Origin of the sequence: Pantoea sp. A4, from assembly GCF_000295955.2 — a bacterium.
Classification (GTDB): domain Bacteria; phylum Pseudomonadota; class Gammaproteobacteria; order Enterobacterales; family Enterobacteriaceae; genus Pantoea; species Pantoea multigeneris.
This window is the reverse complement of record NZ_ALXE01000022.1, coordinates 115,343-204,472: the sequence shown is the minus strand read 5'-3', so window position 1 is coordinate 204,472 and position 89,130 is coordinate 115,343. Positions and strand designations below refer to the sequence as shown.

Sequence of the window (89,130 nt, the reverse complement as noted above, 5' to 3'; positions counted from 1 at the left end):
AGAGTAAAGCTTCCGCCGCATGGATGCGGCGGCAGAGCCTCCAGGGAAGGATTCACGGCGTCTTTACGGCACTCCCCGCCATCTGCGACTGAAACGCACGAACACTATCCGCACCATTCGCGACTGAAACACACGAACCCAGCCCGCACCATCCGCGACTGAAACACACGAACCCAGCCCGCACCATCCGCGACTGAAACGCACGGATACAGACCGTACTAAGCTCTCAACTCTCAGCCCTCTCCTCCATTAAACCCACCATTCAGTGATCCCTGCGTGATTTCCGGCAGCGGATGCACCACTTACATTGTCTGGCCGACACCGCACGGCTATTATCATCGCCTTTCCTTTACATGACAGGATGTTAACGGTGAAAAAACCTCTGTTAAGTTGCCTCTCTTTACTGGCGCTCATCATGATCCACCCCGCTCAGGCCCGTACGCCCGAGCAAATCCACGCTTCTGGGGTCCTGAAAGTGGGCGTACCCGGTGACTATGCCCCGCTGGCATGGCACAACCCACAGGGTAAACTGCAGGGCTATGACATCGACATGGCAGAGAAAATCGCCACCGCCCTGCATCTCAAAGTGGAATATGTGATCTCCAGCTGGCCGGATTTATCCCGCGACCTGGCAGCAGATAAGTTTGATATTGCGATGGGCGGCGTCACTGCCACCCCGCAGCGCGCACAACAGTTTGCCTTGACTGCCCCCGTGGTGCCGAACGGGAAAATCGCCCTGGCAAACTGCGTCAACAGCGCCACCCTCTCCAGCCTGGAAAAAATCGACCGGCCTGAGGTCAAAGTGGTGGTCAATCCCGGCGGCACCAACGAAAGCTTCGTGAACAGCCATATAAAACAGGCGCAGATTATTCGCGTACCTGACAACGTGCAAAACCTGCAAGCGCTGCGGGATAAACGTGCAGATATTATGTTCACCGACTTAATTGAAGGGGAATACTATCAGAGCAGCGAGCCCGGCGTATTATGCCTCGCCACCCCAACGCCAATTGCAGGCAGCGAAAGCTATAAAGTCTACATGGTGAAACAGGAGGACAGCGCGCTAATACCCGGTATTAATCAGCTGCTGACCGGAAAAACGCGCCAGCAACTGGGCGAAAAATGGCACCTGTCACAACCGTAAAATCGACGGTTCATGGGTGCGTATGGAAAATTACTGCGCTATATGCACCCGCTGCTTAATGTCTTTCAGAAACAGCGTGATGGTAAAGGTCATCATCACCAGCAGCGACCATGCCCCCCACTTCCCCACATGAACCGTGGCCCAGGCACCGATCTGATTGGGATACTGCCAAACGCCAAACAGCGTACCGAGATTCTCCGCCAGCCAAATAAAGAAACCGATCAACAGAAATGCCACTAACAGCGGCATCCGTAGCCGCCGCTGATAGGCGGTGAAAACCACTTCGCTACGCGCATATAAGCCCAGCGCAACGCTGGCAATATACCAGCGATAATCGCCGATAAAGTGATGGGTAAAAAAGTTGGCGTAGAGCGCCAGAGACAACAGCACGGCAAAAAACAGAGGCGGATGATGGCGTATTTTCAGGTCCATCAGTCGCCAGCACTGAATAATATAACTCCCCACCGCGGCATACATAAAACCGCTGAACAACGGCACGCCGCCTATTTTACTCCAGCCGGCTTCGGGATAGTGCCAGGAACCAATGGCAGCAGAGGTTTTAAATAACTCCAGCCCAAATCCCAACAGGTGAAACAGCGTAATCGCTTTCAGCTCATCCCGGCTCTCTAATCCGGTCTTCAGCATAATGACCTGAATAGTCACCGCGATCAGCAACAGCAGGTCATAGCGTGCGATGCCCATCAGCCCAGTGCGCGGGACACAAAACATCGCGAGGAAAAATAAACCGGCAAACAGACAAGCACGCAGCTCTTTAATGCCAAACCACAGAAACTCAAGACTCGCACGCTTAACGCCAGTGCAATTCACCACAGGCGGGTGAATCAAGAAATCATCGATACGATTAGACAAGTGTACTCCCTCTCAGCAAGCCGTCATTTCCCTGTTTCACCGAAAACACATAATACCGCAGTGAAACCATACGGCGCACAGCTTGCCAGTATCTGCTGGATAAGTATAACGCCAGAGAAAACTTTACACAGTAATGCGCCATGGCACATCGCAGTGCTGGTTGACGTATATCCATCACTGATTTTCTTATATCTGTCAAAGGGCTAATGAGTGGCATGCTGGAGGTCTCTCCAGCAACTTTCGTTAATGATGAGGATTGGTAATGTCGCAAATTGAGTCCGCATGGGGCGCAGACCCCTCTGAAAATTATCCGCTACTGGCCGCCCGTTTCCGCCCTCTGTTTGCCAGGATCCGCGCGGGTGCGATAGAGCGCGATCTAAAACGTGAACTCCCCCTTGAACAGCTAGAGTGGCTCAAAAGCAGCGGTTTTACCGCGCTGCGCGTGCCGAAAGCCGAGGGCGGCAGCGGCGCAACGCTGCCCGAACTGTTCAACCTGCTGATTGAACTCGCGGAGGCCGATTCCAATCTGGTGCAGGCGCTGCGCGGGCATTTCGGCTTTGTCGAAAATATCCTCACCAGTGACGACAAAGCACGCCGCGAGGTGTGGCTCCCTCGCCTCGCGCAAGGTGACCTGGTTGGCCCGGCGTGGAGTGAAGTGGGTGATGCAAGGCAGTCCGTCTTCAGTACCCGTGTACAGCGGGTTGGCGACCACTGGCGGCTGGACGGCAGAAAGTTCTACACCACCGGATCGCTCTACGCCGACTGGATCGACATCGGTTTGACTGACGACCAGGGCAAAGGCGTTGCCGTCACCGTTTCACGTCACGCCCCTGGCGTCAGCGTATTGGATGACTGGAATGGCTTCGGTCAGACCTTAACCGCCAGCGGCACCGCTCAGTTTGATCAGGTGCGTATCGAAGACCATCAGCTCTACGATGAGAACAAATTCCGCTACGCGCCCGCGTTCTTCCAGCTGGTTCATCTGGCAACCCTGGCCGGTATCGGACGCGCGCAAAGTGACGAAGTGGCCAGGCACGTTGCCGCGCGCACCCGAACCTACAGCAATGGTAACGCGCCGCGCGCCGCCCAGGACGCTCAGGTGCTTCAGGTGGTGGGGAGCCTGCGCGGTGCAGCCTACAGCAGCGGTGCGATTGTATTGCGTAATGCGGAAGCGGTGCAGCGTGCTTATCTGGCCCGCTTTCAGCCCGATGAAAAAGTGGAAGAACAAGCCATCGCCATTGCAGAGTTGGAAGTGTCGCAGTCGTTAAACGTGGTTACAGACCTGATTCTTAATGCCTCGACGACGCTGTTTGACGCGCTGGGTGCCTCGGCCACGCTGAAACCTCTGGGCCTCGACCGTTTCTGGCGTAACGCACGCACCCTCTCCTCGCACAACCCGCGCATTTATAAAGACCGCATTGTGGGCGATTTTGCCGTTAACGGCACGCTGCCGCCGCCGCAGTGGCGCATTGGTGAAGCTGCCCCCACCGGCGAAGATGCTTAAGAAAGCAGGCGCTCAATCCATGAGCGCCTGACAGTTAACGCTGATACTGTGCCGGATCGCGGTACTGATGCGCCGGATGCGTTTCTGGCAGATGCGGTCCGCGCTGGAACAGCTTTTCCCGCAGGGTGCTGCCCGGCGCATACGCCGTTTGATAGACACCGCGCCGCTGCAACTCTGGCACCAGCCAGCGTACGATATCCGCAAAGGTCTCATGGGCCACGACATACGCGAGATTGAATCCATCCACATCGGTTTCCTCCACCCAATGCTGGAGCTGATCGGCCACCGTTGCCGCTGAACCGACAAACACCTGCCCTAACCCGCCAATGCTGCCATACTCCGCCAACTGATTGACCGACCAGGTCTGATCTGCGCCCGCAAAGGTATTCACCAGCGCCGCCAGTTTACCCGGCTGATCTTTCGCGACCGGCTGGTCAGGCTGCGGCTGGGCAAAGTCCTGTCCGCTCCAGCCGGAGATCAGTGCCAACGCCCCCTCGCGCGAAATATACTCCTGATAGCCACGCCATTTGGCCTGCGCTTTCTCGTCGGTCTCATCTACGATCACCGTGATCAACGCATAGGCCAGCACGCTCTGGGGATCGCGCCCCTGCTCCGCCACCTGCTGGCGCAATGTGCTGACATAGGTTTTCAGCCCGCTCAGGGTGTGTGAGTTCACAAACACGCACTCCGCGTTGCGTGCGGCGAAACTGACGCCTGCGGTGGAAGATCCCGCCTGGAACAGCAGCGGCGTACGCTGGGGCGAGGGTTCGCTCATGTGCACCCCCGGAACCTGGTAAAACGTGCCCTGGTGACCAATCGCGTGGACTTTACGCGGGTCAGTAAACACGCCGCGCTCCCTGTCGCGCACCACCGCATCCTGCTCCCAACTGCCTTCCAGCAGTTTGTAGATCACCTCCATGTACTCTTCCGCACGTTGGTAGCGTGCATCATGCTCCAGCAGCACCGCATTACCGACATTCCGTGCACCGCTGTCGAGATAAGAGGTGACGATGTTCCAGCCAATCCGTCCGCCGGTCAAATGGTCGGCGGTGGAGAGGCGACGGGCAAACGTATAGGGATGATCGTAGGTGGTGGACAAGGTGATGCCAATCCCCAGATGCTCGGTCACCATGGCAATCGGGGCCGCCAGTTGCAGCGGATCGTTAACCGGCACCTGCGAGGCTTCGCGCAGTGCGGTGTCTATATTGCCGCCGTAGACATCGTAATATCCGATCACATCCGCAATAAACAGCGCATCAAACAACCCTTTTTCCAGCAGCTGGGCCAGATCGGTCCAGTAGCTGAGATCTTTATACTGCCATGAGCGATCGCCTGGGTAGCGCCACAGCCCGGAAGACTGATGCCCGACGCAGTTCATCTCAAAGGCATTAAAACGTATCTGCTTGCTCATACTCGCTTCCTGAGGGTTGATGTGTGACGTGATGGAGTGCTGCCGCTGCCAGGAGCTGGCGGGTAAAGGGGTGTGCGGGTTGGTTGAAGAGTGCGGTGACGCTGCCCTGTTCCACCACTTTCCCGGCCTGCATCACCAGCACGCGATCGCACAGGTGGCGGATCACCGCCAGATCGTGGGAGATGAACAGATAAGCGACGCCCAGCGTCTGTTGCAGGCTGCTGAGCAGGTCAAGGATCTGCGCCTGCACCGAGGCATCCAGCGCGGAGACCGGTTCATCGCACAGGATCACTTCCGGTTCTGTTGCCAGCGCACGCGCAATGGCGATGCGCTGACGCTGGCCGCCAGAGAGCTGTTGTGGACGGCGCTGCGCCAGGCTAACGGGCAGCCGTACCTGCTCCAGCAGCGCCGCAATACGTTCCGGGTGCTGAGCGCGAGGGAGATCGATCGCGTCCAGGGCATCACTGAGCACCTGCGCGACCGTCCAGCGCGGATCGAACGATCCGAGCGGGTCCTGATAGATGATGCTAAGGGCGCGCCGCCGCGCGCGCCGCTGTGATTCCCGCACCGGTTTGGTCGCCTGTGGATTGACCCAGGGCAATCCGGCGAAGTCGATTTCACCGCTGTCTGGCTCAACCAACCCCATGACAATACGCGCCGTGGTGGTTTTGCCAGAGCCAGACTCGCCAATGATGCCCAGCGTTTCCCCGCGATGCAGCACAAAGTTGACATCATCCACCGCAATGATGCGGTGCCGGGCGCGGGTGTAGCTTTTATGCAGATGGCGCGCCACCATGACCGGTAGCTGATCGGGCGGGAAGTCACGCTGATGTTGCAGCTGACGCGCACCTGGTGCAGCGGCCAGCAACTGCCGCGTGTATTCATGTTGTGGGTGACGCAGCACCTGGTTAACGGCACCCTGCTCCACCACCACCCCGTGATGCAGCACAATCACCTCATCGGCCAACTGTGACACCAGGTTGAGGTCGTGGCTGATGATCAATAAACCGCGCCCCTGCTGGCGGATCGTCTGGAGCAGCGCGATGATTTGCGCCTGAACGGTGGTATCGAGTGCGGTGGTGGGTTCATCGGCGATCAGGATCGGGGGATCGAGCGCCAGTGCGCTGGCAATCAGCGCCCTTTGTCGCAACCCGCCGGATAGCTCTCCCGCACGCTGACGTGCGCGCAGTTCCGGGTGTGGGATGCCCACTTTCTCCAGCAGTTCCAGCACGCGCTGCTGTCGCTGTTGGCGATTGCCCCAACCGTGGGCTTGCAGCGCTTCGCTAATTTCATCACCAATGGTGCGCAGTGGATCGAGCGAGACCAGCGCATCCTGCAAGACAAAACCAATCTGTTTGCCACGCAGCGCGCGCCACTGCTTTTCGCTATAGCTGGTTAATGGCTCTCCGGCAAACGTCAGCTGTCGTGCGCTGACGTCACAGCCACGGGCGGAAAGCCCCACTAATGACCGTGCCGTTACGCTTTTTCCCGATCCAGACTCTCCCACCAGCGCAATCACCTTGCCGGGAGAGAGCCGGAACGAGACGCTGTGTACCAGCTGTTTGCGTTCATCTGGAAGCTGTACCGCAATACTCAGCCCTTCAACATGCAGTTCACTCATGCCAGTCGCCCCTCACGTCGACGTTGTAGATAGCGCCCAAACACCGAGGTCGATAGCGTGGTGAGGACAATAAACAGACCCGGGAACAGCGTGAGCCACCAGGCCTGGTCGACATAGTCGCGCCCCATGGAGAGTAACGTTCCCCATTCAGCCGCTGGCGGTGGGGCACCCAGGCCGAGAAACGACAGTGCGGAAGACCAGACAATCGCCTGCCCCACCCCCATGGTCAGTGTGACCACCAGCGGGCGCAGCGTATTTGGCAGGAGCTGTCGCCAGATGATGCGGGCAGGAGAATGGCCCAACGCACGTGCCGCATCGATGTAGCTGGCATGGCGTACCGTCAGCACCTGGCCATAGACCATTTTGGCGTAGCCCGGCGCGTTACTGATGCCGGTGGCAATAATCAGTGGGCCGATGCCGCTGCCGAGGTGTGCGCTGAACAGCAGTGCGAGGATCAGCGTAGGGAATGAGAACAGGATATCCAGCAGCCAGCCGGTGATCCGCTGGCCCGTGGGGCCACTCAGGCCGCCAGCCAGTCCGAGCAGAATGGCAAGGCCAGAGGAGATCGCCACCGATCCTACCCCGAGCAGCAGAGATAAGCGGGCACCGTAAATGACGCGGCTGAACAGGTCACGTCCCGACTGATCGGTACCAAACCAGTGCTGCGCGCCCGGTGGCTGGAAAGCTTCGCGCGGCGCGATGTTGAGCGGATCGAAGTGTGAGAACAGGCCGGGAAAGATTGCCGCCGCCAGCAGTAGCAAAAGAAACAGTGCCGCGAGGAGTGCGCCAACCGGCAGATTGATGCGGCGGCGAGCCGTGGTGGGGGCATCCGCCACCGCAAGGGGTGAACTGCTCATGAGTTGCCCTCCTTAATACGTGGGTCCACCAGTACATAGAGGATATCCACCAGCCAGCTGGTGATGATGTAAGCGAGAGTGATCACCAGGGTGATGCCCACGGTGAGCGGCATGTCCTGTTTCATCACGGCCTGATAGAGCTGGCGGCCAATGCCCTGACGCGAGAAGATGAGTTCAATCAGTACGGCGTTGCCCATCAGTGCCCCTAACGCCCAGGCGGAGAGGCTTATGGCGGGCAGCAGTGCATGACGCAGTACGTGGCGTAGGCGCAGTGCTAAGTCGGTGATGCCACGCGCCCGCGCACTGAGTACAAACGGTTGTTCCAGCGCCAGTTCAAACGCCTCGCGCATCACCTGTGACATAAAGCCACCCAGCGGGATTGCCAGCGCCAGGCCCGGCAGCACCAGCCCCATCAGGGAGTCATCACCATCCGGTGGAAACCAGCCAAGGCCAAATGCGAAGACCGTCAGCAGGACCAGGCCGAGCCAGAACTGCGGCAGTGCTGCACTGAAGGTTTCTATCGCCGATCCCAGTCTGGAGATCATCGGATGGCGCTGGGCGGTGAGTAAGACCGAGAGAGAGGCCAGCAGCCAGGCAAAGAGCAGCGCCGCCACGGTGAGTTGTAGCGTGGGGCCGATCTGTTGTTGGATCACCTGGATCACCGGCTGATGCTGTGCAAACGAGAGGCCGAAATCGCCGCTCAGCAGGCGCTTGAGCCAGATGAGGTATTGCATTCCCAGGGGTTTGTCGAGACCAAATTCACGGATGGTGGCCGCAATGGTTTCGGGTGTTGGGTTGGCGGAAGGCCCTCCTAGCAGCACACGCACCGGGTCGCCGGGCGTGAGGTGCAGTGCAAAGAAGGTGATGGTGGCAGAGGCCCACAGTACCGCGATGCCGCCCAGCAGGCGCTGTATCACGCGCTGGGTCAGCTGTTTTCGTCGCGTGCTGACGTAATCCTCATTGAGAATGACGCTCATTTTTGCACCCATGCATCATAGAGCCAGCTGACGGTTAACGAGGGTTCCAGCCGGACATCATGTGCCGTTTTGTAGATCCCGAGGCGGGTGCTTTGCGGATAGGTGCGCAGTTGCAGGTAGTTGTCCGCAATGAGTTTTTGCGCCTGGTAGTAGAGCTTGCGACGGGTATCCGGATCTTGCGTTGCCAGTGCCTGTTGCATCAGTTTGTCAAAGTCTGGGTTGTTGAAGCCGGTGTCGTTTTGGTGGTATCCCCCCGATCCGGCTGCTCCGAGGAATTCCGATCCAAACAGGATGCGTAGTACATCCGGTGTGTTGGTGTTCCAGTAGCCGAGGCTGACGTCATAGTTCCATTTGCCTTGCAGGTCGGTGGCTGCGGCATCGCTGACCTGTTGCAACTGAACATCAAAGCCCACCTGGCGCGCAGTGGCTTGTACCTGTTCCCACAGCGTGCGTTCTGGTGCACTGGTAGAGGCTGGAATGGGGATGTAGACCGTGAGTGGTTTGCCCTCTTTGGTGCGGATCGCGCCAGCACTGGCCTGTTTCCAGCCTGCCGCATCCAGTAATGCAGCCGCACGCGCAGGGTCGTAGTCGTCCGTGTGGGCGAAATCCGGGCTGTAGAACGGCGTGACCGGGCTGAGAGGCCCACTGGCACGGTGGAAGTGGTTGAAGAAGATGCTGGCCAGTGCGCCATCAATGTCCGCCGAACGAATAAAGGCTTCACGCACGCGCAGGTCGTTAAACGGTGCCCGGCGGGTGTTGAGTGCGCCATAGGTAGGGTTGCCAGGGCGATCTTTGATCAGCACTGAGAGGTTGCGGTTACGCGTGGCCGCGGTTTCAGATTCTGGCGGGAGTGCTTCGATCACATCCACCTGGCCACTGCGCAGTGCGGCAAAGCGCACTGAAGGTTCAGGGATAAAGCGCCAGATGATGCGGTCGAGGTAGGCCGGTCCCTGATGGTGTGCATAAGGCGGTGCCCAGTTGTAGTCTGGATTACGTTCGAGCACCACCTGGTTTTGGTGTTCCCATTTGACCACTTTGAACGGGCCGCTGCCCACCGGAGCCTGGCAGTTTGCATCCCTTGATCGAGCCAGCGCATTTGGCGCTTCTATGCCGAGGAAGCCCTGTGCCAGGACTTCGAGGAATGCCGCGTACGGGGTAGAGAGGTGGACAACCGCCGTGTAGGGGTCCGGGGTGTCGGTTGAGACATACTGGCGAATGTAGCCACCCGCCGTAGAGGATTGGGTGGCCGGGTTAGCCATGTGGTCGAGGTTGGCTTTGACCGCCTGCGAGGTGAATTTTTCCCCGTCGGTAAATTTGACGTCGTCCCGCAGGTGGAAGGTGTAGGTTTTGCCATCGGGCGAGACTTCCCAGCTTTTCGCCAGCCAGGGATGAATGTTGCCCTGGTCATCCATCGAGACCAGTGAGTCGAGGAACTGTTGTGCCACAAAGACCTGCGGCATGTCGCCATCCACATGCGGGTCGAGGCAGGTGGGTTCCCGGTCTGTTGCGTAGATCAGCGTTCCGCCTGTTACCGGGGTTTCTGCCGCATGGGCAGCCGGGAGTGTCGCTAATGCGCAGAGGATGACCAGCGGCGAGATGCGCCAGCGCGTCAGGTTTTTTTTACTCCGCGAGTCGTGATGCATGTTATTTATTGAGGTCATGGTTTATCTCTGAATTCCCGCCAGGCAGTCCGTTTTTCGTCGCCGTAGAGATAGCAATCCGCTATTTGGTTGTCTAACAACAATTCTGTGTAAGCTTATGTAGTGAGTGGTTTCTCTGTTTATTTAGCGAGTATTTATCAGCAGATGATGGCGTATTTGTTTTTTGCCAGAGAGCGCGTTGACGTAATTATTTACGCTTCTATCAATTATTATTCCCCAGAGGTAAATAGGTTTTGGCGAGGTAATCATTAATGGGCTGGAATAGTGGCTGTCGATGGGGTTTATTTACGGGTAGAGGTCTTTAGGTGGTGTCGTGTGTTTCAGTTGGGGCGGTGCGGGCTGGGTTCGTGCGTTTCAGTCGCAGATGGTGGTGGCTGGATTCGTGTGTTCCAGTGGCATGATGCGAGTAGTCTTCGGGCGTTCCGCTTTAGATGGTGCGGACGGTGTTCGTGTGTTCCAGTCGCAGATGGTGTGGGCTGGGTTCGTGCGTTCCAGTCGCAGATGGTGTGGGCTGGGTTCGTGCGTTCCAGTCGCAGATGTTGGGGAGTGCCGTAAAGACGCCGTGAATCCTCCCTGGAGGCTCTGCCGCCGCATCCATGCGGCGGAAGCTTTACTCTACTCCCCACCATCCCCGCCTTCATGTTAGTGAGGTGCGTGCTATTGTCCTTGCCTGTGCCTTCATGTTAGTGATGCGCGGTACATCGTACATGCCTTTATGTCAGTGATGTGAGGGACATCGTCCTGCGATTTGTGGCTGCACAGCTCACAGACCTACCCTCACCCTGACCCTCTCCCTAAAAGGGAGAGGGAATGTACGGCATCGCTATTACATGTATCACCAATCTGGCTCCCTCTCCCGCTGGCGGGAGAGGGCTGGGGTTAGGGAAAGTCTGCTGCGTTCTCTACCCTCACCCTGACGTTAGATTAACAAAGCCAATGAAACTAGCCGATCGTCAACCCACCTGAGCGCAGTACCTGGCGCTCAATGGCCTGAGCCAGCAGCTGTTCCCCCTTCTCACTGGCACCGAGGCTAAACCAGTGGCGGGCGCGAGTGATGCCGGTATAAATCAGCTCACGGGTCAAAATCGGGCTTAATGACTCCGGCAGTAACAACGCCGTATGGCTGAACTCTGAACCCTGTGATTTATGCACCGTCATGGCGAACACCGTCTCAGCACCGGGTAAACGTCCTGGAAGCACCCAACGGACGCCGCCAGAGCCATCCCCGGCGGGGAACGCAACACGTAATACTTCGCCTTCCGGTTGCGGCAACAACAGGGCGATGCCGATATCCCCGTTCATTAACCCCAGGCTGTAATCATTGCGCGTGACCAGCACCGGGCGACCGGCGTACCACAATCCTTCCTGCACCAGTAGACCCGCACTGCCTAATAATGCGGCGACCTGCTGATTAAGATGATTCACGCCCCATTCGCCCTGGCGCACGGCACATAGCAGCTGGAACTGACCAAAGGCTTCCAGCACATCGGCAGCCCAGCGGTCAAAGGCGGATTGCGGTGCCCCAGCCTCTGGTCGCGTGGTGCGCATCACACGTAAATAGTGCCCGTAACCCACCGGCGCAGGGATACCGGGGCGAGCGCCAAACTGGCTGACGGCCCCCTCAATGATCCAGTCACGGAAAACGGTGCCGGGATTCGGCGCTTTGGCCCCGGTCGACGTAATACGCAAACGGGCCAGATCGGCGTAGTCCTGTTGCCAGACATGCCGCAACGCGCGCACATCTCCGGCATTGACCGCCTGCGCCAGTTGCCCGATACCACTCTCGGCGCCAAAGCGGTGGCTAAACCGCAACATGGCGATGGACTGATCGAGTGCCACGCCCTGCGCATCCTGCATCGCTTCGGGAGGAGCCTCTCCTGCTACCGCAGCCAGCCAGGTCGCTGTCTCAGGCAAGTAATGCCCGGCGGCTGCGCGTTGGCACAGTTCGCCCAACAGTGCTCCAGCTTCAACCGACGCCAGCTGATCTTTATCCCCCAGTAAAATCAGGCGTGCGTGAGGGGGCAATGCGGATAACAACGCGGCCATCATCTCCAGATCGACCATTGAGGCTTCATCCACCACCAGCACATCCAGCAACAGCGGGTTGCCGGGATGATGGCGGAAATGGCGGGTATCCGGACGACTGCCCAGCAGGCGATGCAGCGTAACCACATCGCTGTTAATCGCCTCTGCGGCAATGCCTAATTGCGCCAACGGTAACCGGCTTAATGCGCCAGCGATAGATTCGCTTAAACGCGCGGCCGCTTTGCCGGTGGGGGCCGCAAGGCGAATACGCAGTGTGGTCCCACGCTGTTGCTGCTCCAGCGCCTGCAACAGCGCCAGTAAACGCACCACGGTGGTGGTCTTACCGGTGCCGGGGCCGCCGGTAATCACGCTAAATGCACTGGCAGCCGCCAGGGCGCAGGCCAGTTTTTGCCAGTTTGCAGTCTCAGCCGTGGGTTCACTGAACAAGATATTCAGTAAGGGTTGCATCAGTTCCGGCGTCAATGCGCCTCGCCAGTGGGCACTCTGCGCCAGACGCTGCTGAATGCCCGCCTCAACCTGGCGCTCATACTGCCAGTAACGACGTAAATAGAGACGATCGCCCTGACAAACCAGTGGGGAATCCGCCACCCCGGTATCCACCAGGGCAGGAAAATCCAATGCCGCCAGCCACTGGGGTAGCGTAACGTCTTGCAGTACCTGAGCCGGTGTTTCGATTTCGGGCTGACGAGAACCTTCCGGCGGTAGCGCCAGCGCAAAGGTGCTGTCCGCCAGTACCGCAGACAGATTCAGGCACACATGGCCGCGCCCTAACTGGTGGCTGGCTAACGCCGCAGCCAGCAATAACAGGGGTGACGCGTCCGGGCACGTCTGATGTAAGAAACGCACCAGTGCCCGATCCAGCTCACGCAGCCAGCCACTTTCCACCCAACTATCCAGCAGTTGCGTCAGCCGATCATGGTTTAACGCCATCTTTATAATCCCTCATGCGCGCGAAACAGTTGTTCTAACTGCTCCATCAGCGCCTTATCTGGCCGTTGTAAACAGGCGCCTTTACCGGGCGTTGGGTGGCCGCGCAGGAACAGATACAGTGCGCCCCCAACGTGACGGTCATAGTCGTAATCCGGCAAACGCGATTTCAGCAGCCGATGGAGCGCAAACAGGTAAATAACCAGCTGTAGATCATAGCGGTGGTCAATCATCGACTGCACCATCGCGACCTGATCGTAATCCTCCATCTGCCCACCCAGCCAGTTGGACTTATAATCCAGCACGTAATAGCGTCCGTTATGCTGGAAAATCAGGTCAATAAAGCCTTTCAGCATCCCGTTGATTTCATCGGGCGCGAGGGCCATGCGCGATAATCCTCCCAGCGTGGCCGGGATCACCAGCTCATCAAATTTACGTGCTCGCACGGCTTTCAGGCCAAACCAGAACTCCATTTCCACCTGATATTCGCTGCTGTGCAACCCCGCCAGGCTGAAGCTGTCATCACCTGCCAGCGGTAAGGGATCGTTCAACAGACTCATCATCCAGTCGGTGAGTGGCGGGATCCAGTGCTGCCAGCCGCGCCGGTTACAGCGGCGGGCAATCTGGTCTTCTACCTGAGCACGGTCCTGCGCCAGTTGCGCAAAACCCTGTTGCCCGGCCCACTCCAGCAAGCCGTGCAGGAAGTTACCGGCTACCGTACCGCGTGGGAAACCAAACAGATCGTCACCGCTGGTCACGACCGGTTCGATACGCAGCCCGGTATCCGGCTCGCTCAGGGTTTCCTGAGCGGCACTTTGCACCTCTTCTCCCTCGTGATGATTAATGCCCGCCCACGCGGTATCGCTGTATTTCAGCCGGGAATAGCTGGTGATACGCCAGCGGTGGCTGCGCAGATCCGGTGTCGCGAGAGGGGAACGTAACGCAGGTTGCGGGTCATGGGTGGTAAACACACGCTCATCCGGCTCAGGCAGCGGCTGCACCTGGGCAACCGCACCATACTGGGCTTCAAGCGTGGCGATCATCTGGCCGGGTTCACTCCCCTGCAACAGATAGCCTGCGGCACTGTTTTCTGCGCCTTTCAGCGGAGCCATCCCCAGCCACATGGCATAGCGCGCACGCGTCAGGGCGACATACCATTTGCGGATGTCTTCCCCCAGGCGTTCATCGTCAGCCAGCGCCACCTGCGCCGCATCGCCTCCAATCGCCAACTGTAGCTGCCCCTGATCGTCATGCCACTTTAGTGGGGAGTCGCTGGCTTTGACCGCGCGGAATGCGCAGGCAAAGGGCAGGAAGACCAACGGGTACTCCAGCCCTTTTGATTTATGCACCGTCACCACTTTCACCAGCGCGGCATCGCTTTCGAGACGCAGTTTCATCACATCATTATTGTTGCCCTGATCAAGACGCTGTTCGGCAAGAAAACGCAGCAGCGCGTGCTCGCCCTCCAGCTCAACGCTGGCCTGCTGTAGCAGCTCGGCAAGGTGCAGCAGATCGGTCAGGCTGCGGGAATCCCCGGCACTGAGCAGACGTTCGGGAACGTTAAAGTCCCACATCAGGCGGCGCAAGAGGGGTAACACGCCCTGAAAACGCCACACTTTGTGGTACTGCTGGAACTGAGCCACGCGCTGTTCCCATTCACGCTCATCGTGATTGAGCCGATCGAGCTGTAGCCAGCTCAGGCCCAGCGCGGGTGTGCCAAGCGCGGCTCGCAGCAGGCGATCGTTTTCCGGTTCGACACAGGCCGCCAGCCAGAACTGAATCTCCGTGGCGCGCGGGCTGGCATACACCGACTCTTTATCCGAGAGATAGACGCTGCGCACGCCACGACGACGCAGCGCCTCACGCACCGCATCCGCCTCGCGTCCGGTGTTCACCAACACCGCGATATCCCCTGGCTGTAACGGCGTAATGTCACCGCCATCGAGGGTGAAACCGGCTGCGCCCTGCTGCCCCAGCGACAATAAGCGCACAATTTCCTGCGCGCAGTGCGTCGCCATTAACTGGCGATAATCGCCGTTGCTCAGGGTCTCTTCGTCCGGTGCGCACATCAGGGTCAGCGCACTGCCTTCGCTGCCCTCCACCCACCAGCGTTCGGCCCGCCCCTGCGCCTGTACCGGCTGGAAAGGCACCGGATTGTCGCCCTGCTCGCGGCGAAAGAGAAAAGCGCCGCGACCCGCAGGCCGGTTTTCCGCACTGGCGAAGACCTGATTGACCGCATCCACCATCCGCTGGGTCGATCGGAAGTTGGTGCCCAGCGTGTAGTGGCGACCGGCGGTGTCGCGCCGTGCCTGAAGATAGGTGTAAATATCCGCACCGCGAAACGCGTAGATCGCCTGTTTGGGATCGCCAATCAGCACCACGCCCTGTTGCGGATCGTTAGCCGCGATCTGATAGATGGCGTTAAAGATGCGGTACTGTAAGGGATCGGTATCCTGAAATTCGTCGATCAACGCCAGCGGAAACTGCTGGCGAATCATCTCGGCCAACCGTGGGCCGTTTTCACTGTGCAACGCGCTGTCTAACCGGGTGAGCAGGTCATTAAAGCCCATCTGCGCACGGCGCTGCTGCTCCTGCTGGAACCGGGCGGAGACCCAACCGCAGGCGTGTTGCAGAATGCCGTGACAGGCATTAGGCAACGCAGCCAGGCTGGCGGGCAGCGTTGCAATGGCGTCAAACGCCGGGTGCTGCGGTGCCAGATCGGGATCTTTCCACCCCTGACGCATACCATCCGGCGTCAGACGCACCCAGCCGGTTTTCAGATCGAGCAGATCGTCATCACCGCTGGCCCAGTGCCGCAGCGCCTCCAGCCAGGGATCGTAATAGCGGGCCTGAATCACCCGACCATTGACCGCTTTGGCGGCCACCGCCTCATCCAGCAGGCGTTTTAGCTCATCACACCAGGCCAGCCACGGCGCTTTCAGCGCGGAAAGCTGGGTGCTTTTCTGCTGCTGGCACTGGTTAAACACCACTTCCGGCGGTTGCGGAGCCGCGAGCAGTTCAACATGATCCAGCAGCGGTTGCAGATTGACGTACAGCATCTCCGGATCGATCCACCACTGGCGCACTTGTACCACCTGATCCACCCCGAGCGGGAAGAACCAGGTGCGCCAGTAATCACGCACCACTTCCAGCAGCAGTTCACTCTGGTTGGTTTCCAGCCGCTGGCTGAACAGGCTATCACTGTCAAAGGCGTGCTCACTCAGCATGCGGTTACACCAGCCGTGGATGGTGGAGACCGCTGCCTCATCCATCCACTCTGCCGCCAGTTGCAGTTTGCGCGCGCAGCCTGGCCAGGCATCCGGCGGGTACTCATTGCGCAGATCGTGGAGGACATCTTCCCCGGCCGCGCGCGACGTAATGTCGTCAGGCGAACAGCGGAAACATTCGGCGGCTTCGCTCAATCTGGCGCGGATACGGTCTCGTAGCTCCTGCGTCGCGGCATCGGTAAAGGTGACAACCAGAATTTCAGGTGGCGTTAAAGCACGGGTAAAACCCTGTTCATCACCGTGGCCCAGCACCAGACGCACATACAGCATGGCAATGGTAAAGGTTTTACCGGTGCCGGCGCTGGCCTCGATCAGGTGGCTGCCACGCAACGGAAAGCGCAGCATCTCAAGCGGTTGCGGCAAACTCAGTGCCATTATTTTTCTTCTCCCTGTTTACGGCTGCTGCGGCTTTTCAGCGTATGGTACAGCGGTGCCAGCAGTTGTTCAGTCCAGTGGGCGAATTCGCCCGCTGACCACAGCGACATAAAGTCAGGCCAGGCACGATTGAGATACGGACTACGGCTAAGTTCGCCAAATTTCATGTTTTGCGCATCGTACTCTTCATAACCCACGGCACACTTTTGCCAGATGTCACTGTCCGCAGCGGTATTCACCTCACCGCCAAGGCTGAGCCACTGGAAACCGGTACGGGTTGCCAGCGGCAGCGGACGACACATACCGGTCTGCCAGGCAGTAACAATCTGCTGCCAGTATAGTTGCACCTGGGAAATATCAAGTACCGGAAATATCACATCCCCGTTTTTACTCACCACCTGGGTGGTCATCGGTCCCACCGCCAGATGGGCGGCTAAATGCGTCAGCCAGAACGGCAACAGCTGTGCCCAACGGTAGCTGCGCTTTTTCTCATCCAGCAATCCGCTGCTCTCCAGCAAGACCCGGCAGGTTGCCTGCCCGTTGCTACGCAGATCGCTGATCCAGTCCTCAAGCGGCGGTGACGTTAAGCTGACGGGATGGTTGTCGAGCGGAAGCGGCCAGTCATGGAGCGCGGCACGATAACGCTTGAAGATATCCTCCATCGGCTCCGCCAGCGCCTGCTCCAGTACCGAGCCAAAACCGCCGGGGGCCAGCTCTCCACGGCGACTAATACGCGTCAGCTGCTGTTGTAATGCCTCTGCTGGGTCACCACCTGCCAGCACCGCCTGTTTTTGCACGCCGATCAGCTCATCCTGCAAGCGCCAGTTCTCCAGCGCATTGATGGCAAAAGGCTCGTGATCGAGGCTGGTAGTGTCGGTGGCTTCAAAGAAGATGTTCAAACGCTGGCGGAAGAAGCTGCGCACCGGTTGACTGAGGAAATCCGCCAACTGCCGCAGCGTCAGGCTGCGCTCCAGTTGATATTCCCCTGGCAGCGTGACGTCGCTTTCACGCGCTGCATCCAGGGTTAAGCCCGCACGCCACTCATTGGCATAGCTGAATAGTGCACTGCCCTCGGTAAAGTAGGCGGCGCTAAAGGGCTGTAGCGGATGCTCTTGGGTGAGTAGTGACAGCACATCACCTTGCCAGCCCGCCTGTAGATGGTCACGCAGCTGGGCAACCAGCACGGAGGGTGGCCGCTCGGCATTATCATGAATACCGCGTCCCACCCAACTGATGCTCAGCCGATCCCGTGCCGACAGCAACGCCTCAAGGAACAGGTAGCGGTCATCCTCACGGCGGGAGCGGTCACCGGGACGATAGTCCTGGCCCATCAGGTCAAAATCCAGTGGGATACGATTACGCGGATAATCCCCGTCGTTCATGCCTAACAGGCAGACGTGACGGAAGGGAATGGCGCGCATCGGCATCAGCGTGGCAAAGGTCACGGAGCCGCCGAAGAAGGGTTGTACCAGGCTGGATTGATCCAGCACGCTGAGCCAGTGTTCGCGCACCACCGGTAAGGTTAACGGCGTGGTAAGAGTGACACTGTCACAGGAGTCTAACCACTGCTGTAAACCCTCTTCAAGTTGTAACAGGATATAACTTTCCTGATCGTCTTCTGCCGTGAAGAAGCGCTCCAGCAGTTGATTCAGTCGCGTGCCCCACTCCTCGGGGGTCGCTTCTGTACAGAGCGTACGCCAGCTCGACTCCAGGGCGTTGAGGAAAGCCGCAAGCTGGCCTGCGAGCTGTGCATCCAACCCGCCGACTTCATCCAGCGGTTCGATATCCTGCCAGGCGGCACCACTTCCCACCGCATACCCCAGCAACATGCGCTGTAAGCCAAAGAACCAGCTGTTCTGTGCGCTGGCAAGCGGCAGGTCGAGGCTGTTGCGCTGTTCCGGGTGCAGACCCCAACGCACGTTGGCGCTGCGGATCCAGCGCTGCAACAGCGGAAGCTGATCTTCATTGATGGCAAAGCTGCGGCGAATCGCCGGGACTTCCAGCAGGTCGAGCAGATCGCTTACCGCAAATCGCGACTGTGGCAGCGCCAGCAGGCGCTCCAGAGCACCGGGAATCGGGCTGATTTGATGGGCATTACGGTCGGCAACGCTAAACGGGATGTAGCGAGCATCCAGCCGATCCACCAGGCCAAACACCGCCTGAATGTGCGGCGCGTAGCTGTTGATATCCGGCACCATAACGATGACATCACTCGGGCGCAGCGAAGGATCGGCGGTGAAGGCGGCCAGCAGTTGGTCATGGAGAATTTCCACTTCCCGCTGCGGGCTGTGGGCAATGTGGAAGCGGATCGAGTTGTCCTGTGCAACCGCGTAATCGGCCCACTTTTCGCGGCTTTCGCTTAAGGGCCGGAGATCGCAGATATCATCCTGCAACTGCTGCAACAGCGTGCTGCCTGCGGTGGCTTCAAACAGATCGATACGTTGTGTTTCCGCCGCAAGGCGCGATTCATACTGCTCGCGCTGATCGTGTTCTTCTAGCAGGCCGATATAATCGCGCCCCTGTTTACCCCAGGCCGCCAGCAGCGGATGCGCATGTTGATGCAGTGCATCTTCATCAAGATGGGACGGCATGCCCGGCTTACGCTGGTGGCGCAAGCGTTCAGCACGCAGGAGGTCTTTATCCGCGATGATATCGCCCCAGTAGTGCTGGCAAGGGTTGTGTACGCACATGAACACCTGCGTCCAGCGGCTGATGGCGCTGAGCACTTCCAGCGCCTGCTGTGGCAGTGAAGAGATACCAAACACAATCACGCGCAGCGGCAAGCCAGCCGGACGATGTTGGTGATCGGCTTGCGCAGCGACGTTAAGAAAACGCTGATGCAGTGCCGCACGGCTGGTGGCAGCCAGTGCTTCCCCGGTATCGGCTTGCAGGGCGCGCCACAATAACGGTTGCCAGCGCTGACTTTCCGGTAGCGGCGTCGCCCCCCGCCGGCTGGTATGCAGCACATCATTCCCCTGGGTCCAGTCCGCCAGCCAGTCGGCGCGATACACCTGATACTGGTCATACAGATCGGCCAGCCTTTCCGCCAGTTGGAACAGTTTACGCTGGTCGTCATCCTGCTTCAGAAAGCGCGCCAGCGGGGTGAACGCCTCCTGGGTCAGCAGCTGTGGCAGCAGGCGCATTAAACGCCAGACCAACAGCGGTTTATCAAACGGCGAAGATTCTGGCACTTGCTCGCGTCCGAGGACGCTGCGATACACCTGCCAGAAAAAACGGGCCGGGAGCTGAATATCCAGGGCGGCCGCAATACCACATCCGCCCTCTTCAGGATCGCGCGCCAGCGCCAGGCGCAGCCACTGGCCGATGCCGTTGCTCTGTACCAGAATCACTTCGTTTTCCAGCACCGGCAGCGGATGGTTTTTCATCCAGCTGACCAGCACGTCACGCAGCATTTCCGAATGGTTGCCGTGGATCACCATCATGCCGGGATGAATGGGTGTTGCGATGGGGGTAGTCATGGTTGTCGTCTCGCCAGCCTGGCCGTCACAGAAGACAAACAGCATAACACTTTTCGCCGCTCAGCATTGCGCTGAGCGGGCAGTGGCTCACCCTGGCATCAGCCCTGTCGGGTAGCGTACGTTTTGTACAAGCCGGGGAATGAAACAAACATTTCTTCCGACATTTCTTCTGATATTGTCGATAAATCAGAAGGTTAACTCACGTAATATTTGTACGTGTTTTCAACTCCCGTACTCTTCATCCGTCACCGGTTCCAGCCAGTCGATGGAATTCCCCTCCAGACTTTCGGCGATGGCGATATGGGTCATTGACGTGCGATCGGTCGCGCCGTGCCAGTGGCGGACACCTTGCGGGATCCAGACGATGTCGCCGGGATTAATGGTCTGTTTGGGTTCGCCTTCGCACTGCACCCATCCCTGCCCCTGGGTGACAATCAGCGTCTGCCCGAGGGGATGGGTGTGCCAGGCGTTGCGCGCACCCGGTTCAAAGGTGACGGTTGCTCCGCTGATGCGTGCGGAGCCGGTGCCCTGAAAAGGCGCATCAATGCGCACTTGTCCCGTGAAATAGCTTTCCGGTCCACGGGCTGAGGCGTGGGTTCCATTGCGGGTAATGTTCATCTGCGGCTTGCTCCTTAAATTTCATCCGGCCGCTAGCTTAGCCGCAGGATGACGCTCAGCGTACGATGGAAAATGCATGAGCTTATGCAGCCCGTGCATCAGTTAGCCCTGTTGCACCGTAGACATTCGGCGTTTTCCGGCAAAATTCACCATCAACGCGCTGGCACAGGTGAACAGCGCAATCAGCCATACCATGCTGGCGGGGGTAACGTCAGCACGCCAGGCCAGCAGCAGTGATGATAGAATGCCACTACCATATTGCAGCGCACCAATCAGCGCGGAAGCCGACCCCACCATCTCTGGCACCTCGTCCAGCGCGGCGGCGGTTGAACTCGCCGCCACAATGCCGTTCATGGAAAAGTAGATAAACACCGACACCACCACCATCAGCAACCCACCCCAGTGCAGGTGCGTGGTCAACAGCAGCACCAGCGTTGCCAGCGCCGCAATCGCCGTGGCGCTTTTCAGCAGGCGATCCAGAGGGAATCGTGTGACCAGACGCCGGTTCACCATACTCATCACCATTACGCCCACAATGTTGACGGCAAACAGCCAGCCGTAGGCCGCCGGGTCAACGCCAAAATAGCGGATGTAGACCATCGGAGAACCGGCAATAAAGGCATAAGCGGCCACGTAATACAAGGCCAGTCCAAGGGAGTAGCGCATAAACACGGGATTGCGCAACAGGCGGCCATAGTTAACGAAGGCACCGCGCAATGAGGTTTGCACACGCTTTTCCACCGGCAGCGTCTCGGGCAGCAGGCTCACCGCCAGCAGAATCACGGCACCCAGCGCCACTAGCAGCCAGAAGATAGCGTGCCACGAGGTGAAGCGGATCATCTGGCCGCCCAGCAGTGGCCCCACAATCGGGGCGACCGCCATCACCATTATCAACGTAGAGAGCATATGTGCCGCCCGACTGCGACTGAACAGATCGCGAATCATCGCACGCGCCAGCATTGGCCCGGTGCAGGCACCCAGCGCCTGAAAAACGCGCCAGAAGACGATTTGCGTCATATCCGTCGAGAGCGCACAGCCTGCGGAGCCAATCATAAATAGCAACATGCCCAGCAGTAAGGGCAGACGGCGGCCATAGCGATCGCTAATCGGCCCCCAGATCAACTGCGCAATCGCAAAGCCCATCAAGAAACCGGTGATCGTCAACGCCGGATCGCCATGCAGATCCGCCGTCATTAACGGCATCGCAGGGAGATAAATATCGGTTGAGAGAGAAGTGAGTGCCATCAGGGCACTGAGGATCACCACAAACAGCGCACCACCTGGATGCGTGGACGCCGGTACAGTTTGATTTCGCATCATCTTCCAAACACTTAGGCCTGCCCACCGGCCGCTCCGGCAGACTTACAGCAGACCCACAGTGTAACCGGAAGGGTCCGCCGGATAATCCCCGCGAACCTCTATGGGTTTATGAATAAAACTCATCAATCCAACGCCAGCCTAGCGCCGGTGCGCCAACGCCCCGACCAGTCGATCACCGGCTTTTTGCACCACAAACACCATCAGCAGTAATACCAGCACGGTACCCACCATGATCTGATTATCAAAGCGCTGATAGCCATAGCGAATCGCCAGATCGCCCAGCCCGCCGCCGCCAATCACTCCGGCCATGGCCGAGAACCCAATCAGCATCACGATGGTCAGCGTAGAGCCTGAAAGCAGCGAAGGCAGTGCTTCCGGCAGCAGAACCCGGCTGATGATATGCCAGCTGTTTCCCCCCATCGCCACCACGGCTTCAACGCGGCCGCGATCAACCTCATCCAGCGCATTTTCCACGATGCGGGCAAAGAAAGGAAAAGCGCCGAGCGTAATCGGCACAACGGCGGCCGTACTGCCAAGGGTGGTACCAATAATGAAACGGGTGAAGGGGATAATGGCAATCAGCAATACCACAAACGGCAGCGCGCGCCCCACATTCACCAGCACATTCAACACCCCAGCAATCAGCCGGTTAGGAAACAGTCCCTGCTTGCGCGTCAGGAATAGCGCTACGCCCACCGGCAAACCAATCGCCAGCGTGAAGACCGCCGCCAGTGCCACCATGTATAACGTTTCCAGGGTGGCATTGATCATCAGGTCACGAAACGTGTCCCAGTCTACGCTACGCATTGTTTTCTCCCCTCTGGTGCAAAACGCGCGAGGAAGTTGCGCTCGGCGGCACCATCCTGCAACAACAGTTGATAGAGACGTGAAGCGGGCTGCGCCATGATCTCGGCCAGTGGGCCACTCTCGATTAAACGCCCGTGTTCCAGTAACGCCGCATGGTCGCAAATCCGCTTGACCACCGCCATGTCATGGGTAATTAACACCACCGTGATGTTCAACCGCTGTTGCAGTGTCGCCAGCAGATCGAGAATCGATTGGGTGGTGCTGGGGTCCAGTGCGCTGGTGGCTTCATCGCACAGCAGATAGCGCGGCTCAAAGGCCAGCGCCCGGGCAATCCCCACGCGCTGTTTCTGCCCACCGGAGAGCTGAGACGGCCAGGCATCTCCCCGCCCCTCCAGCCCAACCAGTGCCAGCAATGCCTCAACGCGCTCACGCCGCTGGGCTTTCCCTACGCCTGCAATTTCCAGCGGCAGCGCAATATTGTCTGCCACTGTGCGGGAGTGGATCAGGTTAAAGTGCTGAAAGATCATGCCGATTTGCTGGCGCTGACGCCGCAGTTGACGCAGGCTGAGGTGCTGAATGTTTTCGCCATCAATCAGAATTTCCCCGCTGTCCGGCTGCTCCAGCAGGTTCAGTGAACGCAGCAAGGTACTCTTCCCGGCACCACTGTGGCCAACAATGCCATAAATACTGCCGCCGGGAATGGTGAGCGAGACATTATCCAGTGCGGGCGCTTGCGCCCCCGCATACTGTTTGTTTAACGCATGAATGCTAATCATGCGCACTGCCTGCAACCGGGATCACCGAGCCGTGGTACTGAGTACGAATAAACTCTGCCACCTGCGGCGAGGTCAGATCCTTCGCCAGTTGCTTGATGCGCGGATCGTTTGCCAGCGCAGGGGTGGTCACCAGTAAGTTGGCGTAAGGATTATCTTTGGCCTTTTCAATCCCGAGTGCGTCTTTTGCCGGGCTCAGGCCCGCTTCCAGCGCGTAGTTGCCGTTAATGATCCCCGCATCAACGTCATCCAGCGAACGCGGGATCTGCGGTGATTCGATCTCCAGAATCTTCACGTTTTTCGGGTTTTCGATAATATCTTTTGGCGTCACCAGGGTGGATTCCGCTGAGCGTTCACCTTTGAGTTTAATGAGGCCATTATCCTGTAATAACCACAGCCCACGGCTCAGGTTGGTGGCGTTATTGGGAATCGCGATTTTTGCGCCCTGCGGCAAATCTGCCAGCGTTTTATATTTATGTGAGTAGATACCCAATGGCTCAATATGCACCGCTGCCGCTACCACGAATTTTTTACCCAGTGCTTTCTCCTGCTCGTGTAAATAAGGCAGGTGCTGGAAATAGTTGGCATCGACGTCTCCCGACGCCAGCAGTTCATTCGGGTTAGCGCCGTTGGTCATCTCAATAATCTTTAAATCGAGTTTAGGGTCGATTTTTTTAACGTAGTTAAGAATTTCAGAGTGCGGCACCGGATCTGCAGCAACGCGCAGCGGTGCTGCATACAGGCTGTGGGAAATAAGCAGTGACAAACTGGTGATTAACAAAGCAGCAGATTTACGCATGATCGGTTCTCTTATTATTGGGATTAATGGGTGATGAGATCGGAATAGAAACGTTGCGCCACCGTGGGGTGAGAACGCAGCCGCCCTTTCAGGTAGTTCCAGCCCACTTCGCGTAGCAGCGGGTTCAACGGGTCACTGGCTGGCCCCTGAGCCAGCTGTGCCAGATGTTCAGGCAGTTGATAAACCGGCACCACGGCACCCAGTTCGGCACCGAGGAAGAAAGCCACCGACAGACGTTCAGCATCCGAGGCGGGAGAGACCACGCGGTGTACGGTGGCACGTAAATAACCATTGGTGGCTAACTCCAGCAGCTCACCGATGTTCACCACAAACGCCCCCGGTACCGGCAGAGCATCCACCCAGTTATCCGGCGTGACCTCCACCTGCAAGCCCCGCTGATCGTCTTGCAGCAGGAAGGTTAAAAAGCCTGAATCTTTATGCGCACCAACGCCCTGGCGTGAATCCTCGTGAGCGCGACCCGGATAGCGGATCAGCTTGATGTGTTCATTGGGCTCACGGCCGTAGAGATTATCGAAGGCATTGACCGGCAGTTGCAGCGACTCCGCAAACGCACGCAGCAGTTGCAACGCCACCTGAGTCATCTCCTGCTGCCACTGGGTGATCACCGGACGCAGCTCCGGCAACGCTTCCGGCCACTGATTGGGGCCTTGCAAGCGCTGCCAGGCGGGCGCTGAGGCATCGGCTGGCAGCGGTTCCCGCTCGGCACCAATGTCGAACTGCTCGCGCTGGTCGGGCTGGCTACGGGTCAGTTCGGAACCAGCGAAGTTGTAGCCGCGAAAATGCGGCGAATTAACCATCTGCACTGCGCGCTTATCCGCATCCGGCAAGGCAAAAAAGGCACGGGAGAGGCGTTGAACTTCGTCTGACAGCGCAGTATCAATGCCATGATGGATAAGATAGAAAAAGCCAACCTCACGAGCGGCCTTATTTAACTGCTGTAGCAGTGCAGCCCGTTGTTCAGCACTGCCATTCAGCAGGGAAAAATCAATGACCGGCAATTTAAGGGGGTTTATGTTCGCCATCGGAATAATCTCGCTAATTCAGTTAAATAAACCTTGCCAGCTTCACTGAATTAACACTACGAACTAAAATTACTATCGATTGCCGTTAAAATCAGTTAATCCGTTGTACCGCGCCTGGCAATAAACGTCGGCGGTTGCCAGGCCGTAATATCCGGTAATGGCAAGTCGTAACGTTCTATTTCCACCCGACAACTCTGGGCGCTACACCCCTGACCTAAGCGTGAGCTGCCGCGATCTTCCGTGAGCACATTCGGGTTGCCGTGTTTGTCGAGCGAGCCCGGCGTCAGGACATCCAGCGGATCGTACCAGGCACCGGTAGACATCTGCACCACGCCAGGACGAATATCTGCCGTGATATGTACGCCCGCCAGCAGTGCGCCGCGCGCGTTGAAAACCCGCACCACATCCCCCTCCTGCAGACGGCGCGCCGCCGCATCCTGGGGATGCAACCACAGCGGCTCCCGTCCAGACACTTTGGTACTCTTGCTGAGTGAACCGTGATCGTACTGACTGTGCAGCCGGGTGCGTGGCTGGCTGGAGAGCAAATGCAGCGGCCAGCGTTGCGCCTGCTGCTGCTGGTAGTGAGCCTCCTGCTGGTCCCAGAAGGGATAGCCAGGACATTCGGCATAGCCAAATGCGGCCACGGTGGCGGAGTAGAGTTCGATTTTCCCGGAGGGGGTATCCAGCGGGAAGCGCTGTGGGTCCGCGCGGAAATCCGCCAGCAAAATCAGAGGATCAGCCGGGAGCGCGTATTCCAGCTTGCCCTGCTGCCAGAACTGATCAAACGTGGGCAGCGTAATGCCTTCCTCCTGCGCGCGCGGCTCGGCTTGCTGATACATGTGCCGTAACCATTGCTGTACATCACGCCCCTCGCTAAACGCGGAGGCGAAGCCCAGCCGCTGCGCCAACTGGCTGAAAATGGCGTAGTCATCCTGCGCTTCACCCACCGGTGCAATGTGCTGACGCATGGCGATCATAAAACCATCATTACTGGCACTGCCAATGTCTTCCCGCTCCAGAGAAGTGGTGGCAGGCAACACAATGTCGGCAAAACGCGCCTGCGCCGTCCAGTACTGTTCATGCACGACAATGGTTTCCGGCTGCTGCCAGGCGGTGATAAGGCGGTTAAGATCCTGATGATGATGGAACGCATTGCCCCCCGCCCAGTAGACCAAACGGATATCCGGGTAGTGACCGACTTTGCCATCAAACTCATAGCTTGCGCCGGGATTAAGCAGCATATCGGCCAGCCGCGCCACCGGAATACGCTCTCTGATGGGGTTCTCTCCTGCGGGCAGACGCGGGCCAGAAAAGCGCCGCCGGACCGATCCCGCGAGGTTAGTCGAGGCGTAACCAAAACCAATCCCCCCGCCTGGCGTGCCAATCTGCCCGAGCAGCGCCGTGGTGGCGACCAGTGCCCAGTAAGCCTGTTCGCCCTGGCGGGCGCGCTGTACCGACCAGGCTATGTTGATCATGGTGCGCTGCCCGGCCATCTGCCGCGCCAGCTGTTCAATCTGCGTCGCCTCAAGCCCGGTCAGCGGGGCCGCCCAGTGGGCATCTTTCACCACGCCATCCAACTCACCCAGCAGATACCGCCGATAATGCGCGAAGCCCACGGTGTGGCTGGCGACAAACCCGGCATCGTAAAGCTGTTCTACGATCAGTACCTGGCACACCGCCAGCAGCAGCGCAGTATCACTGCCAGGGCGGATCGCCAACCACTCGGCCTGCGGTACCGCCGCGAGATCATTTTTCACCGGACTGACGTTAATAAACCGCGTCCCGTTGCGCTGCAATTGATCCAGCCAGTGTTGCAGCGAGTGGTCGTTGGCCCCACCGCCGTTCACCTGGGCATTCCGCAGCGGCAGTCCGCCTATCGCCACAAACAGATCGCAGTGCTCTGCCAGCACCGACCAGTGGGTATGCTGGCGTTGCAACTCATCCAGATCGCCGAGAATATGCGGTAACACCCGCTCTCCGGCGGCAATGCTGTAGGTGTTTGTGCTGGCACTGTAGCCACCAAAGCCATTGAGGAAGCGGTGCAACTGGCTTTGTGCATGGTGGAAACGCCCGGCGCTAGACCAGCCGTAAGAGCCGCCATAGATGGCCTGATTGCCATGCGCGGTTTTAACCCGTTGCAGCTCATCCGCCACCAGTTGCAGGGCCACTTCCCAACTGACCTCGACAAACGGCTCCTGTCCGCGCCGCTGGCGAGAAGCGGCCCCCTGTTGCAGATAGCCCAGGCGCACGGCCGGACGTCTGATCCGGCTTGGCCCCTGAACCGCATCGGTAAGCGACTGGCCGATAGCCGAAGGATTACGATCCCACGCGACCGGTCGCAGGGCCGTCAGTTTGCCCTGTTCCGTCGTAACGTGATACGTGCCCCAGTGCAGTACGGCCAGATCCTGAAATGGCTTCATATAGCCTCCACGCTATTCACGGCGAATGCGCCGCGCCAGCCAGTTACCCAGCGATTGCAGCAGTTGAACAAGCACAATCAACGCCAGCGCGGTGCTGAAGGTGGCAAAGGCATCAAAGCGCTGATAACCGTATGTGATCGCCAGGTCGCCAATTCCGCCGCCGCCTACCGTTCCTGCCATCGCCGTGGCCCCCAGCAGGCCGATGGTGGCCGTGGTCAGCGCCAGCACCAGTGAAGAGGCGGCCTCCGGTAACATAAAGTGCCACAGCGTTTGCCAGGTCGTGGCCCCCATCGCGTTGGCAGACTCCAGAATTCCGGGGTCCACTTCCAGCAGTGAGTTTTCGACCAGACGGGCAATATACGGGGCGATGTAGAACACCAGCGGCACAATCGCCCCCGCCGTGCCAATGGTGGTGTGCACCAGCAGACGCGTCAGGGGCAGAATCGCAATCAGTAAGATAATAAACGGCAGCGATCGCACAATGTTAATCAGCGGATTGAGCAGGCGATGTAACGCCGCCACCGGGTGAATGCCCCCGGGACGACAGACCACCAGCGCCATTCCCAGCGGCACACCGAACAGGGCACCAAATCCCAGCGAAACGGCAATCATCACCAGCGTGTCATGAATCGCCTGGAGGTACTGTTCACCGGTCACCACGGTATCTATCCAGTCAAACATCGCTGATCCTTACCCCTGCCTGGTGCAGAGTGTGACGCGCCGCCTGAATCGCCGCGGCTTCGCCGTTGAGGGTGATAATCATGAAACCGAGGATGGTCTGTTGCACTTCGGTCATGCTGGCAAACAGGATATTGACCTCAATGCCATGTGCCTGCATCACCTGCTGGATCAGCGGCTGACGCGCGCTCTCACCAATAAACTCCAGTCGCAACGCCGCGCCTGGCGGGGCGGCGGCCAGGAACTGCGTCACCGCCTCTGGCAGTTGGTCGTGAATCACGGCACTGACGAAACGCGCCGTGACCGGGTGCTGTGGCGCAGAGAACAGCTGTAGCACGCTGCCCTCTTCCACCATTCGCCCCTGCTCGAACACCGCCACGCGATGGCAAATTTTCTGGATCACCGACATCTCATGCGTAATCAGCACGATGGTGATGCCATAACGGCGATTGATCTCCTGGAGCAGCAGTAAAATCTGTACGGTGGTGTGCGGGTCCAGCGCGGAGGTGGCTTCATCACACAGCAGCACAGCCGGATTGGTAGCCAGCGCGCGTGCAATCCCCACGCGCTGTTTCTGTCCGCCGGAGAGCTCATCAGGATAGCTGTGCTGTTTGTCAATCAGGTCAACAAAGGTCAACAACTCCTCGACACGTTGGCGGATTTGCGCCTTGGGCAGGCCTTGCAGTATCAGCGGGATCGCGACATTGTGAAATACCGTGCGGGAATTCAGCAGATTAAAATGCTGGAATATCATGCCGATGTTTTTTTTAAGCGCGTTTAATCGCCGTGGGGAAACATCATTGAGTGTCTCCCCGGCCAGCGTGACCGTGCCCTGAGTCGGTACTTCCAGCCGGTTGATCAGCCTGAGCAAGGTGCTTTTTCCCGCCCCGCTGTAGCCAATCACGCCAAAAATATCCCCCTGATTAATGGTCAGGGAAATATCTTCCAGCGCGTTAACCTGCTGCCCCTGACGGGAGAACTGTTTGCTGACACCGCGAAATTCAATTGCTGGCTGACTCATTTCAGATAATCAGGCAGTAAATAGCCATCGTACTGATGATGACTCAGAATATAGTGTTTAAACGCGGCCGAGTGATAACCGGCCACAATATCTTTCGCCCACTGGCTGTCTTTATTTTTTTCCGCAATGGTGACGACGTTAATAAACTGTGAACGTGGATTTTCCAGTTTTAACGCGGAAGCCAGTTTTAAGCCGCTGGAGACGGCAAAATTCCCCTGAATCACGCCAAAATCGGTATCGGGTAAGGCGCGAACCTGCTGCGCATTGTCCATCTCTTTCAGCACAATATGGTAGGGGTTGGCGGTGATATTGCGCTGTGAGAAGGTCGCTGCATCACTTTTAGGATCGACTTTTAGCCAGCCAAGATCCTGCAAAAGCAGCGCTGCCCGGTACTCGTTAGAGGGCTGATTCGGCACCGAAACCACCGCCCCCTCTTTGGGTTGAGTGACCTGCTGCTGGCTGTTTGAGTAGATCCCCATCGGCGGGGTCGGAACCTGGACAATGCCGATATTATGGATGCCCAGGCGATCGTTCACCGAGGCCAGATAAACCGGGTGCTGCATAATATTGGCTTCAATACCGCCTTTATCGACCGCGTCATTGACCTGAATACCATCGCTGAAATCTTTGTATTCAATTTTATAGCCCTGTTTAATCAGCTCGGGTGCCACGCCCTGTTCAAACTGCTCTTTATAAGGACCAGGATTAAAACCGATACGCAGTGTTTTGGTCACATTGTCATTCGCCTGGCTGGCAATCGCTGCCGTCGTCAAAAGCACCAGGAGGCTGGTGCGAAATAGCATCTGTTTCATCTTTTTACTCATCGTTATGAAGGTGAAGAGGATTAAATCATAAGCCCGCCTGGATTTTATTTGCGCATTTACGCAATGGTTGTGCGCAAATTGATTATGCATTTATTCGCTTTGGATTATCTGAATTGGACTTGCAGCTGTCGCTCAGCGCGGTTTTTAATGCGTTAACGCCTATTCCATTCGCGACAGCAATCGATGTTGTCCACGTATTAAAAGGTTTTACCATGCCACAATTTGCTGCTGCTGAATTAGTTAATGAACTGCCGAGTAATCTGTTTGGCGTGCTGGAAAAAATGGCCGCTGCTATTGATACCCGTAATAAGCCGCTGATTGACCTCTCTAGCGGCAGTCCGCGTCAACCTGCGCCTGCGGCGATCATCGCCGAATTACAAGAAGCGGTAGGACGACCGGAAAACCACGAATATCCCTCGTTCTGGGGCAAACCGCAGGTGCGTCAGGCGATTGCGGATTTCTATCAGCGCCAGTATGGCGTCACGCTGGACCCGGACACCGAGATCGCCGTATTTCACGGTTCCCATATCGGGATTACCGGTGTGCCGCGCGCGCTGGTCAATCCGGGCCAGTACATTATTGCCACCGATCCGTGCTTCCCGACCTTCCGAAATGTGGCCAAACAAGCGCAGGCGCAGTTCTGGGGAATTCCGGTTAACGCAGAGAATGATTTTGTGCCGGATTTTAACAGCGTGCCGGAAGAAGTGGCGCGCAATGCCGGTCTGCTGGTGCTGAATTATCCGCACAACCCCACCGGTGCGCTCGCCACGCCGGAACTGTTTGCCGATGCCTTAGCCTGGGCGCAGCGTTACCAGTTACCGGTATTGAATGATTTCGCCTACGCCGCCATTGGTGCCAGTGAAGGTGGCGCGCCCATCAGCCTGCTGGCCCAGCCAGGCGGTAAAGAGTGGGGAGTGGAAACCTATACCCTGTCGAAAACCTTCAATATGGCGGGCTGGCGTTTTGGCTTCGCGGTGGGTAACGCCTCGATCATTCAGGCGCTGAAAAAGCTGCACACCCACAGTTACAGCACGGTGTTTGGTGCCGTGCAGGATGCGGCCACCGTGGCGTTGAATCTTGCCGACAGTGATATCGACCCGCATCTGGCGGTGTATCCACGCCGCCGTACCCTGGTAGAGCAGCGTCTGGCGCAGCTTGGCTGGCCGGTACGTCACGGACAGGGATCGTTTTTCCTCTGGCTGGAAGTGCCACCGGGCTTTACCAGCCAGCAACTGACTGAACATCTGCTCCAGCAGGCACATGTGCTGGTGGTGCCGGGCACTGGCTTTGGCCCCGGCGGTGAAGGATATATCCGCATCAGCCTGACGGCGAGCGATGCCGAGCTAGGCGAGGCCTTTGATCGTATCGCCGCGCTTAAGCTGTTCCGTTAATTCAACTTCAGGGCTGGCTCACACTGTCCTGTGAGCTGAACACGTGCGCTGCCCGACGCTTAACAGGAGTGACATCATGGTAGCCATTAAAGCACCCGACAATTATCGCCACGAAGCGGGCATTATTCAGCGTATAGGCGAATACGTAAAACCGCTGGCGAGTCGCGTAACCATTCTGACCAGCCCAACGGCATGGAACCTGACGCGGGAAGCGGTAGAAGCCAGCCTGAAAGCGGCTGAGGTACACTGGCAGGTGCATTTTCTCAGCGGGCCTTGCCACCTTCCCACCATTGAAGGGTTGGCCGAGCAGGCACAACGTCAACGTTCGGAGCTGATCGTTGGTATTGGCGGCGGACGCGTGCTGGACAGCGCCAAAGCGGTCGGCAAATTACTCGACGATCTGTCGGTGATTACCGTGCCCACTATCGCGGCAACCTGTGCGGCCTGGTCCCCGGTGACGGTGCTGTACAACGCACAAGGCGGCCAGGACGGTCACATTCGCCTGACCCGTTTCCCACAGTGGGTACTGGTGGATAGCTCGATCATTGCCCGTGCCCCGGTGCGTTTCCTGCGCGCAGGCATTGTTGATGCGTTGGCAAAGTGGTTTGAATTTGCCCCTTATCAGCGTAACGGTGCCGACGACCTGGGTTTAACCTTAAAAGTGAATGCGGCGCAGCTCGCCTTTGACACCCTGCGTGACATCGGTGAACAAGCGGTGGCAGATAATGAGCGTGGGCTGGATACCGCAGCCTTGCGGCGGGCAACTGATGCCAACATTGCCCTGGCCGGGTTAGCCAACAGCATCGTGGATGAGATCGACCGCATCGGTATTTCCCATCGCATTCACGATTTGCTCACGCATGAACCTGGCGTTCACCATCACTGGCTGCACGGCGAGATTGTCGGTTTTGCGCTGGCGGTGCAGAGCCAGCTGGACAGCGATGCGCCTGAGTTGCGCCAGACGTTGTTACGCCTGTTGCAGCAGTACCATACCCCGCTGACGCTGGCCCAGCTTGGCGTGAACGATAGCCCGCAGCACGTTGCCGCGATCGCGCAGAAGTTTACTCTGCCCGCTGACGTTGCCGCCCGACTGCCGTTTACTATTGATGCCGGGAAGCTGACCCATGCCCTGCTGACCGCAGCAGAAGCACCAGCGACACACACCGCGGCTGCGTGATTTTGCCTTCAGGTGCCGTTGCGGGTGCAACGGCATAGTTGTAAACGCCTCTGCGTTCGGCTGCTTTTCTCTGACTGACAAGTCTCTTTCGATACGCTGTGTTTCAGGGCCCGCATTACCCGGAAAGCAAAAGCGCTACTCTGCCCTGCCTCTGTTACGTGGATTACGGGAATAGAGATGAATAATCCCGATATTCCCTTTCACTTTATTCTGGTCAATATCGATTAACCACAAGTGGTGCATTTGGTTATATTAGTGGAACCTTTAACAGGGTGTTTTTAATGATGAGAGATAAAGCGTGAGGGTTTCACCACTAGCAATGTTTCAATAATGTTAACAGGGAAATGATATTTCACTTTATCAAAAAGTATATTAACAATTGACCGTTTTTTTCTTACACTGCTGCATCTGAATCAGCAATGCAGGATGCACAATTTGTTTTCCCTCATTCGACTCTGTCGCAATAAACAACCCGCCGTTATCGCAATCCTTGCGATACTGATGCTGTTTATTGCGCCGATCGTGTCGAAAACGCTGGAACACCGGCGAATGGAAAACATGGATGTCTGTGTCGAAACCCCCTCTTCCGATCATTGTCCTGTTGCAGTTCAAACCAGCCCTACTGCCCGACAGATGCAGGGGGATGATATGGCCGGAATGGACATGTCAATGCCTGACGCGATGGGGCACGAGCACGCGAGCATGCATATGGCTAAGTCAATGCGCACTGCGATGATGCCAGGCATGCAAGGCATGCAAGGTATGATGGGCGCAGGCGATATGATGGGCGATATTGCCTGTGGATACTGCCTTGTCTTGATCCACCTTCCCCTGATGCTGTGCCTGTTTGCCGCAATTCTCTGGCTGACTTCCCTCATTAGCGCTATACCACCGCCAAAACGGATACACACCTTCTTCACACTGTTCTTCCCAGGCATCGCGCAGCCACGCGCCCCCCCTTCCAGTACTTACTGATTTTCATCAGCGATAATTATTCGTTGTCGTATGTCGTTAATTTCTCATTGTGCTCAGGCGCAGGATAAATAACGCCCGAAAAAGATCAAATTAAACTGATTCAGGCCTATTTCGAATCGTCCGGTAAGGCGTTTCAAAATAACGATGCCGTGGTTATTGATATTGGGCTGTTTTTTCCTGGCAGAGCCAGAATGCCTTCTGAATATTTCAGCGGGCAGGAATGTTGCACGCCAAAATCAGGATAAGTTATGTATAAGTTTCATTTTTCTCTACGTGTCGTCAGTCTTGCTGTGGCGCTCGGTTGCCTGTTTCCGGGAATGACCTTTGCTCAAAATGCGGAGGAACAGCCCGCTCAGCCTGTATCATCCACAGACCCGGTGATGATCGTGACGGCACCCGTGGTTTCACCCCTGACGGTGGTGACTAACCTTCAAACGCCGCGACAGCCGGTGCCTGCCAGCGATGGTTCTGATTACCTCAAAACCATCCCCGGCTTCTCACAGATCCGCAATGGCGGTACCAACGGCGACCCGGTATTTAGGGGCATGTTTGGTTCCCGTCTGAGGATCCTGACGAATAACAGTGAAATGCTGGGTGCCTGCCCGGCCAGGATGGATGCCCCCACTTCATACATCTCGCCGGAAAGTTTCGATACCCTGACGCTGATTAAAGGACCGGAAACGGTGCTCTGGGGGCCGGGCAATTCAGCGGGTACGCTGCGGTTTGATCGTCAGCCTCCGCAGTTCGATAAGCCCGGCGTGACGGGCAGTGCCAGCATGCTTGCCGCGTCTAATCGCCGTTTTGATGAGAATGCGGACGTAAGCCTGGGCAATGAAAAGGGGTATATCCGGCTGACGGGCAATAAATCACGTTCCGGTGATTATAAGGATGGAAATGGCAGCCGCGTCCCTTCCCGGTGGGATAAATGGAATACAGATGTTGCTCTTGGCTGGACGCCCGATAAAGACACGCTGCTGGAACTGACCGCAGGCAGGGGTAATGGAGAGGCGCGCTACGCCGGACGAAGCATGGATGGATCGCAGTTCAAGCGGGAAAGTCTGGGCGTGCGCTTTGAAAAGTCAAACATCGGCGAGGTGTTCGATAAGTTTGAGGCCAGCGCTTACTACAACTATGCCAACCACATCATGGACAACTACACCCTTCGCTCTCCAGCCGCTACTTCCATGTCGGGTATGAGTACCGCCATGGATATGTCTGACAGCTCGTCGATGGATATGAGCAGTCCGATGGCCATGCAGCTTGACCGGAGAACCGTGGGCGGCCGCATGATGGGAACCTGGCTATGGCAGGACTTCCAGTTGCAGAGTGGTGCAGATACTCAGTTGAATACCCACCGCAGCCTCGGGGACAGCGGCTGGTCGAAAGATGCCCGTTTCCATGATTATGGTGTCTTCAGTGAACTGACCTGGTATGCATCGGCGCAGAATAAAGTGATTGGCGGTGGGCGACTTGACCACACCCTCGTCGATAATTTTACCGGCACTGGCCTGAGCAGCCGACACGATACGCTCCCGGCAGGCTTCGTGCGTCTGGAACATACACTGAGTGAAGTGCCCCTGATGCTCTATGCCGGGCTGGGTTATACCGAACGCTTTCCCGACTACTGGGAACTGTTTTCACCCACCTATGGGCCAGGCGGCAATGTCAGCGCGTTTGACAGCGTAAAAAGCGAAAAAACCACGCAGCTCGATATCGGTGCACAATACAGCGGCAATCGCCTCAATGCCTGGGTTTCCGCATATCTGGGCCATGTCAGCGACTATATTCTGTTTCTCTATGATCCCCAGAATACCTCCATCAGCCAGGCCAGCAACGTCAATGCCACCTTGATGGGCGGTGAAGCCGGATTCAGTTATCAGCTCACTGACCACTGGAAAACCGACGCCAGCCTGGCGTATTCCTGGGCGCAAAATACCTCCGACCATCAACCACTCCCACAAATTCCCCCTCTTGAAGCCAGGCTGGGGCTGAACTGGGCATCGGGTAACTGGAGTAGCGGCGGGTTATTGCGACTGGTGAGCAGCCAGCACCGAGTTGCCGTCAATGAAGGGAATGTGGTGGGCAAAGACTTTGGCAGCAGTGCCGGATTTGCGGTGTTCTCCGCTAATCTGGCCTACCGGGTCACATCCAACGTCAAAGTCAGTACCGGGGTGGATAACCTGTTTGATGTTAACTACAGCGAGCATCTCAATCTGGCCGGCAACAGCGCCTTTGGCTACTCGGCGAATACGGCAGTCAATGAACCGGGCAGGACCTGGTGGGCAAAAGTCAACGTGACCTTTTAAGGAGGGAACATGGATAAAATGAGCACCAGCAAAACGCGCCGCAGGCATATACGCTTCCCGCACTCACTCCTTGAGGGCATCGAAGCCAGCCTTGTCAGCGAATGTAGCCAGAACTTCTCCGCCTGGGTGGTGGAGGCCTGTCGCCTGCGCATTCAGAGCGAATCTGCCGTTAACAAAGCGCTGAAACCAGGGCAATCCTCCTGCCTGCGCATCACTCAGGCGACAAAAATTTAAGGATATTGATGATGTATTTGCATCGGCATTTTCGCCTTTGTCAGGCTGCTGTGGCCAGCAGCGCACTTATCAGCACCGGTTCGTGCGCCCAGGCTGCACTCACTCGCGTGGCTGAAAAGACATTCGATTCGAGTCTGATGGCTGATTTTTCCCATCAGGCAGCAGCGCTTTCCACACGCTATCGGGATTTTCACCCGAGCCGATGAATTTTTACGTCTCCATACCGGGGACCTTTAGTCACAGGAGTTAGTTATGTTTTACAAAGCAAAAAATCTTCTCAGTGCCGCCCTGTTTACTGCGGCCATTGTGTGCAGCCAGCAAGCCATGGCCCATGCGCATCTGACATCATCGGTACCTGCTGATATGAGCAGCGTTGAGCATTCGCCGAAAAAGCTGACGCTGGCGTTTACCGAGGGATTAGAGCTGGCATTCAGTGGCGTAAAAATCACGGATGCGAGTGGTAAAGCGGTAGATACCGGCAAAGCGGAGCTTGATGTTTCAGACAAAAAAACGTTGGTCGTTCCACTCCCGTCCGCCCTTAAAGCCGGTGACTACCAGGTGAGTTGGCATGCTTTATCTGTTGATGGCCATAAGACACAGGGTGACTATATGTTCAGCGTGAAGTAAGTCGTAGGATTAGAAGTAATATATGTAAGGCGCTGTTTTTAATTGAAAATAAAAAAGACAGGGCCTGTTTGGGCTCTGTTTTTGAGTGGTGAAGAGCCGTGCCCGCTTGATTAAATGTAGTAGGGAGATGGGGAATGTTCGCTCTGTGGTGTGAAGGCGGTAAGTTAGATGAGGTGAAGGTCTGCTGTGAGCGAGGAGCGGAAGTGAAAATTATGGGTTAGGGATGTTATGCCATATTAGACATAACATCCTCCTTCCAGCATCAGGACAGCTACCGTCCAAATCTGTCATTGAATCGTTGGCTACTGACCCTTCTGCTCATTTTGCTATTGCAATTAGGGCACAAATGCTGCTTTTTACCTTCAATAGTCCAGGTGTAATACTTCTTCTTAAAGCCGGTACCACAAACATCACAGCGACGCGGTTTAAAAATCACACCGAGAATAACAAGTACAACAAACCCACCAATTAACCATTCCATAAAATCCCTCTTAAAGAAAAAGCCCGGGCAGCGGGCTTCAGTCGAAAACTTCGCGTCGATGACCAATCGTGGCATCGAGAATGACCAGCTCGTCATCCCGAATCTCACACAAAATGCGATAATCTCCCACCCGATAACGCCAGAATTCACCTGGCTGACCTTTTAGCTGCTTCCCTGACTGGCGTGGATCTTCTGCAGCAGCAATGCGTAAGTTCATAAAATCCACAATCCGGCGTGCGGTTTGCTTGTCCATTTTACGTAACGATTTGAGCGCCCGGTCGGAATAGTTAATCGTCCAGACCAAGTGACTTTCTCACGTCCTCAGACGAATGTATGGATTCATCACCACGACTCGTACGCGCAGCTGTTTCCGCCGCTAGGTAATAATCTTCCAGATCTTCGAGATGAGTAAGGATTGCCCCCCGCGCATAGAATGTCTTTGTTCTTCCAGTCAGTTTCGCAAGGGACTCCAGCCTTGACTCGATCTCATCAGACAGTCGGATAGCAAGCATACACCCCCTGAATCATATTTGTTATACATGTATATCAAATATGATTCAGCACTTAAATTAAAAGACCAAAAAATAATCATCTTGTGTGTCTTGATAACTACCTCAACTGTTGATATATACAGTTAGAGGGTTTTCCTCTTAACTATAGAAGGATAACGATCATGAGTCTTAAGCCAGGCCCAAAACCTATTGCTGAGTCAACGGGTAAACCAGATCAACGTCGACGTGATAATAAAAATACCCCTGGAAATACTCCGGAGCTGAAACCCAGTAAATCGACAAAAAAATAAGCACGCGTTGAAAAATGAATAATACAAAAGCCCTAAGGGGCTTTTTTTGTACCCGCAGATCATACTGATTTACCATATCATCCCTACGCTGTTCGTCCCAGAATCTGGATGCACCATTAGCTACATGGCTGAAACGAGTGACTTTATCCTTTCGGCCTTTTCAAAATGGTCCAGCTTCATTTCCATCATCCACCAGTGCGCAACTTCCATAAGCAGATCTGGGTCGTCATGTTTGTTCGCAAAAAATGCGTAGAACGACAGTCCTACGCTGCTGCCCTTTGCCATGATCTTGGCTTCGCATACCCTGATAATCTTCGTCTTCATTCCAGCTCGCACACAGTCTCTTTTTTATATGGCTGTATGCAATGGCGTTGGACCCGGTCATCTCTACTAAGGTTCACCAATCAAATGAGCTATTGTGAGAACGACAGCTTGAACTGGCATTTACCGGCGAATGGAGTTTTCACCGCTGACCTGCTTCGATGTTCTGTCCCAGCCCTATGGTATCACCTATAACAATGCCATCCCTGAGCAATTGGCGGTTTACTTTTCTCTCAGGTCACGAATGTGCACATACGCAGGGTTTATCCGCATCTACTTTATCCGCCGGATAGAAGGCATCAACACGATCACCTTTACCGGGGCAGCCAACCAGAAAAAGGGGCGATATAATCACTAAGCCGATTTTAAACACCCTCATTCCTCCTGGTTTAGATCACTATTTACTATGGGATTGTAAAAGAGGCTTCAATTATACGATGTTGCTTAACTCCTTCTTTACTGACCGCATAGGCGACTAAGTACTTTCTCCCGGGTAAAAATGTAAAACCGTAGGTAGGAAGACATTGCTGAGTCAAGGCCCATTCTGGTTGAATACTGCGAGCTGAATACCTTATTACGCTTTCATTTTCTTCAGAACTGAGTATTTCTGTGCGGTAAATATATTCACCCACGTAGGTTTCAGCTTTGATACAAACGTGACCATCGTTAATTTCTAGCTTAGCGGGATAAACAGGATTAGATCTGTCACCTGGGCCAGGACACCCCACTAAAGTGAAACATAACCCGCAAACTAAACAGCGGAATTTAGCGCCCATAAACAATCTTTCTATATAACTCTGGTATTTTGTCATATGAGTCAGTTTCTCTATATCTAACTATCCTGAAGTCTGACTCAAATATCCAAGCGTCAAGACCATATACAATGAGAAACCAGTAATCTGCAAGTATAGACGCCTGTTACTCTAGTGTATATTCTTTTAAATATCTTTTCCGAAGATCATAAGTATATTCTGCAGCCCAACTCATGAGCCCCCTAAGTCTAACAAACTGACCTTGCTGATGTTGCCATACGTGTGCCAGTTCGTGAATAAATGTATGTTTACTTTCAACTTTAACCAGATGACATGAAAAGTCATGTTGATATGACTCTTTCCTGAACCACAACTCTCCATTAGGACTCATTGCATACATTTTCGACTGAAAACCAAACGGGAAGTAGCTATCACAATGAATCCATACCCGGTTCCATGCAATATCATTGCCGAAGAGGCGTTTTGCCATGGCAATTTCATTAAGCGTTATCAAACGCAGTGAACCTTCTTTTTCAGGTTTTGGTTTTTTACAAACATCAGAACTCATTGTTAGCACCCTCAATATTTCCGAGATAATTGATTAGGTAAGCGATTATTCATTAATTATGATTTGTTTAATGACAAGATCCGTTCAGGTATGATGAATCCCCTTTCAATACTGCTGAGTAATTCTATTATCTCTTTTGTCGTTGAATAAATGACACGACAATGACTTCCAGCTTTAAATCATCCCCACTAATAAACTTATCCTGACATGACCACATAGCATTACTCTGGAATGGTGAACCATGTATCAATGCTGCGGCGAAATTTAGTCGAATCTTTATAAATCGAATACACCACGTGATATCTATGACCCGGCTTAAATTTGAAATCAAAAGTTGGCAAACACTGCTGAGGAAGTGCCCACACAGGTTGCGGGTTATCAGGGACTAACTTTATCAATGTATCACTCTTAGTGGTGCCAAGAATTTCAATCAGATAAACATATTCTCCGACCGACGTGTTCGCCTTCATACACACTTCTGCGCCAATGTATTCAACTTCAGCGGGATATGTTGGCGACACTCTGTCACCCGGGCCAGGGCAACCTGAAAGCACCAGGACTGAAAGTAGTAAGCCGTATCGCATCTTTTCCCCGATAACATCAGCTCTCATTTTTATCACCTCACTACTCCAGCAGTGGCGAGATATTATTCAGAGAAGATAGTCACGTCCAGTGATAACTTCGCCAAAAGATAAAAACAGAATAATTATTTAGATGTTCCGCTAATTAAACAGAAACGGTGTTTCGCCCGGAAATGTTTTTCCGAACGCGGCATCTTCTTCTCTTTACACATTATCCAGACCCGGCGGGTTGCTACGGCATATATCGCCAGCCAGCTAAATCCAGTTCGTCATCTTGCCGTCATTATTCTGACATCTGCTGGCGGCAGGATGGCGGCCAATGAGATCGATCTCATTCATGGAGAACTGAGTAACAAGATGAGCGATTTGGTCAGCGTTGCCCGCATGGCGGGTGTTTCCCGCGCTACTGCTGCACGCGCCTTTGCCGAACCGGAGAAGGTCCGTCCGGCGACGCGGGAAAAAGTTTATGCCGCATCAGAGGTGCTGGGGTTCCGCCCGAACTATGTGGCGCGTCAGCTGCGCACACAGTCCACTCGCATGATCGGGGTCATGCTGCCCACCTTGAGTAATCCGGTGTTTAGCGAGCAGCTTCAGGGCATGGAACGTGTGGCACGGGAACAGGGTTATGCCCTGCTGGTATCAACCACCGATTACGATGCAGAGCGTGAAAGTGCGGTGCTGGAAAACCTGCTGCGCCAGCGCGTAGAGGGCGTGGTGATCACCGTGGCCGATGCACAAAACAGTGCCTGCCTGCGGCTGCTGGCGCAGGAGCCTCTGCCGGTGGTACTGGCGCACAATCCGGCAGCGGGTGATTTCGTTACCGTCAGCGTGGATAACCAGGCGGCAATGTACCAGGCCACGCGCCACTTGCTGCAACTGGGCCATCGCCAGATTGCGATGATCGCCGGGCCGGTGCAGCAGTCAGACCGGGCGCAGTTGCGCTACCTCGGTTACTGCCAGGCGATGCAAGAGGCCGCACTGACGCCGCTGCCGCTGGCTGAAATGGCGCATCACACCGAAGCTGAGCCGCACTGTTTGCAGAGCTGGCTCACAGCAGTGCCGGATGTTACCGCCCTGCTCTGCTCCAACGATCTGCTGGCGCTGAGCGTCATCGGTACGCTGCAACGCCTGGGTTACCGCGTGCCGCAGCAAATTTCTGTAGTGGGTTTTGATGGTATTGCGCTGGGAGAACGGGTTTACCCGGCGCTGTGCTCGGTGGTCCAGCCACAACGGGAGCTGGGAGAAGTGGCGATGGAGTGTCTGACGGGATTACTGGCCGGGGTGGATATCACCTCGCGCACCCTCAATTTCACGCTGCGCGTGGGCGAAAGTGTCGCCCGCCACAGCTTTTGATCGACCAACACCGGGGAACACCATGAATAAAGCTCTGACGTCATTCTGTCTGCTGGGCGGCCTTGTACTGGCGACTTCAGCACAGGCCTCTACCGCCGTCTGCTACAACTGTCCGCCTGAATGGGCTGACTGGGGGACGCAACTGAAAGCCATCGCCAAAGATACCGGCATTGTGGTGCCGCAAGACAATAAAAACTCCGGTCAGGCGCTGGCGCAGATCGTCGCCGAGCAGGCGCATCCGGTGGCTGATGTCACCTATCTCGGCGTCACTTTTGGTATTGAGGCGGCAAAATCCGGCGTGCTGGCGAGCTACAAGCCCGCCGTGTGGGACAGCATTCCCGCCGATATGAAAGACCCCGATGGCAAATGGATCGCGCTGCACTCCGGCACCATCGGCTTTATGGTCAATGTGGACGCGCTGAATAGCGCACCCGTCCCCCGTTCATGGGATGACCTGCTCAAGCCAGAGTATAAAGGGATGATCGGCTATCTCGATCCGGCCAGTGCTTTTGTCGGCTACGCCGCTGCGGTGGCGGTGAACCTGGCAAAAGGCGGCACCCTGCAAAACTTCGCCCCTGGCATCAGCTACTTTAAACAGCTCATGAAAAACGAGCCGATCGTACCGAAGCAGACCGCCTATGCCCGCGTGTTGTCCGGTGAAATTCCGATCATGCTGGATTACGACTTCAACGCCTATCGCGCCCGCTATAAAGACAAAGCCAATGTGGTCTTTGTGATCCCACAGGAAGGCAGTATCAAAGTGCCGTACGTGATTGGCCTGGTTAACAACGCGCCGCACAGCGAACAGGGCAAAAAAGTGATCGACTATGTGCTGTCCGATCGCGGTCAGGCGATCTGGGCGAATGCCTGGCTTCGTCCGGTGCGTGAGAGCGCCATGTCAGCCACCGCCAAAGCGCAGTTCCTGCCGGACAGCGACTATGCTCGCGCTCGTACCGTGAACTATCAGCAGATGGCTGAAGCGCAAAAAGCCTTCTCCGCGCAGTACCTGCGTGAGGTGAAGTAATGTCTGAGACCTGGCAACAGGGCACCACGTCCTCCCTCACGGGGGGGCGTTGGCGCAAAACGCTGCCGCGCCCCGTGCTGCTGGCATTAACGCCAGCGATCGCGGTGTTCTGCGCCTTCTGGCTGCTGCCGTTTGGCTGGCTGGTGGTGCTGGGCAGCCAGCCCGATAACAGCACGCACCAGAACGCCTACTGGACCGTCATAAGCCAACCGCAGTACCTTGAAAGCCTTGGCGTGACCGTGGCGCTCTCGGCGTTAGTTGCGCTGGTCGCCGTGGCGATTTCTGCCATTGTGGCGTGTTTCCTTGCGCGCCAGCAGTTTGCCGGTAAAGGCCTGCTGCTGGCGTTGATCACCTTCCCGCTGGCCTTCCCCGGCGTGGTGGTCGGCTTTTTCATCATCATGCTCGGCGGGCGTCAGGGGCTGTTTGCGCAGCTCGGTCTGTCACTGTTTGGCGAACGTTGGGTGTTTGCCTATAGCCTGATGGGGCTGTTCCTCGGCTATCTCTACTTCTCGATTCCACGCGTGGTCATGACGCTGATCGCGGCCTGTGAAAAGCTCGACCGCAGTCTGGAAGAAGCCGCGCGTTCTCTGGGTGCCAGCCATTGGCGCATCATCTGGGATGTGATTGTTCCCGGTCTTGCGCCGGCATTGTGGTCAAGCGCCGCGATCTGCTTTGCCACCAGCATGGGGGCTTTCGGCACCGCTTTTACGCTGGGCACCGATCTCAACGTGCTGCCGTTAACCATTTATGGCGAGTTCACTAACTACGCCAACTTTGCTACTGCTGCCGCGCTTTCGGTCATCATGGGGCTGGTGACCTGGTGTGCACTGATTGTCACTCGCCGCTTCGATGGTCAGCGTTCAGGAGCTTCCCTATGAATCGCTCACGGTTGTTTAGCCTGCAACTGGTGTTCACGCTGCTGGTCTGCCTGTTTTTAATCGTGCCGGTGGTGATGTCCGTGATGGCAGGCTTCACCCAAAACTATTTTGTCGGTCTGAAAAGCGGGCTGACGCTGCGTTGGATCGCGGAAGTCTGGGCGATGTATGCCAATACCTTCTGGCTCTCGCTGCTTATCGCGCTGAGCTGTCTGGCCGTCACTTTGCTACTGGGCGTGCCCGCCGCGTGGGGATTACTGCGAAGTTCATCGCGCTGGGCCGCCATCATTGAAGAGTGCCTGATGTTGCCGGTGGCAATTCCAGGGTTGGCAACCGCGCTGGGGCTGCTGTTGGTGTATGGCGGAATTGGCGAACTGCGCCAGAGTTGGCTGTTTATTCTTATTGGTCACGTGCTGTTTACGCTGCCGTTTATGGTGCGTCCGGTACTGGCAGTGCTGAAGGCTATCGATGTGAAGTCAATGGAAGAGGCCGCCGCCAGCCTGGGTGCCGGTCCACTGCGCCGCTTTCTCACCGTGGTGGTGCCCAATGCCGTCTCCGGGATGCTGGCCGGGGCATTTATGGTCATTACCCTGTCCATTGGTGAATTCAATATTACCTGGATGCTGCACACCCCGTTAACCAAAACCTTGCCGGTCGGGCTGGCGGATAGCTATGCCTCGATGCGACTGGAGATGGGTTCTGCCTATACCACCCTGTTCCTGGTCATGATTATTCCACTGCTGTTGGCGATGCATGCTTTGGCTCGCCCACGCCGTTCACGGGAGATTTCACTGTGACTCATCCAGTCGCTATTCGCTTGCGCCACTGCGCACGCAGTTTTCAGCCCGGCCAGTTTGCGCTTCACCCGCTGGATCTGGAGATAAAAGCCGGGGAAACCCTGGTGCTGCTGGGGCCTTCCGGCTGCGGTAAGACCACCACGTTACGCATCATCAGCGGCCTTGAGCGCTGCGATGCCGGTGGTGAAGTGTGGTTTGGCGAGAACAATGTCACGGCGCTGCCGATTGAAAAACGCAATGTCGGGATGGTGTTCCAGAACTATGCGCTGTTTCCTAATTTGAACGTGGCGCAAAACGTGGCTTACGGCCTGCGGATACAGCGCTTGCCCGCAGCGGAGATCGAAGCCCGTGTCAACGAGATGCTGGCGATGGTGGACCTGGCTGATTTCGCCCAGCGTCCGGTACAGGCACTTTCCGGCGGACAAAAGCAGCGTGTTTCACTCGCCCGTGCGCTGGCGGCGCGTCCCAGGGTGCTGTTGTTTGACGAACCGCTGGCCGCGCTGGATGCCAAACTGCGCGATAAGCTGCGCGAAGACATTGGGCAGCTGTTACAGCAACTCGCCATTACCGCCGTGTATGTGACGCATGACCAGCAAGAGGCCATGGCGTTGGGCGATCGCATCGCGGTGATGCGCCACGGTCGTATTGAGCAGTTAGCCACTCCGCGCGATCTCTACCACCATCCTGCCACCCCGTTTGTGGCGAATTTTATCGGTGCAGTAAACCGGCTGACGCTACCGCAAGGTGAATTCTGGTGCCGACCAGAAGAGATGCAGTTAGTTGATAACCCCACAGCCCCGCTACAGGGCCGCGTTCTGCTGGCAACGTTTTTCGGGCCGGTGCAGCGCGTGCAGGTGGGATTAAGCAACGGCGAGGTGATTGTCGTCGACTGTCCAGCGCGCCAGATGTGGCGTCCCGATCAACGGGTTGGCGTCGCGTTTGCCGCCGAATCCCTGTTTCAGCTTTCATAAGGAGTCCATTTTGACCACGTCTTTCGTTTTGGCCCATATCAGCGATCTGCACATTAAAGCCGCTGGCCGCCTCTCTTATCAGAAAGTGGATACGCAACAGGCCTTACAGCAGTGCATTGACCAACTGAACCAGCTGCGCCCCGCCCCGGATGCGGTGGTCATCACCGGCGATTTAACCGATTTTGGTCGTGATGAAGAGTATGCCGAAGCCCGTGCGCTTCTCGATCAGCTGGATTTACCCTGGTTTGCCATTCCCGGCAATCACGATGAGCGATCGGCTTTTCGCCGTGCCTTTGCCGACAAAAGCTGGCTGCCGCAGGACGGGGAGTTTATTAACTGGGTGGTGGATGACTTCCCGGTGCGGATCGTGGCACTGGATACCACAGTGCCTGGTCAGTCCTGGGGGGAGTTTTGTGCACAACGCGCTGACTGGTTAGGCACGGTGTTAGCCCAACAACCGGATAAACCTACCATTGTGCTGCTGCATCAGCATCCGTTTATCAGCGGGATTGATCATATGGATCGGCAGAATCTGCGTGATAGCGCGCGGTTAGCGGAAACCTTATCCCTGGCACCGCAGGTGGAACGCGTACTGTGTGGCCATGTGCATCGGTTTATGGTTTCGCAACTGGCAGGGAAAGTGGTGTGCAGCGCGCCCGGTACCTCGCACCAGGTCGCGCCTGATTTCACTCCGGCGAGCCCGGCGCATTTTGTGCTGGAACCGGCGGGCCTCTTGCTGCATCGATGGGTGGCGCAGCAAGGCACCACCACCCACTATCTCCCCATTGGCCATTATCCCGGCCCGTGGCCGTTTTATGATGCCAACGGACTGATTGATTAACCCCTCAATCTCGCTCAGGAGAAAAGGCCGCCAGGAAAGTGCCTACGGCCTGCTCAACCCAACGTTCCACCTGTGCTTCTGAAGGCACCGATTGCGGATGCATCAGGCATTCCATCTGTGCCTCGCCTTTCAGCAAGCTGACAAACTGCACGGCCGCCGCGCTCACACCGGTTCGCTGTACATCCAGCTCTCCAGCGGCGACGGCTTCGGCCAGCCGTTCTGCCACAATTGCCGCTATCGTCACTGGGCCACTTTGCCAGAAAGTACGGGCCAGTGCCGGAAACCTTGGCGCTTCTGCGCTGACCACACGAAACAAGGCAAGCGCGACAGGCGACAGGACGATCGCCAGATAGGCCTGCCCAAGTTCATTTAAGGTGCGCACCACATTATCTTTCGTCGGTTGGATCGCCTGTACCCGCAGCGACATTTGCGCACACTGCTGCTCAATCACCGCTGAGAACAGCGCCTCTTTGCTGCTCCAGCTGGCATACACGGTGGCTTTCGAGACGCCCGCCGCCTGCTGGATCATGTCCGTAGTGGCGGCGCTGAAACCGTGGGTCAGGAACACCTCTGTCGCGGCAATAGCAACCCGATCTTTTTTGCTCATGGTGGGGGGAAATTTAACGCTGCTCATATCACCTCAACTAAACCGCTGGGTTTTTAATTAAAAAACGGCTGATGTTATTATCGTATTTAGGGGCTATTACAAGCGATGACGGCGGGGGAGTAAAGGCTTTTAGCGGGTTGTACCTGTCGGTTCTCTTCCGGAGGAATGCAGCGCGCCAGGGCTGGCGCGCCATGGGAAATTTAGAGTACGGCAGCCGCCTCTTCCTGACGTTCCAGCTCGCGCACCAGCGGGATCACTTCGCGACCAAAAAAGGCCACATCTTCCTGGAAATGCAGGAACGCCAACAGCAGCAGATCCACACCGGCATGTTTTAACGCCATGATGCGTTCAGCAATTTGCTGAGGGGTGCCAATCAGGTTGGTTTTAAAGCCGTCGTTGTACTGCACCAGATCGTCGAACGAAGACGCGGCCCAGTTCCCCTCGCCTTCAGGTGACGCGCTGCCCGCATTTTTCACCTCATGCTGGAAGCCCTTAACGGCGTCAGGGTTGGCTTTAGCAATAATTTCTGCCAACACGGCCTGGGCTTGCGCTTCAGTCTCCCGAGCAATCACAAAACCATTCAGACCGATCTTCACCGCATGTTGCTGCTGTCTGGCCTTGGTCTGGATATCTGCCACCTGTTTTGCTACGCCTTCCGGGGTGTTGCCATTGGTGAAGTACCAGTCTGATACGCGTGCTGCCATATCCCGTGCCGCACGCGAACTGCCGCCCTGAAAGATTTCTGGCAGCGGGTCGAGGGGCTTCGGCTTCAATGCGTAGTCACGGAAGCGGTAAAAATCTCCCGCGAAGGTAAAATGCTCTTCGCGCCAGATCCCGCGCAGGCAGCGGATAAACTCTTCCGACCGCAGGTAACGCTCTTCATGATCCAGCCAGGGTTCACCAATCGCCTTAAATTCCCCACGAAACCAGCCGCTGACAATGTTGACCGCAATGCGCGGACCGTACAGATGGCTGATGGTGGCAATTTGCTTCGCCGCCAGCACCGGGTTCCACGGGCCGGGCAGCAGGGCCGCAATCACTTTTAGCTTTGTGGTGTGGCTCAATAAATCCTGAGAAAACGTCACCGATTCATGCTGGTTCTCTGCACCATATCCGGCGGTGAAGCGGATCTGCGTCAGGGCGTAATCAAATCCTGCCTGTTCGGCAATTTTCGCCAGTTGGCGGTTATATTCCGCACCCCAGTGGGTACGCTGTTCAATCTGGCTGATGACCAACCCGCCAGACACATTTGGCACCCAGTAGGCAAACTGCAACGGCTGACGGGCAGAAGAAGTGGACATGGCATTACCTCATTTCTCGGTGTGAAACACACCCGCCGGTCTGTAACCTGGCAGACGCGATATATAACCAAAATGAATTTTCAAATCACGAAATGTTTTATTTTGGTATAACAGGAGATAAGCAGAGTTCGTGCCAGAAATGAAAGTTTTATAAGATATTGATTTAAATAGAAAAGCTAGAGCATCACGTTTAGAGGGGAAGCCGCATTCGCAACAACATTGCCAGTGCGCTGTTGCGGATGCGACAGAAACCGTGTTCAGTGGTGGTGATGTGGCGTCACAGGATCAAGACCCGCGAGATCCCAGCCCGTCGCGCTGTCGGCAATCTGTTGATTCAGGCTGGCGTGCGTGCGGCCCGGTAGATTGACGCTAATAATGCTCTCTTCCATCACATCCAGCGAAGTGTCGTCTTCGTGCATAAATCCTGAGTAGTCGCGCATGGTGCTCTCCTTGATAGTCTGAGAAACAAGACCCCTTTAACCTGCCACAAGTTGCTGACAATGTCATGACACTTGTGAAATCAGCAGAGACGACGTCAGAACCGGCAGCTTCCCTGCTGCCGTGGAGGACAATTACGCTTCGTGGTGCTCTTCGTCGTGGGGTTTATCCCGCGTGACGCGCACCAGATCTACGCGGTAGTCCGTGGTTTCCAGCACCTGGAAATGCAGGGGTGGCATATCGATGACTTCACCCGCCTGCGGCAACTGCCCTTTCTGCGCGATGAGTAAACCCGCCAGTGAGGCGTGCTGGTCGTCTGGCTTCACCAGTTCGTAGTAGTCCAACAGCTGCTGCAGGGAGTGCAAGTCGGTGCCCCCCTTGACCAGCCAGCCATCGCCATCAACGATGATATCTGGCGTTTCGTCTTCGTCCGGGAACTCACCGGCAATCGCTTCTAATACATCCAGCGGCGTAATCAGCCCCTGTACCACACCAAACTCATTGGTGACGATGACAAAACTGCCTTTCGCGCGACGCAGTACGCCTAACAGATTGATGGGGTCCAGCGTTTCCGGCACCACAATCGCCGGGTTGGCCGCGGCAAAGGTCGCCACATCCATACCGTGATCCAGCGCCACCAACAGCTCTTTAGCACGTACAATACCGATCAGCTCATCCAGCTCGCCGCGACACACCGGGAACAGGCTGTGTGGGGTATCCAGCAGCTGCATACGGACGTCATCCACTGAACGACTGGCATCCACCCACGAAATATCGCCACGCGGCGTCATGATGCTGCGGATCGAGCGGGAAGCCAGCGTTAATACACCGTTAATCATGTAGCGCTCTTCATCTTTAAACGCCTCATGGGGCACTTCAACCGCCAGCGCAGTTCCCTCTTCCGCTGGCGCCTGCTGGCGCTTACGGCCGCCCATCAGGCGCAGAATGGCTTCCGCCGTGCGCTCACGCATCGGACGATGTGACTGATGGCGAATGAAGTTGCGTCGTGCAATCTGGTTAAACAGCTCGATCAGAATCGAGAAGCCGATCGCCGCATACAGGTAACCTTTCGGAATATGGAAGCCGAAACCTTCAGCCAGCAGGGACAAACCGATCATCAACAGGAAGCTGAGGCACAACACCACCACGGTAGGGTGCGCGTTGACGAAGCGGGTTAACGGCTTCGACGCCAACAGCATAATACCCATTGCAATCACAACCGCCGTCATCATCACCGGGAGGTGGTTAACCATACCCACAGCGGTGATCACCGCATCCAGTGAGAACACCGCATCCAGCACCACAATCTGAATCACTACTGCCCAGAAACTGGCGTAGTTCCGATTGCCCTGCTGCTCCATGCCACGGTTTTCCAGCCGTTCATGCAGCTCCATCGTGGCTTTGAACAGCAGGAAGATACCCCCGACCAGTAAGATCAGGTCACGGCCGGAGAAACTGAACATGCCGACGCTAAACAGCGGGCGGGTCAGTGTGACCATCCAGGAGATCAGAGAAAGCAGGCCCAGACGCATGACCAGCGCCAGCGATAAACCAATCAGGCGGGCTTTATCACGCTGCTTCGGCGGCAACTTCTCTGCCAGAATGGCAATAAATACCAGGTTATCGATGCCGAGCACAATCTCCAGCACGATAAGCGTTAACAAACCTGCCCAGATTGAGGGGTCGAGAAGGATTTCCATCAATGACTCCTGAACGGTGAACGGATTGAACGAAAACGCACCCGATCATGGGCGGTCTGACAGAAGAGATGTATCAGCGTGTGTGCCTGCTGGCACAAAGAGGGGGTAAAGCTACGTCGGTGACGGTCCATAAAGTGGGCTGCTGCCCGTTACTCCTGAATTAAATAGAAGTGCTTAATGTATCAGTTACCTGACCGGGATCAAAAAAAATTACGATTTTTACAAAAGATTGCAAATTCAGAAGATTAACAGCTGCAAATTTAAGTTTTTTTCAGTGTTGTTTGGCGACTGGCATCACATAAATTATTTTTTCGCGCTCTAAAATAAGTCATTAATTCTTCGCTGGGCATTTGTTATTCGTTGCTTTTCCACCAGGTGAACCGGTAAAGGCTACGCTTAATTGATTCCAACAATCTGTCTACTCTCTCCGGCCCCTTTTTTCGGGCCTTACTCAATATGGAGGTAGCAAGTGACTATTGCTATTGTCATCGGCACCCACGGTTGGGCTGCGGAGCAACTGCTAAAGACCGCAGAGATGTTGCTCGGTGAACAGAACAACGTCGGCTGGATCGACTTTGTACCGGGTGAAAACGCAGAAACGCTGATTGAAAAATATCAGGCACAGCTCGAAAAACTAGACACATCACAAGGCGTCTTATTCCTCGTTGATACCTGGGGCGGCAGTCCGTTTAATGCGGCTAGCCGTATTGTGGTCGATAAAGAGCATTACGATGTGATTGCCGGGGTTAACATTCCGATGTTGGTGGAAACCCTGATGGCACGTGATGACAACCCTACCTTTGCCGAACTGATTGCCCTGGCGGTGGAGACCGGGCGTGAAGGTGTCAAACCGTTGAAAACCGAGGTTGCAGCCCCGGTTAGCCCACCGGTTAAAGCCCCTGTCACTGCGCAACCAGCCCCACCTTTAGCGGCCGGTGAGCACATGAAAATTGGCCTCGCGCGCATCGATGACCGCCTGATTCACGGCCAGGTGGCCACCCGCTGGACCAAAGAGACCAACGTTTCACGCATCATTGTGGTCAGTGATGAAGTGGCTAACGACCAGGTACGTAAAACCTTGTTAACCCAGGTTGCCCCGCCAGGCGTCACGGCCCATGTGGTGGATGTGGATAAAATGGTGCGCGTCTGGAATAACCCGAAATATGGTTCTGACCGGGTGATGTTGCTGTTCACCAATCCCACTGATGTGCTGCGTTTAGTCGAACAGGGCGTCGCGATTAAAACCGTCAATATTGGTGGCATGGCATTTCGTCAGGGGAAAACCCAGGTCAATAATGCGGTGTCCATCGATGAAAAAGATATTGCCGCCTTCCGTCAACTTAACGATCGGGGAATTGAACTCGAAGTTCGTAAAGTTTCAAGCGATCCACAACTTAAAATGATGGACCTGATTGCCAAAGTTCAGGCCTGACACGCGGACATTATGCTTCGCTCACTGCTGAGGACATGCTAATGGAAATAACCTCACTACAAATTGTCTTGATATTTATCGTTGCCTGTATTGCAGGTATGGGATCAATTCTTGACGAATTTCAGTTTCACCGCCCGCTGGTGGCTTGTACGTTAATTGGCGCGGTATTGGGCGATCTCCAGACCGGGATTATTATCGGCGGTACGCTGGAAATGATCGCCCTGGGTTGGATGAATATCGGTGCAGCCGTTGCGCCAGACGCCGCCCTCGCCTCCATCATCTCCACCATTCTGGTTATTGCCGGTGGGCAGAGTGTCGGGGCCGGTATTGCCCTTGCCATCCCGCTGGCCGCGGCCGGCCAGGTACTGACCATTATCGTCCGTACTATTACCGTAGCGTTCCAGCACGCCGCGGATAAGGCGGCGGATAAAGGTAATCTCAACGCCATCACCTGGATCCACGTTTCTGCGCTAGTATTACAAGCCATGCGTATCGCTATTCCAGCCCTGATTGTTGCCATTTCAGTCGGGACTAGCGCGGTGCATACCCTGTTAAGTTCTATTCCAGAAGTGGTCACTAATGGCCTGAATATCGCCGGTGGCATGATTGTGGTCGTCGGTTATGCGATGGTCATTAATATGATGCGCGCAGGCTACCTGATGCCATTCTTCTACCTCGGCTTTGTTACCGCCGCCTTTACCAGCTTCAACCTGGTGGCACTGGGCGTGATTGGCGTCGTCATGGCTATTCTGTATATCCAGCTTAGCCCTAAATATAACCGCGTTGCCGGTGCTGTGGCTGCCGGTCCTGCTCATAACGATCTTGATAACGAACTTGATTAAGGAAAGGTGACGAACATGGTTGATACAACAAATTCAGCTAAAAAGCTCACCCAGTCCGATATTCGCGGTGTGTTTTTACGCTCTAATCTGTTTCAGGGTTCATGGAACTTTGAACGTATGCAGGCGTTGGGGTTCTGCTTCTCCATGGTGCCGGTGATTCGTCGCCTGTACCCCGAGAATAATGATGACCGCAAGCAGGCGATTAAACGGCATCTGGAGTTCTTCAATACCCATCCCTTTGTTGCAGCCCCGGTGCTGGGCGTTACCATGGCAATGGAAGAGCAGCGGGCCAACGGAGCGGCGATCGACGATGCGGCCATCAACGGTATCAAAGTCGGGCTGATGGGGCCGCTGGCAGGCGTGGGTGATCCGATATTTTGGGGTACCGCCCGTCCGGTTTTCGCCGCACTTGGAGCGGGGATTGCCATGAGTGGCAGTATTCTCGGGCCGATTCTGTTCTTTGTGCTGTTTAACCTGGTTCGCCTGCTGACGCGCTATTACGGCGTGGCTTACGGCTACCGCAAAGGCATCGATATCGTGAGTGATATGGGTGGCGGCTTCCTGCAGAAACTGACTGAGGGGGCATCGATCCTCGGCCTGTTTGTTATGGGGGCGCTGGTTAACAAGTGGACGCACGTCAACATTCCGCTGGAAGTGTCGCGCATTACTGACCAGACCGGGAAAACCACGGTGACCACCGTGCAGACCATTCTCGATCAGCTGATGCCCGGCGTGGTTCCGCTCCTGCTGACCTTTGCCTGTATGTGGCTGCTGCGGCGCAAGGTTAACGCGCTGTGGATTATCATGGGCTTCTTTGTCATTGGTATTTTCGGTTACTGGTCCGGCTTACTCGGCCTGTAATCTTTATAGCCGGGCGCTCTGCCCGGCTATTTTGTTTTTGCTGCACAGGAAAGATCATATGGATATCACGCAACTCATTATTGCCGCGCTAATCGCACTCATGGCGCTGTTTATTATTTATGACGAACTGGTTTTGCCGCGCCGCTACGGCGTGGTGCGTTTACGGGTTGATTTGCGCCGCCGACAACCGCTCGATGGCCTCATCTTTATTGGCCTGCTGGCGATTGTGCTGTGGAATAACCTGTCTCAGCATGGTCCGCAACTCACCACCACCCTGCTGATGGTCCTGTGTGCGTTGGCACTCTGGGTATTCTGGATCCGCCGCCCGCGTTTATGGTTAAAAGATCAGGGGCTGTTTTATGCCGGGGTATGGATCGCCTATACACGCATCCAGGATATGAAACTCAGCGAAGACGGCGTATTAGTGATCCAGCTGGAACAGCGCCGCCTGTTGGTCAGAGTTCGCCAGATAGACGATTTAGAGCGCATCTGGCAAACCCTGATGGAGATTCGTTAGTCACGCTGCCACAGCGTCAGGGTGAAATCCGCATCACATTCGAATGACGTTGCTGCGCGTAATTGCTGCCAGACATCTTCACTGGCGCGCCAGGCAAACGGCGTCATTTGTAATAACGTGGTGGCATCGGCGCTGTTCAACGTCATTGGATAACCCAGCGACTGCTGTTCAACCTGGGTAAAGCCCGCGTAGCACTTACTCTCCGGCTCATGCAGTTTCACTTCACGATAGATCAAGGCCTTGAACTGTTGCAGATGGTGCGGGCCTGGCGTCACGGTCAGTAACCATCCCCCTGGCTTAATCACCCGTTGCAGTTCAGCCTCATTGCAGGGCGCATAAATGCGTACCACTGCATCCAGCGATGCATCAGCAAAAGGCAGACGCTGGCTGGAGGCCACACAGAACAACACCTGAGCATAGCGCTTCGCGGCGAGGCGCACGGCAATTTTCGCCACATCTAATCCGTAGACTTGCCCATGTAACGGCTGGAGTGCGGTGGCCATCGCATCGGTGTAGTAGCCTTCACCGCAGCCGATATCCAGCAGCTGTGGCTGCGGCGTGGTGGCCCGTGCAGCCAGCAACTCAGCTACGCCATCACGCAGCGGCTGATAGTGCCCTGCGGCGAGGAAGGCACGTCGCGCCTGCATCATTTCTGCGCTGTCGCCGGGTTCACGTGACCCTTTATGCTGTACCGGAAGCAGATTGACGTACCCTTCGCGGGCGCGATCAAACTGGTGGCCCTGGGCACAGCGCCAGCTATTTTTTTCAGCGGATAAAGAGAGGTGACAGAGAGGACAGATCAGCGACACAGGAAGCTCCAGCTATTTCATAACGCGGCGCAGTGTACGCTGTTCGTGAACCGACAGGAAGAAAAACAAAGCCCCGGCACAATAGCCGGGGCTTAAGATTCGGTTCACAGGCGCAGAGCGCCAGTAAGTGACTCGAAATCAGATAGCAGTTACGTTAACTGCTGCTGGGCCTTTCTGGCCGTCCTGGATTTCGAACTCAACGTTCTGGCCTTCAGCCAGAGTTTTGAAGCCGTTACCCTGGATTGCAGAGAAGTGTACGAACACGTCTTTGCTGCCGTCAGCAGGAGTAATGAAACCAAAACCTTTAGACTCGTTGAACCACTTAACCTGACCTTTAATCTTTGCCATTTTGCAAATTCCTTAAAATGTTTATTTAGCCCGAAGGCCACGTACTAGAGAAACCAGAGACGTTACTGAATGAGGCACTAATTAAGGTTCGGCAAGGAAGCGGAATTCAACGTCAACGTCTTTACTCGTAACTTCTTTACTGAAGATGCCATACATATACAGAACTGTACCTCGTTTGACCCAAGAATTGTTATCACATATCCGCAATTCATTGGCAAGCCATTTTTAACTACCGATGGAGATGCCGCACACTTTCACTGGATAAAATCCACTGAATGTTCCCAATGGTACGAAACAATGCGTCGCGAACTCGCTGTGGACACGTTGTTAACAGCAGATTTGCGCTCCAGTGGGTAAACCTAGTCCCTTTTCTGCCAGGCGTCCAGCTATATAACAATAAAAATAAAGGTTATATAAAAAAGATTGCAAAAATATGGCATCAAGATTGATCTCTATCAAAGTTTTGCATTTTCATACTTAAAGCAACTGCTTTATTTATGTACAGCGAGAAGTCGTTAACATCCGGTATATGTTGTTTTGCACCAAAAAAAGGAAAAAATAATAACCCTGCCCCAATTCAATGCAGGGTTATTTTTCAGTAAATATCAAAAATGCGAGTACGGACCGAATTAATCACTCGCGGAAATAAAGCGTGTATACCGCACTTTTCGCCCAGGATTTATCCTAGGGCAGCGGGCGACCCTCCCCAATGCGCCATGGGCTGAACTGGCCGTTGTCCTCGCCTGAAGCGGCTATCGCGCGTGCCAGGTCTTTGGGTGGCTCATCCAGTGATTCATCTGCCAGTTCAAATACGCCCCAGTGGATCGGGACGGTTAAAGGCTGCGCCATATGTCGCCACAGCTTCACAGCCTGGTCGGGGTCCATATGCTGGCTGTTCATGAACCATTTTGGGGCATAGGCACCATTCGGCAGTGCTGCCACATTGAACGGGCCAAGTCGACGCGGAATCTCATACAGATTCTCACTGTAGCCGCTGTCACCTGAGAACCAGAATCGGGTGGTTGATGTCACTATGACCCAGCCACACCACAGGGAACGGTTACGATCGTGGAACGTACGCATACTCCAGTGCTTCGCCGGTACAGCATGAAACTCAATGCCATCTGCGCGGGTTGAATCCCACCAGTCGAGTTGTGTTACGTGGCGAATGCCCTGACGCTTACACCAGGGGGCCAGCCCTAATGGCACAATAAACGTCGCCTGCGGAAAGCGTGCGACGATTTTACGCACGGTGGGCCGATCGAGATGATCGTAGTGGCTGTGAGAGATCAACACATAATCGAGCTGCGGCAGCTGGCGAATCTGTAACGGCGCTGGCGTCTTACGCTGCGGGCCAGCAAAACGCACCGGCGAAGCCCGCTTCGAGAGCGCAGGGTCAATCAGAATATAGCGCTGATTGACACGCAGCAGCATTGCCGCGTGGCCCAACCACCAGATCCGGTTGTCACTTCCGCTGAGGTCGGCCTGCTGCCACCACTGCGCAGTAAATTGCTCATAGCCTTGCTGTGGCGGTCGCGGCAGCCCCTGCGCTTTGCGCTCTTTACGCCAGCGGTCCAGATCTCCCGGCTGGCGCGTTTCGGGCTCCGGGTTGCGAAATCCTTCAGGCGTATGATGGGACTTACTCGCATCGTACCAGGGGTTTTGCCAGGCCATGAGCCCTCCTTTTGCGGATTAACGTTCGGGGATAAGGCGGATAATGTCTTCTTCTTCTTCCGGCTCAGCAACCTCGCTGCCTTTGCCCTGTTTTTCATCTACCCACTGGCGCAACAAGCGGTTCTGCTGCTTCTGCTCTTCAAGCAGTTGTTCCAGCAAGTGGATCTGCTCACTGGCACGCACACTGGAGCGGTTAACAAAGAACCAGATAAACAGCCCTGACAGAAACAGCACACCCACCAGGGCATAGTTTAACAACAGTGCTGGATCGTTTGAAAAATCACTCATAACTGCCTCAAATAACAGATTAAATGCCAGCCCGCATTCTACCCGTTGGATAAAAAAATGGTAATCTTGCCGGGATATTTCGCCAGCTTTCAGTAGAGTCTGATCGAAAGTGGCAGCGAAGCGCGGCAAGCTATGCACTCACCACCCACTGGCGCACAGGTGCTGCTGCGTGGTGTATCACAGGGAGATAAAAATGAAACTGATTATTCGTGCCATTATGTTACTGGCGGTGATTTGGCTGGCGATGTTGTTTACCGGCTACGGCGTTCTGACCGGCAGCAGCAAAAACGTTGCAGGCCTGGGGCTACAGTGCCGCTACCTGACCGCTCGTGGCGTCATTACTGCCCAGTATCTGCACAGCGACAGCGGCGTGATTGGCGTGAGCGAGTGTCCATTGCTGAAGAAAAGCGGAGAAGTCATCGATAACTGATTTCACAGCACGGGAGCACAACTCCCGTGCTTATCCCGGCTAAAACATATTTTAAGATACATTTTCTGTTAAACAGTCAGTGCTTTCAGCCCGCAATTTCATTAGCATTGTAATATTCACTCCCTTTACTTACTCCACTATGTCTTCTCTCTCTTCAAAGCAAGATGGATTACCCGTCCCACAGCGTTACGGTGCCATTCTGACCATTGCGTTGGGCATCACTATGGCGGTACTGGATGGCGTCATTGCTAACGTGGCCTTACCGACCATTGCGCGTGACCTGAATGCCAGCCCGGCAGAATCGATTTGGATTGTTAACGCTTACCAAATCGCGATTGTGATTTCGCTGCTAACCCTTTCTTTTCTGGGCGACATGCTCGGTTACCGCCGCGTGTATCAGGTTGGCCTTGGCCTGTTTATTGCCACTTCGCTATTTTGTGCGCTCTCCAGCACGCTGGATGTCCTCACCGTCGCCCGTATCTTGCAAGGGTTTGGCGGCGCAGCGCTGATGAGCGTGAATACGGCCCTGATACGCATTATTTATCCGCAGCGCTACCTCGGGCGAGGCATGGCAATTAACTCATTAATTGTTGCCGTGTCTACCGCTGCCGGGCCGACTGTCGCAGCCGCTATTCTCTCTGTGGCGAGCTGGCAGTGGCTGTTTTTAATTAACGTGCCGATTGGCATTGTCGCCCTGTGGCTGGCGCTGCGTTTTCTGCCGGATAATCCACAAAAAGCGCAAAAACAGAAATTTGATCCCCTTAGTGCGGTGATGAATGCGCTGTTCTTTGGCCTGCTGATTTCGGCGTTGAGTGGGTTCTCTCAAGGGCAGTCCGGGATGCTGGTGGGGGCAGAAATCATTGCCTTTGTGATTGTCGGGTGGGTGTTTATTCGTCGCCAGCTTACTCTGCCGGTGCCCCTGTTACCGGTTGATCTGCTGCGTATTCCTATTTTCAGCCTGTCACTGTGCACGTCCATTTGCTCGTTCTGCGCCCAAATGCTGGCGATGGTGTCCCTGCCGTTCTTCCTGCAAAACGGGCTAGGCCGTGACGAGGTGGCAACAGGGCTTCTGCTAACGCCCTGGCCGCTGGCAACCATGGCATTTGCGCCCATCGCCGGTAGGCTGATTGGCCGCGTACACAGCGGGCTGTTAGGCGGTTTGGGGCTGGCGATGTTTGCGGCAGGCCTGTTCCTGCTTGCCCTCTTGCCACACAACCCTTCAAGTATTGATATCGTCTGGCGTATGGCGCTCTGCGGCGCAGGTTTTGGTCTGTTTCAGTCGCCAAACAACCATACGATTATCAGCTCGGCACCCCGCCAGCGCAGCGGTGGTGCCAGCGGAATGCTGGGGACCGCACGCCTGTTGGGACAAAGCAGTGGCGCCGCGCTGGTTGCGTTGATGTTTAATCTGTTCAATACCCATGGCACCCATGCGGCACTGATTCTGGCTGGGGTTTTTGCCAGTGTCGCAGCGGTGGTGAGCATGTCGCGCATGACGCAGGAACGCCCTGTCTGACCTGATTGCAGCGATAAAAAAAGCGCCACTTGTGGCGCTTTTTGTGTTTCAGAACGGCGTTATTTCAGATACTGGCCGCTGCGTAACGCTTCAATGCGTTTATCCAACGGCGGATGCGACATAAAAAGTTCGGTCAGCGACTTGTTCTTGCCGTTGATACAGAATGCCATCATGTTACCTGGCTCCTGCGGTTCGTAGCTGGTTTTCAACCGCTGTAACGCTGCAATCATCTTCTCACGGCCGACAAGACGCGCTGAACCGGCATCTGCGTGGAACTCACGGTGGCGCGAGAACCACATGGTGATGACGCTGGCAAGAATACCGAAGACCAGTTCCAGTACGGTGGCTACGGCAAAATAGACCAGCGGGTTACCGTTGCTGTTCTCTTCACCGTCGCGGTTGCCCGACATAAAGCCTGCTGCAATCTGTGCCAGGATACGTGAAATAAAGATCACAAAGGTATTCACGATCCCCTGGATCAGCGTCATCGTTACCATGTCGCCATTGGCGATGTGGCTGATTTCGTGCGCCAGCACGGCTTCGGCTTCATCACGGTTCATGTTTTGCAACAGCCCGGTAGAAACCGCAACCAGCGAGGCATCACGACGAGCGCCAGTAGCAAAGGCATTAATATCCGGGGCGTGATAAATCGCCACCTGCGGCATTTTAAATCCGGCCTGCTGCGACTGGCGGGCCACCGTATCCATCAACCAGCGCTCGGTTTCGTTACGCGGTTGTTCAATCACTTCACCGCCCACCGAACGTAGCGCCATCCATTTAGACATCAGCAGTGAAACAAACGCACCGCCGAAGCCAAACAGGCCTGCCATAATCATCAGGCCCTGAACACTGCTTGACTGTATTCCTGTCAGGCTGAGAATCAGCCCGAAAACCAACATCACAGCCAGGTTGGTTAGCAGGAAAAGAGCAATACGCATCATAAACGTTAATCTTCCTCAGTAGTTCACGCGATTATACGCGGATACATATCCTAAGAGCATTGTCGTGCTTTTCAAGCGACCTTAACGTTTAAGTGCCTAAAAAGACATAACTTTACACTCAGAAGTGTCCTGGTATTTTTCCGCCTCGCGTGACGTATAAATTTACCTCAAGTATGACACAGGCAAAAAAAAAGCACCGCCGAGGCGATGCTTTTCTCTCATGAGACAGATTACTTGTCTGTGGCTGCCGCAGCTTCAGGCTGAGCCGTTTCAAGCTGCGCCAGGTCATTGGCAATCTTCACCGTTTCATCAAGATACGGGTCCGGCTCTTTGTAATCTTTCGGCAACGCATCCAGACTCTTCAGTGGCGCTTTGCCTTCTGCCTGATAACGGGCATTGATGCGTTCCAGACGCAGCGCATCATCTTCCTGATTCTCTTTCTGACGCTGGGCCAGGTTGAGGGAAACGATGTTCAGCTTGTCTTTGATCGCATCGTAGCGCGCGATATCTTTCATGATGTACTGGAATTCACGATCTTTGGCGATACGCTCATCGTGATCTTTCACCAGCGCCGGGATATACGGTTTGATGTCACCGGTTTTGGTGTAGCTGGCAGCCGTGATGCTGTCCCACGGCAGAGCGTTGTCTTCGAACTTCTCGCCCGTTTTCGCCGCTTCTACCCCAGTCGGCATAATCAGGTCCGGCGTGACGCCTTTGCGCTGAGTACTGCCGCCATTGATGCGGTAGAATTTCTGAATGGTGTACTGCACCGAGCCCAGGGCTGGCCATTCAGGACGCAGCATCTGATCGTAGATGCGGTTAAGCGAACGGTATTGCTGTACGGTGCCTTTACCAAAGGTCGGCTCGCCAACAATCAGCGCACGGCCATAGTCCTGCATCGCGGCCGCGAAGATCTCAGACGCCGAAGCACTGAAACGGTCAACCAGCACCACCAGCGGGCCTTTGTAGTAGACAATGCCGTCGTTGTCGCTGTCCTGACGGATACGACCATTGTTATCGCGCACCTGCACCACTGGGCCGCTCGGAATGAACAGACCAGACAATCCTACCGCTTCGGTTAACGCACCGCCGCCGTTGGTACGCAAGTCAATCACAATGCTGTCGACGTTTTGCTTCTGCAGTTTTTGCAGCTGAACTTTTACGTCATCCGTTAAACCTACGTAGAAGCCAGGAATATCCAGCACGCCGACTTTTTGTTTGCCAACGTTATGGACAGACATCTGCACTGCGCGGTCTTCCAGACGGATTTTTTCACGCGTCAGCGTGACGATGCGGGTTTTGGAGCCTTTGCCCGCAGGCAAAATTTCCAGACGCACTTTGCTGCCTTTCGGGCCTTTGATTTTGTCGACCACGTCATCAAGACGCCAGCCAATCACATCTTCAATAGGTTTGCCCGGCTGACCCACACCGACGATACGATCGCCAACGGTGATGGTTTTGCTTTTCGCCGCTGGACCGCCAGCCACCATGGAGTTAATCACGGTGTAGTCGTCGTCCATTTGCAGAACCGCACCGATTCCCTCCAGCGAGAGGCTCATTTCAGTGTTGAACTGATCGGTACTGCGTGGCGAGAGGTAGTTGGTATGCGGATCAATTTCATGCGCAAACGCATTCATCGCCAACTGGAACACATCTTCGCTGGTGCTTTGCGTAAGACGGCGGATGGCAAAGTTATAGCGCTTGGTCAGGATATCGCGGATTTCCTGCTCGCTCTTGCCGGTCAGTTTCAGGTTCAGTTCGTCATAGGTGACGCGAGCCTGCCACAAGGCATTCAGCTCTGCCTCATCTTTCGGCCAGGGGGCTTTAGCGCGATCGATGTCGATAGTGGCATTGCTGGAGAAATTCATTGGTTGGCTCAGCACGCTCAGGGCGTACTGATAGCGCTCAAAACGGCGTTTCTGCGAAAGATTGTATAAATCGTAGAACACGTCCAGTTTGCCACTGCGATACTCATCGCCCAGAGTGCCTTTCTTATCGGCAAATTGCGCGACGTCTGAAGCGAGGAAAACGTTGTGATTGTAATCCAGCATATTCAGATAGCGATCAAAGATGCGCGCCGAGAAAGTGGCATCGAGATCAAACTGGCGATAGTGAGAGCGCGTGAAGCGTGAAGTGACACGTTCGCTGACCGTGGGGTCCTGCGCATCTTCGTGGATCTGGGGAATCTGGTTCGCGCGCGTAATCTGGGTTTCCGCGCCGAAAGTTGGGCCTGCTAACAGCAGGCCCGCGATCATACCGATCTTAAAAAAGGTGTTCATGCCGCGATCAGCCTCCGTATCAGAACTGCAAATGTTCTGCGCGTACAATCATTGCCATGCCAGATGCGAGTTGCACCCGAACACCGTCTTTTGAAACTTCAAGGACGGTAGCATCCATTGCACCTTTACCCGCTGTAACTTTAATATTTTGACCGGGTTGCAAAGTTGAGGTGTCAGTGATTGGCTTAGGCCGCTCCGCACGTGGAGCCGGTTTACGCGCTGGTGCACTGTCACGCTGCGTTTTAGCACGTGGTTGACGTGGTGCGTCTGGATTAGCCGGGCGGCGCGGTGCAGGTTTTGCTGGACGACGTTCGCCCTCTTCACCTGCGGCTTCGCGTTTTGCCGCTTTCTGCTGATCACGCTGTGCCTGCACGCGAGCTTTCGCTTCTTCTAACTGTTTGCGCGCATGCTCAACATGCTGCTCATCCAGAACGCCACAGGCGTTGCCATCCAGGTCAACACGGATTGCACCGGCTTTAACGCCGTAAAGGTAACGCCAGCTAGAGGTATAAAGGCGCAAAGCGGAACGCAACTGCGTCTTGCTCAGGCTCATTTCACCCTGAACACGCTCGACCAGATCCTGGAAGATCCCGATTTTCAGAGGACGGGCTTCGCCTTCAGCGCTAAAGCATTGCGGAAAACGTTCCGCAAGAAAGGCAATCACTTCTTTACTACTGTTCAACTTAGGTTGATTTTCCATGAAATTTCCTGATTACAACGGGTTTGCCGACCGGAGCTGGCATGAACAGGCGACATTATAATGACACGCCCGATAAATGCTATGTGTTCCAGTCGATTAGCTGCGCGTCAGCTGAATAAATTTTTCGAGGTCGCTGTTCGCCAGCACTTCACAAAGCCCATCAGTCAGTTCGACCAGCCCCGCTTCATCTTCTTCGTTGAAGCGGTTAAACACGGTACTGTCGATGTCCAGCACACCGATCCACTGACCGTTAACCTTCAGTGGAATAACGATTTCTGCATTGCTTGCCGCGTCACAGGCGATATGCCCAGGGAAGGCATGAACATCATCGACGCGCTGTACGCGCTCTTCGGCAATGGCGGTACCACACACGCCTTTGCCGACAGGAATGCGCACACAGGCAATTTTCCCCTGGAAGGGGCCGAGTACCAGCGTGTCTGCTTCCGTCAGCAGATAAAAACCGACCCAGTTCAAACCATCGAGACGTTCGTAGACCAGCGCGCTGAAGTTACCCAGTGCGGCCAGGAAGGCAGTTTCACCAGAGAGTAACGCCCGCATGTCGCGGTTCAAATCCGCATAAAAATCAGTTTTGTTCATTATTCAACCATAACCAGTATCAAAAGAGGCCTTGCTCTCTTCGCCTGTTAAAAATAAGCACTAAAAATCCAGGGCAACAAGGTGAATCAATCCGTTAGTTACTATACCCTTATCTGTCTATGGCCCAGAAAGCCGAGCACCAGTTGCAACGTCGCTTCATTATGGATTGTGGCTGATGTAAACCAGAATCCGTCACGAGCAATGGGCTGAGATCGCACTCTTTATGAAAATTCAAGCCATCACCGAAGCGTTGCCCCCCGCACGTTATCAGCGTTGCCCGCAATGCGATACCCTTTTTTCCTTACCGGATGTTAAATCCCATCAGTCCTGCTACTGTCCACGCTGCCAGGCAAAGATTTCCAGCGGCCGTGACTGGTCGATGACCGGGCTAACCGCCATGGCCGTGGCAATGATCGTGTTGATGCCGTTCGCCTTTTCCCTGCCGCTGGTGGATATTCGCCTGTTAGGTCAACGCATTAACGCCAGTGTCATTGAAGGTATCATTCAAATGACACAACAGGGCAATGTGCTGACCGCCTCAATGGTGGCATTTTGTGCGGTGGGTGCCCCGGTTACGCTGGTCGCCTCGATTCTCTATCTGTGGCTGGGTGAACGGCTGGGCATGAACCTGCGCCCGGTGTTGCTGATGCTGGATAAGCTCAAAGAGTGGGTGATGCTGGATATCTATCTGGTGGGTGTCGCCATTGCCTCGATCAAAGTCCAGGACTACGCCGATTTGGATGCCGGCTATGGGCTGGTTGCGTTTATTGCCCTCACCTTACTGAGCCTGCTGACGCTGATTCATCTCAACGTGGAACAACTTTGGGAGCGTTTTTACCCGCAGGCGCCCGCCAACGTACCGGTGGAAAAGCTTCAGGTGTGCCTTAATTGTCATCATACCAGCATCCCGGACGATCGCGGCCGTTGTCCGCGCTGCCATACCCCGTTGGATTTTCGCCGCCGACACAGTCTGCAAAAATCCTGGGCGGCCCTGATCGCGTCCATTGTGCTACTGATCCCGGCGAATCTGATGCCCATCTCGATCGTGTATGTCAACGGCGCTCGCCGCGATGACACTATCCTCTCGGGTATTCTTTCGCTGGCTAACGGCAACGTACCCGTTGCCGCTGTGGTCTTTATTGCCAGTATTCTGGTGCCGTTTACCAAAGTACTGGTGATGCTGACGCTGTTAATCAGCATTCATTTCCGCTGTGAACAGGGGTTAAAAACCCGCATCCGACTTCTGCGCGTGGTGACCTGGGTGGGACGCTGGTCAATGCTGGATCTGTTTGTCATTTCGCTTACCATGTCGCTGGTTAACCGTGACCAGCTACTGGCTTTTACCATGGGACCTGCTGCGTTTTACTTTGGCTCAGCAGTGATCCTGACGATTCTGGCTGTTGAATGGCTTGACAGCCGACTGATTTGGGATGCACATGCAACAGGAAACGCCGACTACACCGACTAGCGCTAACGTGCGCAATAAGCGTAAGGTTTCGCCCTTCTGGCTGCTGCCTGTGATTGCGATGCTTATCGCAGGCTGGCTGCTCTGGACTAATTACCAGGATCGCGGAACGGTGATAACCATCAACTTCCAGACCGCGGACGGCATTGTGCCGGGCCGCACCCCGATTCGCTATCAGGGGGTGGAAGTGGGCACGGTGCAAGGCATTGTGCTGAGTGATGACTATCGCAGCATTCAGATCAAGGCCAGTATTAAGAGCGATATGCGTGAGGCGCTGCGCGACAATACCCAGTTCTGGCTGGTCACACCGAAAGCGTCTTTGGCGGGGGTCTCCGGGCTGGACGCGCTGGTGGGCGGTAACTACATCGGTATGATGCCCGGTAAAGGTAACCCGCGTGAAACCTTCACCGCGCTGGATACCCAGCCGAAGTATCGCGTGAATACCGGTGAGCTGCTGGTGCACCTACACGCCCCGGATTTGGGATCGCTCAATACCGGTTCTCTGGTGTACTACCGTAAGATTCCGGTGGGCCGCGTCTATGACTACAGCATCAACAACGGCAGCAACGGTGTGACGGTGGATGTGCTGGTTGATCGCCGCTTTACTAACCTGGTGAAGAGCAACAGCCGTTTCTGGAACGTCTCCGGGCTGAATGCCGATGTCAGTCTGAGCGGCGCTAAAGTCCAGCTGGAGAGCCTGTCGGCGCTGGTCAATGGGGCGATTGCCTTTGACTCCCCCTCTGATGGCCAGCCTGCCAAGGCGGATCAAAACTACACGCTCTACCCTGATCTCTCCCATAGCCAGCGCGGGGTGAACATTACCCTCGATCTGCCAAATGGTAATAATCTCAAAGCGGGACGCACGCCACTGCTCTATCAGGGGCTGGAAGTGGGCACCTTGACCAAACTCAATCTGTTACCGGGCGGTAAAGTCAGCGGTGAATTGACAATTGATCCTTCCGTCACCGACTTAATGCGTAGCGGTACGCGCATTGAAATGCACAGCCCGAAAATCAGCCTGACGGATACCAGCCTCAGCAGCCTGCTAACCGGGAACACGCTGGTACTGGTGCCCGGCGAAGGCCCGGCGCAGGACCACTTTACGGTGCTGGCAGCAGATGAATCATTATTGCAGCAGCCGGATGTGTTGACGGTTAAACTCACCGCGCCAGACAGCTTCGGTATTGATGCCGGACAACCGCTGATGCTGCACGGGATGCAAATTGGGCAGGTTATTTCCCGCGAACTGGCGGCAGATGGCATTCACTTCGTGGTCGCGGTTCAGTCGCAATATCGCCAGTTGGTCCATGGCGACAGTAAATTTATCGTTAACAGCCGCCTGAATGTGAAATTTGGCCTCGATGGCATGCAGGTGCTCGGTGCCAGCGCCAGCGAATGGGTCAACGGCGGCATCCGCCTTGATCCCGGCAGCCTCGGTGGCAGCAAAGCCGAATATCCGCTGTACGCCGATGCCGAAAAAGCGCAGGAAGGCATTACTGGCGATAAGCCTGGCACTACGCTGATGCTGACCGCAGCCAGCCTGCCAGATGTGCAGGCCGGTTCTGTGGTGCTGTACCGTAAATTTGAGGTGGGTGAAGTGGTGAACGTCACGCCACGGGCAGATGCCTTTGATATCGCGGTGCATATCCGCCCTGAGTACCGTAAATTACTGACCTCAGAGAGCGTATTCTGGGCTGAAGGCGGAGCCAAAGTGCAGCTCAACGGCAGCGGCCTGACGGTTCAGGCCTCGCCCATTAACCGGGCATTACGCGGTGCCATCAGTTTTGACAACCTCAAAGGTGCCCAGGTCGCGCGCAATGCCAAACGGGTGCTCTACTCCTCGGAAACCGCTGCGCGTGCGGTGGGCAGCCAGATTACGCTGCACACCTATGACGGCAGCAAACTCTCTGCCGGAATGCCGATTCGTTATCTGGGTATCAACGTGGGCCAGGTCGAATCCCTGGCGCTCAGCAGCGATAACAACCAGGTGATTGCCAAAGCCGTGCTGTATCCCGAATACGTGCAGGACTTTGCCCGCAGTGGCAGCAGCTTCTCCGTGGTGGCACCCGAGATCTCGCCGACGGGAGTGAATCATCTGGAGAGCCTGTTACAGCCGTACGTGAATGTCGACCCAGGTAAGGGCGGACAGGAACGTAACTTCTATCTTCAGGAGAGCACCATCACCGATGCGCGCTACCTGAACGGGCTGAATATCTATGTGGATGCTACCGAAGCCGGATCGCTTTCGCTGGGTACGCCAGTGCTGTTCCGTGGCGTGGAAGTCGGAACTGTCACCGGGACGTCACTGGGCAACATGGCGGACCGGGTGCAGGTTGCGTTGCGTATCAGCAAGAAGTATCAGCATCTGGTGCGTAACAACTCGGTGTTCTGGCTGGCGTCCGGTTACGACCTTAACTTTGGTCTGATTGGCGGCGTGGTGAAAACCGGGACATTCCAGCAGTTCATCCGTGGCGGCATTCAGTTTGCAACGCCGCCGACAGTGCCGCTGGCACCACAGGCTTCGCCGAATAAGCACTTCCTGTTGCAGGATGAAGCACCGAAAGAGTGGCGCAGTTGGGGCACCGCCATCCCCGATCCGCATCAAAACTGATCCTTCCTGATGTTCCCGGGCAGATTCTCTGCCCGGGCGTTAGCTGACATGATAAACTTGCCGCCTTTGTCCTGACTGGAACCTTGCTGTGGCTGATTCGTCTTTACGCTTTCCCCCTGATTTCCTCACCCTGATGCGTCAGGCTCTGCCTGATGAGGCTGAATTCGCACGTTTTAACGCCATTTGCTTCCAGCCTTTACGCCGCAGCTTACGTATCAATACGTTGAAGATCAGCGTAGTGGACTTCTTAGCACAAACCGCCCATTACGGCTGGCGTTTAACCCCGATTCCGTGGTGTGCAGAAGGCTTCTGGATCGAGCGTGAAGATGAGAGCCTGCCATTAGGCAGCGTGGCTGAACACCTCTCCGGGCTGTTCTATATTCAGGAAGCCAGCTCCATGTTACCGGTCAGCGCACTGTTTGCCAGTTGCCCTGAACCCACTCAGGTAATGGATATGGCGGCCGCGCCTGGCTCTAAAACCACCCAGATTGCGGCAAAGATGAATAACCAGGGGCTGATTGTGGCCAATGAGTACTCCGCCAGTCGGGTGAAAGTGTTACATGCCAACATCAGCCGCTGCGGCGTCAGTAACTGCGCGTTAACCCATTTTGACGCCCGCGTTTTTGGCGCAGCGTTACCGCAACAGTTTGATGCCATTCTGCTGGATGCCCCCTGCTCCGGTGAAGGCGTGATGCGTAAAGATCAGGATGCATTAAAAAACTGGTCGCTGGAGAGCACGCACGAGATTGCAGCCACGCAGCGCGATCTGATCGCCAGCGCATTCCACGCTTTAAAACCGGGTGGCACGTTAATTTACTCAACCTGTACGCTGAATCAGATTGAAAATCAGCAGGTTGTCGCCTGGCTGCTGGCTGAATACCCCGATGCCGTGAGCATCGAACCGCTGGATGACCTGTTCACCGGCGCGGAAAAAGCCGTGACGCCGGAAGGCTTCCTGCACGTCTTCCCACAGCTGTTCGACAGTGAAGGTTTCTTCGTCGCGCGGTTACGTAAAACGGCGGAAGTCGCGGCTCTCCCCGCGCCAACGTATAAGCTGGGCAAACTGCCTTTCTTCCCGGCAACGCGCAAATTGCAGGCGGAAGTTTACGCTGCCGCCAAACAGGTCGGTCTCGCCTGGCCAGACAACTTAGCGCTGTGGGAGCGGGATAAAGAGCTGTGGTTGTTCCCACGGGAAGCCGAGCCGTTGCTGAACAAAGTCCGTTTTTCCCGTATTGGTCTGCGGTTAGCGGAAACCTTCGCGAAGGGATACCGCTGGCAGCATGAAGCGGTTGTGGCGCTGGCATCGGGCAGTGCGGACAACTGTTATGGCCTGACCGAAGCAGAAGCGGAAGAGTGGTTCCGTGGACGCGATATCCACCCGGAGAACACGCCTCCGCTGGATGAAATGGTGGTAACGCTGCATCAGCAGCCGTTAGGGTTGGCAAAACGCGTTAACAGCCGCATTAAAAACAGCTATCCGCGTGAATTAGTGCGCGATGGACGACTCTTCCGCTGACCTTTACTGCAGCTGTTCCAGCGTCAGGCCGTTGCCAAAAACTGCGCCAGTATCGATGTAATGCAAATTGGCGCGATGCAGCGGCCGCTGGAGCGGCGTATGGCCAAAGTAAAAAGCCTGCGCCCCGGCTATCCCCTCACCCTCTCCCTGCATCAGATGGTTAATGCGATTGCGTCCCCACATCACCTGCTGCCAGTCGAGTTCGTGTTCCCATGCATAGTGGCTGGCGGGATAATCCGCATGAGCAATCACCACGATGTCATTTTCACGTTGCAGGTGCAGCACCAGCGGTAATTCAGCACAGCGTTTCAGGGCATGCCGCGTACTGATCAAGGCACTGCCCTGCAGTTGCCAGAACCACTCGCCCCCGTTCATCATCCAGTGCAAAATTTCGTTGTGGTTAATCGCTGCCAGCGCCATCTCTTCATGATTCCCCCGCACTGCACGGAACCAAGGCTGTTGCAGTAATTCCAGGCAGCCTGGGCTGTCTGGCCCGCGATCAATCAGGTCACCTACCGAAATCAGCAGATCTTCATCTGTATCAAAATGTCTGGCCTGAAGTGCGGCATCAAGCTGTGCACGACAGCCGTGAAGGTCACCGACCACCCAAATATGTCGCCAGTTTTCTCCCCGCAGAAATTGATAATTCATATCCGATCCCGTGATTATCGCAGTCGGTAACGAGATCAAGTATAGAAGATCGTCGCCTTGTTTACCGGGCGTTACAGCCCCTGAAGGCATAATTCCGTTCCACATCGGGACAAGGCTTGTAACGCTTTGTTTTGGCGCAGTCATACACTGCAATAACCAATCGTTATACTTAGCCTTCAAACGTAACCGCACTCAATGCCGGTACAACATTCGGTTTCGGGAGAACAAACCATGTGGATTGCCATTATCGGCGGTGTGATTGCACTGTGTGCTTTCATCTTATGGCGAATCCTACGCTCGGCTGCCCAGGACGTTAACAGCGACTATTAACCTTGCACAACATGTGGTAAAGCTAATTCTCATTTGCTAAACAGGATGTTGAATTTGCTATGCTGCAGCTCCCTACCCCTCCCTATTACGCGGTGATTTTTACCTCAACGCGCACCGAAACCGATGAAGGCTATGGCGACATGGCACAGCAAATGGTGCAGTTGGCCCAGCAACAGCCGGGGTTCCTTGGTGTGGAATCAGCGCGTGAAACCCTCGGCATTACCGTTTCTTACTGGCAGACAGTGGAAGATATTCAGAATTGGAAAAAAAACGCTGCCCATCTTATGGCGCAGCGTCTTGGCAGGGAAAAATGGTACCAGAGCTTCACCACCCGAATTTGCCGGGTGGAACGATGTTATGGTTTTGATGCCACCGAATAGCTCAGGTTAATCGGTGCGTCAGGCAGGTGGGTAAACGTACGAATGATGTAGTGATAATCCGCCAGCGGATCGACATCGGCCATCTGCTGCGGGTAAAACGCTTTGCTCAGCAACTCCAGCCCAACAATGTTGTAAGGATGGTTATAGAAATGGTGATAGAGGCCAAAGACGTGGCCCTGTTTCACCGCAGGGACCTCTTTCACCCCATTACGCTGGCTTAGGCGTTCAAAGGTGGCTTTGATGGCGCTGCTGTCGGTGTTGTAGCCAAATGGCAGGACACCGCTGCCTTTGCCGCCGCGCTTAGAACCGGTCATGATGTAGAAATCCGGGTTCAGGCTGATAATCTTTTCAGGCGAAATAAAGCCCACGGCACCTGGCAGCAGTTCAGAACCGATATTTTTCCCCCCTGCGGCTTCGACCAAACCACCCCAACCGCTGTGGGAATGGGTGAAGCAGCAGGCATCTTCAGTAATCCCGGCGATCGGTTCGATAAACACCAGCGGTTTTTTACTCGCCTGTTCGGCGGTCTGGGTAATCCGCTGCAGATGCTGGTCATAGTAGTCAGCATAGGCGTTGGCATTCGCTTCCTGATTCAGGACTTTGCCTAACAGGCGGATACTGGCCGCAGTATCTTTCACCGCGTGCAGTTCATCATCCACGAACAGCACCGGAATTTTCAGCGCCGCCAGTTGGCGTAACACACCGGTTTGCTCCAGCGCAGGTTTAGCACGCAGCTGAGCAATCATCAGGTCTGGATGGCGGGCAATCACCGTTTCCAGATTGACCTCACCCTGGTCGGAGAAGCCCATATCAAGGATTTTTTCCGCTTCCGGCCATTTTTTGCGCAGCAGATCCCAGGTTTCACTGTCCTGCTTTTTCGGCAAGTTATTCCAGGCCACCACGCGCTTGAACGGGTCATCACGATCCAGCAGCGCCAGGCTAAGAATATCGCGCCCATCCTGCAAAATAATCCGTTGTGGCTCGTGCTCAATAGTCACCTGATGTTGGTCAATATCGGTGACGGTGAGGGGATAGGTCGTGGCGGAAGCCAGTGCAGGCAGCGCGGCGGTCAATGCCAGGGCAAGCGAGGTCAGCAGGTGTTTTGCTTTCATAAGTGGTTAAGATCTACATGAGAAGGAAATGATAATTATTACGCTCAATACTAAACGGCGAGACAATGGCTCACAGATAACCCGCCGTCACACTCAGATGACGGCGGTATCTGTTACTCTTCGTCTGAAGGGAACAGGTCTTTAACCGCCTGCTCGTTGCTTGCCTTGTGCGCAGCTTCACCGGGCACTTTCGGCGGTTCTGGCGGAGAGTCACCATTGATTTTTAATTCACCGCCGTTAGTGGTGATGTTGCCGTTGCCGTCCACGCGCAAATTAAAGGCTTTACCATAAAGATTGAAAGTACCATCCGGCGTCATCTCCAGCACGCTATCGCCACACTGCAGACGCAGCCCAGCACTGGAGCCGATCACATGAACACCGACACTCTCATCTAAGCGATTGCCGCCAGTCAGGTGCGTATCATCGCCCTGTACGGCTTCCTTTCTGTTGGATGCAATACGCCATAGCGCATCACCCGCGACGAAGTGGGATTCATTGCCCCCCACACCCCGGCTGGAGTTCTGCTTAACGTTGACGTCCATGTCGCGTTCGGCCTGCACCCACAGCTGCTCTTCGCCTTTCTTATCCTCAAAGCGCAACGCATTGGCATTTTCCGGCGTGCCATCTTTACTGCGGCTCAGGAAGCCCATCTGCGTGGCTGCGGCTGGCAGCGCCCACGGCGGCATTTTCGCGTCGTTATAGACGCGTCCGGTAATGATTGGGCGGTCGGGATCGCCGTTGACAAAATCCACCACTACCTCATCCTGCACGCGGGGAATTTGAATCCCACCGAAGCCCTGACCAGCCCAGGCACTGGAAACACGCACCCAGCATGAACTGGTATCATCTTCTTTGCCCAGGCGGTCCCAGTGGAATTTCACCTTTACCCGGCCATATTGATCGGTCCAGATTGACTGGCCTTCCGGCCCCATGACGCGAGCCGTCTGCGGACCATGGGTGCGCGGCCATGGCGTGCGCTGTGCCGGGCGGAACTGGGTCTCCGCCGGGATCACGACAAAATCGATGCGGTGTACGCTTTCCGCATTACCGCTGCTGTAGCTGTTCTCCTGGAACTGATAGCGTGCGCTCATCACCAGATAGTTTCCGGCATCACTGGCAAACGGCGGTGTGGTTAACTCAAACGTGCAGCCCGGCACAACACCCAGCGCTGTCGCCGTGGCATCAACCCGCTGATGCTCAGCCTGCCACTCCTCCTGACGGACCTGCGCGTAATGCTCTGCGTGTGAGTGATCGACAAAGTGGCCCGGCCATTCGTAATAATCGATGTTGCCTGGCTGTGGTGATACGGGGTTCTGTCGCGCTTGCAGCATCCACGCATACGGTTTGCGGAAGTCGTAGTCATCCGTGCTGTACAGCCCTGGGGTTACCCGTTCAGAGATCGCCCACTGGCCAATACCCTGCTCGCTGGTTGAACCGCCGGAGGGCGTGGCGTGATAAGCAATGGTTTCATAGCCGGTGAACGTTTTGTGTGTGGCGGGCGCATCCACCAGCACCAGCGTGTGTTTGTCCGCGCTGTGTTCAAAGAAGTAGTAAATACCCTCCAGCTCCATCAGCCGTGAGATGAAGTCATAGCTCGACTCCTGATACTGCACACAGTATTCCCACACGCGGTAGCTACCGGTCAGTCGGTCTTCCAGATTGACGCCATAGTCGCGCAGCACGCTGGCAACGATGTCCGGCACGCGCTGATTCTGGAAAATGCGCTGGTTGCGGTCTCGCTTCAGCGGCCACAAATCGGACTCCACCTCAAGCTGATAGTGTACATAGCGCGCACCATTGACGTCCGCGCTGTTGACACGTATTCCAGTCACCTTGCCGTTAAGATAACGCGTGGGGTTTTGCAGGTTCTGCGTCGGGATATTGATGGTGACCGGCTTGCCCAGCAGCGTGCTCCGGTCAATCCGGGCCTCGGTACTGAGCAGGCTCAGCGAGAAAGTAAAGGAGCGGGAGACGATTTCATCGCCCTGCAATTGCCAGAATAACAGGGATTCAGCCCCTGTCGGCAGCGTGGCACTAATGCGATCGAACATGATCTTTATTCATCCTGAATAGAGTGGCGTATCTGCGCTTTAACTGATGACTTTCGTCAGAAAATGGCTCAAAGGTGCAAAGTTTGCATGTACCTATGTTAACTTTTTGCTCAACCGGGTGACAAGCCTGAAAGGCCTGCTCTGCGCGGCGCGACAAGCAAAAACACCTATTTTCAAAGAGTTATTTGCGCATTTTATCGTCTGAGTTTGCAAGACATCTCGTCTGGAATGCCCCGGTAAGCGGCACGGGTCAGATTGGGCGTTTTTGCCCAGGACAGATTCTGGCCTCTGAAGGGAAAACCCCGGTCTGGCGGCGACTAAAACGACGTAATCAGTGAAGGTCAGACGTCAAAATCATCGGGAAAGGCTTCCCGTAACTGATGCTGTTCGTCTTCATAACCCTCTTCCAGCGTATGCGGTAATCTGACTTTTAATCCTCTGCCGATCTGATCGGCAATAAAACTGGCGCTGAACAGGCGATCGGCAAAGATTGGGTCGGTTTCGGCAAACTCTTTGGCGGCATAGATGCCCATGGTCATCGTATGGATTTTACTTTTATCTTTCTCCTGACCTGACAACAGTGCTCTGAGGAAAATAAGCTGATTCACAATAGAGTCATACATCGGCTCAAGTGCTACACCGCCGGTGATGGTTTTAATCATTGCCGCTCTTTTTTGTGCCAGGCGTAATGCACGCTCAACATAATCTAATGCGGTGTCACTGTTCATGATTATCTCCCTGCTTTCAGGCGTTTTTATACCAGGATCAGCCTGATCCTGCCCAGCGGTTATTTGCCCTTCACTACGGAGCACGTGAGAACAGTTGCTCAGCGAGTGAAAGTATTTCCTCTCTCTGAGCGACTTTTTTAACCCACTCTGTTGGGATACCGGATAACCCATACAGAGCTCCAGCCAACTGCCCGGCCGTTGCGGCTACGCTATCGGCATCATCAGCCAGATTCGCCGCCAGTAGCACTGCATCTTTGAAGTTGTCCGTCTGCCAGACTGCCCATAGTGCAGCTTCAAGCGTATCAATCACATACCCGGAAGAGCGAATCTGATCGCGGGATTTCTGTTTGTACTCACCGGCATTGATCAGCGTGACGCGCAGCGCTGCGGGCATTGAATGTGGCGCAAAGCTTTGCTGTTTATTCTGCCCATTGAGTAGATGATGCAAAATAACGTTAAACAGTTGGCAGCCGCTGATCGACTCCGTGGCACCGTGTGTGGCAATGCTTTGTAAGCGCGCATCATTCCAGCCAGCAATAAAAGATTTGCGGCGGAAAATAGCAGTAGGCGCATGGCGAATGATCGCCGCATTTCCGGCCGTTCCCGCTGCCGTATTCCCGGCCCAATCCGGCCCCTGTAAGATGAACTGATCTAGCGCATGGCGTGTTGCATTGCCGATATCAAAACAGACGCCGTTAACGCTGTTCGTGCCATGCTTATACCAACTCACCAGTTTTTGACGAAATAGCGTGATATCACAATCACCGGCTTCGAGGTAAGTTTGCGCCAGACACAGCGCCATGGAGGTATCGTCTGTCCACTCGCCGACTTGCAGGTTAAACGGCCCTCCTCCTACCATGTCATGGACATGTTGTTTATCGCGCGGTAAAAACTCCAGCGTAGTCCCTACCGCATCCGCAATCGCCAGACCGAGCAGCGCACCCTGGGCCTTGTCCAGCGCTTGTGCCTCACTGATCGATTGTGGAACGGATTGCATCCAGGGTGCGCCTGAAAATGTCAACGGTTGAGGCAGATACGCCAGTGAAGGCTCACTTTGGCCAGGTAATACGGGAATAGCGTGCAGATAGCGCTGCGCATAGGCAGTCAGTTCAGCTTCAGATTTTCTTAAATCAATCATGAGATTCCTTGCAGATTAAATACGATTAAACACAGCGAATGTCCGGAAGGTAACAATAATCAGCGGGTTCAGGTGCTATTTTCAAATAAACGTGTTTACGCACACTGAGGCTTTTGCGATGAGCCATAGCGCCGAATGGCGTTAGCGTGGGGGCAGGTTTTATACAGATTGAGATCTGCTTTTATCGTGATGTGTTAAGCAAGAAAATCGCAGCACCCTGAGGTGCTGCGTGATAACGAGACTTATTGCGGCGTGACGATCCAGACACCTTCCTGATTAATGGTCAGTTTCTGTTGCCGGGTGGCGCTGTCGTGCGTCACTGCAATCAGGTAATCACCGCGTGGCAGTTGCAACTGGGCGAAACCGTTGGTCGCTGGGGTCGCTGACTGCTTCTCACCGTTGAGTAACAGCGCGTCGCCTTGCTGCATCCGCACATAGACTTGCGCCATAGGCTTCGCCGGTGGTGGTGGCACTTCAGCCGCAACCGGTGTAGCCGCCAGTGAACTTGCTGCTGGTGCACTCACTGAGGCTGCTGCCGTCGGCTCCGGTGCTGACTTGCCACCTCCGGCCATCAGGGCACCAATGCCCACGCCAACCACCACGCCAGCGGCAACCAGCCCTGGCCACAGCCAACGCCGCCAGGGTTCGGTTTTCTCTGGCTGCGCCTCTGCGGGTTCTTCCTCTTTCACCGGCACCAGCATGGTGCCCAATCCACCGGGACGCGCCAACAGGCTTTCATGAATATCGCCGTCACTTAACTGGAGCAGATGCGCCAGCTGATCCATATCCTGCGGACGCCCGGCGGGATAGAGCGCCAGCATCTGATCGATGGCGTGTAACAGCGGCAGTGAGTAACCCTCTGGGCGACGCTGGGCTAACGGCTGATAGTTATCTTCGATACTGCGTACCACGCTCACTGGCGGTGGTGTGCCGGTAATCAAGGTATGCAGCACCGCACCCAGCGCATAGATATCGGTCCATGCGCCCTGCTCACTCTCATTGTTATCACTGTATTGTTCAATCGGCGCGAAACCCGGCTTCAACATGGTTTCAGTTTCATCGTTCAGGTTGCCAATCGCCTTGCGGGCGGAACCAAAATCGAGCAATACCGGGCGCATATTGGCCTGAATCTGAATGTTATCCAGCGAGATGTCGCGGTGCAGATAGCCCTCAGAGTGAATCACGCGGATAGCGCCAATCAGCGGTGGCAGCATATCGCGAATAAAGGCTTCATTGATGACCTCTGGTCGCTCCTGCGCCAGCTGTGACAACGTTGTCCCGCTGTAAAACTGGGTACCCATGTAAGCGGTATCGTTCTGCACCCAGAAGCGCATCACATGTAGCATGTTTGGGTGGTTAAAGCGCGCCAGCAAACGCGCTTCCTGAATGAAGCTGTTTAATCCGGCATGGAAAGATTTGCTGAAGCGCTCACTGCGCAACACCAGGTTCAGGTTATCGCTGCGCACAGCCAATGAGGCTGGCATAAACTCTTTGATCGCAATGGTGCGTTCCAGTTGATGATCCCAGGCGCGATAGACGATGCCAAACCCACCGCCGCCAATCACCTCTTTGATCTCAAACTCGTTGAAGCGGTAGCCCACCGGCAGTGCGTTAGGCCGTGCTTTTTTATTATCGATTTCTGACATAGTAGACAAATCTCTTCTGGCTACAGGCCTCAGGCCTCAAACTGACAGTGAAACTCGCCCTGCTGCAGCGTGACATGTAGCTGGCGATAGGTAGTTGCCTGCACCGCAGCACTGAGCAATAAGCGGCTCATCTGTGGCAACAGAGTATTGGTAAGAATGGCATCGATCATACGACCGCCAGATTCCACTTCGGTACAGCGCGAGACAATTTGCGAAATCACCGCCTCATCAATATGCGCCTCTACGTTGTGGTTCTCCTGCAAGCGTCGGGTTATGCGCCCTAACTGCAGTCGCACAATGTCAGCCAGCATGCTGTCGCTCAGCGGGTAATAAGGCACCACCAGCAAGCGTCCGAGTAACGCGGGAGGGAACACCTCAAGCAACGGTGTGCGCAGCGCCTGAGACAGCGCTTCTGGCTCTGGCATCAGCTCTGGGTCGGCACAGAGCGCACTGACCAGAGAAGTTCCTACGTTTGAAGTGAGAATAATCAGCGTGTTACGGAAATCGATACGCCGCCCTTCACCATCTTCCATCCAGCCTTTATCAAAGACCTGGAAGAAGATTTCATGTACATCCGGGTGGGCCTTCTCGATCTCATCCAGCAACACCACGCTGTAGGGGCGACGCCGTACGGCTTCGGTCAATACGCCGCCCTCGCCATATCCTACGTAGCCTGGCGGTGCGCCTTTCAGCGTTGAAACCGTGTGCGCCTCCTGGAACTCACTCATGTTGATGGTGATGACGTTCTGCTCACCGCCATACAGGCTTTCCGCCAGCGCCAGCGCCGTCTCGGTTTTACCCACACCGGAAGGGCCGCACAGCATAAATACGCCGACCGGTTTATTCGGATCGTCCAACCGCGCGCGTGAAGTCTGTACTCTGCGGGCGATAGACTCCAGCGCATGACGCTGCCCAATCACCCGGCTGTTGAGCGTATCCGCCAGTTGCAACACCGCATCAATTTCGTTTTTCAACATGCGACCCACTGGAATACCGGTCCAGTCGGCGACGACCGCGCCCACCACGGTGGCATCCACAGCGGCAAACAGCAGCGGCGTTTCACCCTGAAGTTCAGCCAGCGCCTGTTGGGCGGTGCGTAACTGTTGTTGCACGGCTTCATCTTCCTGCTCGGTCAGTGACGCGCGCAGGGCGATGATTGCATCCACCTCATCGCGCTCCTGCTGCCAGCGCTGCTCGAGTGCCGCTTGCTCATCCACAACCTCAATGCGCGCTTGCTGCAACTGCGCAATACGCCCGGCATCACCACAGCCCACTCGCGCTTCACGCGTGGCAATATCAAGCTCGACATCCAGGGCGGCAATCTGCCTGTCACAAGCTTCTAACTGCGCCGGACGTGCGCTCTGGCTGACTGCCACACGCGCACAGGCGGTATCCAACAGCGCAACGGCTTTATCCGGCAGTTGACGCGCCGGAATGTAACGATGGGATAAGCGTACCGCTGCCGTAACCGCTTCATCTAACAACAACACGCGGTGATGTTTCTCCAGCGCGGCCACGGTGCTGCGTAACATCAGCACCGCCTTCTCTTCATCAGGCTCTTGCACCTGCACGGTCTGGAAACGTCGCGTCAGTGCCGGATCTTTCTCAATATACTTTTTATATTCAGCCCAGGTGGTGGCGCCAATGGTACGCAGTTGGCCACGTGCCAGTGCGGGCTTCATCAGATTGGCGGCATCTCCCGTGCCCTGTTGACCACCCGCCCCCACCAGGGTATGGATCTCATCGATAAACAGAATCACCGGGACCGGGCTTGATTGCACTTCGTTAATCAGGCTTTGCAGACGCGCCTCAAACTCCCCTTTCATGCCTGCGCCAGCCTGCAACAGGCCAATGTCCAGTAGCCACAGTTGCACCTCTTGCAACGGTGGCGGGACTTCACCAGCCGCAATGCGCAATGCCAATCCCTCTACCACTGCGGTTTTACCCACACCGGCTTCTCCCGTAAGTAGCGGGTTATTCTGACGGCGACGCATCAGGATATCGATCATCTGGCGGATCTCATCATCGCGCCCTACCACCGGATCGATTTTTCCGCTGCGTGCCTGAGCCGTGAGATCCTGGCCATAGCGCGCCAGGGCACTTTCGCTCTGAGGAACGTTGGCTGAAGGTTCATTACTGGCGGTAGCCGCTTCTGCGGACTCCGAACTACTCGCCAGCAGCGTGGCAAACTGCGCCGCCAACTGCGCTGCATTGATACGGTTAAATTCAGCCGAAATCGCCGTTAGTTGGCTGGACAGGCTATAGGTGTTCAGGATGCCGAGCAGCAGGTGGCCGCCCCGGATTTTGCCGCTGTTGTACTGCAGTGAGCTGTTTACCCAGGCGCGCTCTACGGCACTGTCGATATGGGAAGAGAGATCGGAAATGGCTGTAGCCCCGCGCGGCAGGCGCTCAAGTGCCGCCACCACATCACGGGTAAGTGCTGCTTCATCAAGCTGAAAATGGCGAATCACAAGCTGTAGGTCACCCTCCGGCTGCTGAAGCAACTGATGTAACCAGTGCACCAGCTCTACATACGGATTGCCGCGCAGTTTGCAAAACGCGGTGGCACTCTCCAGAGCGCGAAACAGTAAGCTATCAAGTTTGCCGAACAGAACGGCACGGCTGATTTCTGACATGTAAGGTCTCGTTTTTAATTGGAATAAATGATGATGTTATGCGGCGTGTGAGGCACTGATTTGTTCCGGTTGATACAGCAAATCGCCACGATCTTTATCCTGTGACTGCTGCCCCAGCCAACTGCTGTACCCAAGTTGCTGCGCCCCTCCGAGTTGCACGCCACTAACCGCACTGGCGGCCAGCGTCAGGCGAACATCCCAGAGAAACTCGATACCGAGGTACTGGCGCAGCCAGTCACGCAACTGCCGCGATTTATCGCCCTGCGGCAGAAAACGCCCGTAATCCTCATGGGAGAGCGGCCCGATTTCGATGCGAATTTTGTGCTGCCGATCGTGTATCGCTTTCCCGAGAAAGGCATTCTCCCCCAACCGTGACACCCCGCGTCGCCCGCGCAACTGCGCCTGGTCATTGGTTTCCAGCGCCATCCAGTGCGGTACGTTTTCAAGTACCGTGACCGGCACCTGGAAGAAATGGCGCAGGCTCTTTTCCAGACCTTCACGGTTGTGCGCCTGGCGGCTGAGGTGCCCTGCCACACTAAAACGGGCATGGCTACTCAGGTCACTCTGGTCTAACTGCCCCGGTTGCCCCATACCAATTAAGCAGGCGAGATAGTTTTCGAAGCGACGATCGTCAGGTCGATCCAGTGACACCGTGGGTTGCGCATCGGCCCACGCCCGATAGAACAGCAGTGTGAGACGATGATGGAAGATATCCGCAAACGCCGTCAGGCTGTGATCCTGGTGATGCGTTTGCCGTTCACGCGCATATTCCGTCATGTGCAGCGGCAGCGGGCCATTCGGTCCAAACAGGCCAAAGCTAAAGATGCTGATATCCTGCAACGCGCTCCCATCACGCTGGTTGACCGCCGCCAGTGTGGCTGGCGCAAACGCCAGTGACGGTTGCTGGCCGAGACGAATCGGCTCATGCCGTGGCAGCGGTGCCCGGCCTAGCGGATAGCGTAGCCCGCCTTGTGCATCGATGCGGCGCAACAGCTGGAACAGGTCGTAGCGCCACGGTGCCGCGTGCCGCTGAGGCCAGAAATCCGGCGGGAGGCGATTCAGGGCACGAATCTGCATCGCATCTTTACTCATAGCAGGCTCCTCTTACCGCTGCGCCTGCGCCAGATACCCACCTGACCACGTTGCTGGCTCGTCATGCTCAGTTCGGTAAAACTGTTGATAGAGACCAGCCGCGAGAAGACCTGATCAAGCACGCTGCCTAGCACCCACGGACTGATACCCGAAAAGGCTTGCTCATCCACCTGTAGCTCAATGCTGATGCCTCGGGCGAAAACAATTGGCCCCGGCTCAGGCACGCGGCGATTCACCGGGCGCAATGTGCAACGACGAATGCCTTCAATTTGCCGGGCGATTTGCGCTTCCGCCAGGTTGGCATACAGCCCCAGCATCTGACGCAACACCCCGGAGGCTTTCCCCTCCTCCTGCTCCAGCAAACTCAGATAGTTCATCTGCAAGTGACTGATTAACCGCCAGGTTGAGTAGCCTTCTGCCAGCGAGGGCCGTGGCATGGTCGGCCCTTTGCGTAAGGTGGTGTTCGCCACCGGCATGGAACTGGGCAGCGCGAAGCTGGCGCGATCGGGTTGCGCCAGTAATAGCGGTAAATCACGGTTGGTACACATCACTTCTGCGCTGAATGTCTCCAGACCGTCAGCCCAGGGCGATTGCGCTTCATCTACCAGTGAGACAAACACTTCCGATCCCACATAGCCGGTGCGGGTGCCGTAACGGTGCGCTTGTTCAGACAGACGACGTGACTCACGACGCACCGCAAAGTAGGCCCCGTAGTTGCCCTCATCACGGCTGTAACTACTCCAGAATGGCCGGAATTCCCGCTCAACGTTATGGCCGCTGGCAACCAGTCGATCAACGCTGAAAATCTCAAAATCCAGTGGCTTAAGCGCATCCACCACCAGGTGATACTCATTGCGGCTTTCATTGAAGCGCTCGCGCCGGGCTTGCTGCGGGAACAAATTGATGACCGGAGTACAGTTCAGCGCCAGGTGCGATGCATCGACTACGCGTTCCAGCGCGACTTCGCGCTTATCCAGCAGGATAATAATGTCGAACTCACGCGCCTGCGGGCTGATGCGCTGTAAGGGCTTGAGGCCGTGCAGGCTGATGAACTGAAAACGTTGGGGAAACGCGAAGTACTCTTGCATCAGGCGGTAGCCACTGAAATTGCGCATTTCATCGGGCAACAGCGCCTGTTCTGGCGCAAAGCCTTCCTGACGTAACGCATCATCGGCCAGCAGGAGCTGCTGTGGTTCTTCTTCCCGCGTCTGGCAATACTGGCCGATACCATGCGCCAGTAGCAGTTCCAACAGCCCACTGGCTTCAATGTCCGGTCCACACAGACAAAACATCAGGTCATCGGCCCGCAAATGCTGTAACTGGACTTTTTCATCACAGGCCAGACGAATTCGCAACGCGCTGGCCGCTTCACGGGTATCAATCCCCATCCGGCTCAGGGGAGCATCCACCGGAACACCACCCAGCTCAACGTGTTGAATCGACAGCGGATGCAGCACAACGTCCTGGGCTGTGGTAAAGGCACAGTAGACGCCTTTCTGTTTCAGCGCGACGTTTTCTAAACGCGTACCCCGCGCCACACAGAAACCATTGCCGACATCTCCTTTGCTCATGTCCGGATGCAGTTCAGCAATCGCCATGGAGGGCATCGGGGCGAGGTAGTTGGGGGCGATCATCTCCAGCAAATGCTGCGAGAAGCGCGGAAACTCCGCATCCATTTTCAACTGCACGCGTGAGGTCAGAAAGGCGAACCCTTCCATCAACCGCTCCGTGTAGGGGTCCGCTACGTCAATACCGCGCATCCCAAGACGTCCGGCGACTTTGGGATAGCGCTCGGCAAATTCGGCACCCATTTCGCGCAGCCACGCCAGCTCGCGGTTATAGTAATCGAGCAGTTTTGTATCCATGATTTACCTCTACGCCACGCCAACATCTTTTAAGTCGAAGGAGCCGCTTTCCAGGTCGACATCGGAGCGGAACAAAAACTCCAGTGGCCAGGGAACGCACCACAGGCGGCCACGGATCTCGATCGAGACCAGATTGTGCAGCGTCAAACTGGTGGTATCCGACACGCAGCGCACTTCCAACCCTTCAGGCATGATGCGCGGTTCAAACCGCACAATCGCCTGGGTGAGATTGTTTTGCATGTCGCTCCAGTTAATCTCCGAGACGCTGCGACCGGCCAGTGGCGCGACGCCAAAGTTGAGCACCGATTTTTCTACCTGCGGCCACTCATCGAGGTCCTGCTGTCCATTCAGGTTGATGGTGTTAAACAGCCATTGCAGGTCACGCAGCACGTTGCGGCGCAGCGTGGTGTGGGAGATGGCTTGCTGCCCTGCGGATTCTTCGCTCAGGTGCGGAGCATCATCAGTGAGGCGATCCAGCAACGAAGGCTGTAGCCGATCGCGTGCCGTGACCGTTTCACGCTTTTTGCGCTGGCGCACGCCCCCATAGAGCAGCTCAAGGCTGTCCTGAGGCTTATGCATCCGCCACATCTCCGGTGCTGAACACCACTTTGCTCAACGTCAGCAGCGGGAAATCCTGCTCCGCATCGAGCCAGCTTTTCTGTCCACGGCCTGTCCAGAGCTGTTCATCTTCGGTCTGCCATTCGGTCATTTGCCCCCTACGTTCCGCGTCTGAAGTCTGGTTATCAAACGGGTAGCGCACCGGGATCTGGCAGACTTGCTCGCTACCATCCACCAGCTGAATCCGGCTATGACGCCACACCAGGTCGGTGACGCTGGCCGGTGCCTGAAACTCAATTTCGGCAATCGCGGCAAACGGCAGCCAGTAGTAATGACCATTGACCAGCGTTTCACACACCGGGCCAAACCGGCCATCACCGTCACTCAGCCAGGCTACGTGAACCGGCTCCGCCTGCCCTTGCAGGTAGAGGGTTGCGGTGGTTAACGGTGCAGCGTCCAGTGCCGCTGCACGCAGGGATTCGGCGGTTTGCCTGTCACCGGCAATTTGCGCCTGTAACCCCAGGTGCAGTTGCGAGACCCAGTGAAACTCTTCACCCGGCAGACGTGGCTGTTCCTGCCCGGCAAATACCCCGGCACGGCTGATTTCCCCGGCAATACACTGATCCAGCAACGTGACCGTGGGCGCAGCCTGCGGTGCTAACGCCAGCCAGGATTTAAGCTGGGTACGCGCACGCTCCCAGTCACCGTTAAGGCACATTAGCTGGACCAGTGCCGCTCGCGGGTCAGCACTGGCCGGGTTCTGGCGCACCTGCTGTTGCGCTTCCGCCAGCGTTTCAGCCAGCGTTCTCCCGCCTATCCATTGCGTCAGTGAGTTCATTTTTGCTCCTGGGTAACGGTGCGAAATGCCCCGGCGGTCGGGTCCTGCAACTGAGGTGACAGGTTAGCGATCAGCGCCACGGGCAGTTTATCGCCGTTGCTGAGGTAGCCGTTCCAGGCGTTACGCACTTCAGCCAGACGGGCTTTTACCGCATCCGGGTCGGCCGCTTCCTGTGGATTCATCTGTACCGCCAGACTGCCCGCACTGCTCCAGCTATGCTGCTGGGGCTGCCAGGGTAAAATCAGCCAGCTTTGCGGTGATTTATCGTTACTCAACACCATGCGTTGATTGTTGACCGTGGTGATGTGAAGGGCACTGTCAGTTCGCTTCAATCCGCTGACAGGGAACCCTGCCAGGAAGGTGATGCGACTGCTTTTTGCCGCGCCAGAACCCATCAGCGTGATGTTACTTTGTCCAGTCAGCCAGCCATCATCACCACATTTCATGCCTGACTTGCCTGGCACGAACAGGGCTGAGCTGGCGCTGTCATCCATCCAGTAGGTGCGGAAATGGCAGCCGTTCAGCAAGTCAAACTGCTGCCATGCTGTGGTGTCTGCCGGGGGGGACAACGGTGCGGCAGGCGTCGGTTCTGGCGGCGCAGGCTGATCGACCATCACCGCCCATTTGTTACTTTTCAAGGCTTCACCTGAAGCCAGTGTTTCACCCTGGCCGTCGTTCATTTGCCACTTCAGGGTGTTCAGCGTTGGGCACTGTGAGCTTAAGAGGCTCGCCAGACGTGGCAGATAGTCATCCAGCACATGGGGATCGCGGCTTTCATGAGAAACCACGCGCAGCGGTAATTCGGCACGGCACCAGCTGGCAACATCGGTGTTTTTGATGTTATCAACCCAAAAATCGAGTTTCAGCGCCGGCGAAGAGACCAGTTGAACGCCTTCTGCCGCAGCACCCGTAGCAAAACAGAGTGCCAGCGCACCTGAGATCCAGTATTTCATGTTTGTCCTTGAGAGATACGTCAATCAGCCCCGGGCGGGGATAAACTGAGCGGTTTCAGCCAGTGAGTGCAATAACGTGGTGTCCTGGGGTGAACCCACCCACACCGCCTGTGCGCTGAAGTTGTCCTGTCGCTCGCCGTTGGTGCGCGGCTGGCTGGCAATGATCTGCTGCATCAGCGTCAGCCACTCTTCCGGGGTGTTAACCATGTGCAGAGACTGCTCCATCTGGCGCTCATCAATGTCATGCCAGAAGCCATCCGTGCAGAGTAAGAAGGCATCGCCATCTTCAATCGGCACCACTTCGCTATAGCTGGCGTCTCGCCCTTCATCTTCCATGCCGAGGGCAAAATAGAGCATGTTGCTGTTGATGCCTTCAGTGGCATGTCCGGCATCACGCATGCGTTGAACCAGGCTGTGGTCGGTTGTCACCTCACGAATATAGCCACGGCGGAACAGATACAAACGGCTGTCGCCCGCATGTGCCCAGTAGGCCAGCTCATGGTCGCGGTCAAGAAACAGCCCCACCAGCGTGGTGCTCATGCGCCGATTCTGCTGGTTTTGCTGTTGCTCATGGCGGATAGCCTGTTGCGCATCCGCCACAAAGGTGCGAATGCGCTGGGCGTCCAGCGGCTGGCTGGCGTCAAAGGCATTCACAATGGCGTTACGCGCAATCAGTGAGGCAACTTCGCCACCGGGCAGGCCGGCTACGCCATCACAGACGACGAAGCAGGCTGCACGTTCGCCGATGCGATCGCCGATGTGGTCTTGATTAGAGGCGCGGTCGCCCTGTTTTGAGATCGAGGCAGTTGTAATATTTATCATGTGTCCGATGCGTTCTGAGAGTCTTTATACTGGTTAACTTCCATGTCGTAGGCGTGCAAAAAGGCTTCGCCGAACAGGGTATGAAAGTCATCTTCGATTTCGCCCGCAGTGGCTTTATAGCGTTGGGTGAAATGTTCCCACAGAGCAGCTTTACGGCTGCTGGCGAAGCCAATGCGTGAGGTCAGTCCCTCTTCTTTGGCTTCGGCTTCCAACTGTTCAGGATTAAACGACTGCAACATAGCGGCGATAATGGCGCGAATACCGGCGATCATCCCGAGCTGGTGCGCCTGCAAATCGACCAGCGCGTCACGCACGGACTGGTTCGGGGCCATAAAGCCCGGCATCCGGCTGCCATACATCTGCATCAGGACAGATTTGCCTGATGGCAGTAATTTAAACGGGTTGTTGGCTTCATCGAGAATGACCGTCATTTCCGCTTTCACCCCACGCTTGAGGATGGAGCGAGATGAGAGCAGAGCCACCGTGCCTTGTGAGAACATGCCCAGCATTTGTCCGAGCTGATGCATTTGTGCTTTATCAAACTGCGGTACGGGCTGGAGATCTTTGAGCCCCATTCCCTCGATCAGCGCATCCAGCAGCTCGCCATTTAAACGGCTGTCGTTGGTCTGTGGTGCGGTGTTTTGCTCTGCGCGTGCGGCACCGTAATCGACCGGATCAATACGTAAGCGCCCTTTCGGCGGCGGTGTGACCGTGCGCGTGACGGTCTGCGGCGTTGGCAGCGTAATTCCGGCGTAATCATTGCGTGGTGCTTCGCTGACCGGCTGGCTGGATGGCAGTTCAGCAAACAGCGGTGATGAAGCGAGATCGGCCAGTTCACTGTCAGCTTCTTTCTCTGCCGGTATAGCAGGTTCAGCCTGTGGTTTCGCTTCTCGCGCATGTGGCGGCAGATGTTTTTCTGCTTCAGCCAGGGCAGCCAGCAGCGGATCAGGGGTTTCCTCAGCCGTGTCGTTGGAAAGCAGGCTCAGCAGGCTCTCTTCCTCTGCGTGGGCAACGGGTGTTGCTGCATTACCGTCTTCGACTGTTTCGGTGCCAAACAGATTCAGCGGGTCGCTCTGGTTGGGTGTTTTGCTCAAGGCTACAGTGGCAGGAGCCTGATTTTCAGGGGTTTCCTCAACCATTTCCGGTGTGGCTGCTGGCGCGATAGTGCTGAGGGGTTTCGCGCCTTGGGCCAATATTCCCAACGGATCATCGGTGCTCAACGCCGTCGGAACCTGCTGTAACTCAGCGCCGAAGAGTGCCAGTGGGTCCTCTTCTGTTTTTGCCTCGCTGACTACGGGCGTCACCTTCTGTTCACCGGTAGGACGCGTTAATGCCGAAGGCGTGACATCCGCAAAAATGCTCTCCCCTTCAAACAGGCTCTCTTCCGCAAACAGTTGAGTCGGGTCGGTGCTGCGATGCAGCTGTTTAGTCATTTCATCGCTGGCCACGATCTGTGCCAGCGGGTCTTCCGGGTTACGATCGGAAGCGGCCGGTTGCGCGAACGGATTGACGAACTCTGGCGTTTTAGCAGCAGTTACCGCTGGCTCGGGCAAGGCCTGGGGTTTGGGCTGACGATTGCTGGAGAGGTTATCGGAGATGGAAAACTCATCCACCAGCGTATCCCAGATTTCTGCCGGGATCGGCGCGGGCTTATCTTCTTCTTCCACTACCGGCGCAACAGGCTGCACCGGTGCGGCTGGACGCGTAACTGGCGTCGGCTTGGCTGCTACCGGCTGTTGTCCTAGCTCGCTGACCAGTATCACATATTCACCGATACGCAGTTCATCGCCAGCACGCAGCTCGGCCTGCTGCTCTTCTCCCAGTGGGATATTATTGAGCACGAAATGGGTCACACGTCCGCGTTCGGAAATACTGCATTCGCCACTGGCAGAGGTATGTACCAACGCCTGCAAACGCGAGATCATCCGGCTTTCATCCGGCAACTCAAGGGTGTTGCTGCCCCGTCCAATCGTGCCGCCCGGCGGGTAGAAATCACAAATCATCTGCGGCGGCTGCGGGCCGGGTTTGGTCGTTATAATGGTAAATCGCATAACGGGTTCCTGTTCAGGTCTGTGCGGCATCAATACCTCGGCGGTTTTTTATTAAAACCGCCGAGGTATTGATACGGAGATAAATGTGTTTGTGGGACGATGGGTTGTGTAGATGCAGCGTATTACCACTCAGCTCAGAGGGCGTGAGAGACTTGATTGTAAGACGCTGCTGATCATTTTATAGAACGATATAATTATTCTGGATATTCCTCTGTAATATATAACTCTTTTTGTAGCTGTAAATTATGCAAAAAATTCGATTGTTTTAATCTCATCCAAAAAAACCACATCACATTATTTCAAGTAACATAAGCGCAGTACCAGAAAGAAAAAATAGCCCTCCTACACAGAGTGAGAAAAGGTGGTACTTATAAAGATCTAGCATCCATTGCACTTCTGACTTGGGTTTATCCTGCATAAACCTATAGCAAGCTTCATCCACATACTTATTTCTTTTCTCCTTCATTTTCACGCCTCGATAGAGACGGATGAAAAAGAGGATTTTAAAGTCCACAAAGTGATGGCTCAAGAATCTTGAAGCTAACGCGATCCGGTCAAGGAAGAATCCTTGCTGTGTGTAATCATCGAAGAGAACGGCGTATTTATCTTCAATATGCTTAAATTTCATGACCATCAGGTAGTGGATGCACAAAAAGATTGCCAGCGATAATGAATTGACAATTGCTAATAGTAATATGGATGTCATAGCAGCCTATCCATAACGATATCAGTTGCTTGACCAGAATACATACCACCTAATATTCCTCCAGCCGCGGCACCAACAATGCCACATGCAAGCATACCTGCCCCTCCGGTTGGAACCCCGAGAGCTATACATAAAGACGTTCCTAATACACTACCTAATTTACCAC

General features: G+C 55.6%; 78 protein-coding genes (1 of these 78 running past the window's edge). 24 read left to right on the top strand and 54 right to left on the bottom strand.

Annotated elements, in window-relative coordinates; all coding sequences use genetic code 11:
* Nucleotides 1-361: 361 nt before the first annotated feature.
* The gene (locus tag B880_RS0109900; RefSeq protein WP_036645704.1) at nucleotides 362-1,141 is read left to right on the top strand and encodes a transporter substrate-binding domain-containing protein; all 780 of its coding nucleotides are present in this window, start codon (nucleotides 362-364) and stop codon (nucleotides 1,139-1,141) included.
* A gap of 30 nt (nucleotides 1,142-1,171) precedes the next feature.
* Here the strand turns inward: B880_RS0109900 and B880_RS0109895 are convergent, their stop codons facing one another.
* Nucleotides 1,172-2,011, bottom strand: a complete 840-nt coding sequence (locus tag B880_RS0109895) for a DUF817 domain-containing protein (protein ID WP_017347245.1) — start codon at nucleotides 2,009-2,011, stop codon at nucleotides 1,172-1,174.
* 262 nt (nucleotides 2,012-2,273) lie between these two features.
* Here B880_RS0109895 and B880_RS0109890 point away from each other — a divergent pair, with 262 nt between their 5' ends.
* Complete coding sequence (locus B880_RS0109890) at nucleotides 2,274-3,515, top strand: acyl-CoA dehydrogenase family protein (RefSeq protein ID WP_017347244.1); 1,242 nt, start codon at nucleotides 2,274-2,276, stop codon at nucleotides 3,513-3,515.
* A gap of 34 nt (nucleotides 3,516-3,549) precedes the next feature.
* On the opposite strand, the gene B880_RS0109885 is transcribed toward B880_RS0109890, so the two are convergent.
* The 18 genes from B880_RS0109885 to B880_RS0109800 form a co-directional block, all read right to left on the bottom strand.
* A complete protein-coding gene (locus tag B880_RS0109885) occupies nucleotides 3,550-4,926 on the bottom strand; it encodes an LLM class flavin-dependent oxidoreductase (protein WP_017347243.1) in 1,377 nt (458 codons plus the stop codon).
* On the bottom strand, nucleotides 4,904-6,547 hold the full coding sequence (locus B880_RS0109880) for a dipeptide ABC transporter ATP-binding protein (protein ID WP_017347242.1): 1,644 nt from the start codon (nucleotides 6,545-6,547) through the stop codon (nucleotides 4,904-4,906). The genes B880_RS0109885 and B880_RS0109880 overlap by 23 nt, the downstream gene beginning before the upstream one ends.
* Nucleotides 6,544-7,404 (bottom strand): ABC transporter permease, encoded by an 861-nt coding sequence (locus B880_RS0109875; protein ID WP_017347241.1) that lies wholly within the window; start codon nucleotides 7,402-7,404, stop codon nucleotides 6,544-6,546. Before B880_RS0109875 ends, B880_RS0109880 begins: the two co-directional genes overlap by 4 nt.
* Nucleotides 7,401-8,381 (bottom strand): ABC transporter permease, encoded by a 981-nt coding sequence (locus B880_RS0109870; RefSeq protein WP_026042540.1) that lies wholly within the window; start codon nucleotides 8,379-8,381, stop codon nucleotides 7,401-7,403. Before B880_RS0109870 ends, B880_RS0109875 begins: the two co-directional genes overlap by 4 nt.
* Entirely contained in the window at nucleotides 8,378-10,042 is a 1,665-nt protein-coding gene (locus B880_RS0109865; protein ID WP_017347239.1) for an ABC transporter substrate-binding protein, read from the bottom strand. Before B880_RS0109865 ends, B880_RS0109870 begins: the two co-directional genes overlap by 4 nt.
* A gap of 942 nt (nucleotides 10,043-10,984) precedes the next feature.
* A complete protein-coding gene (gene recD / locus B880_RS0109860) occupies nucleotides 10,985-13,018 on the bottom strand; it encodes an exodeoxyribonuclease V subunit alpha (protein WP_017347238.1) in 2,034 nt (677 codons plus the stop codon).
* A gap of 2 nt (nucleotides 13,019-13,020) precedes the next feature.
* Entirely contained in the window at nucleotides 13,021-16,677 is a 3,657-nt protein-coding gene (recB, locus tag B880_RS0109855) for an exodeoxyribonuclease V subunit beta (protein ID WP_017347237.1), read from the bottom strand.
* Complete coding sequence (recC, locus tag B880_RS0109850) at nucleotides 16,677-20,156, bottom strand: exodeoxyribonuclease V subunit gamma (protein ID WP_026042538.1); 3,480 nt, start codon at nucleotides 20,154-20,156, stop codon at nucleotides 16,677-16,679. Before recC ends, recB begins: the two co-directional genes overlap by 1 nt.
* 222 nt (nucleotides 20,157-20,378) lie before the next feature.
* Nucleotides 20,379-20,774, bottom strand: a complete 396-nt coding sequence (locus B880_RS0109845) for a (R)-mandelonitrile lyase (RefSeq protein WP_017347235.1) — start codon at nucleotides 20,772-20,774, stop codon at nucleotides 20,379-20,381.
* A 102-nt stretch (nucleotides 20,775-20,876) separates the two neighbouring features.
* Nucleotides 20,877-22,094: a multidrug effflux MFS transporter gene (locus tag B880_RS0109840; RefSeq protein ID WP_017347234.1), complete on the bottom strand. Its 1,218-nt coding sequence runs from the start codon at nucleotides 22,092-22,094 to the stop codon at nucleotides 20,877-20,879.
* A gap of 138 nt (nucleotides 22,095-22,232) precedes the next feature.
* Complete coding sequence (locus B880_RS0109835; protein WP_026042537.1) at nucleotides 22,233-22,901, bottom strand: methionine ABC transporter permease; 669 nt, start codon at nucleotides 22,899-22,901, stop codon at nucleotides 22,233-22,235.
* Nucleotides 22,889-23,677, bottom strand: a complete 789-nt coding sequence (locus tag B880_RS26045; RefSeq protein ID WP_017347232.1) for a methionine ABC transporter ATP-binding protein — start codon at nucleotides 23,675-23,677, stop codon at nucleotides 22,889-22,891. The genes B880_RS0109835 and B880_RS26045 overlap by 13 nt, the downstream gene beginning before the upstream one ends.
* A complete protein-coding gene (locus tag B880_RS0109825; RefSeq protein WP_017347231.1) occupies nucleotides 23,670-24,473 on the bottom strand; it encodes a MetQ/NlpA family ABC transporter substrate-binding protein in 804 nt (267 codons plus the stop codon). The genes B880_RS26045 and B880_RS0109825 overlap by 8 nt, the downstream gene beginning before the upstream one ends.
* Before the next feature lie 23 nt (nucleotides 24,474-24,496).
* Nucleotides 24,497-25,516, bottom strand: coding sequence for an isopenicillin N synthase family dioxygenase (locus B880_RS0109820; RefSeq protein WP_017347230.1), 1,020 nt, complete (start codon nucleotides 25,514-25,516; stop codon nucleotides 24,497-24,499).
* Between the two features lie 95 nt (nucleotides 25,517-25,611).
* On the bottom strand, nucleotides 25,612-27,936 hold the full coding sequence (locus B880_RS0109815; protein ID WP_017347229.1) for a molybdopterin-dependent oxidoreductase: 2,325 nt from the start codon (nucleotides 27,934-27,936) through the stop codon (nucleotides 25,612-25,614).
* 12 nt (nucleotides 27,937-27,948) lie between these two features.
* On the bottom strand, nucleotides 27,949-28,617 hold the full coding sequence (locus tag B880_RS0109810; protein ID WP_017347228.1) for a methionine ABC transporter permease: 669 nt from the start codon (nucleotides 28,615-28,617) through the stop codon (nucleotides 27,949-27,951).
* The gene (locus B880_RS0109805) at nucleotides 28,610-29,635 is read right to left on the bottom strand and encodes a methionine ABC transporter ATP-binding protein (protein WP_017347227.1); all 1,026 of its coding nucleotides are present in this window, start codon (nucleotides 29,633-29,635) and stop codon (nucleotides 28,610-28,612) included. Before B880_RS0109805 ends, B880_RS0109810 begins: the two co-directional genes overlap by 8 nt.
* A complete protein-coding gene (locus B880_RS0109800) occupies nucleotides 29,632-30,447 on the bottom strand; it encodes a MetQ/NlpA family ABC transporter substrate-binding protein (protein WP_026042536.1) in 816 nt (271 codons plus the stop codon). The genes B880_RS0109805 and B880_RS0109800 overlap by 4 nt, the downstream gene beginning before the upstream one ends.
* Nucleotides 30,448-30,671: 224 nt before the next feature.
* On the opposite strand from B880_RS0109800, the gene B880_RS0109795 reads away from it, so the two are divergent.
* The 6 genes from B880_RS0109795 to copC all read left to right on the top strand — a co-directional run bounded on the left by B880_RS0109795 (nucleotide 30,672) and on the right by copC (nucleotide 37,169).
* On the top strand, nucleotides 30,672-31,850 hold the full coding sequence (locus B880_RS0109795) for an aminotransferase class I/II-fold pyridoxal phosphate-dependent enzyme (RefSeq protein WP_026042535.1): 1,179 nt from the start codon (nucleotides 30,672-30,674) through the stop codon (nucleotides 31,848-31,850).
* Nucleotides 31,851-31,926: 76 nt separating this feature from the next.
* On the top strand, nucleotides 31,927-33,027 hold the full coding sequence (locus B880_RS0109790; RefSeq protein WP_017347224.1) for an iron-containing alcohol dehydrogenase family protein: 1,101 nt from the start codon (nucleotides 31,927-31,929) through the stop codon (nucleotides 33,025-33,027).
* A 435-nt stretch (nucleotides 33,028-33,462) separates the two neighbouring features.
* Entirely contained in the window at nucleotides 33,463-34,002 is a 540-nt protein-coding gene (locus tag B880_RS0109785; protein ID WP_192841080.1) for a DUF2946 domain-containing protein, read from the top strand.
* A gap of 248 nt (nucleotides 34,003-34,250) precedes the next feature.
* Nucleotides 34,251-36,308, top strand: a complete 2,058-nt coding sequence (locus tag B880_RS0109780) for a TonB-dependent copper receptor (protein ID WP_017347222.1) — start codon at nucleotides 34,251-34,253, stop codon at nucleotides 36,306-36,308.
* A gap of 9 nt (nucleotides 36,309-36,317) precedes the next feature.
* On the top strand, nucleotides 36,318-36,542 hold the full coding sequence (locus tag B880_RS24915) for a YlcI/YnfO family protein (RefSeq protein WP_017347221.1): 225 nt from the start codon (nucleotides 36,318-36,320) through the stop codon (nucleotides 36,540-36,542).
* Nucleotides 36,543-36,794: 252 nt separating this feature from the next.
* Complete coding sequence (gene copC, locus B880_RS0109770) at nucleotides 36,795-37,169, top strand: copper homeostasis periplasmic binding protein CopC (RefSeq protein ID WP_017347220.1); 375 nt, start codon at nucleotides 36,795-36,797, stop codon at nucleotides 37,167-37,169.
* 518 nt (nucleotides 37,170-37,687) lie between these two features.
* On the opposite strand, the gene B880_RS0109765 is transcribed toward copC, so the two are convergent.
* The 6 genes from B880_RS0109765 to B880_RS0109735 form a co-directional block, all read right to left on the bottom strand.
* Nucleotides 37,688-37,954, bottom strand: coding sequence for a type II toxin-antitoxin system RelE family toxin (locus B880_RS0109765; RefSeq protein ID WP_017347219.1), 267 nt, complete (start codon nucleotides 37,952-37,954; stop codon nucleotides 37,688-37,690).
* Nucleotides 37,938-38,162: a type II toxin-antitoxin system RelB family antitoxin gene (gene relB / locus B880_RS0109760; protein WP_017347218.1), complete on the bottom strand. Its 225-nt coding sequence runs from the start codon at nucleotides 38,160-38,162 to the stop codon at nucleotides 37,938-37,940. Before relB ends, B880_RS0109765 begins: the two co-directional genes overlap by 17 nt.
* Before the next feature lie 410 nt (nucleotides 38,163-38,572).
* A complete protein-coding gene (locus tag B880_RS0109750) occupies nucleotides 38,573-38,788 on the bottom strand; it encodes a DUF6500 family protein (protein WP_026042534.1) in 216 nt (71 codons plus the stop codon).
* Between the two features lie 389 nt (nucleotides 38,789-39,177).
* Nucleotides 39,178-39,549, bottom strand: a complete 372-nt coding sequence (locus B880_RS27360) for a putative T6SS immunity periplasmic lipoprotein (protein WP_443146817.1) — start codon at nucleotides 39,547-39,549, stop codon at nucleotides 39,178-39,180.
* A 142-nt stretch (nucleotides 39,550-39,691) separates the two neighbouring features.
* On the bottom strand, nucleotides 39,692-40,093 hold the full coding sequence (locus B880_RS24910) for a type IV secretion protein Rhs (protein ID WP_237761003.1): 402 nt from the start codon (nucleotides 40,091-40,093) through the stop codon (nucleotides 39,692-39,694).
* A 221-nt stretch (nucleotides 40,094-40,314) separates the two neighbouring features.
* A complete protein-coding gene (locus B880_RS0109735; RefSeq protein ID WP_017347212.1) occupies nucleotides 40,315-40,704 on the bottom strand; it encodes a putative T6SS immunity periplasmic lipoprotein in 390 nt (129 codons plus the stop codon).
* 327 nt (nucleotides 40,705-41,031) lie between these two features.
* Between B880_RS0109735 and B880_RS0109730 the strand changes: the two genes are divergently transcribed.
* The 6 genes from B880_RS0109730 to B880_RS0109705 are packed head-to-tail and all read left to right on the top strand — an operon-like array spanning nucleotide 41,032 to nucleotide 46,535.
* Nucleotides 41,032-42,027 carry a LacI family DNA-binding transcriptional regulator gene (locus tag B880_RS0109730; RefSeq protein WP_026042533.1) on the top strand — a complete coding sequence of 332 codons (996 nt, stop codon included), beginning with the start codon at nucleotides 41,032-41,034 and terminating at the stop codon, nucleotides 42,025-42,027.
* Between the two features lie 22 nt (nucleotides 42,028-42,049).
* Nucleotides 42,050-43,051: an ABC transporter substrate-binding protein gene (locus tag B880_RS0109725; protein WP_017347210.1), complete on the top strand. Its 1,002-nt coding sequence runs from the start codon at nucleotides 42,050-42,052 to the stop codon at nucleotides 43,049-43,051.
* A complete protein-coding gene (locus tag B880_RS0109720; protein WP_017347209.1) occupies nucleotides 43,051-43,929 on the top strand; it encodes an ABC transporter permease in 879 nt (292 codons plus the stop codon). The genes B880_RS0109725 and B880_RS0109720 overlap by 1 nt, the downstream gene beginning before the upstream one ends.
* Entirely contained in the window at nucleotides 43,926-44,723 is a 798-nt protein-coding gene (locus B880_RS0109715) for an ABC transporter permease (RefSeq protein ID WP_017347208.1), read from the top strand. The genes B880_RS0109720 and B880_RS0109715 overlap by 4 nt, the downstream gene beginning before the upstream one ends.
* On the top strand, nucleotides 44,720-45,694 hold the full coding sequence (locus B880_RS0109710; RefSeq protein WP_017347207.1) for an ABC transporter ATP-binding protein: 975 nt from the start codon (nucleotides 44,720-44,722) through the stop codon (nucleotides 45,692-45,694). The genes B880_RS0109715 and B880_RS0109710 overlap by 4 nt, the downstream gene beginning before the upstream one ends.
* Before the next feature lie 10 nt (nucleotides 45,695-45,704).
* Complete coding sequence (locus B880_RS0109705) at nucleotides 45,705-46,535, top strand: metallophosphoesterase (RefSeq protein ID WP_017347206.1); 831 nt, start codon at nucleotides 45,705-45,707, stop codon at nucleotides 46,533-46,535.
* 4 nt (nucleotides 46,536-46,539) lie between these two features.
* Here the strand turns inward: B880_RS0109705 and B880_RS0109700 are convergent, their stop codons facing one another.
* The 4 genes from B880_RS0109700 to B880_RS0109685 all read right to left on the bottom strand — a co-directional run bounded on the left by B880_RS0109700 (nucleotide 46,540) and on the right by B880_RS0109685 (nucleotide 50,581).
* On the bottom strand, nucleotides 46,540-47,169 hold the full coding sequence (locus tag B880_RS0109700) for a TetR/AcrR family transcriptional regulator (protein WP_017347205.1): 630 nt from the start codon (nucleotides 47,167-47,169) through the stop codon (nucleotides 46,540-46,542).
* Nucleotides 47,170-47,342: 173 nt separating this feature from the next.
* Complete coding sequence (gene sfnG, locus B880_RS0109695) at nucleotides 47,343-48,443, bottom strand: dimethylsulfone monooxygenase SfnG (RefSeq protein WP_017347204.1); 1,101 nt, start codon at nucleotides 48,441-48,443, stop codon at nucleotides 47,343-47,345.
* A gap of 257 nt (nucleotides 48,444-48,700) precedes the next feature.
* The gene (locus B880_RS0109690) at nucleotides 48,701-48,883 is read right to left on the bottom strand and encodes a hypothetical protein (RefSeq protein ID WP_017347203.1); all 183 of its coding nucleotides are present in this window, start codon (nucleotides 48,881-48,883) and stop codon (nucleotides 48,701-48,703) included.
* 132 nt (nucleotides 48,884-49,015) lie between these two features.
* Nucleotides 49,016-50,581, bottom strand: a complete 1,566-nt coding sequence (locus tag B880_RS0109685; protein ID WP_017347202.1) for a TerC family protein — start codon at nucleotides 50,579-50,581, stop codon at nucleotides 49,016-49,018.
* Between the two features lie 469 nt (nucleotides 50,582-51,050).
* Between B880_RS0109685 and manX the strand changes: the two genes are divergently transcribed.
* From manX to B880_RS0109665, 4 genes are read left to right on the top strand one after another with little or no spacing between them, the layout of a single operon-like run.
* Nucleotides 51,051-52,013, top strand: coding sequence for a PTS mannose transporter subunit IIAB (manX, locus tag B880_RS0109680; protein WP_017347201.1), 963 nt, complete (start codon nucleotides 51,051-51,053; stop codon nucleotides 52,011-52,013).
* A 41-nt stretch (nucleotides 52,014-52,054) separates the two neighbouring features.
* Entirely contained in the window at nucleotides 52,055-52,855 is an 801-nt protein-coding gene (locus B880_RS0109675) for a PTS mannose/fructose/sorbose transporter subunit IIC (protein ID WP_017347200.1), read from the top strand.
* Between the two features lie 15 nt (nucleotides 52,856-52,870).
* Entirely contained in the window at nucleotides 52,871-53,716 is an 846-nt protein-coding gene (locus B880_RS0109670; protein ID WP_017347199.1) for a PTS mannose transporter subunit IID, read from the top strand.
* Between the two features lie 58 nt (nucleotides 53,717-53,774).
* Nucleotides 53,775-54,233: a DUF986 family protein gene (locus tag B880_RS0109665; protein ID WP_017347198.1), complete on the top strand. Its 459-nt coding sequence runs from the start codon at nucleotides 53,775-53,777 to the stop codon at nucleotides 54,231-54,233.
* On the opposite strand, the gene rlmA is transcribed toward B880_RS0109665, so the two are convergent.
* From rlmA to B880_RS0109645, 5 genes are all read right to left on the bottom strand, one after another.
* A complete protein-coding gene (rlmA, locus tag B880_RS0109660; RefSeq protein WP_017347197.1) occupies nucleotides 54,230-55,042 on the bottom strand; it encodes a 23S rRNA (guanine(745)-N(1))-methyltransferase in 813 nt (270 codons plus the stop codon). The two genes, B880_RS0109665 and rlmA, sit on opposite strands and share 4 nt — an antisense overlap.
* A gap of 138 nt (nucleotides 55,043-55,180) precedes the next feature.
* Nucleotides 55,181-55,390 (bottom strand): transcription antiterminator/RNA stability regulator CspE, encoded by a 210-nt coding sequence (cspE, locus tag B880_RS0109655; RefSeq protein ID WP_001062678.1) that lies wholly within the window; start codon nucleotides 55,388-55,390, stop codon nucleotides 55,181-55,183.
* Between the two features lie 81 nt (nucleotides 55,391-55,471).
* Nucleotides 55,472-55,546, bottom strand: a complete 75-nt coding sequence (locus tag B880_RS26695) for a DUF2627 domain-containing protein (protein WP_128599124.1) — start codon at nucleotides 55,544-55,546, stop codon at nucleotides 55,472-55,474.
* A gap of 528 nt (nucleotides 55,547-56,074) precedes the next feature.
* The gene (locus B880_RS0109650) at nucleotides 56,075-57,064 is read right to left on the bottom strand and encodes an MBL fold metallo-hydrolase (protein ID WP_017347196.1); all 990 of its coding nucleotides are present in this window, start codon (nucleotides 57,062-57,064) and stop codon (nucleotides 56,075-56,077) included.
* 18 nt (nucleotides 57,065-57,082) lie between these two features.
* A complete protein-coding gene (locus B880_RS0109645; protein ID WP_026042532.1) occupies nucleotides 57,083-57,352 on the bottom strand; it encodes a YebO family protein in 270 nt (89 codons plus the stop codon).
* A 193-nt stretch (nucleotides 57,353-57,545) separates the two neighbouring features.
* On the opposite strand from B880_RS0109645, the gene B880_RS0109640 reads away from it, so the two are divergent.
* Both B880_RS0109640 and B880_RS0109635 read left to right on the top strand, forming a co-directional pair.
* Nucleotides 57,546-57,782 (top strand): YobH family protein, encoded by a 237-nt coding sequence (locus B880_RS0109640; RefSeq protein WP_017347194.1) that lies wholly within the window; start codon nucleotides 57,546-57,548, stop codon nucleotides 57,780-57,782.
* A 139-nt stretch (nucleotides 57,783-57,921) separates the two neighbouring features.
* Complete coding sequence (locus B880_RS0109635) at nucleotides 57,922-59,298, top strand: MFS transporter (RefSeq protein ID WP_017347193.1); 1,377 nt, start codon at nucleotides 57,922-57,924, stop codon at nucleotides 59,296-59,298.
* Nucleotides 59,299-59,357: 59 nt separating this feature from the next.
* Here B880_RS0109635 and htpX read toward each other — a convergent pair whose 3' ends face one another.
* The 4 genes from htpX to B880_RS0109615 all read right to left on the bottom strand — a co-directional run bounded on the left by htpX (nucleotide 59,358) and on the right by B880_RS0109615 (nucleotide 63,815).
* Nucleotides 59,358-60,239, bottom strand: a complete 882-nt coding sequence (htpX, locus tag B880_RS0109630) for a protease HtpX (protein WP_017347192.1) — start codon at nucleotides 60,237-60,239, stop codon at nucleotides 59,358-59,360.
* Nucleotides 60,240-60,469: 230 nt separating this feature from the next.
* Nucleotides 60,470-62,518: a carboxy terminal-processing peptidase gene (gene prc, locus B880_RS0109625; protein WP_017347191.1), complete on the bottom strand. Its 2,049-nt coding sequence runs from the start codon at nucleotides 62,516-62,518 to the stop codon at nucleotides 60,470-60,472.
* Nucleotides 62,519-62,537: 19 nt separating this feature from the next.
* On the bottom strand, nucleotides 62,538-63,218 hold the full coding sequence (gene proQ, locus B880_RS0109620) for an RNA chaperone ProQ (RefSeq protein WP_017347190.1): 681 nt from the start codon (nucleotides 63,216-63,218) through the stop codon (nucleotides 62,538-62,540).
* Nucleotides 63,219-63,314: 96 nt separating this feature from the next.
* Nucleotides 63,315-63,815: a GAF domain-containing protein gene (locus B880_RS0109615; protein WP_017347189.1), complete on the bottom strand. Its 501-nt coding sequence runs from the start codon at nucleotides 63,813-63,815 to the stop codon at nucleotides 63,315-63,317.
* A gap of 223 nt (nucleotides 63,816-64,038) precedes the next feature.
* Here B880_RS0109615 and yebS point away from each other — a divergent pair, with 223 nt between their 5' ends.
* From yebS to rsmF, 3 genes are all read left to right on the top strand, one after another.
* Nucleotides 64,039-65,283, top strand: a complete 1,245-nt coding sequence (gene yebS, locus B880_RS0109610; protein WP_017347188.1) for a membrane integrity lipid transport subunit YebS — start codon at nucleotides 64,039-64,041, stop codon at nucleotides 65,281-65,283.
* The gene (locus tag B880_RS0109605; RefSeq protein WP_026042531.1) at nucleotides 65,252-67,891 is read left to right on the top strand and encodes a PqiB family protein; all 2,640 of its coding nucleotides are present in this window, start codon (nucleotides 65,252-65,254) and stop codon (nucleotides 67,889-67,891) included. The genes yebS and B880_RS0109605 overlap by 32 nt, the downstream gene beginning before the upstream one ends.
* A gap of 88 nt (nucleotides 67,892-67,979) precedes the next feature.
* Nucleotides 67,980-69,407, top strand: coding sequence for a 16S rRNA (cytosine(1407)-C(5))-methyltransferase RsmF (gene rsmF, locus B880_RS0109600; RefSeq protein WP_017347186.1), 1,428 nt, complete (start codon nucleotides 67,980-67,982; stop codon nucleotides 69,405-69,407).
* A gap of 3 nt (nucleotides 69,408-69,410) precedes the next feature.
* Here the strand turns inward: rsmF and B880_RS0109595 are convergent, their stop codons facing one another.
* The gene (locus B880_RS0109595; RefSeq protein ID WP_017347185.1) at nucleotides 69,411-70,058 is read right to left on the bottom strand and encodes a metallophosphoesterase; all 648 of its coding nucleotides are present in this window, start codon (nucleotides 70,056-70,058) and stop codon (nucleotides 69,411-69,413) included.
* A gap of 389 nt (nucleotides 70,059-70,447) precedes the next feature.
* On the opposite strand from B880_RS0109595, the gene B880_RS0109585 reads away from it, so the two are divergent.
* Nucleotides 70,448-70,768 carry an antibiotic biosynthesis monooxygenase family protein gene (locus tag B880_RS0109585; protein WP_017347183.1) on the top strand — a complete coding sequence of 107 codons (321 nt, stop codon included), beginning with the start codon at nucleotides 70,448-70,450 and terminating at the stop codon, nucleotides 70,766-70,768.
* On the opposite strand, the gene B880_RS0109580 is transcribed toward B880_RS0109585, so the two are convergent.
* From B880_RS0109580 to B880_RS0109510, 15 genes are all read right to left on the bottom strand, one after another.
* Nucleotides 70,744-71,880 carry an ABC transporter substrate-binding protein gene (locus B880_RS0109580; protein WP_017347182.1) on the bottom strand — a complete coding sequence of 379 codons (1,137 nt, stop codon included), beginning with the start codon at nucleotides 71,878-71,880 and terminating at the stop codon, nucleotides 70,744-70,746. The two genes, B880_RS0109585 and B880_RS0109580, sit on opposite strands and share 25 nt — an antisense overlap.
* Nucleotides 71,881-71,993: 113 nt before the next feature.
* The gene (locus tag B880_RS0109575; RefSeq protein WP_017347181.1) at nucleotides 71,994-73,931 is read right to left on the bottom strand and encodes a type VI secretion system Vgr family protein; all 1,938 of its coding nucleotides are present in this window, start codon (nucleotides 73,929-73,931) and stop codon (nucleotides 71,994-71,996) included.
* 341 nt (nucleotides 73,932-74,272) lie between these two features.
* Nucleotides 74,273-74,659 (bottom strand): immunity protein Tsi6 family protein, encoded by a 387-nt coding sequence (locus tag B880_RS0109570; protein ID WP_017347180.1) that lies wholly within the window; start codon nucleotides 74,657-74,659, stop codon nucleotides 74,273-74,275.
* A gap of 73 nt (nucleotides 74,660-74,732) precedes the next feature.
* Nucleotides 74,733-75,797 (bottom strand): ADP-ribosylarginine hydrolase Tri1, encoded by a 1,065-nt coding sequence (tri1, locus tag B880_RS0109565; RefSeq protein ID WP_017347179.1) that lies wholly within the window; start codon nucleotides 75,795-75,797, stop codon nucleotides 74,733-74,735.
* A 242-nt stretch (nucleotides 75,798-76,039) separates the two neighbouring features.
* A complete protein-coding gene (locus B880_RS0109560; RefSeq protein ID WP_017347178.1) occupies nucleotides 76,040-77,443 on the bottom strand; it encodes a serine/threonine protein kinase in 1,404 nt (467 codons plus the stop codon).
* Between the two features lie 29 nt (nucleotides 77,444-77,472).
* Complete coding sequence (gene tssH / locus B880_RS0109555) at nucleotides 77,473-80,079, bottom strand: type VI secretion system ATPase TssH (RefSeq protein WP_017347177.1); 2,607 nt, start codon at nucleotides 80,077-80,079, stop codon at nucleotides 77,473-77,475.
* A gap of 36 nt (nucleotides 80,080-80,115) precedes the next feature.
* Nucleotides 80,116-81,171: a type VI secretion system baseplate subunit TssG gene (gene tssG / locus B880_RS0109550; RefSeq protein WP_017347176.1), complete on the bottom strand. Its 1,056-nt coding sequence runs from the start codon at nucleotides 81,169-81,171 to the stop codon at nucleotides 80,116-80,118.
* A complete protein-coding gene (gene tssF / locus B880_RS0109545) occupies nucleotides 81,168-83,036 on the bottom strand; it encodes a type VI secretion system baseplate subunit TssF (protein WP_017347175.1) in 1,869 nt (622 codons plus the stop codon). Before tssF ends, tssG begins: the two co-directional genes overlap by 4 nt.
* A 9-nt stretch (nucleotides 83,037-83,045) precedes the next feature.
* Nucleotides 83,046-83,615, bottom strand: a complete 570-nt coding sequence (gene tssE / locus B880_RS0109540; RefSeq protein WP_017347174.1) for a type VI secretion system baseplate subunit TssE — start codon at nucleotides 83,613-83,615, stop codon at nucleotides 83,046-83,048.
* On the bottom strand, nucleotides 83,608-84,432 hold the full coding sequence (locus tag B880_RS0109535; protein WP_017347173.1) for a type VI secretion system accessory protein TagJ: 825 nt from the start codon (nucleotides 84,430-84,432) through the stop codon (nucleotides 83,608-83,610). Before B880_RS0109535 ends, tssE begins: the two co-directional genes overlap by 8 nt.
* Nucleotides 84,429-85,385: a hypothetical protein gene (locus B880_RS0109530; RefSeq protein WP_017347172.1), complete on the bottom strand. Its 957-nt coding sequence runs from the start codon at nucleotides 85,383-85,385 to the stop codon at nucleotides 84,429-84,431. Before B880_RS0109530 ends, B880_RS0109535 begins: the two co-directional genes overlap by 4 nt.
* 24 nt (nucleotides 85,386-85,409) lie before the next feature.
* A complete protein-coding gene (locus B880_RS0109525; protein ID WP_026042529.1) occupies nucleotides 85,410-86,204 on the bottom strand; it encodes a PP2C family protein-serine/threonine phosphatase in 795 nt (264 codons plus the stop codon).
* Nucleotides 86,204-88,258, bottom strand: a complete 2,055-nt coding sequence (gene tagH / locus B880_RS0109520; protein ID WP_017347170.1) for a type VI secretion system-associated FHA domain protein TagH — start codon at nucleotides 88,256-88,258, stop codon at nucleotides 86,204-86,206. Before tagH ends, B880_RS0109525 begins: the two co-directional genes overlap by 1 nt.
* Before the next feature lie 289 nt (nucleotides 88,259-88,547).
* Nucleotides 88,548-88,964: a hypothetical protein gene (locus B880_RS0109515; protein WP_017347169.1), complete on the bottom strand. Its 417-nt coding sequence runs from the start codon at nucleotides 88,962-88,964 to the stop codon at nucleotides 88,548-88,550.
* Nucleotides 88,961-89,130: the end of a hypothetical protein gene (locus B880_RS0109510; RefSeq protein ID WP_026042528.1), read on the bottom strand. Its footprint extends 823 nt past the window's final position; 170 of the gene's 993 nt are visible here — the last part of the coding sequence; its start codon lies beyond the right edge, outside the window; it ends in the stop codon at nucleotides 88,961-88,963. The genes B880_RS0109515 and B880_RS0109510 overlap by 4 nt, the downstream gene beginning before the upstream one ends.

Bases quoted from the DNA above. Each gene is read 5' to 3' on its own strand.
- B880_RS0109580 (WP_017347182.1), bottom strand. From the start codon at position 71,880: ATGAAAGCAAAACACCTGCTGACCTCGCTTGCCCTGGCATTGACCGCC.
- B880_RS0109875 (WP_017347241.1), bottom strand. From the start codon at position 7,404: ATGAGCAGTTCACCCCTTGCGGTGGCGGATGCCCCCACCACGGCTCGC.
- B880_RS0109670 (WP_017347199.1), top strand. From the start codon at position 52,871: ATGGTTGATACAACAAATTCAGCTAAAAAGCTCACCCAGTCCGATATT.
- B880_RS0109730 (WP_026042533.1), top strand. From the start codon at position 41,032: ATGAGCGATTTGGTCAGCGTTGCCCGCATGGCGGGTGTTTCCCGCGCT.
- B880_RS0109585 (WP_017347183.1), top strand. From the start codon at position 70,448: ATGCTGCAGCTCCCTACCCCTCCCTATTACGCGGTGATTTTTACCTCA.
- B880_RS24915 (WP_017347221.1), top strand. From the start codon at position 36,318: ATGGATAAAATGAGCACCAGCAAAACGCGCCGCAGGCATATACGCTTC.
- tssG (WP_017347176.1), bottom strand. From the start codon at position 81,171: ATGAGTAAAGATGCGATGCAGATTCGTGCCCTGAATCGCCTCCCGCCG.
- B880_RS0109865 (WP_017347239.1), bottom strand. From the start codon at position 10,042: ATGACCTCAATAAATAACATGCATCACGACTCGCGGAGTAAAAAAAAC.
- tssH (WP_017347177.1), bottom strand. From the start codon at position 80,079: ATGTCAGAAATCAGCCGTGCCGTTCTGTTCGGCAAACTTGATAGCTTA.
- B880_RS0109700 (WP_017347205.1), bottom strand. From the start codon at position 47,169: ATGAGCAGCGTTAAATTTCCCCCCACCATGAGCAAAAAAGATCGGGTT.
- B880_RS0109825 (WP_017347231.1), bottom strand. From the start codon at position 24,473: ATGCGTAAATCTGCTGCTTTGTTAATCACCAGTTTGTCACTGCTTATT.
- B880_RS0109715 (WP_017347208.1), top strand. From the start codon at position 43,926: ATGAATCGCTCACGGTTGTTTAGCCTGCAACTGGTGTTCACGCTGCTG.
- cspE (WP_001062678.1), bottom strand. From the start codon at position 55,390: ATGGCAAAGATTAAAGGTCAGGTTAAGTGGTTCAACGAGTCTAAAGGT.
- B880_RS0109645 (WP_026042532.1), bottom strand. From the start codon at position 57,352: ATGAGTGATTTTTCAAACGATCCAGCACTGTTGTTAAACTATGCCCTG.
- B880_RS0109595 (WP_017347185.1), bottom strand. From the start codon at position 70,058: ATGAATTATCAATTTCTGCGGGGAGAAAACTGGCGACATATTTGGGTG.
- B880_RS0109835 (WP_026042537.1), bottom strand. From the start codon at position 22,901: ATGCGTAGCGTAGACTGGGACACGTTTCGTGACCTGATGATCAATGCC.
- B880_RS0109690 (WP_017347203.1), bottom strand. From the start codon at position 48,883: ATGCGCGACTACTCAGGATTTATGCACGAAGACGACACTTCGCTGGAT.
- B880_RS0109820 (WP_017347230.1), bottom strand. From the start codon at position 25,516: ATGGCGAACATAAACCCCCTTAAATTGCCGGTCATTGATTTTTCCCTG.
- htpX (WP_017347192.1), bottom strand. From the start codon at position 60,239: ATGATGCGTATTGCTCTTTTCCTGCTAACCAACCTGGCTGTGATGTTG.
- B880_RS0109615 (WP_017347189.1), bottom strand. From the start codon at position 63,815: ATGAACAAAACTGATTTTTATGCGGATTTGAACCGCGACATGCGGGCG.
- B880_RS0109880 (WP_017347242.1), bottom strand. From the start codon at position 6,547: ATGAGTGAACTGCATGTTGAAGGGCTGAGTATTGCGGTACAGCTTCCA.
- B880_RS0109570 (WP_017347180.1), bottom strand. From the start codon at position 74,659: ATGAACAGTGACACCGCATTAGATTATGTTGAGCGTGCATTACGCCTG.
- yebS (WP_017347188.1), top strand. From the start codon at position 64,039: ATGAAAATTCAAGCCATCACCGAAGCGTTGCCCCCCGCACGTTATCAG.
- B880_RS0109665 (WP_017347198.1), top strand. From the start codon at position 53,775: ATGGATATCACGCAACTCATTATTGCCGCGCTAATCGCACTCATGGCG.
- B880_RS0109735 (WP_017347212.1), bottom strand. From the start codon at position 40,704: ATGAGAGCTGATGTTATCGGGGAAAAGATGCGATACGGCTTACTACTT.
- B880_RS0109815 (WP_017347229.1), bottom strand. From the start codon at position 27,936: ATGAAGCCATTTCAGGATCTGGCCGTACTGCACTGGGGCACGTATCAC.
- recB (WP_017347237.1), bottom strand. From the start codon at position 16,677: ATGGCACTGAGTTTGCCGCAACCGCTTGAGATGCTGCGCTTTCCGTTG.
- B880_RS0109870 (WP_026042540.1), bottom strand. From the start codon at position 8,381: ATGAGCGTCATTCTCAATGAGGATTACGTCAGCACGCGACGAAAACAG.
- B880_RS0109650 (WP_017347196.1), bottom strand. From the start codon at position 57,064: ATGGCCTGGCAAAACCCCTGGTACGATGCGAGTAAGTCCCATCATACG.
- B880_RS0109885 (WP_017347243.1), bottom strand. From the start codon at position 4,926: ATGAGCAAGCAGATACGTTTTAATGCCTTTGAGATGAACTGCGTCGGG.
- tri1 (WP_017347179.1), bottom strand. From the start codon at position 75,797: ATGATTGATTTAAGAAAATCTGAAGCTGAACTGACTGCCTATGCGCAG.
- B880_RS0109515 (WP_017347169.1), bottom strand. From the start codon at position 88,964: ATGACATCCATATTACTATTAGCAATTGTCAATTCATTATCGCTGGCA.
- B880_RS0109635 (WP_017347193.1), top strand. From the start codon at position 57,922: ATGTCTTCTCTCTCTTCAAAGCAAGATGGATTACCCGTCCCACAGCGT.
- B880_RS0109675 (WP_017347200.1), top strand. From the start codon at position 52,055: ATGGAAATAACCTCACTACAAATTGTCTTGATATTTATCGTTGCCTGT.
- B880_RS0109720 (WP_017347209.1), top strand. From the start codon at position 43,051: ATGTCTGAGACCTGGCAACAGGGCACCACGTCCTCCCTCACGGGGGGG.
- tssF (WP_017347175.1), bottom strand. From the start codon at position 83,036: ATGGATACAAAACTGCTCGATTACTATAACCGCGAGCTGGCGTGGCTG.
- B880_RS0109685 (WP_017347202.1), bottom strand. From the start codon at position 50,581: ATGGAAATCCTTCTCGACCCCTCAATCTGGGCAGGTTTGTTAACGCTT.
- prc (WP_017347191.1), bottom strand. From the start codon at position 62,518: ATGAACACCTTTTTTAAGATCGGTATGATCGCGGGCCTGCTGTTAGCA.
- B880_RS24910 (WP_237761003.1), bottom strand. From the start codon at position 40,093: ATGAGTTCTGATGTTTGTAAAAAACCAAAACCTGAAAAAGAAGGTTCA.
- B880_RS0109840 (WP_017347234.1), bottom strand. From the start codon at position 22,094: ATGATGCGAAATCAAACTGTACCGGCGTCCACGCATCCAGGTGGTGCG.
- recC (WP_026042538.1), bottom strand. From the start codon at position 20,156: ATGACTACCCCCATCGCAACACCCATTCATCCCGGCATGATGGTGATC.
- proQ (WP_017347190.1), bottom strand. From the start codon at position 63,218: ATGGAAAATCAACCTAAGTTGAACAGTAGTAAAGAAGTGATTGCCTTT.
- B880_RS0109900 (WP_036645704.1), top strand. From the start codon at position 362: ATGTTAACGGTGAAAAAACCTCTGTTAAGTTGCCTCTCTTTACTGGCG.
- sfnG (WP_017347204.1), bottom strand. From the start codon at position 48,443: ATGTCCACTTCTTCTGCCCGTCAGCCGTTGCAGTTTGCCTACTGGGTG.
- B880_RS0109725 (WP_017347210.1), top strand. From the start codon at position 42,050: ATGAATAAAGCTCTGACGTCATTCTGTCTGCTGGGCGGCCTTGTACTG.
- B880_RS0109535 (WP_017347173.1), bottom strand. From the start codon at position 84,432: ATGAACTCACTGACGCAATGGATAGGCGGGAGAACGCTGGCTGAAACG.
- B880_RS0109605 (WP_026042531.1), top strand. From the start codon at position 65,252: ATGCAACAGGAAACGCCGACTACACCGACTAGCGCTAACGTGCGCAAT.
- copC (WP_017347220.1), top strand. From the start codon at position 36,795: ATGTTTTACAAAGCAAAAAATCTTCTCAGTGCCGCCCTGTTTACTGCG.
- B880_RS0109795 (WP_026042535.1), top strand. From the start codon at position 30,672: ATGCCACAATTTGCTGCTGCTGAATTAGTTAATGAACTGCCGAGTAAT.
- tssE (WP_017347174.1), bottom strand. From the start codon at position 83,615: ATGCATAAGCCTCAGGACAGCCTTGAGCTGCTCTATGGGGGCGTGCGC.
- B880_RS0109800 (WP_026042536.1), bottom strand. From the start codon at position 30,447: ATGAAACAGATGCTATTTCGCACCAGCCTCCTGGTGCTTTTGACGACG.
- relB (WP_017347218.1), bottom strand. From the start codon at position 38,162: ATGCTTGCTATCCGACTGTCTGATGAGATCGAGTCAAGGCTGGAGTCC.
- B880_RS0109805 (WP_017347227.1), bottom strand. From the start codon at position 29,635: ATGAGTCAGCCAGCAATTGAATTTCGCGGTGTCAGCAAACAGTTCTCC.
- B880_RS26045 (WP_017347232.1), bottom strand. From the start codon at position 23,677: ATGATTAGCATTCATGCGTTAAACAAACAGTATGCGGGGGCGCAAGCG.
- recD (WP_017347238.1), bottom strand. From the start codon at position 13,018: ATGGCGTTAAACCATGATCGGCTGACGCAACTGCTGGATAGTTGGGTG.
- B880_RS0109560 (WP_017347178.1), bottom strand. From the start codon at position 77,443: ATGTCAGAAATCGATAATAAAAAAGCACGGCCTAACGCACTGCCGGTG.
- B880_RS0109780 (WP_017347222.1), top strand. From the start codon at position 34,251: ATGTATAAGTTTCATTTTTCTCTACGTGTCGTCAGTCTTGCTGTGGCG.
- B880_RS0109530 (WP_017347172.1), bottom strand. From the start codon at position 85,385: ATGAAATACTGGATCTCAGGTGCGCTGGCACTCTGTTTTGCTACGGGT.
- B880_RS0109790 (WP_017347224.1), top strand. From the start codon at position 31,927: ATGGTAGCCATTAAAGCACCCGACAATTATCGCCACGAAGCGGGCATT.
- B880_RS27360 (WP_443146817.1), bottom strand. From the start codon at position 39,549: ATGGGCGCTAAATTCCGCTGTTTAGTTTGCGGGTTATGTTTCACTTTA.
- B880_RS0109575 (WP_017347181.1), bottom strand. From the start codon at position 73,931: ATGTTCGATCGCATTAGTGCCACGCTGCCGACAGGGGCTGAATCCCTG.
- B880_RS0109810 (WP_017347228.1), bottom strand. From the start codon at position 28,617: ATGTTTGACTGGATAGATACCGTGGTGACCGGTGAACAGTACCTCCAG.
- B880_RS0109640 (WP_017347194.1), top strand. From the start codon at position 57,546: ATGAAACTGATTATTCGTGCCATTATGTTACTGGCGGTGATTTGGCTG.
- B880_RS0109845 (WP_017347235.1), bottom strand. From the start codon at position 20,774: ATGAACATTACCCGCAATGGAACCCACGCCTCAGCCCGTGGACCGGAA.
- tagH (WP_017347170.1), bottom strand. From the start codon at position 88,258: ATGCGATTTACCATTATAACGACCAAACCCGGCCCGCAGCCGCCGCAG.
- B880_RS0109890 (WP_017347244.1), top strand. From the start codon at position 2,274: ATGTCGCAAATTGAGTCCGCATGGGGCGCAGACCCCTCTGAAAATTAT.